Source organism: Streptomyces sp. NRRL F-5650 (genome assembly GCF_000721365.1).
GTDB lineage: Bacteria > Actinomycetota > Actinomycetes > Streptomycetales > Streptomycetaceae > Streptomyces > Streptomyces ardesiacus.
Genome location: NZ_JOGV01000007.1, coordinates 1 through 111881 on the forward strand (window position 1 = coordinate 1; position 111881 = coordinate 111881).

The following is a 111881-nucleotide window of genomic DNA, read 5'->3' on the forward strand; positions in this document are numbered from 1 at the left end:
GAACATCGCGAACACGACGGTGCCGAACACCACGTAGTGGAAGTGCGCCACCACGAAGTACGAGTCCGAGACGTGGAAGTCCAGCGGCGGCGAGGCCAGCAGCACTCCGGTCAGCCCGCCGAAGAGGAAGGTGACCAGGAAGCCGGTCGCCCACAGCATGGGCGTCTCGAAACTGAGCGACCCTTTGAGCATCGTCCCGGCCCAGTTGAAGAACTTCACCCCGGTCGGCACCGCGATCAGGAAGGACATGAACGAGAAGAAGGGCAGCAGCACGCCTCCGGTCACGAACATGTGGTGGGCCCACACCGTCACCGACAGACCGGCGATCGCGATGGTCGCTCCCACCAGGCCCATGTAGCCGAAGATCGGCTTCCGGGCGAAGACCGGGATGATCTCGGTGATGATGCCGAAGAACGGCAGCGCGATGATGTACACCTCGGGATGCCCGAAGAACCAGAACAGGTGCTGCCACAGCAACGCCCCGCCGTTGGGCGCGTCGAAGACGTGGGCACCGAACTTGCGGTCGGCCTCCAGGGCGAACAGGGACGCGGCCAGCACCGGGAAGGCGAACAGCACCAGCACACTGGTCAGCAGCACGTTCCAGGTGAAGATCGGCATCCGGAACATGGTCATGCCCGGCGCGCGCATGCACACGACCGTGGTGATGAAGTTGACCGAGCCGAGAATGGTGCCGAAGCCGGAGAGGGCCAGACCCATGATCCACAGATCGGGGCCGATCCCGGGCGAGTGCTCCGCGTTGGACAGCGGGGAGTACGCGAACCAGCCGAAGTCGGCCGCACCGCCCGGGGTCAGGAACCCGCCCACCGCGATGAGCGAGCCGAACAGGTACAGCCAGTAGGCGAGCATGTTCAGCCGGGGGAAGGCCACGTCCGGTGCGCCGATCTGCAGCGGCATGATCCAGTTCGTGAATCCGGAGAACAGCGGCGTCGCGAACATCAGCAGCATGATCGTGCCGTGCATCGTGAACGCCTGGTTGAACTGTTCGTTGGAGACGATCTGCAGACCCGGGCGGGCCAGCTCGGCGCGCATGATCAGCGCCATCACGCCGCCGATCAGGAAGAACGCGAACGACGTCACCAGGTACAGCGTGCCGATCGTCTTGTGGTCCGTGGTCGTCAGCCACTTGATCACTGCATTGCCGGGCGCCTTGCGCAGCAGGGGCAGCTCGTCCGCGTAATGGTCGCCTGCTGCGGGGCTGTGCGCCCCTTCGACGGTGGTCACGGCGCCAATGCCTCCAGGTGCTCTGCGTCAGATACGCGGGGCATTCTTCTCGCGCGGGGCGCGCCATACCGCTGGTGGCAAATGACACGCGGTCCGACGCGGCCCCTTTGCACTCGAACGGGTCAGGGACGACCCCGGGCCGTACCCCGCCGTGGGCGGCGCGCGGTCCTCGCAGGGCCGCGGCCCCTGCGGCCGGCGTCGCTCCCGGTGGTCCGCGCCGCGCCGATCTGCCATTGGCATCGATAACAATCTCTGCCATAGTTCCGGCTAACGATCTAGGAGAGGTATGAGGGCATCGATAACACGCCGGAAGTTCACGCCAGGCCGCGAGCACGCGGACACCGCCGGCGGAGCCGTCGCATGACCACCCCCTCTCCGGCGGCCGTCCTGACCCACGCCGACGGCACCCTGCTGCGCAACGGGCGCCCGCACCGCCTCCTGGCGGGCTCGCTGCACTACTTCCGGGTCCACCCCGGCCACTGGGCCGACCGGCTCCGGCGGCTGGCGGCCCTCGGCCTGAACACGGTCGACACCTATGTCCCGTGGAACTTCCACGAGCAGACCGAGGGCGACGTACGCTTCGACGGCCCGCGCGACCTGACCGGGTTCGTCCGGCTGGCCCAGGAGGAGGGACTGGACGTCGTGGTGCGGCCGGGCCCCTACATCTGCGCCGAGTGGGACAACGGCGGCCTGCCCGCCTGGCTGACCGGGACGCCCGGCATGCGGCTGCGCACGTCCCACGGCCCGTTCCTGGCCGCGGTCGACCGCTGGTTCGACCGGCTGATCCCGCGGATCGCGGACCTCCAGGCCGGCCGGGGCGGACCGGTCGTCGCCGTGCAGATCGAGAACGAGTACGGCAGCTACGGCGACGACCACGCCTACGTCCGCCACGTGCGCGACGCCCTCCTCGCCCGGGGCGTCACCGAACTGCTCTACACCGCCGACGGGCCGACCGCGCTCATGCAGGACGGCGGCGCCCTGCCCGGCGAACTGGCGGCGGCGACCCTCGGCTCACGCCCCGCCCGGGCCGCGGAACTGCTGCGGTCCCGGCGCCCCGGGGAACCCTTCTTCTGCGCGGAGTTCTGGAACGGCTGGTTCGACCACTGGGGCGAGAAGCACCACGTCCGGCCGGCGGCCGGCGCGGCGGAGACCGTCGGCGAGATCCTGGACGAGGGCGGCTCGGTGAGCCTCTACATGGCGCACGGCGGCACCAACTTCGGCCTGTGGGCGGGCGCCAACCACGACGGCGACCGCATCCAGCCGACCGTCACCAGCTACGACTCGGACGCCCCCGTCGCGGAGAACGGGGCGCTGACACCCAAGTTCTTCGCCCTGCGGGAGAAGCTGACCGCGCTCGACGGCTCCGGGCCCCCGCGCCCGCTGCCCGCCGACCCGCCGCTGCTGACGCCCCGCGAACTGCCGGTGACCCCGCGCGCGGGCCTGCTGGACGCCCTGCGCGCGGCCGGCGAGCCGGTCACCGCGCCGCTCCCGCTGAGCTTCGAGGAACTCTCCCTGGCCTCCGGCCTGGTGCTCTACGAGGCCGAACCGCTGCTGCCGCCGGGCACCCACGAACTGACCGTCACCGGTCTGCACGACCGTGCGCAGGTCTTCCTCGACGACGAGCCCGTCGCCGTACTGGACCGCGAGAACGCCTCCTTCCGCGTGCCCGGCACCGGTGCCCGCGTCCGGCTGGCGCTGCTGGTGGAGAACCAGGGCCGGATCAACTACGGACCGCTGCTCGGCCAGGGCAAGGGCATCCTCGGCGGCGTACGGGTGGAGCGGCGGCTGGTGCACGGCTGGACGATGCGCGCGCTGCCGCTCGACCGGTGGACGCCGCAGGACGTCGCCCGTGCCGCGGCGGCTGCACCGGAGGACGGCCGGACGGGCTTCGCCACCGCGGTCCTGTCCGTGACCGAGCCCGCCGACGCCTGGGTCGCCCTGCCCGGATTCGGCAAGGGCTTCCTCTGGGCCAACGACACCCTGCTGGGGCGCTACTGGGAGATCGGCCCGCAGACCACGCTCTACCTGCCCGGCCCGCTCCTGCGCCCCGGTGACAACACGCTGACCGTGCTGGAACTCGAACGCTTCGGCGACCGCGTGGCCCTGCGCGACCGTCCCGAACTCGGACCGCCGGAGGAGTACGTCGAGACCTTCGACTGACCCGCACCGGCCGTCAGGACTCCGGCCCTGACCGCGATGTGCCGTAGTCGAACGCGTACCCGGCGAAGTCGGCGACACGGACGTACCCGATACGCCGGTAGAGCGCGTTGCTGGTGGGGTTGTCCGGGTCCGTGAACAGAACGACGTCCGAGGCCCCCGCGGCTTGCGCGGCCCTGCTCGCCTCGGACGTCACGGCGCCCGCGTAGCCGCGGCCGCGCCGGTGGGCCGGGGTGTAGACGGGGTCCACCCGGACCATGCCCCCGACGACCGCGGTCGAGGCCGCCATCGAGACGGGAATGCCCTCCGCGTTTTCCCAGAAGATGAAACGCCGGTCGCCGAAGCGTGACGCGTCCCAGGCTCCGGCATCGATCAGGTCGATGGAGGACTGCTCCCCGACGTCGACACAGAACTCCCGGCACCAGCGCACGACTCGCGCCCGGTCCCCGCCGTCCGCGAGACGTCCCCGGCCCGCCGGACGCGGCCGGGGCGGCGTGAGCGTGCCGAGACGGTGGAGATGCGTCCGCCAGAAGAGAGCCGGGGCCGCACCCGTGCACCGCTGCCACGACTCGGCGAAAGCAACAGCGGTGTCGTGGTCCGCGATCACGTGGGCGGGACGGTGGCCGAGGCCGCCGAGGCGAGCGGCGAGGGCCGCGGACTGCTCGGCGGAGAGGGGAGTGACACCCAGGCGCCCTCGGGGAGTGAGATAGCAGACGGAGCCGACCTCGCCCGCTGCTTCGAGCCGGCCGAAAACGGCTGTGCCGCCCTCGTGACCGGCCGAGCCGCGGACCCGCAGTTTCTCGATGTCCGTCAGCGGCGTGTTGTGGAGGGCGGGGCGTGAGCGCAGGAAGCCGCCGGCCCGGAGAAGGAAGTCGTCGATGTCCTGGGTGAAATGCCAGCCGTCCGAGAGCATGCTTCATGGTCCCGGACGGCTTCCGGGTTCTCCAGTACCAGGGTCGCAGCGCGGGCCCGGGTAGGCTCTCGGGGTGACGCAGCACCGCATGTCCGAGGAACGGCGGCCCGCGAACGAGGGGCCCAAGGCCGCCGCCCGCAACCGGGCCGCCCTGGTCGCCGCCGCGCGGGAGATCTACTCGGAGCACGGCCTGGACGCCCCGCTGTCGGCGATCGCCCGCCGGGCCGGGGTGGGCCAGGGCGTTCTGTACCGGCACTTCCCCGACCGGGAGGCCGTGGCGAACGCGGTGCTGGAGGAGAACGTCCGCCAGGTCGAGCAGGCCGCGGCGGTGCCGGGCACGGACCTGGCGCGCGTGCTGGGGGTCCTGACCTGGCACCTGACGGAGTCGGCGGCCTTCATCGGCATCCTGCACGCCGACGGTGCGGGCAGCCGCTCCGTCGTTCCCGCGTACGCGCAGGCCCTGTCGGAGCGGGTCGGGCGTGCCCTGCGCGCACACCTGCCGGACGGTCACCCGCTGGCCGCGGCGGACGACGACCTCATGATCGCCGTCGCCATGGTCTCCGGCGCCGTCACCGGCCCCACCCGCGAGCAGCGGGAGCGGCGTGGCCGGGCGGCGTGGCGGCTCCTCGGCGTCGAGGTGGGACCCGTGCTGCCCTTCGCCGGGTGAGCGAAGTGCGCCCGGATCAGCCGCCGTTGGACTGCCGGGTGCCCTTGCCCGGTGCGTCGAAGGCGAACAGGTAACCCCCGGCGGGGCCGCTTACCGTCATGTAGGCCCTGGTGCCGCCCGGCGTGATGGCCACGTTGGTCGCCGATTCGAGTCCCGCGGCGTCGCGGGCCGGGACCTCCACGGTCGCCAGGCGTTCGCCGTACTTGTCGTAGACCGCCATTGCGGGACGGCCGTGCAGGCCCTGGTACAGATTGCCGTCCGCGTCCACCGCGACGGAGTCGGTCCGGGCCATCCCGCCGTCGACCCGGATGGCGGTGTGCCGTGAAGCCACCGCCCCCTCGCCGTCCAGCAGCAGGTAGGAGACGCGGTTCTGCGTCAACTCGCTGAACCACAGCCCCCGGTAGTCCGCGTCGAAGGAGATGCCGTTCGGTGCGGCGAGGCCGTCCGCCAGGACGGCGGTCTCCTTGCCCGAGCGCTCGATCCGCACGACGCGTCCCCTCGCCTCGCCCTCGGACATGCCGCGCGAGTCGCTGACGTACAGATTGCCGTCCCGGTCGAAGGCGAGGTCGTCCGGGCTCATCCGCGCCCCGTCGACCTCGCCGGAGAAGAAGGTGCGCGGGTCACTGCCGTCCGGGGCCAGGCTCACGATGTCCCCGTGGGCGAAGTCGGTCAGGTAGATCCGCCCGTCGTGCGGGCTGAACTGCGCCGAGGTGTAGGCGCCGCGCGCATCCGTGTGGACGGGCTCCGACGTCTTCTTCCGGACATTCACCCGCAGCACCTTCGGCTCGCCGGCCGGGGCGGTGACGTCGACGACGAGCAGCCTGCCGTCCCCGTCGAACACCGAACCCTCCAGCAGCGTCATCCCCGTCTGCTCGTGCACCTCCGTCACGCGCATGACCTGCTGTGCGCGGATGGTCCGGGCGCCCTTGGCGGTGCCCGGGTCCCGTGGTGCGCCGGCCGTCTGCGCACCGCACCCCGCAAGGGCCAGCACGCCGAGCGTGACGACGCAGGCGAGGGGCCGGATCGGGACTCGTCGCATGTGCATCACTCTTCCTGTCCGAAAGTATGCGGAAGCAGCCTGAGGCCAACCGGACAGCCTTGTCCGGTCCTTGTTACCGTACTGCATGGCTGCTCAAGTCCCTTTCGACAAGCACCGGTTCGCGGGCGAGCGGCTTCCTGGCGGCGAAGCGGAAGGAACAGGGTCCCCCCCACATGGCACATGCACAGGAGTCGGCTTCCGAGGCCCTCGCCGAACTAAGGGAGCGGTACCGGCGCGAGCGGGAGCGACGCGTACGTCCCGACGGCACCCGCCAGTACCTCGGCGCGGACGCCGGGTTCGGCTACTACGCCGCCGACCCGTACGCGCAGGAGACGGCCGGCCGCGAGCCGGTGCGCGACCGCGTCGACGTGGCGATCGTCGGCGGCGGCTTCGGCGGGATCCTCGCGGGCGCGCGACTGCGTCAGCAGGGGATCGCGCGTGTGCGCGTCATCGAGAAGGGCGGTGACTTCGGGGGCACCTGGTACTGGAACCGCTACCCCGGCATCCACTGCGACATCGAGGCGCACGTGTACCTGCCGATGCTCGACGAGACCGGCTACGTCCCGGAGTGGAAGTACGCACCCGGCGAGGAGATCCGCCGGCACGCGGTGCGCGTCGCCGAGAAGTTCGACCTCTGCGCCGACGCCCTGTTCTCCACCACGGTCACCTCGCTGACCTGGGACGACACGGACGGGGCGTGGATCGTCGGGACCGACCGGCACGACGAGTTCCGGGCGACCTACGTCATCACGGCCACCGGCACCCTGTCGGAGCTGAAGCTGCCCGGCATCCCCGGCATCGAGACCTTCCGGGGCCACACCTTCCACACCTCGCGCTGGGACTACGCCTACACCGGCGGCACCCCGGACGGGGGCCTGACCGGCCTCGCGGACAAGCGCGTGGGCGTGGTGGGCACCGGCGCCACCGGTGTGCAGGTCGTCCCGAAACTGGCCGAGGACGCCGGGCACCTCTACGTCTTCCAGCGGACCCCGTCCTCCGTGGACGTGCGCGACAACCGCCGCACCACCGCCCGGGACGTCGGCGCCGACCGGCCCGGCTGGGCGGGCGCGCGGCGCGAGAACTTCCTGCGCATCGTCTCTGGCGAGGCTGTCGAGGAGGATCTCGTGGCCGACGGCTGGACCGCGTCGGCCGGTCTCCTGGAGAAGCTGCTGCCGAGCTTCCGCCGGACCGGCGACCGGGCCGCCTTCGAAGCGGCGTACGAGATCGCGGACGCCGCCAAGATGAACGAGATCCGCGCCCGGGTCGACGAGGTGGTCACCGACCCGGGCACGGCGGACCGGCTCAAGCCCTGGTACCGGTACGCGTGCAAGCGCCCGACCTTCTCCGACCTGTACCTCCAGGCGTTCAACCGGGACAGCGTCACCCTCGTGGACACCGCCGACACCCACGGCATCGAGCGGATGACCGAGCGCGGGGTCGTGGTCGGGGGTACCGAGTACGCCCTCGACTGCCTCGTCTTCGCCACCGGGTTCTCGGTCGGCGTCTCCGGCGTCCACTCGGGACGGCTGCCCGTACGGGGCCGCGGCGGCGTCCTGCTGCGCGACGCGTGGTCGGCGCACGGCCCGCGCACCCTCCACGGGTTCACCAGCAACGGCTTCCCGAACCTCATCCAGTTGGGCGGGACACAGAGCGCCAGCAGCGTCAACTACACGCACGTACTGGACGAGCACGCGGTGCACGGCGCGGCACTCGTCGCGGCCGCCGAGGCGAGGGACGCGCTCGTGGAACCGTCCCGGGAAGCGGAGGACGCCTGGATCGCGGCCCTGGCCGAACACGCCCCCGACCACGAGTGGTTCCACGCGGAATGCACCCCGGGCTACTACAACGCCGAGGGGCGCGGCAGGCCGAACGGCCCCACCGCCTACCCGCACGGCGCCGTCGCCTTCCACGAACTCCTCGCGCGGTGGCGCGAGGAGTCCATGGACGAGATCCTCAGGCCCAGGACACCTGCGCGCGGATAGCTTCCCGCCCGGGCCGCCCGGGCCGCCCGGCCGGCCGGAGCGCCGCCCGCGTGCGACGGCGTGTGGGTCGACGACCAGGACCTGGCCGGACCGGACGTCGGAGCCCTGCTCCGGCCGACCCGCACGGAGCCGGGCCTGCGCGCCGTCAGGCCGCAAACCCGCGACGGCCGGCCGTACGTCGTCGTGGGGCAGTCCGGCGCGCTCATGCAGACCCGCCTCGGAACCGGCGGCTGCACCAACGGCATGGACCCGGAACTCACCGACTGGCAGACGGCCTACCACGGCGAGAACCACCCGAGGACGCGGCGCGTCAAGGCCGCCTGCGATCCGGACGACCTCTTCACCTCCCCCGAGCGGACACCTGCGGGCGGGCCGGCCGATGAACCGGCCTTCCGACCGCTGCCGCCTGCCACCCCGGGGACGGATCGGCGGACCCGGTCAGGCGTAGTGCCGGTACACGGCGCGGGCGACGCAGGCCGGTTTGTCGCCGCCCTCGGTCTCCACGGTGAAGGTCAGCGTCATCTGCACACCGTTGCCCTTGACCTCCTCGACCGAGTCGACCACGCCGTGCAGGCGGATCCTCGCGCCGACCGGCACCGGGCTCGGGAAACGCACCTTTTCCAGGCCGTAGTTGACGCTCATGGAGATGCCGGAGATCTCCAGCAGGTCGCCGAACAACGGGATGATCAGGGACAGCGTGAGGTAGCCGTGGGCGATGGGGCCGCCGAAGGGACCGCTGCGGGCCTTCTCCGGGTCGGTGTGGATCCACTGGTGGTCGTCGGTGGCGTCGGCGAAGGTGTTCACGCGCTCCTGCGTGATCTCCAGCCAGTCCGTGCGGCCGAGGTCGCGGCCGGCGAGGGAGACGAGCTCTTCGATGCCCTGGGCGGTGGTGGTCACGGGGTGCTGCCTTTCTGCGGAGTGGAGGGGGCGGGGCCGGCGGCGGAGGCGACCGGGTGGGCCTCGCGCACCGCCGATTTGACGATCTTGCCGGAGGCCGTGCGGGGCAGGTCCGCGGCGAAGGCGACGGTCTTGGGGATCTTGTACTTGGCCAGGCGGCCCCGCAGGTGCGCGAGGATCTCCGGCCCGTCGGCGCGGCCGCCGGCCTCCAGGACGACGACGGCGTGGCCGACCTCGCCCCAGACGTCGTCCGGCACTCCGACGACCGCGCACTCGCGGACCGCCGGGTGACTCAGCAGGGCGTCCTCCACCTCGGCCGGGTACACGTTCTCCCCTCCGGAGACGAACATGTCCTTGATCCGGTCGACGATGTAGGCGTAGCCCTCCTCGTCGGTGCGGGCGACGTCGCCCGTGCGTAGCCACCCGTCGTCGGTGAACGCCGCCGCGGTGTCCTCGGGGCGGCCCCAGTACCCGGACATCACGTTGGGCCCCTGGACCAGGACCTCCCCGCGCTGCCCGGGGCGGGCGGTGCTGCCGTCGGCGAGGGCCACCCGGGCGTCGGTGAAGAAGTGCGGCACGCCCGCAGAACCCGCCTTGGCCGAGACCTCCTCCCGGTCCAGGAAGAGCACGCCGGGGGACGCCTCGGTCATGCCGTACCCCTGACTGAAGGCCAGGCCGCGTGCGAGGTACCGCTCGATGGTGCGTGCCGGGACCGGTGCGCCGCCGCAGTTCAGCGAGCGCAGGCCGGACAGGTCGGCCGTCTCCCAGCGGGGGTGGGCGGCCATCGCGTCGTACATCGTGGGCACGCCGAACATGTACGTCACGCGCCTGCGCTCGACGACCTCCAGCACGGTCCCCGGGTCGAAGGACTCCATCAGGACGACCCGGCCGCCCTTGAGCAGGGTCGGCAGGCAGGTCATGTTGAGCCCGGCGGTGTGGAACAGCGGGGCCACGACCAGTGTGACCTCGTCGCCGGTCAGGTCGGTGTCGACGAGGACGTTGACGCTGTTCCAGGTGATGTTGGCGTGCGAGAGCACCGCGCCCTTGGGACGGCCCGTCGTCCCGGAGGTGTACATGATGAGACAGGGGTCGTCCGGCGCAACGGGCTCGTCCAGCGGACCGGTGCCGGCGACCGAGAGCAGATCCTCGTATCCGAGGGCCTCGCCGTCCGGCGTGCCGAGGGTGACACGGTGGCGGACCCCGGCGTCGGCGGCCGCCGCGGCGGCGGTCTCCGCCTGTCCGGCGCCGTGCACCAGCACGGTGCTGCCGGAGTCCTTGAGGTGGTGGGCCAGCTCCGGTGCCGCCAGGCGGGTGTTGAGCGGCACGAAGACGGCGCCGAGTGCCCCGGCGGCGAACAGCGTCTCCAGGAAGGCCGGGTGGTTCGGACCCAGGTGGGCGACCCGGTCGCCGCGCTCGACGCCGAGGCCGCGCAGTGCGTGCCCCAGGCGCAGGACCCGTTCGTGCAGTTCGCGGTAGGAGGTCTCGGTGTCCCCGTGGACCAGTGCCGTGCGTCCGGGTGTCTTGCGCGCCCGGCGGGCCGGCCAGGAGCCGATGCCTTGGTTCAACACGGCGGCCCCCTCAGTCCTTTGCCAGGCCGAGGAGGCGGGCGGCGTTGTCCTTCAGGATCCTGGGGCGGACCTCGGGCCTGATGTCGAGCCTGTCGAAGTCGGCGAGCCAGCGGTCCGGGGTGATGACCGGGTAGTCGGAGCCGAAGAGCACCTTGTCCTTGAGCAGGGTGTTGGCGTACCGCACCAACTGCGGCGGGAAGTACTTCGGCGACCAGCCCGAGAGATCGATGTACACGTACGGCTTGTGGGTGGCGACGGCCAGGGCCTCGTCCTGCCAGGGGAAGGAGGGGTGCGCCAGGATGATGCGCAGCTCCGGGAAGTCCACGGCCACGTCGTCGACGAGCATCGGGTCGGAGTACTTCAGCCGGATGCCGCCGCCCCCGGGCAGCCCCGCGCCGATGCCGGTCTGCCCGGTGTGGAACAGCGCGGGGACGCCCAGTTCCTCGATGGCTTCGTAAAGCGGGTAGGCCATCCGGTCGTTGGGCGAGAACGCCTGGATGCTGGGGTGGAACTTGAAGCCGCGCACCCCGTGTTCCTCGACCAGACGGCGGGCCTCCCGAACGCCCGCACGGCCCTTGTGCGGGTCGACACTCGCGAACGGGACGAGCACGTCGGCGTGGGCGGCGCAGTTCTCGGCGACCTCCTCGTTGGCGATGCGCGGATGGCCGGTGGCGTGCTCGGCGTCCACGGTGAACACCACGGCGGCCATGCGCCGTTCCCGGTAGTGGGCCGCCATCTCGTCGATGGTCGGCTGCCGGTGGCCGTGCGCCTTGAAGTACTCCTCGGAGGCCCCGAAGAGTTCCGGGCTGAGCGCGCCGTGACCGCTGCGCGAGACCTCCGCGTGGGTGTGGACGTCAATGGCGGTCAGGGCGTCGACGTCGATGACGGGGGCGCCCATGTCAGGCCCCCGGTGCCTTGGGGGCCGGGATGCCGAACGTCTCGGGCTCGGCCCCGACGCCGGTGTGCCACTGCTCGGCGATCGCGTCGGCGCTCCAGCCGCCGCCGGCGAAGGCAACCGCTGCCTCCTTGGGGTGGGCCCACAGGGCCAGCCGGTCGCCGCCGATGCCGATGGCCTGCCCGGTGACGTCCTTGGCGGCGTCCGAGGCGAGGAAGGTGACCAGGCCCGCCACGTCCTCTACGGTGCCCAGTCCCTCGTCCCTGCGCAGCCAGTCGGGCAGCGGCGTGCCGGTGCGCTCCGCCTCCTCGATGGCGGGAGCGAAGGCCGGGACGGTCTTGGTCATCTCGGTGGCGGCGACGGGGACGACCGCGTTGACGGTGATGCCCGCCCGGCCCAGCTCCATCGCCCAGGTCCGGGCCATCGCCACGATGCCCGCCTTGGCGGCGGCGTAGTTGGTCTGGCCGAAGTTGCCGCGCTGGCCGGCGGGGGAGGAGATCAGAATCAGCCGGCCGCCCCCGCCCTGCTCGCGCATCCGCACCGCCGCGGCCCGGGCGCAGGTGAAGGTGCCGCGCAGGTGCACCTTGACCACGGAGTCGAAGTCGTCGTCCGTCATCTTCCACAGCACCCGGTCGCGCAGGATGCCGGCGTTGGTGACGAGGACGTCCAGCCGGCCGAACTCGCGGACCGCCGCCCCGGTGAGCTGCTCGGCGGCCTCGCTGTCACCCACTGCGGCCACGACTCCGAAGGCCCGGCCACCGGCCGCGGTGATGGCGCCGACCGCCTCGTCGACCGCGCCGGGATCGATGTCGTTGACCACCACGGCGGCGCCCGCGGCGGCCAGGGCCCGGGCGTAGGCGAGCCCCAGTCCGCGCCCGCTTCCGGTGACGACGGCGACCTTGCCCTGCAGATCCATGACTGTGCCTCTTCCTGATGGCGGTGAGGTTCCTGAGGGGAGGGCGAGGCAGACCGGGCCGTCACCCACTGATCGACAGGAATCCTGTCGATCGCTCTTCAGTCTTCTCTTTCAACAGGAATCCTGTCAATGGCTTAGGGTGGTCCACCGTGGGACGAGGACCGGCAGCCGGTGGAGGCACGGAATGACACGAGCGCCCGAGCGGCCCGCCGGGGGCGCCGACGCGGCGACCGGCACGGGGCCGTCGCTGCTCTACCTGCTCAAGCGGACCGAACTGGTGGTCCGCGCCCGCCTGGAGGAGCTGCTCAAGCCGGCGGGCGTCACCGCCCTGCAGTACACGGCGCTGACCGTGCTGGAGCGGCACGACGGCATCTCCGCCGCGCAGTTGGCCCGCGACTCGTTCGTCACCGCGCAGTCGATGGCGGACATGGTGCGCGCCCTGGAGAGCCGGGGGCTGGTGCGGCGCGAGCCGAACCCGGTCAACCGGCGGGAGAAGGTGATCCTGCTGGCCGACGCCGGACGGCGGCTGCTCGCCGACCACGCGGAACCGGCCCGTCGCCTGGAGGAGCGCATGGTGGCGGACCTCTCTCCCGCCGATGTCGAGCGCTTCCGGGACGCCCTGAAGAGCGCGCACCGAGCGCTGTCCTGACCCGTGCCGGAGGGGGCGGTGGGAGGGGTGGGGGGCGGAGTGGTCCGGACGGGGCGGTGCGGCCGCAGCGGTGCGGCCACCGGCGTCACGACTTCGAGCGCGTCACCTCGTCCAGCCGCCGCGCCGCGGCCGCCTGCTCGAACGGCGTGTCCCCGTGTGCCCTGCGGTCGCCCAGCGAGGAGTACAGGTCGGCTATGGCCGCGCAATCGTGATGGGAGGCGAGCTCGGCGAGTTCGGGTGAGACCGTGCCGAGGATCTGCCGGAACCGCAGCTCGGCCAGCGGGCCCAGGCGGTCGTAAATCTCCAGGAACACCTGCTGGGCGCGCGGCCGGTCCCAGCCGGCGGGCAGCAGTTCGCACGGCAGGTCGGGGTCGCTCTCGGGGAAACGCCGCCAGGCCACCCGCAGTTCGGTGCGGGTGCGCAGCGCCTCGGCGGGGCTGATCAGCCCCGCGGCGAGGCTCTCCAGCACCGGTTCGTAGCGTTCGGCGAAGGCGCGGTACTCCTTGCCGAGCGCCGTCAGGTCGAACGCCGAGACCGGGTCGCCCTGCGGCGTGCCGCCGGGCACCTCGGCGCACCGCAGCACGGTCGCGGTCTCGATGCCGAGTTCCCGCAGCAGCGCCCGCGCCTCGGCGCCGAGGTCGTGCGGCGACACCCACACGCCGTCGTACAGGGCCGCGAACCGCAGCAGGCGCAGCCGGGAGCGGAGTGCGGTGCGCAGGCCGCGGGCCTGTTCGGGAACGGAGAACGCGACGACCGTCCACTGTCCGTCCCACTCGGGCGCGGTCGTGCCGAAGGTCAGCATCCGGTGCGTGCGTTCGACGATCACCTCGGAGGTGCGCGCCGGAATCCCGTACGCCGTCGTGCGTCCGCTGCGCGAGGTGTCCAGGAGTCCGCGGGCCGCCAGCCGGCGCATCGCCGCCCGCGCGCCGTCGGACGTCACGTCGAAGTCGGCGAGCAGTCTCACCAGGGCGGTGGCGGGGATGTGTTCGTCGCGCCAGTACCAGAAGTCGCCCAGCAAGGAGGTCAGCAGCAACTGGGGCTCCGCCCCGTTCTGAGCCCGGGGCAGCTCGGCCTTCGGCGGGTCCTCGCCCATGGCACCTCGGTTCCTTCGGTGGCCTTCGCGTCGCGTCGAAGTATGGCACGAGTCTTGTCATGGGCGACACCTCATGCGACGCTCGGCATCGATACCGACAATGACGCGGATCCTCTCCCATGCAAGGGAACACCTCCATGCGTAACTTTCGAGGCCACCGTCGGTGGCGCACATGTTGCACTCTCGCGACCGCACTCGTTTCCGCCGTGGCCCTCGCGGGCTGCGCCGCGGGCGAGGAGGACGGCGTCTCCAAGCCGTCCGTCTCCGAGGTGACCGCACTCCACGACGCCCTGCCGCAGTCGGTCAAGGACGCAGGCGTCCTGCGGTTCGCCGGTGACTCGCACCCGCCCTTCCGCTCGGTCGCCTCCGACGGCTCCGTCACGGGCATCGACCACGACCTGCAGCAAGCACTGGGGCAGGTGCTCGGAGTACGCACCGAGATCAAGATCGTGAACAATCTCCCCGCGGCGCTCCAGGGCATGCTCAGCGGGCGCTACCACGGCTTCAACGGGCCCGTGGAGGCCACCGCCGAACGCGAGCGCCAGTTCGACACCATCACCTGGATGACCAGCCGCACGTCCTACGTCGTGCCCAGGACCGGCAAGGCCCGCGTCTCCTCCGCCGCCGACCTGTGCGGCAAGCAGGTCGCCGTGGTGAAGTCGAGCGTCGTCGAGGGCCAGTTGGCCAAGCTGTCCGCCTACTGCACCGGGCAGGGCAAGCCGGCCACCCGGTCGATCGCGCTCGACGACACCAACGCCACCCTGCTGGCCGCGCAGTCCGGCCGCGCCGACGCCGCCGGCATGACCCAGGCCGCCGCCCTCGACGTCACCAAGTCCCAGCCGGACAAGTACGGCTACGTCACCCAGACCGAGGAACAGGGCGCCACCACCGACAACCTCGCCCTCCTCGTGCCCAAGGAGAGCAAGCTCGGCCCGGTGCTCCAGAAGGCCTTCCAGAAGCTCGTCGACACCGGTGAGTACCGGCGCGTCATGGAGCACTGGGGGCTGAAGGACGTGATGGTCGACGCACCCGTGCTCAACATCGCCGGCGAAGAGGGCTGAACCGTGGCCGGACCCATCCCACTGACGAAGAGCAAGAGCTCCACCGATCCGAAGACGTCCCTGACCGACGACGTGGCCCACTCCAGGCGTCGCGTACGGCCCTGGCGGGTCGTGGGCGGCGCGCTGCTCGCGCTCGTCGTCGTGCTCCTCGTCCACTTCCTGGTGACCAACCCGCGCCTGGAGTGGGACGTCGTCGCCGAGTACCTCTTCGAGCCCTCCGTGCTCTCCGGACTCGGCACCACGGTGTGGCTCGCCGTCGCGGCCACCGTCGCCGGCGCCGTCGTCGGCGCGGTCCTGGCCGCGGCCCAGATGTCCTCCTTCCCTCCGGTCCGCTGGGCGGCCACGCTCTACATCGGCGTGTTCCGCGGCATCCCGCCGCTGGTGCAGCTCATCTTCTGGTTCAACCTCGCCTACCTCCTGCCGCGCATCTCCGTCGGCATCCCCTTCGGCCCGGAGTTCGCCTCCTGGGACGCCAACGAGGTGATCACCCCCGTGACGGCGGCCGTCATCGGCCTGTCGCTCGTCGAGTCCGCGTACATGGCGGAGATCATCCGCGGCGGCCTGCTGGGTGTGGAGCAGGGGCAGCGCGACGCGGCCCGCGCCATGGGCCTCACCCCCGGACAGACCTTCTTCCGGGTGGTGCTGCCGCAGGCGATGCGCGTGATCATCCCGCCCGGCGGCAGCCAGTTCATCAGCGTCCTCAAGGGGACCGCGCTGGTCTCGGTGATCGCCATGTCCGACCTGCTGCACTCGGTCCAGGTGGTCTACAACCGCACCTACGAGATCGTCCCCATGCTCATCGTGGCCTGCCTCTGGTACCTCGCCGTGGTCACGCTGTTCACCGTCGGACAGCGCCGGCTGGAACGGCACTTCTCCCGGGGCCACACCACCGGCGGCCTCGCCCGCCGCCCGAAGAAGACCTCACAGGGAGCGCTCGCATGACCACTGGACCCGCCCTGCGCGTGCGGGGCATACGCAAGAAGTTCGGCGACCACACCGCCCTCGACGGAGTCGACCTGGACGTGGCCGACGGAGAGGTCGTCACGATCGTCGGACCCTCCGGCTCCGGCAAGTCGACCCTGATCCGGTGCGTGCACCAACTGGAGACCATCGACTCCGGCGCGATCCACCTCGACGGCGAACTGCTCGGCCACGAACGGCACCGCGGCGTCCTGCGTCCGCTCGGCGCCCGCAAGGTCGCCGCCCAGCGCGGCCGGATGAGCATGGTCTTCCAGCAGTTCCACCTCATCCCGCACTTCACCGTGCTCCGCAACATCACCGAGGCCCCGGTGCGCGTCCACGGCAGATCCCGCCGGGAGGCCGAGGCCGAGGCCCGCGAACTGCTCGAACGGGTCGGCCTCGCCGACCGCGCCGGCCACTACCCGCGCCAGCTCTCCGGCGGCCAGCAGCAGCGGGTCGCGATCGCCCGGGCCGTCGCCGCCCGGCCCCGCGTCATACTCTTCGACGAACCCACCAGCGCCCTCGACCCCGAACTCGTCGAGGAAGTACTCGGCGTCATGCGGCAGTTGGCCGCCGACGGCATGACGATGGTCGTGGTGACCCACGAGATCGCCTTCGCCCGCGAGGTCGCCGACCGCTGCGTCTTCATGGAGGCCGGGCGCATCGTCGAGAGCGGAACGCCCGACCAGATGCTCACCAACCCCCGTACCGCACGCCTGCGTTCCTTCCTCTCCCGGCACCGCGGCAGCGACGCCGCCCCTCAGGAGGCCGTCTCGTGATCACCGTCGCCTCGGTCGGGGACCTCATCCTCGACGAACCCGGCCCCGCCTCGTTCCTGGCCCCCTCGGCCCCGCTGCTGCGCGCCGCGGACGTCACCGTCGGACACGTAGAGGTCCCGCACTCGACCACCACCGTCCAGCAGAGCACCGACGTGCCGGCCCCGCCGGCCGACCCCGCCGCCCTCACGGCGCTCGCCGAGGCCGGCTTCGACATCGTCACGCTCGCCGGCAACCACATCTACGACGCGGGCGACACCGGCGTCACCGACACCGTCGCCCACGCCCGCCGGGCGGGCCTCGCCACGGCCGGCGCGGGGCCGGACCTTGACGCGGCCCGCACCCCCGCCGTGGTCGAGCGCGCCGGGCTGCGGATCGGCGTCCTGTCCTACAACTGCGTGGGCCCGCGCGAGTCCTGGGCCACCTCGCGCAAGGCCGGCTGCGCCTACGTCCACGTCCTCACCCACTACGAACTCGACCACGCCAGTCCCGGCGGCCCGCCGAAGACCTACACCTTCGCCGACCCGGACAGCCTGGCCCGCCTCCAGGCCGACGTGGCGGCCCTGCGCGAGCGCGCCGACGTCGTCCTCGTCGGCCTGCACAAGGGCGTCGGGCACACCCCCGCCGTCGTCGCCATGTACGAGTCACCGGTGGCCCGGGCCGCCGTCGACGCCGGAGCCGACGCCGTCTTCGGCCACCACGCCCACATCATGCGCGGCATCGAGACCTACCGGGGCCGCCCGATCTTCCACGGCCTCGGCAACTTCGTCACCGTCACCCGTGCGCTGGCCCCGGACGCGAGCAGCCGCTCCAGCGCCGAGCTGACCGAGTGGGCCCGGCGCCGCAAGGAGCTGTACGGCTTCGCCCCGGACCCCGGCATGCCCGCCTACCCCTTCCATCCGGAGAGCCGCAACACCGCGATCGCCGTGTGCCGCTTCGACGGCGAAGGACTGGTCGAGGCGGGCTTCGAACCCTGCCGGATCGACGACCGGGGACGCCCGGTGCCCTGCGGCGGCAGCGAGGAAGGCCGGCGCGTCACCGACTACATCGAGCACATCACCCGCGCCGCCGGCCTCAACGGCCGGTTCGTCCGCGAGGACGGCCGCGTACGGATCGACCTGAACACCGAGAGGGCATCATGAGCGACCAGCCACTGGCCGGACGGACCGTCATCGACCTGACCACCGCGCTGGCCGGCCCCTACGCGACCCTGCTCCTCGCCGGGCTCGGCGCCACCGTCATCAAGGTCGAGAACCCGGCCACCGGAGGCGACTCCTCGCGCAACAACGCCCCCTACGTCGGCGGCGACGGCCTGTCCGTGTCCCGGCGGAGCCCCGACGACATGTCGGTCTCGATGCTCGCCCGCGGCCGCAACAAGCTCAGTGTCACCCTCAACCTCAAGGACGAACGCTCCCGGCGGGTCTTCGCCGACCTCGTGCGCGACGCCGACGTCCTCGTGGAGAACTACAGCCCCGGCGTCACCGGCCGCCTCGGCATCGACTACGCCACCGTCCACGACCTCAACCCGCGGCTCGTCTACACGTCCATCACCGGCTTCGGCAGCCAGGGCGGCCCCGGTTCGGGCAAGGCGATGGACTCCATCATCCAGGCACTGTCCGGCGTCATGCTCACCGCGGGCGAACCGGACGAGGGGCCGGTCCGCTTCGGCCTGCCCGTCGGCGACATGCTCGCCCCGCTGTTCGCGGTCATCGGCACCCTGTCGGCGCTCATGCAGGCCGACCAGTGCGGCGAGGGCCAGCACGTCGACGTCTCCATGCTCGGGGCGCTCACCTCCCTGGTGGCGTGCGAGCCCTTCGACGCCTTCGCCGCCGTCGGCATGCCGCAGCGCACCGGCGCGATGGTGCCCCGCCTCGCCCCCTTCGGCATCCTGCCGACCACCGACGGACACATCGCCCTGTCCGCGCCCACCGACGCCTTCGCCCACGGCGTGCTGCGCGCCGTCGGCCGTCCCGACCTCATCGAGGACCCCCGCTTCCACAGCCGCGACCAGCGGGTCCGCCACGCCGACGAGATCCACGCCGTGATCCGGGAGTGGAGCAGCGCCCGCCCCACGGCAGAGGCGCTGGCCGCGTTCACCGAGCACGGCGTGCCGGCGGCCGAGGTGCGCGACCCGAGGGACGCCGTACGGGACCCGCTCGTGCGGCAGCGCGAGGAGGTCGTCCCCGTCACCCATCCGACGCACGGCCCCGTCGAGGGCCTGGCCACCACCGGTGTCCCCATCAGGTTCTCCGCCGCCCGCGCCGGCTTCGACCGGCCCGCCCCGGGGCTCGGCGAGCACAACGACGCGGTGTACCGCGAGAAGCTCGGCTACAGCCCCGAGGACATCGCCGAGCTGGCCGCCGAGTCGGTGATCTGACCCCGCCGCCCCCGCGTCGCCGCTCCACCGCAAACCCAGTACCACTTGGAGGAACCCCATGTCCGCTGCCCTCGCGCGGCTCACCTCCCACGGCACCGAACGCCGCGCGGCCGCCGACGAGTTCAGAGCCCGTCACCACGGCGGGGTGATCGGCTACGTCGGCGCCGACGTGCCCGTCGAGTACCTCACCGCCGCCGGTCTGCTGCCCCTGCGCCTGTACGGCAGCCCCGGCACCCCCAGCACGGACGGCGACCGCTTCCTCGGCACCGGCCTCGACCCCGCGGCCCGCTCCGTCCTCACCCGCCTGATCGCGGGCGACTTCGGCCCCCTGGACGGCATCGTCGTCTCCCGGGACTGCGAGGCGTCCCTGCGGCTGTTCTACGCACTGCGCGAACTGCGCCGCGTGGACCCGGCCCTGGCCCTGCCGCCGGTGCACCTGGTCGACGTACTGCACCTGCCGCACCGCACCACGACCCGCTATGTCCGTGCCAAACTCCGCCAGTTGCGCGCCACCGTCGAGACCTGGGCGGGCCGCTCCATCGACGACGACGCCCTCGCCGACGCCATCGGAGCCCACGACCGGCTCCGCACGCTGCTGACCGAGGTCGCCGCCCTGCGCCGGTCGCACCCGGCCCGCCTCACCGGCAGCCAGGCGCTCACCGTCGTGGCCGCGACCACCGCACTGCCCGTCGACCGCGCCACCGCGCTCCTCGCAGACCTGCTCGCCGAGGCGGACCACCTGCCCGGGCACGAGGGAGTCAGAGTGTTCCTCACCGGAAGCCCGCACGACACGGGCCACGTCTACACCGCCCTGGAGGACAGCGGCCTGCTCGTCGTCGGCGAGGACCACGACTGGGGCGACCTGCTCTCCCTGCGCCGGACCGGAGCCCCCACCGAGGCCGCGCTCGCCGAGCGCTACCAGTACAACGGGCCCACCGCGCCCCGCGCCTCGATCCGCGCCCGCGCCCAGCACACCCGGCGTGCGGCGCGGGAATGCGGCGCGCACGCACTCGTCGCCTACGCCCGGGTGCGCGACGAGGCCCCGGGCTGGGACTACCCGGCCCAGCGGGAGGCGACCGGCCTGCCCTCGGTGCTGCTGAGGCGGCAGCCGTACGGCGCGCTCGGCGAGGAGGCGGCCGAGGAGCTGGAGGGACTGGCGGGACTGGCGGGACTGGCGCGGACGGTGCGGCCGACGGGGCCGCGGGCCCACGCGGAGGCGGCCCGGTGAACGCCGCCCGACTGGCCTCCGCGGCGGCGGCGACCGCCCACCAGCGGCAGTGGTTCGCCGGCCTCGGGAAGGAGGTGGCCGACGGCGGGCACCTCGCACTGGTCAACGCCGACGCCCCGCAGGAGATCTTCCGCACCATGGGCATCCCGTACGTCGTCAACCAGTGGTGGTCCTCGATCGTCACGGCCAAGCGACGCGCCCAGGACTACCTCGGGCTCCTGCGCGAGCGCGGCTACCCCGACGACAGCGAGCAGTACAGCTCCATCCCGCTCGCCTCGGCCTTCGACCCCGACCCGGCCAACGCCCCCTGGGGCGGGCTGCCGCGCCCCTCCATCGTCCTGGCGGAGACCACGGGCGACGCCTCCCGGAAGATCTTCGACCTCTGGGACGCCCAGCCAGGCGTCTCGTTCTACCCGTTGGAGAGCGCCGCCGAGAACGACGTCCCCACCCGCTGGTGGGAACTGATGCCGCGCGAGTGGGAACGGGCCGTCGGCAGCGACCGCCTGGACCTCATGACCGGTGAACTCGAAGGGCTCATCAGGTTCCTGGAGCAGACCACCGGACGCGTCTTCTCCGAGACCCGCTTCGCCGAGGTCATGCACCTCGTCAACGAGCAGCAGGAGTGGAACCGCCGCACCCGCGACCTCATCGCCCGCGCCCGTCCGTGCCCGCTGCCGGTCAACGACAGCATCCCCAGCGTGATGATCCCCCAGTGGCACCGCGGCACCACCTGGGCGCGCGACGCCGCCCGCGCCTTCCACGACGAGGTCGCCGAGCGCGTGTCCACGGGAGTGTCCGTCTGCCCGGGGGAACGGGCCAGGCTCATGTGGATCGGCCGCGGGCTCTGGTTCGACCTCGACTTCTACCGGCGCTTCGAGGAGAGCCACCAAGCGGTGTTCGTCTGGTCCATGTACCTCGCGATCGCCGCCGACGGCTACCTGCGCCACGGCGGCGACCCGCTGCGCGCCCTCGCCGCCCGCTTCGCCGCCTTCTCCGACCAGCTCTACACCCCGCCCTGGTCGGCCGAGTGGTACGTGAAGGAGGCCCGCCACCACGGTGTGGACGGCGTGGTGCACCTGGTCTCCGACGACGCCCGGGGCAGCTACTTCACCACGCGCGCGCTCGAGGCCGCCGGCATACCGGTGCTCGAACTGCACGCCGACAACGTGGACGCCCGCAGCGCCGACGGCGACGCCCTGACCCGGACCGTCGGCGACTGGCTCGACCGGCACGTCCTCGCCGGCGGCTGACCGTCGGCGCGTGTCCCCGCACGCTTGGCTACGCTGCGGGGATGCGTGTGGAGACGGGTGACCTGACGGGACGGGCGCGGCTGCGGAAGGCGGCGCTGGAGCTGTTCGCCGAGCGGGGGTTCGAGGCGACCTCGACGCGGGCGGTGGCCGCGGCGGCGGGCGTGTCCCCGGCTCTGGTGACCCGCCACTTCGGGTCGAAGGACGGGCTGCGCGCGGCGGTCGACCAGGACGTCCTGGAGCGCATCGGCCGTGAACTGGCCGAGGTGGACGCGGACGCGGACCTCATGGAGTCGCTCGGGGCGGTCTCCGCCCGCCTGTTCGGAGCGGACCCGGTGCTGCGGGGCTATCTGCGCCAGGTCCTCCTGGAGGACGGCGAGGCCGGCGCCGCGCTGTTCGGCAAGCTGCTCAGGGGAGCGCGCACGGAGCTGGAGCGGCTGTCCGCCGTGCACGGCGGTGCCCGGCAGGGCGGCGGAGCCGACGGCCCCTGGGCGCCGTTCCAGATGCTTTGCCTCATCCTCGGTCCGCTGCTGCTGGAGCGGGTGATGCAGCCCAACCTGAAGGAACCGATGTTCGCCCCGGAGGTCCTGGAACAGCGCAGTGCGGCCAATCAGCGGCTGCTGACCCGGGGCTTCTACGGACACCTGGAGGAACGGTCCGGGGGTTAGCCCCAGTGTCAGGTGTACATGTGTTGAGGAAACTCAACACATGTACACATCGACTCCGCGACTCCGTCGCCTCGAATGGCTGGACAACCTGCGCATCGCCCTGACCGTCCTGGTCGTGGTCCACCACGCCGCCCAGCCCTACGGCCCCGCCGACTGGTGGTACGTCGAAGGCCAGCCGCGTGCCGGTGCCCTCGCCACGCTCTCCGCCGTCGACGGCTCCTTCTTCATGAGCCTGTTCTTCTTCGTCTCCGCCGTCCTCGTACCCGGCTCGCGCGAGCGCCGCGGCACCCGGCGCTTCCTGCGCGGCCGGTTCGTACGGCTCGGCATTCCGGTCGTGGTCGGCGCCCTGACGATCGTGCCGGGACTGATGTACGCCTACTTCACGCACTACCGCGGCTACCCGCCGATGCCGTTCCCGCGCTACTTCACCGACGTGTACCTCGGTCTGGGGGACGAACCGGCCGGCTGGAGCGGGCCGTCCTGGCCGGACCTCCAGTTCGGGCACCTGTGGTTCGTGCAGAACCTGCTCGCCTACACCGTGGTGTACGTGGTCCTCCGCCGGCTCGCCCGCCCGCTGCGGGCCCGGCACGGCCTCGGGCGTGCGGTCGCGCCGCCCGGTCACCGTGCCCTGCTGGTGCTGACCGTCCTGCTGGCCGGCGCGACGTTCCTCGTCCGGCTGCGGTACCCCCTCGACACGTGGGTGCCCGTCCTGGACTTCCTCCAGGTCGAGCCCGCGCGGGTGCCGCAGTACGCCGCCTTCTTCGCGCTGGGCGTCGTCGCCGGCCGGCAGAACTGGCTGGAGCGCTTCGACGCCCGCGTCGGGCTGGTCTGGCTGGCCGTGGGAGCGGTGGGCGTGGCGCTGCTGTTCCTGGCCGGCGCCGACTCGCGCTGGTTCGGGCCGGGCGGGGCGGACGGCCCGTCCGCGGTGTGGGCGGTCTGCGAGAGCGTCCTGTGCGTGTCCCTGTGCGTCGGACTGCTCACGCTCTTCCGGGAGTTCGTGCACGGCGGCGCCCGGTGGTCGAGGGAACTGGCGGCGAGTTCCTACGGCGTCTACATCATCCATGTGCCGCTGGTCGTCGTCGTGCAGTACGCCCTGGTCGGCCGCGGCCTGTCCGCGGCCGGCTCGTGGTGCGCCGCCGTCGCCCTCGCGCTGCCGTCCGCCTTCCTCCTCGCGGCCGGGCTGCGCCGGCTGCCGGGCGTGCGCCGGGTGCTGTAGGGGGGGAAGGGCGTGGGGGAGGGGTCCGGCGGAGTGCCCGTCAGTCGCGGGAGTTGCCGAACAACAGGCGGTAGCCGATCAGCAGGACGAGGGCGCCGACGATGGCGGACCCCCAGGTCGCCGCGTCGAAGAACTCCTTCTGGACCGGGCGGTCGAGGAACCGGGCCGACAGCCAGCCGCCCAGGAACGCGCCCGCGATGCCGATCGCGGTCGTTCCGACGCAGCCGCCCGGATCCCGTCCGGGCAGGATCAGCTTGGCGATCCCGCCGGCCAGAAGTCCCAGAACCAGCCAGCCGATGACGCTCATCTCCGGCGCCCCTTTCCGTAACCCTGTCGGTGTTTCTGTGCGTGAGGCCGTAACCCGGACAGCCTATCTTCTACAGGCGTGTAGAGGTCCCGGTCCGGTGGGAGGGGCCGCCCGTGCCCCGTTCATGACGACTGTGTTGCGGACGTGTGGCGGACCGCCGGATCGGCACCCGTGCGGCGGTGAGGCGGTCCGCGGATGTGGTTACCTGGGCTCATGACCGTGCTCGTGACCCGCCGCCACGTCGACTACGTGCGCGTCACCACCACGGGCTGTACCGCCCAGAGCTGACGACGGTCCGCAGCACCGACGTCCCTCTCGCGCACCGGCCTCGCAGCCCCCCACCGCACCGCGCCGCACTGTCCACCGGCCTCCTTCGAGGTCCGTCGCCGCGCGCGGTGCCCCTTCCCGCACCCGTCTTCCGCGCAAGGGAGCAGCACCATGAGCCAGCAGCCGATCGACTCCGTCACCGCCGGTCACACGCCCGACGCGGAGCCGTCCGCGCCCGACACCCCGGCCTGGTCCTTCGAGACCAAGCAGATCCACGCAGGCGCCGTACCGGACCCGGCCACCGGCTCCCGTGCGACGCCGATCTACCAGACCACGTCGTTCGTGTTCCGGGACACCCGGCACGCCGCCGACCTCTTCTCGCTCGCCGAGCCGGGCAACATCTACACCCGCATCCACAACCCCACCCAGGACGTCTTCGAGCAGCGCGTCGCCGCGCTGGAGGGCGGTGTCGCGGCGGTGGCCCTCGCCTCCGGGCAGGCGGCGGAGACCCTGGCGATCCTCACGCTGGCCGGTGCCGGAGACCACGTGGTCGCGAGCGCCTCGCTGTACGGCGGCACCTACAACCTCTTCCGGCACACCCTGCCGAGGTTCGGCATCGAGGTGTCCTTCGTCGACGACCCGGACGACCCCGAGGCCTGGCGGGCTGCCGTCCGGCCCGGCACCAAGGCGCTGTTCGCCGAGACGCTGGGCAACCCGCGCGGAAACGTGCTCGACGTGCGGGCCGTGGCCGACGTCGCGCACGAAGCCGGCGTCCCGCTCGTCGTGGACAACACGGTGCCCACGCCCTACCTCCTGCGGCCCCTCGAACACGGCGCCGATGTCGTCGTCCACTCGGCCACCAAGTTCCTCGGCGGACACGGCACCACCATCGGCGGCGTCGTCGTCGACGGCGGCACCTTCGACTTCGGCGCCCACCCCGGGCGTTTCCCCGACTTCACCGAGCCCGACCCCAGCTACCACGGCCTGCGGTACTGGCCCGCGCTCGGCCCCGGCGCCTTCGCCGTCAAGCTGCGGGTCCAGTTGCTGCGCGACCTCGGCCCCGCCATCTCCCCGCACTCCGCGTTCCTGCTCCTCCAGGGCGTGGAGACCCTGAGCCTGCGTATCGAGCGGCACTCCGCGAACGCCCGGGCGCTGGCCGAATGGCTCGAACAGCGCGACGAGGTCGCCGCCGTCCACTACCCCGGACTGCCGTCCAACCGGTGGTACGAAGCCGGGCAGCGGTATCTGCCCCGGGGCGCGGGCGCCGTCCTCTCCTTCGAACTGCGCGCCGGGGCCGAGGCCGGCAAGCGGTTCGTGGACGCGGTCGAACTCTTCAGCCACCTCGCGAACATCGGGGACGTCCGCAGCCTCATCATCCATCCGGCGTCCACCACCCACAGCCAGTTGGACCAGCGGCAGTTGGAGGCCGCGGGCGCCGCACCCGGCCTGGTGCGACTCTCGGTGGGCCTGGAGAACCCCGCAGACCTCAAGGCCGACCTGGAGGCCGGGTTCCGGGCCGCGAAGGGCGCGTCCTGAACACCGTACGGACGCCTTCCCGGGTCCCCCTCCCGCCGGTCTCCGGGGCCTGGCGGGAGGGGGACCCGCCGGGGCGCCGCCAGTGGTTCGTGCGCGAAACGCCGCTGCACCTGGAAGCCGGCGGCCAACTGCCCCGGCCACGGCTCGCGTTCGAGACCTGGGGGCGGCCCGCGCCGGACGGCTCCAACGCCGTACTGGTCCTGCACGCGCTCACCGGTGACAGTCATGTGGCGGGGCCCGCGGGCGCCGGCCACCCGACTCCCGGATGGTGGGACGGGCTCGTCGGCCCGGGCCGGGCACTCGATACGGACCGGTGGTTCGTCGTCGCTCCCAACGTTCTCGGCGGCTGCCAGGGCAGCACCGGGCCGTCCACGCCGCGCCCCGGCGGACGGCCCTGGGGCGGCGACTTTCCGTTCCTGACGCAGCGCGACCAGGTGGCTCTCGAAGCCGGGCTGGCGGACGCGCTGGGCATCGAGCGCTGGGCCTTGGTGGTGGGCGGTTCGATGGGCGGGATGCGGGCGCTGGAGTGGGCCGTGTCCCGCCCCGAGCGGACCGGGGCACTCCTGCTGCTCGCCACCACGGCGGCCGCGAGTGCCGAGCAGATCGCCTGGGCAGGCATACAACTGCACGCCATCCGCTCCGACCCGCACTGGTACGGCGGCCACTACCACGCCCGCGGCCGGGGACCGCACGAAGGGCTCGGCCTGGCCCGGCGGCTCGCCCATGTCACCTACCGCAGCGAGCCGGAACTCCAGGCCCGCTTCGGCCGCGCGGCACAGGACCGGGAGGACCCCTGGGCGGGCGGCAGGTACCAGGTCGGCTCCTACCTCGACCACCACGCCGCCAAGCTGGTGCGACGCTTCGACGCGGGCAGTTACGTCGTCCTGTGCGAGGCCATGAACAGTCACGACGTCGGCCGGGGCCGAGGAGGCGTGCGGGCCGCGCTGCGGCGGGTGACCGCCAGGACCCTGGTGGCCGGCGTCGACTCCGACCGGCTCTACCCGTACTCGCAGCAGGCGGAGCTGGCGGCGGGCATCCCCACGGCCGACGCCCCGCGGACCATCGAGTCGCCCTGCGGCCACGACGGCTTCCTCGTCGAGGCGGATCAGGTGGCGGCGCTCGTGGCGGAGCTCCTGCCGTGAGACGGGCACGGCCGGAACCGGGGCTCTCCCGTTCACACGACTGACAGGAAGCCGTCACACGAGAACCGGAATCGCCGTCGGACACCGGAGGTTCGCACCGGCATGACATTAGGAGTAGCACTCAACGCCGGCGACGTGCGCAACCAGGTCGACGCCACGGTGGAACTGGCCCGTGAGGCCGAGGCCGCGGGGCTGCGCTCCGCCTGGTTCGGCCAGACCTTCGGCGCGGACTCGCCGCAACTCGCCGCAATCGTCGGACGGGAGGTGCCCGGACTCCAGGTGGGAACCTCCGCGATCCCCGTCTTCGGGCGGCACCCCCTGCTCGTCTCCAGCCAGGCCCAGACCGCGCAGGCGGCCACCCACGGCCGTTACCACCTCGGACTGGCACTGGGCACCAAGCTGCTCACCGAGGGCGGCTTCGGCCTGCCCTTCGAGCGGCCCATCGCCCGGCTGCGCGAATTCCTCACCGCACTGCGGCAGTTGACGCAGCACGGGACCGCCGACTTCCGGGGAGAACTGCTGACGGCCGTCACCCCGCTGCCGGCCCGCGTGCCCGGTGCGGAAGCGGGTGTCCCCCTCCTGGTCGCGGCGATGGGACGGCAGTCCCTGCGCGTCAGCGGCGAACTGGCGGACGGCATCCTGCCCTATCTGGCGGGCCCTCGCGCCCTGGAGACGCACATCGTGCCGGCCCTCACCGCGGCGGCGGAGGCCGCCGGCCGGCCCGCGCCGAGGATCGTCGCCCTGGTGCACGGCGTCGTCACGGACGACGTCGCAGCGGTCCGGGAGAAGGCAACCGAGCAACTGGCGTTCTACGAACAGATCCCGTCCTACGCACGCGTCATCGAGCAGTCCGGGGGACGCCGGGCGTCCGACGTGGCGGTGATCGGCGACGAGAAGGCGGTCGCTGCGGAAGTACGCCGCTACCGTGACGCGGGGGCGACGGAGGTGGTCTTCGCCGGCACGGAGATCGCGGGAGACTCCGACCGGCGCCGCACCTGGGCACTCCTCGGCGACCTGGCCGGGTGAGACGGCACCTCGGCGAAGAGCCCCGGTCCGCCCGTACGAGGCCCGGGGCTCCACGCCGACCCGCCGCAGGGTCAGACCACGTTGACGCCCTGCCGTACGACCGCGTCGAACAGATAGCCCTGGGTGTTGTGGACGGTGACGTCCGGCTGGGTCCGCCCCGCGGTGTCCGTCGCCCGGGCCAGCAGCGTGTGGGTACCCGCCGACGACGGGCGCCAGGGGACCGACCAGCGGACCCAGCCGTCGCGCCGGGGCGCGTCGTGGAGCCGGGCGGCCCTCCACACGGAGCCTCCGTCGGTGCTCACGTCCACCCGTACGACGCCGCCCGCGCCGGACCAGGACCGCCCGGTGAGCCGGTGGGTCACACCCGCCGTCAGGTTCGTCCGCCCGTCCAGTTCCCAGGCGCTCTTGAGCGTCTGCCGGGTCAGCGGGGCGCTCCCGCCCTCGGGGTGGGCGTCGCCGAACAGGCGGTAGAAGTCGGTGTTCCACGGCGAGTACAGCGGCCGCGCGGACACCTGGATGTCGCCCACCCACTTGACGGAGGCGATGCCGATCCACGAGGGCACGAGGACCCGCACCGGATGCCCGTGGTCGGGAGGCAGCGGTGCGCCGTTCATCTCGTAGGCGAGCAGCACGTCGTCCAGCGCCTTGGACACCGGCAGCGGGCGGCGCACCCGGCCGAGGTTCGTGCCGTCGGCGGTGACGTAGTCGTCGTCGAGGCCCCGGGGCAGGACGTCCACGGCCCGTCGGCCGAGTCCCGCCCGCTCCAGGACGTCCGCCAGCCGTGCCCCGCGCCAGCGGGCGACGCCGATCGCGCCGAGGGTCCAGGCGGTGCCGCCGACCTCCTGGCCCTGCTGGCTGGTGAAGTAGCTGCGCCCGTTGCCCGCGCACTCCACGAACGCGCTGTGCGTGACGGACGGCAGCCTCTGCAGGTCGGCCAGGGAGAAGTCGACGGAGCGGTGCCCGTGGAGGCCGTCGCCCCAGACGGTGAGCTTCCAGTCGGCCGCGTCGAGGAGCGGCGTCGAGGTGTGGTTGCGGACGAAGAAGCGGTCGTTGGGGGTGTGGTACCCGGTGCCCGCCAGGGCGGCGAACCGTGTCTCGGCGTTCGTGCCCCGCACGGTGAACAGGTCGTCGGGCAGGGGCTTGACGATGCCGGGCGCGGTGGCGCCCGCGGCCGCGGCCGGAGCGCCCAGCGCGGCGGGAGCGACGCCTGCCAGTCCGGCCGCCGCGAGCAGCCGGAGCATGTCGCGCCGGGAGACACCGCCGGCCCGGGCCTCGCCGGAGAGCCACTGCCGCAGTCTGCGTCGGTCGTAGGCGGATTCGGGGGTGCGCATGAGGGTCTGCCTCTCACAGGCGGGCGCGGGGACGTGCCCCGCGCGGACGGGGAAGGGGGAGGGCCGCCCCGGAGGGACGGGGGGAACGGAGCAACGGCGGCGACGTGCCGGCCGGGGGCGGGTGGACAGGCTCCCGGCCGGGCACGGGCCGGCGTCTACGCGGTGCGGATCAACAACAGCCGTACGGGACGAGCACGCGGGACCGCGGGGCGGCGATGCGGCGTCGGCTGCGGATCATGCGGCCATCGTACGGAGACGACGCGTGATCGGGAAGGAGCGGCCAAGTCCCGTGCGTCACAAGCCGGATGACACCCGTCCAGGGCCGCGCACCGACCGCCGCTTTGACATCCTTCGCAAGTTCGTTCATATTCCTCTCATGTCGTCTGTCCACGCCACCGCACGCGCCGCCATCGAGCTGGCGCTGATCGGCGTGACCCCGCTCTGCGTGTCCGACATTCTCTGTCGCTGACGTCCGCCTTCGGCGCGTACGTCGCGTTCCTCGCACCCTCACGACCCTCCTCCGGGCACCTGCGCCGTGCCCCGGGGCAGTCGATGTCCGGTGGCCGCCGTGCCCGCGCCGGGGCGATCCCCCTCGTCAGCCGCTTCCCCGTGCCACCACCGTCTCGACACCCGAGACGGCACATTCGAGAGGTCGTCCTCCCATGCGTCACCCCTCCCGCAGAACGCGCCGCGTCACCGCCGCGTTGACCGTCGGTCTGATCGTGACGGCCGGTGCGGCCGCCTGCGGACCCGAGGACAACGATGCCAAGGCCGGCGGCGCCGACGCCGAGCCCCACAGGGGCGGCACCCTGACGGTGCTGAACTCCGACCCGCAGCAGGACTTCGACCCGGCCCGCCTCTACACCTCGGGCGGCGGCAACGTCCCGTCCCTCGTCTTCCGCACGCTGACCACCCGCAACCGCGAGGACGGGGCCAAGGGCGCCCAGGTCGTCCCCGACCTCGCCACCGACACCGGCCGCCCGAACGAGGACGCCACCGTGTGGACGTACACCCTCAAGGAGGGGCTCAAGTACGAGGACGGCACGAAGATCACCTCTGCCGACGTCAAGTACGGCATCGAGCGGTCCTTCGCCGCCGAACTGTCGGGCGGCGCACCCTACCTGCGGGACTGGCTGGTCGGCGGGGCCGACTACCAGGGCCCCTACAAGGACAAGGGCAAGGGGCTCGACTCAATCGAGACGCCGGACGAACGCACCATCGTCTTCCACCTGAACAAGCCCGAGGGCGAGTTCCCCTACCTGGCCACACAGACCCAGTTCACGCCGGTGCCCAAGTCCGCCGACAGGGGCACGAAGTACGAGGAGCACCCGCTCTCTTCCGGGCCGTACAAGGTCGTCGAGAACCAGAACGACGGTGAGCGGCTGATCCTGGAGCGCAACGAGCACTGGTCGGCGAAGACCGACGCGGAGCGCAAGGCGTACCCGGACCGCATCGACGTCCGCTCCGGTCTCGACTCCTCGGTCATCAACCAGCGGCTGTCCGCCTCCCAGGGCGCCGACTCGGCCGCCGTCACCACCGACACCAACCTGGGCCCGGCCGAACTCGCCAAGGTCAGCGGCGACAAGGAACTGGCCGGCCGCGTGGGCACCGGCCACTTCGGCTACACCAACTACATCGCCTTCAACCCCAGGGTGAAGCCCTTCGACAACCCCAAGGTGCGGCAGGCGATCGCGTACGCGGTGGACCGCACCTCCGTGGTCAACGCGGCCGGCGGATCCTCCCTGGCGGAACCCGCGACCACCTACCTGCCGGACCAGAAGTCCTTCGGCCACACGCCCTACGACCACTTCCCGGCCGGCGAGTCCGGCAACCCGGCCAAGGCCCGGGAACTGCTGAAGCAGGCGGGTCACGCGAACGGCCTGACCGTCACGCTGACCCACTCCAACGCCAGGGACTTCGAGACCGGCCCGGAGATCGCCACCGCCCTCCAGGACGCCCTGAAGAAGGCCGGCATCACGGTGAAGCTGGAGGGCCTGGAGGACAACGACTACAAGGACACCATTCACGACGTGAAGACGGAGCCCGGGTTCTTCCTCGCCCACTGGGGCGCCGACTGGCCCTCCGGCGGCCCGTTCCTGGCCCCGATCTTCGACGGCCGGCAGATCGTGAAGGACGGCGCCAACTTCAACACCGGCTTCCTCGACGACGCGTCGGTCAACGACGAGATCGACGCCATCAACAAGCTCACCGACCTCGACGAGGCGGCCGGGCGCTGGGGCGCCCTCGACAAGAGGATCGGCGAACAGGCGCTGACCGTCCCGCTGTTCCACCCCGTCTACAAGCGTCTGTACGGCAAGGACGTCAAGAACGTCGTGATCAGCGACTGGACCGGCGTCCTGGACGTGTCCCAGGTCGCGGTGAAGTAAGTCCGGGTGAACCACGTCCATGAGTGAGGCCCGTGTGGCCGCCGAGGGCGCGAGGGCGGGTGCCGTCACGGTGCTCGCCCCCGCCTCGGGGGCCCGACAGTTCTGGCGGCGGCTGCGCGTGCAGCGGGCCGCCCTCGTCGCGGCGTTCGCCGTCGCCCTGCTCGTCCTGGTCGCGCTCGGCGCGCCCCTGCTCACCGCCGTCGAGGGGCAGAACCCGACCACGTACCACCCCGGTCTCGTCGACTCGGCACGCGGCGGGGTCCCCGTCGGCGCGTTCGGCGGCATGAGCGCCGACCACTGGCTGGGCGTCGAACCCCAGACGGGACGCGACCTGTTCGCCCGCCTCGTGTACGGCGCCCGCGTCTCGCTCGGGGTGGCGCTGGCGGCAACGGTGGTGGAGGTCGTCGTCGGACTCGTCATGGGTATCGCGGCCGGGCTCGGCAACCGGTGGGTGGACCAGGCGTTGAGCCGGTTCACCGACGTGGTGGTGGCACTGCCGCTGATGGTGATGTCCCTCGCGCTGCTCGCGATCGTGCCGAGCGGCTTCCCGCGTCCGGTGCTCGTGGCGAGCGTCATCGGGCTGATCGGCTGGGGGACGGTCGCCAAGATCGTGCGCGCCCGGACGCTGACGCTCAAGCAGCTCGACCACGTGGCGGCGGCCCGGCTCAGCGGCTGGGGCTCCTGGCGGATCGCCCGCCGCGAGCTGCTGCCCGCCCTGGCCGCGCCGGTCATCACGTACGCCGCCCTGCTCTTCCCGGTCAACATCAGTGCCGAGGCCGCGCTGAGCTTCCTCGGCGCGGGGGTGAAGCCGCCCACGCCGTCCTGGGGGCAGATGCTCACCTCGGCGAACGTCTGGTACCAGGCGGCGCCGCAGTACCTGCTGCTGCCCGCCGGGCTGCTGTTCGTCACCGTGCTCGCGCTGACCGTCCTCGGCGACGGGGTGCGCAGGGCCCTCGACCCGCGGGAGGCCTCCCGGCTGTCCGTGGGCACCGGCCGGAAGAAGGAGGCACGGGCATGAAGGCCCTGCACGGCTTCGCCGGCTTCGCCCTGCGCCGCACGCTCGGCGCGGTGATCACGCTGCTCGCCATCTCCGTGATCGTGTACGTCGTCTTCTACGCCGCTCCCGGCGATGTCGCCCAGATCACCTGCGGGCCCCGCTGCTCACCCGCGCAGGTTCACCAGGTGGCGGAGCAACTGCGCCTGGACGAACCGCTGTACGTCCGCTACCTCCACTTCCTGCAAGGCGTCGTCGCCGGTCACGACTACTCCACCGGCACCTCCCTGGAGCACTGCTCCGCACCCTGCCTCGGGCTGTCGTACCAGAGCGACCAGCAGGTCACGCAGCTCATCCTGGCCAAGCTGCCGGTCACCGGTTCCCTCGCGCTCGGCGCCATGGTGCTGTGGCTGCTGCTCGGCATCGGCACCGGAGTGCTCGCCGCGTGGCGGCGCGGCCGCCTCGACGAGCGCATCCTGACGGGCATCACCCTGGCCGGCTGGGCCACGCCGGTGTTCGTCGTCGGACTGCTGCTGATGGTCCTGGTCTGCGGCCAGTTGCGGCTGCTGCCGTTCCCGCAGTACGTGCCGTTCACCGAGGACCCGGAGCAGTGGGCGTGGAACCTGCTGCTGCCCTGGCTGTCGCTGGCCCTGATCGAAGCCGCCAAGTACGCGCGGCTGACCAGGTCGGCCATGCTGGAGACGCTGGCCGAGGACCACGTGCGCACCTTCCGCGCCTACGGCGTCGGGGAGCGCGCCGTCGTCGGACGGCATGCCCTGCGCGGTGCCGTCGGGCCGCTGATCGCGCTGAACGCCAACGACCTCGGCACGCTCTTCGGCGGGGCGGTGCTCACCGAGTCGCTGTTCGGGCTGCCCGGGATCGGCCGGGAGCTGGTGCACGCCGTGAACGTCGTCGACCTGCCGGTCGTCGTCGGCATGGTCGTGCTGACCGGCTTCTTCGTCGTACTTGCCAACGCCGTCGCGGACGTGCTGTACGCGGTGGCCGACCGAAGGACGGTGCTGTCGTGAGTACGCCCGGGAGTCTCGTCGAGGTCACCGGCCTGTCGGTCGCGTTCGGCCCCGTGCGCGCGGTCGACGCGCTGTCCTTCCGGCTGGAGAGGGGAGCCGCGCTCGGACTGGTCGGCGAGTCCGGTTCAGGCAAGTCCACCGTGGCGTCGGCCCTGCTGGGGCTGCACCGCGGCACGGGGGCCGTGGTGGACGGCACGGTACGCGTGGCGGGCGTGGACGTGGGCGCGGCCGGCGAGGCGGAGCTGCGGCGGCTGCGCGGGAGAACGGCGGCGATGGTCTTCCAGGACCCGCTGTCCTCCCTCGACCCCTACTACGCCGTCGGCGACCAGATAGCCGAGGTGTACCGCGTCCACCACAAGGCGTCGCGGCGGGCGGCCCGCACACGCGCCGTCCAGGTCCTGGACCGGGTGGGCATCCCCGACGCGCAGCGGCGAGCCCGCTCGCGGCCCCACGAGTTCAGCGGCGGCATGCGCCAGCGCGCCCTGATCGCGATGGCCCTGGCCTGCGAACCGGAGCTGCTCGTCGCGGACGAGCCCACCACCGCGCTCGACGTGACCGTGCAGGCCCAGATCCTCGACCTGCTGCACGGGCTGCGCGAGGAGACGGGCATGGGGCTGCTGCTCGTCACGCACGACGTGGGCGTCGCCGCGGAGAGCGTCGACGAGATCCTGGTCATGCGGAACGGAGCCGCCGTCGAGCACGGCCCCGTCGCCGGCGTCCTGGGGTCCCCGGCGCAGGCGTACACGCGCCGGCTGCTCAAGTCCGTGCCCCGAATCGACGTGCCGCGCCCGAAGCCCCCGGCCCACGAGGGCAAGGGGCCGGGGTCCCAGGAGGTGGTGCTGGAGGCCGTCGGACTGCGCCGGGTCTTCGGGCGGGGCACGAGGGCGTTCGCCGCGGTGGACGACGTGTCGCTGGAGGTGCGGCGCGGGCAGACCCTGGGCGTCGTCGGCGAGAGCGGCAGCGGCAAGACCACCCTCGGCCGCATGCTGGTGGGGCTCCTCACGCCCTCGGCCGGGCAGGTCCGCCGCGAGGGCGTCGCCGTGAGCGGCGTGCGTCCGGACGTCCAGATGGTGTTCCAGGACCCGGTCTCCTCCCTCAACCCCCGGCGCAGTGTGGGCGAGTCGGTGGCCGACCCGCTGCGCGCCCGGGGCGGCCGGGACCCGGCGGTGCGCACCCGGGTCGCGGAGCTGCTGGAGCGGGTCGGTCTCGAACCCGCCCACTACGACCGCTACCCGCACGAGTTCAGCGGAGGCCAGCGGCAACGCGTCGGCATCGCGCGGGCGCTGGCGGCCGACCCCCGTGTCCTGGTCTGCGACGAGCCGGTCTCCGCGCTCGACGTGACCACGCAGGCCCAGGTCGTCGAGCTGCTGGACGAGCTGCGGCGCGAACTGGGTCTCGCCCTCGTCTTCATCGCCCACGACCTGGCCGTCGTGCGCCAGGTCAGCGACCGGCTGGCGGTGATGCGCCGGGGCCGAGTGGTGGAGTACGGACCCGCTGACGAGGTCTACGAGTCCCCGCGGGAGGCGTACACCCGGCAACTGCTCGCCGCCGTGCCCGCCCTCGACCCGGACCTCGCCGCCCTGCGCCGCGCACAACGCCGGGAGCTGTCGGCGGCCCGGGGGTAGTGGCCGGCCGGTCCGGGCGGCCCACCCGGGCCGGCCGCGTGGCGCCCTCGCGCAGGTGCGGCCACCGGAAGAAGGACGGGAAACGGGCCGTGTCCAACTCCGGTTCGAAGTGGACACCGGGGCGTTCGCTGACCGGGCGCGGCCGGACCGGTCCGGCCGCGTCGGGTTCAGTTCGTGCTCGTGGACCCGCTCGGTGAGGCCGGGCAGCGGGGCCGGCACGCCGGACCGTGGACGCGGGCCCAGAGCCGCTCACCATGGACTCTCCGCAACGACGCCCTCGCCTCGCCGCGCGTCCCCGGGGTGGTGCCGGCACCACCCCCGGTCCGGTGTCTGGGCCACCTGTTCCACGGGCGCCGGCGGAGGAGGGTTGGTCCCGTCACCACGCAGCCGGCCGGCGCGGCCGGACACGACGGAGGAGCGAGGGATCACGATGCGGAGTCACACGCGACGGAAAGTCCTCAAGGGCGCCGCGGTCGCGGCAGCGGGCGGTGCGGTCGGCGGTGTCGCGCCCGGCCCCCTCACCACCGCGGCGCGGGCGCTTCCGGGTTCCCCGAAGAGCACCACGACCGGGTCGATCCCGTTCCTGGAAGGGGCCTTCGCACCGGCCACCGAGGAGCTGACCGCCTTCGACCTCGACGTCGTCGGCCGCATCCCCCGCGACCTGTACGGCCGCTACCTGCGCAACGGCCCGAACGCGCTGGGCATCGAAGACGTACGCGCCCACCACTGGATGCTCGGCGACGGGATGGTGCACGGGGTGCGGCTGCGGGGCGGCCGCGCCGAGTGGTACCGCAACCGCTGGGTGCGCTCCACGCAGGTGACGGGGAAGCTCGGCGAGACCCATCCCGGTCCGGTACCGCCGGACGACTTCGCGTGCAACACGCACGTGATCCCGTACAAGGGCCGTATCCTCGCGACGCAGGAAGGCGGACCGCTGCCGTACGAACTGGACGGCGAACTCAACACCGTCCGCCCCTACGACTTCCGCTCCACGCTCCGGGGACCGCTCGCCGCGCACACCAAGTACGACGCGGTCGCGGACGAGTTGCACGCGATCGCCTACTACCCCACCTGGGACCACGTGCGGCACATCGTGGTCGACCGCACCGGCAGGGCGCGCCCGGCCACGCGGATCCCGGTCGCGGACGCGCCGATGATGCACGACTTCGCGCTCACCGAGAAGTACGTGGTGATCGTGGACGTCCCGATCACCTTCGACGCCGCCGCGGCGGAGGCCGGAGCACTCGTGCCGTACGAGTGGAACGACCGGCACCCCATGCGGCTCGGACTGCTGCCGCGCGCCGGAGGCGCCACGCGCTGGTTCGAGATCGACCCCGTGTACTACTCGCACACCCTCAACGCCTACGACCAGGGCGACACCGTCGTGATGGAGTACATCGGATTCCCCGCGCCCTTCTACGCCGCCGGGCGCGGCATGGGCGGGCCCAGCGCGACCGGGTCGCCGACGCTCGACCGGTGGACGATCGACCTGTGCGCGGGCCGGGTTCGCAGCACCCGGCTCGACGACCGTCCGCAGGAGTTCCCCCGCATCAACGAAAGCCTCGTCTCGCGGCGGCACCGGTACGCCTACACCGCGTGCGCGGCCGAGATGTGGCGGGCCTACGAGGCCGCCGACGGGGTGTACCCCGACGAGAAGTTCGCCAACTACCTGGTGAAACACGACATGCTGCGCGGCAGCAGGCAGCTCCACCGCTTCCCCCGGGGCGCGGCGGTGGGCGAGCCGGTGTTCGTCCCGCGGCGCGGCGCGCGGGACGAGGACGACGGCTACGTCCTGTCGTACGTGAACGACCCCGACCGCGGCGGGACCGACCTGGTGATCCTCTCGGCCCAGGACTTCGGCGGCCATCCGCTGGCCCGCGTCCGGATCCCCGGCCGGGTGCCGCTCGGATTCCACGGTAGCTGGATCCCGGACGCCTGAGCGGGCCCCGCCCTCCCCACCGCCTCCCGCCGGGCGCGGTGTTCCGGTCCGCAGTGGTGCCCGGGAGGCGGGTAGGCTGCGACGGTGCGTACGGTCGAGCTCCTGTTGGACGAGGCTGCGGACCTGGCGGTGCGGGAGGCCTGGCGGCGGCTCGCGGACGCGGGACTGCCCAGTCAGGCACGCCACCGCTCGCCGACCAACAGCCCGCACCTCACCCTGGCCGCCTGTCCCGAGCTGACCGCGCCCATCCGGTGGGAGCTGGCCGAGGTGGCCGCCGAGCTGCCCGTCCCGGTGCGGTTCACGGGCCTGGTCCGCTTCGAGCGGCCCACCTCCGTGCTGGCCTGGTCGCTGGAGCGCGAGGCCGGCCTGGTGGCCCTGCACCGCCGGGTGTGGGAGGCGGTGACCTCGGACAGCCCGTCCCAGGGCCTCAGTCCGTTTCACGAGCCGGGGCGGTGGAGCCCCCACATCACCCTCGGCCGCACCCGGCGGGCAGGGGCCTTCACCGGCCGGCGCGTCCCCGAACTCCTGCCGCCGCCACCGCTGTCGGCGCAGCTCGTCACCCTGCGCAGCTACGACACCGGGACCGGCACCCTCGAGGTCCTGCGACCCCCCTCCTGAGCGCCGGGCGGTGGGCGCGCACCCGTACGTCCGAGGGAGGCGTCAGCCGATGAGCGCGGTCGCCTCGACCTCGACGAGTACGTCCGGCTCGAAGAGGTACTCCACGCCGATGAGCGAGGCCGGAGGCATCGGAAGGCGCAGCCCGATCTCCTCGGCGACGGACTCCACCCCGGCCATGAAGTCGTCGATCTTCTCAGGGCTCCACCGCGTCACGTAGAACGTCAGGCGCAGCACGTCGGCGAACGACGCGCCCGCGCCCGCCAGTCCGACGGAGGTGTTGCGCAGTGCCTGGGCGACCTGGCCCGCCAGGTCACCGGGTGCGACCGGAGTCCCGTCGGCCCTGCGCGCGATCTGACCGCTGACGTGAACGTGCTTGGTCCCCGTCCCCACGGCGACGTGGTGGTAGGGGACCGGCCGCAGCATGCCGTCCGGAGTGAAGTGCTGAACAGTCATGTCGTCTTCCCTCTTCCGCAGTAGGTATCCGTAAGCTACTTAGTGCAGGAAGGACACTTCAACGAGACCAGGTTTCACCATGGATACCGACGGCGGACTGCACATCGACGCCCCGCACCGAGAACTGCTCGACCAGATCCTCGACAAGTGGTCGCTCAGCGTCCTCAACGAACTGTGCGAACGCCCCTGCCGCTTCAACGAACTGCGCCGGGCCGTCCCCCAGGTCACCCAGAAGTCGCTGACCGCGACGCTTCGGCGACTCGAACGCAACGGTGTGGTCGAGCGTGAGATCGTCTCCACCCGCCCCGTGGCGGTCAGGTACCGGATCACCCCCCTGGGCAAGACCCTGCGCCACCCCGTCGACGTACTGCTGGCCTGGGCCGCACAGCACATGCCCGCCGTCACGGCCGCCCGCGAGGTCTTCGACGTCCGAATGGATGAGGGGGAACTCTGACGCGGGGCCACCGGCCGGCCGGCGGGCCGCGTGCGGCCGGGAGTCCGGCGCGGTCCGGCCGCTTCACGCAGGCCGCCAGAGGCGGGACAGGGCCGTGGGGGTGAGGACCTCCTCGGGCGGACCCTGTCCCACCAGGCGTCCGTCGCGCAGGAGCAGGCAGGCGTCGGCCGAGCGGGCGGCCTCCAGGTCGTGGGTGGCCTGGACGACGGTCGTGCCCTCGGCGACCAGGTCCGTCAGCAGTACCGTGATCCTCTCCCTGGCCTCGGGGTCGAGCCCGGTGGTCGGTTCGTCCAGGAGCAGCAGGTCGGACCGCTGGGCGAGACTCTGGGCGATCAGTACGCGTTGACGCTGCCCACCGGACAACTCGCCGAGCTGGCGGGCGGCGAGATCCGCGACACCCAGGCGCTCCATGGCGGAGTCGACCACGGTCCGGTCCCGGCGGGTCAGCGGCCGCCACAGCCCCCGCTCGTTCCAGCGCCCCATCTCCACGGTCTGCCGTGCGGTGAGGGGGAGCGCGTCGCCGACGGCGCCGCGCTGCGGCACGAAGGCCGGTGGGCGGCCCTCCGCGTAGCGGAGCTGACCGGCCGTGGCGTGGATCACGCCGGCGAGGACGCCGAGCAGTGTGGACTTGCCGCTGCCGTTCGGTCCGACGAGCGCCGTCATGGCCAAGGCCGGTACGGAGCCGCTGAGTTGACGGAGTACCGGACGGCCGCGGTAGCCCGCCTCCAGGTTGCTGAACCGGACGCGTTCACGCGTCGGTTCACCGCCGGGCGGCACTACCGAGTGTTTATTGAACATGATTGTCATTGTAGTCTGCTGCCATGGAGTGGTTGACGGCCCCTTTCGAGGCGGCCTTTGTGCAGCGGGCCCTGTGGGCCGGGATCCTGGTGTCGGCGATATGCGCACTCGCGGGGACGTGGGTGGTGCTGAGGGGGATGGCCTTCCTCGGTGACGCGATGTCCCACGGACTCCTGCCGGGCGTGGCGGTGGCCGCGCTGCTCGGGGGAAACCTGCTGGTCGGGGCAGTGGTGAGCGCGGCCGTGATGACGGCCGGGGTCACCGCCCTCGGCCGCACGCCGAGGCTTTCCCAGGACACCGGCACCGGCCTGCTCTTCGTCGGCATGCTGTCCCTCGGCGTCATCGTCGTCTCGCGTTCGCAGTCGTTCGCCGTGGACCTCACCGGATTTCTCTTCGGCGACGTCCTCGCGGTGCGCGAGAGCGACCTGTTCCTCCTCGGGACGGCGCTGCTGCTGGCACTGGTCGTCTCGGCGTTCGGCCACCGGGCCTTCCTGGCCCTGGCGTTCGACGACCGCAAGGCCGAGACGCTCGGCCTGCGTCCCCGTCGCGCACACGCCGTGCTGCTCGGCCTGCTGGCCCTGGCCATCGTGGCCTCGTTCCACATCGTGGGCACGCTGCTCGTCCTCGGTCTGCTCATCGCCCCGCCGGCGGCGGCCCTGCCCTGGGCGCGGAGCGTGCGCGGCGTCATGGTTCTCGCCGCGGCCCTCGGTGCGGCCGCCACCTTCGGCGGCCTGCTGCTCTCCTGGCACCTGAGCACCGCCGCCGGCGCGACCGTCTCGGCCCTCGCGGTCAGCCTCTTCTTCCTGTCCCACCTGGCGTCCGGGGCCCGGCACCGGCACCGGCGCCCCGCACGCCGCGCGGGCCCCGCCGCCCGCGCCGCCACGTGCACCGCGAACGCCCCCACGACCCGACCGAACGGAACCTGAGGCGATCCCCTTGCTCGTCCGAAGAAAAGTCACCCCCCTGGTGCCGGCACTCCTGTCCGTGACCCTGCTGACCGCGGGTTGCGCGAGCCGGGAGGACGCCCCATCCAGCGCGGAGAGCCCGGCATCCTCCGCCACCGGCACCCCCCACGGCCACGTCGAGGGCGCCACCGAGTCCGCCGAGCAGCAGTCCCGGCTCCTTCTCGGCGACCCCGCCACCGGCGACACCCGGGTGCTGGACCTGATCACCGGCGAGATCCACGAGACCGCGCGCCAAGCCGGTGTCACCGAGCTCACCACCGACGGCCGTTTCGGCTACTTCCACGGCGCGGACCGCACCCACGTCCTCGACGGCGGCGCGTGGACGGTCGACCACGGAGACCACGTGCACTACTACCGCGCGAAGATCAAGCAGCTCGGCGAAGTCCCGGGCGGACCCGCAACGAGCTTTCGCAGCGACGCGGGCGTGACGGTCACCACCGGGGCGGACGGCAAGGCGGCCGTCCACTCGCGCGCCGACCTGGAGAAGGGCCTCCCCGACACCCCCGACCGGCTTCCGGGCGCCTACGCCGGGCCCGTCGTGCCGTACGCGGAACACCTGGTCGCCCTCGCACCCGACGGCGACGCCCCCGCGAGGGCCGTCGTGCTCGACCGGTCCGGCAGGCCCGTCGCCGCTCCCGGGTCCGAGTGCGAGGACCCCGAGGGCGACGCGGTCACCCGGCGCGGCGTCGTCTTCGGCTGCGCCGACGGCGCCCTGCTCGTCCGGGAGGACGACGGCACCTTCACCGCCGAGAAGATCCCGTACGGCGAGGACGTGCCGAAGGCGCAGCGGGCGGCGGAGTTCCGGCACCGTCCGGGCAGCGGCACGCTCACGGCCGTGGCGGGCGAGAACGCCGTCTGGGCCCTGGACGTCACCGAGGAGACCTGGACGCGGGTGGAGACCGGACCCGTGGTCGCGGCCAACACCGCGGGCGAGGGCGCACCGCTGATGGTTCTGGAGACCGACGGAGCCCTGCACGGATACGACCTGTCCACCGGCAGGCAGACCGCGGTCACCGAACGCCTGCTGCGGAACGTCCCCGGGGCCGCCGCCGGCGATGCAGCGGCACCGGTGATCGAGGTCGACCGGAGCCGGGCCTACCTCAACGACCCCGGAGGCAGGCGTGTGTACGAGATCGACTACAACGACGGACTCCGTGTCGCCCGCACCTTCGACCTGGACGTCACGCCGTCCCTGATGGTGGAGACGGGCCGATGAGCGCGCGGGTGCGAGCGGCGCGGCTGCGCGCCCTCCTGCTCGCCCTGGTCAGCCTCTGTGCCGTCGCCGGTACCGCCACCGGCTGCGCGAGCGGCGACGGCGAGCGGCCCCGGGTCGTGGTGACGACCAACATCCTCGGTGACATCACCCGGGAGATCGTCGGGGACGAGGCGGACGTCAGCGTCCTGATGAAGCCCAACGCCGACCCGCACTCCTTCGGCCTGTCGGCAGTGCAGGCCGCCGAACTGGAGAACGCGGACCTGGTGGTCCACAACGGGCTGGGTCTCGAGGAGAACCTGCTGCGGCACGTGGAGGCGGCCCGGGCGTCGGGCGTGCCCGCCTTCGCGGCCGGCGAGGCGGCCGACCCCCTCACCTTCCACCCGGGTCCGGAGGGCGGTCCCGGCAACGGGGCGGGCGAGCCGGACCCGCACTTCTGGACCGATCCCGACCGCGTGCGCAAGGCAGCCGGCCTGATAGCCGACCACGTCGTGGAACAGGTCGACGGGGTGAACGAGCAAGCGGTCCGGGACAACGCCGAACGCTACGACGGACAACTCGCCGACCTCACCGCCTGGATGGAGAAGTCCTTCGCGTCCATCCCCGAGGGCCGCCGGGCCCTGGTGTCCAACCACCACGTCTTCGGCTACCTGGCCGACCGCTTCGGCTTCCGGGTGATCGGCGCGGTCGTTCCCAGCGGCACGACACTCGCCTCACCCAGCTCCTCCGACCTGCGCTCCCTCACCCGGGCCATGGAGGAGGCCGGCGTGCGCACCGTCTTCGCCGACTCCTCCCAGCCCACCCGGCTCGCCGAGGTCCTGCGCCAGGAGATGGGCGGTGACGTGGACGTCGTCCCGCTGTACTCCGAGTCGCTGACCGAGAAGGGCGGGGGAGCCGGGACCTATCTCGAAATGATGCGCGCCAACACCTCGGCCCTGACCGAGGGCCTCACCGGCGCCTGAGCGCGTTCCCCCGCGGACCGGCGAACCCAGCACGCCGGCCGTTCCACCCCACAAACCCGCGCCCCGAGGGCCGGAGAGGACAGACACACCATGAACAGGTCGACACGCGCCACCACGCTCACCGGCACGGCACTCGCCCTGGCGGCGGCCATGGCGCTGACCGCCTGCGGCGGCGACGAAGCCTCCTCCGACGCCGAGCCGAAGAAGCAGACGAAGAGCAGCGAGGCCGCTGCCGTCAAGAACCCGGTCGTCGCCTCCTACGACGGGGGACTGTACGTCCTCGACGGCGAGAGTCTGAAGCTGGCGAAGACCGTCGAGCTGCCCGGCTTCAACCGGGTCAACCCGGCCGGCGACGAGGACCACGTCATCGTCTCCACCGACACCGGCTTCCGCGTGTTCGACGCCGCCCGGCAGCAGTTCACCGGCGCCGAGTTCAAGGGTGCCAAGCCGGGGCACGTCGTGCGGCACGGCGGCAGGACGGTGCTGTTCACCGACGGCACGGGCGAGGTGAACGTCTTCGACCCCGCCGACCTGGCCGGCGGGAAGCAGCCGGAGGGCCGCACCTACACCTCCGCCGAGGCGCACCACGGTGTCGCCATCGAACTGGCGGGCGGCGAACTCCTCACCACGCTGGGCACCGAGGAGAAGCGCACCGGCGCCCTCGTCCTGGACAAGGACGACAAGGAGATCGCGCGTTCCGAGGACTGCCCCGGCGTGCACGGTGAAGCCGCCGCCCAGGGCGACGTCGTCGGCCTCGGCTGCGAGGACGGCGTACTCCTGTACAGGGAAGGCGAGTTCACCAAGGTCGACGCCCCCGACGACTACGCCCGCACCGGCAACCAGGCCGGCAGCGACGCCTCCCCGATCCTCCTGGGCGACTACAAGACCGACCCCGAGGCGGAACTGGAGCGGCCGACCCGCATATCCCTGATCGACACCCGCACGGCGAAGATGAGGCTGGTCGACCTCGGCACCAGCTACTCCTTCCGCTCGCTCGCCCGCGGCCCGCACGGCGAGGCCCTCGTGCTCGGCACCAACGGTGTCCTCCACGTCATCGACCCGGAGAACGGAAAGGTGGAGAAGAGGATCCAGGCGGTCGGCGACTGGACGGAGCCCCTGGACTGGCAGCAGCCCAGGCCCACCCTGTTCGTCCGCGACCACACGGCGTACGTCTCCGAGCCGGGCAGGCGTCAGCTGCACGCCTTCGATCTGGAGTCGGGGCAGAAGATCACGTCGGTGACGCTGCCGAAGGGCACCAACGAACTGTCCGGGACCGTGGCCGGGCACTGACCGGTCCGCTTCCCGCAGGGCCTATCCGTAGGGTCCCCACCGGCGGCCCAGGGTGTCGTACGTGTAGCGGGGCAGGCCCTTGATGGCGCTGGTGCGGAACGGGCGGCCGTGGTCGTCGAGGCGCACGGTGCCCGTGCGGCCCTGGGAGGACCAGTCCAGCTCCAGGTACCAGCGGCAGTCGCAGGAAGTGGTCGCGGCCGTGACCAGCAGGACTTCGGGATCCCTCGCGGAGACGCGGTAGGGCATCCGCGCGGCCGGGATCGGCGTGCCGGAGTCGTTTCCGGCGACCGCGCGGGCGATGGGGCGGTCCTTGTCGAGGTCCACGGTGAGGGACCGGGGAGTGATCGAGCCGCCGCATCCCTGGTCCATGGCGTAGGCGTTGCCCTCGGCGGGCGCCGTACGGCCGGCCACACGCACGCGCAGCGCCTCCAGCACGACGGCGGTGTCGCTGCGTCCCTGGACCGACAGCCGCAGGAGTGTCTCGCCGCCGTGCACCGCGTCCTGCGTCGCCGCCCAGGGCGCCGCGTCCTGTGGGGCAGGGGGAGGAGGGACCTGGTTCGGCGGCTTGGCGATGACGTAGTCGTGGCCGCAGCCGAGCTTCCAGGCATGTGAGTCGACGGTCCACGTGAGCGGCGTCCCGGCGGGCTGCTCGCCACGGGCGGGGGCCGATGCCGCACCGGAGGGGCGGGAGGCGCCCGGCTGCTCCTTCGGGCCGGCGGAGCCCGAAGGCCCCTTGGAAGGGCCGGGAGCCGGGAGCGCACTCCTGCTGGGAGAGGCGTCACGTCGTCCGGGCGCCCGGGCCTCGGCCGTGTCGGGGACGAGCGCGCCCGACGCGGCCGGGCCGGCGCTCCGGGCAGCACCGCCGGCGGACGCCGGCCGCCTGTCCGGCACGGTGGACAGGGCTCCGAGCACCGCGAGCACGGCACAGGCGCAGGCCAGCCCGGCCACGGGACGCCTGCGGCGGTACCAGGGGAGGCGCGGGCGGGGGAGCGGAGGCGTGTGATCCGGTCCGGCCGCCGCCGTGTCCGGTCCCGGTGGGGCAGGGGCCGCGTTGCTGCCGCTCCCCGGCGACGGCTCCGGTTCGACGCGGTGCCGCACCACGGTGTCCGGTCCGGGTGCCGCGCCGGTCCCGGCGTCCGCCGGCGCGTCGCCCGGGCCGTGCACCGGACCCGGGGCGCGGGGCCGGCGGCGCGCCGCCACCGCCAGGAGCCAACGGCGGTGGAGTTCCAGGCGCTGCTCCGCGGACGCCCCGCACAGGGCCGCGAAGCGCTCCACGGGGGCGAAGTCGAGCGGCACCGTGTCACCCGCGCAGTAGCGGTGCAGCGTCGAGGTGTTCATGCCCAGGCGCCGGGCCAGCGAGCCGTAGCTGCGGTCCGTGCGTTCCTTCAGCGCCCTCAGCAGCGCTGCGAACCCGGCCACCTCGTCGACGCCGTCGCGGTCCTCCGGTACCGGCACAGGCCCACCCGTCCTCGTACGACTCCGAACCGGCCCGGGACGGTGTCCCAGGCACTCATGTACCTGCACGTCGGACGGGCTGGGACGGTTCCACCGTGCCCGTTCCGCCGTCTGCGCTTGCACCCGGTCCACGTGACCGCTGATGCTCGTGGTGCCGCACCCACCGGGCAAGGGCCGACCGGCCGGCCCCGCGGCACCCGCATCCACACGTCACCCACGGGGGAACGCCCATGTCCCTGCGCATCCCGGCGAGCGCGCTCACCGCACTCGCCGTCGCCGCCCTCGCGGCGGGCACGGTCCTCACCGCACCGGCCGCCGGTGCCCCGCCCGCGCCGACGTTCCTGTCGGCGTCCCAGATGCCGCCGCACCCGACCTCGTCCTGGTCCGCGGGGCCCGTCACCGACGGCTTCCCGGACGAACTCGGCCTGTGCATCAGCACGGAGGGGTTGCCCGCCCACGCCTACCGGCACCGGCAGTTCCGGACCGACCTGGACACCGGTGCCGTGCAGATGACCGTCGTCGCGGGCACGGCCGCCCGGGCCGAGGCTCTGGCGAAGCACTACGACGACCTGATCCGCACCTGCGCCGACCGCATCGAGGAGTCCTCGCCCGACGTCCGGGCCGAGGGCCGCGACTACGGCACCGTGCCGGTCGAGGAGGGCGCCCACGTCCGCGGCCTGCACACCGTGACCACCTGGGGCGCCACCGACATCGCCCTGCTGTCGGTCGGCCGGGACGACAGGACCGTCACCGTCGTCAAGTGGGGACAGATGGGCGACTTCCACGATGCTCCCGTGGCCGCCTTCGAGGAGACCACCAGAGCGGCCGTCGACAAGCTGTACTGACCGGACGGCCACCCAGGGGACCGGCGCCGTCCTCCCGCCACGGGGGTGGGGAGGACGGCGCCTGCCCGGGGACGTACCCACTAGCCGTGGCCTTCTCGCGACGGTCGGTCGTGCACGCGACCGTCGGTCTCGGGGTGGGAGAGCGTGGCGAGGAGCCGCAGCTTCTCGTCGCTGTCGCTGTTCTTGTCGGGGTAGTACACGACGAGGATGACGTCCTCGACGGCGAGTTTGTCGCGGTGGAGGTGGAGTTCACCGACGACGGGGTGGTGGACGGTGGTCGTGCCTCCGTCGAGGCGGCGGACGTCGTGGCGGGCCCAGAGGGTGCGGAACCGCTGGCTGGACAGGGCGAGTTCTCCGACGAGTTCCACGAACCTGGGGTCGTCGGTGTCGTCCCCGACGGTGGTGCGCAGGGCGGCGACGAAATCGGCGGTGGCCTTGGCCCAGTCCTGGTGGAAGGCCTGTTCCTCGGGGTCGAGGAGGAGGGAACGAAGCCGGTTGTGGCCGGGCCGCAGACGCGGGGAGAGCGCGACCGCCATGGGGTTGGAGGCCAGGACGTCGAATGCGCGCCCTTCGACGAACGCGGGGATCTGGAGGTGGGCGAGCAGTTCGTGCACCCGGGCCGGTACGTGCTCGGGCCGCTTGCGCCGCGGCGCCCTGGGACGTGCCGCCGCGAGGCCGAGCAGATACGTCCGCTCGACGTCGTCGAGCCGAAGGACCCGCGCGAGTGATTCCAGGACCTGCGGCGAGGGGTTCTTGTCGCGGCCCCGTTCCAGGCGCAGGTAGTAGTCGGGGCTGATCCCGGCGAGCAGGGCGACTTCCTCACGGCGCAGTCCGGGCACGCGGCGGTTGCCGCCCGGCGGGAGACCCGCCTGCGCGGGGGAGACCAGCTCACGCCGGGCACGAAGGTAGCTGCCGAGCCGGTTGCCGGATTCCTCATCCTTCATACCCACACCGTAGTCCGGCACGGGTGTTCCAGCGGGGGCCCTGGCAGGACCAGGGAAGACGGGGGCACTGCCACACCCGGCGGACGCCGCCAAGACTGTGAGGGCACTGTTCCGGAAGAGACAGCGCGCATCACTGTCCGCGCCGCGGGCCCGAACGCCGGCGGCGCCCTGAACCGAAGGAAGACCTCGTGGATCTCTCCAGCCGCACCGTTCTCGTCGTCGGCGGAACCTCGGGCATCGGACGTGAGCTGGCCCGGCGGTTCGCCGCGGCCGGCAGCACCGTGGCCGTCGGCGGCCGCAGCCAGGAAGCACTGGCGGAACTCGCCGGAGAGGGCTTCGGCACGATCGGCATCGACGTGACCGACAGCGCCTCCGTCGCCTCCGCCCGCGACACCGCGCTCGCCCGCTACCCCGAGCTGGACACCGTGGTGACCATGTCGGGCGTCATGCACCTGGAGGACCTGCGCGACCCCGGGCACTACGAGGTGGCGGCAACGACGATCGACACCAACCTGCTCGGCACCGTCAGGGTCCTCGACGCCTTCACCCCGCACCTGGTCCGGCGGGGCAGCGGCACCTTCGTGACCGTCACCTCGGGCATCGCCTTCCTGCCGTTCCCGCCCATGCCCAGCTACGCCGCCTCGAAGGCCGCCGTGCACGCCTACTCCGAGGCACTGCGCGCGCAGCTCGACGGCACCGGTGTCGGCGTCGTCGAGCTCGTCCCCCCGGCCGTCGCCACGGCAGGGCAGGAGAAGGTGAACCCGCACGCGCTGCCGCTCGACGACTTCGCCACCGAGGTCATGGACCTGCTCTCGCAGGACCCCACCCCCGACGAGATCCTCGTCAAGGGCGTCCGCATGCACCGCTGGGCCGAGCGCGACGGCACCTACGACGACCTCGTCGCCCAGCGCTCCCAGGCCCTGGCCATGCTCCCCGGCCGCACGGGCTGACACCCTTCCCCGGCGCTTCCTCCGTGGCGTCGGGCCGCCCGGGACTACACCGGTTCCAGGTTCTGCCGGGGCCGGACGACGGGGAACGTCACGCCGGTGAGGTCTTCGGAGACGGCCCACAGCCGCTGCTGGACGGCCGCCTCGTACGACTGAGGGCTGGAGGTGACCAGCCGGGGGTGGCCCTTGACCTCGTTGCGTCCGCCGGGGCCGTAGTACTGGCCGCCGAGCACCGCGGGGTCGGTGGCGGCACGCAGGGTGGGCAGGGCGCCCATGGCCGGCGTCTGGGTGATCAGCGGCGCCAGCCAGGTCACGGGCAGGCGGATCGCCGCGGGGAGGCTGCGGACGAGGTCGGTGTTGGACGTGCCGGGGTGCGCGGCCACCGCGACGGTGGTCCCGTGCGCGGCGAGCCGGCGTTGCAGCTCGTACGTGAACATCAGGTTGGCCAGCTTGGACTGGCCGTAGGCGGCGGCCCGGCTGTACGACCGCTCCCAGTGCAGGTCGTCGAAGTGGATGGCGGCCCGGATGCGGTGGCCGGTACTGCTGACCGTCACCACGCGCGAGCCGGGCACCGGCAGCATCAGGTCCAGCAGCAGCCCGGTGAGCGCGAAGTGGCCGAGGTGGTTGGTGCCGAACTGCTTCTCGAAGCCGTCGGCGGTGGTCTGCTTGGGGGTGTACATCACGCCGGCGTTGTTGATCAGCAGGTCGATCCGGTCGAGCCGGGACCGCAGTGCCGTCGCCGCGGTCCGTACCGAGTCGAGCGAGGTCAAATCCAGCTCCTGGACGCTCACGTCGCCGGTCATGCGGGCCGCGGCATGCTCGCCCTTCTCCGCGTCGCGCACGGCGAGCACCACGGATGCCCCGTGCTCGGCGAGTGCCCTGGCGGTCTCGTACCCCAGCCCGGTGTTGGCCCCGGTCACCACGGCCACCCGCCCCCGCTGGTCCGGGATGTTCGCCGTCGTCCACTTCTCGCCCATGCCAGGCTCCCAGCCGTAAAGTACCGAAGGTATCTTGTGTGGCCGACACTAAAGTACCCCCGGTACGTTGTCAACGTACCGGGGGTACTGAAACTAGACTGACGTCCGTGACTTTCCAGCGGGCGCGAACCGAAGAGCAGCGGGAGATCCGTCGGCGGGCGATCCTCGACGCGGCGTCGGCGATGCTCGACGAGATGCCCGTGGCCGCGGTCACCCTGAACGAACTCAGCCGCCGGGTGGGACTCGCGAAGCCGAACGTGCTGCGCTACTTCGAGTCCCGCGAGGCGGTACTCCTGGAGCTGCTCGACCGCTTCCTGCGGGAGTGGCTGACGGACCTCGCGCAGGAGCTGGCCGCCGGCGTCGACGAGGAGCTGTCCACGGCCGAGCGGGCGACAGCCGTGGCCGAGGTCCTCAGCCGCTCACTCGCCGGCCGGGTGGTGTTGTGCGACCTCTTCGGCGCACAGGGCAGCGTCCTGGAACACAACGTCTCCGTCGAGGTCGTGGCACGCTACAAGCGCGCCTCTCTGGACCGCCTGACCACCATGACCGAGCTGCTCCGGACCTACCTGCCGGAGCTGGGCGAGAACGCGACGCTGTTCAGCCTGCACACCATGGTCATGGCCGGTGCGTTGTCGGCGTACAGCACGCCCCCGCCCAGCCTGCAGGCGGCCTACCGGGCCGAGCCCGACCTGGCCCACTTCCACCTGGAGCTGGAGGACTCCCTGAAGCTGGCGCTGACCGCAGCCCTTCTGGGCGTGCTGCCCCGCCGCTGACCCACGGCGCGCTGCGCAACGAAGCACGGGCCGACCGGGAACGCCAGCCCGCAGGTCGCCGGCGCGGCAGGGGCCCGAAGGCCGGCCTTGCCTGCCGCAGGTTCACCAACCCACAAACCCGCGGGATTCTCCGGCGTCGCGTCGCGGCCGGGACGCGGAAACGGCGCGGATGGTGACCTCGCTGCGCAGGCACGCACAGCACCGAGTTCGCCGCCCTGCGGGACACCCATGACGTCGCGCCAGCACGCGTGGACCACAAGCGGATCGTGCACCCGGCGCTGGGCGTCGACGAACTCGACTGTCACGACCTGCTCAGGAGCCGGACGGTCCGATCTCCCCGGCGAAGACGATGACTTGGTCGATGAGGCTGCGTCGCAGATGGACGACGTCCGTTCCCGCCAGGCGGGGGCCACGGTCCGGCGTGGTGAAGACCCACTGGTACCGGGCCCACTCGTCGGGCATGTCCACCGCCGAGCAGCGCACCATCGTGCCGGTCCCCGCCGGGTGGCGCCGGATGTCCAGCACGAACCGTTCGACCGCCGCGATCCCCTCGCTGCGGCCCAACGGCCCCCAGAAGACCACGTCCGAGGTCAGAGCCTGAGAGAGCAGAGCGGTCACATAGCTGTCGTCCGAGGTGTTGAACGCGGAGATGAACGTGTCGATCGCGGAGCGTGCAATCTCTTCCTGCATGCCCCAGTAATACCAGCACTCGTGCGTGCCCTCGTCCCGCGAGCCGGCTCCCGCGGGCTCCGCCGGGCAGGACGACGGCGACGGCGGCTGCACGGCGCGGCCCGGCCGTAAGCCGTGTCCGGCGTCACCGGCTGCTCGGGTCGTCGCGGAACCGCGGTGCCGAGTGGTGCTCCTGCGCGAGCCGCCGCAGGGCCAGCAGCGCCGGCTCCAGGAGCACGGTCAGCAGCAGTGCCCGCTCGGCCTGTCGCAGCGGGTCGCCCGCGTCCGGCAACTGGTCGAGGCCGAGTCGGGCCGTGCGGTCGGCGAGTTCGGCGTACGGCACGAGCGAGCGCCAGTCGTAGTCCATCCCGAGGGCCCGCATCGTCTCCAACGTCTCGGAGATCACCTGCGCGGCGGGCGCGTCCGGGGACGTCTGCCGGCCCATCTCGGCGGTCAGCGCCGCCGCGTCGTCGACGGCGCCCTCCGAGTCCCGCTCCGCGACCGGCTCCGTGTCCCGCCCGGAGCCCTGCTCCGCGCCCGGCCGCGGCGGCCTGCCGGACCGCTCGACGGGCAGCGCGCCCAGCACCGGCCCGAGCAGCAGGTGCAGGTCGCCCTGGTTGTCGTCCACCGCGGCCAGCACGTCCTTGGTCGCGCTCACCGAGAGCCCCCTCACGCCGATCAGGGAGCGGATCAGCCGCAGCCGGCGTACGTGCTCCTCGTCGTACGCGGTCTGGTTGGCGGCCGGGCGGCAGCAGCCCGTCCCGCAGGTAGTACTTGATCGTCGGGATGGAGACCGCTCCTGAAGGCGAGATCACTGTGCCCACGCTTCCCTGGACCATCCCCCACACGCCCCCGCAGCACGGCACCGCGTACGTCATGGCGTCTCGCTTCGAAGTGCGGACGCTCAAGGGCGTGCCGCGCTATTTCCTGCGCTCCCTGGCCGCCTGGAAACAGGTCCGCTCGGCTCCCGGCGCCTACGGGGCCTCCCTGATCGCGCAGCCCTCCAGGCGTGTCTTCCACACGCTGTCGGCCTGGCAGGACCGTGACGCCCTGTACGTCTACGCCGGATCCGAACCGCACCGCGGCATCGCGACCTCGCTGCGTTCCACGATGCGCGACTCCACCTTCACCTTCTGGGAAGTCGACGTCGCCACCCTGCCCATCACCTGGGACGACGTCAAGCGCCGGCTGGCGGAGCAGGCCCGCACCGACGTGGCGGGCGGCGCCTGAGCCCCGACGCGAGCACCGGCCCGGGAGCGCACTCCGGCCCCGGGCCGGCCCCCCATCCCGAAGGCGGCTCCGCATCCGCATCCTCTCTCCGCACCTGTGCCGCCGGCTCGCGGACCTCCTCGCACGGACGCGGCCCGCCGGCCGGTACAGGGTGTCGTCCCGCGTTTTGCGTGGCAGGGTGAGCCGTGCTTGGCTCGCCGGATGAACTTTCTGCTGACGGCGGGCGGCCTGCGCAACGAGACGTTGCGGGAGGCGTTGCGGGACATGCTGGGCAAGCCCTTCGGGTCGGCGAACGTCGTGTACGTTCCCACGGCGTCCGTCGCCGAGCCCGGGGACCACGGGTGGCTCCTGGCGGACATGAACCGGCTGTACGGCCTCGGCTGGCGGGAGTTCGACGTCCTGGAACTGAACGGTCTGCCCCCGCAGTCGGTGCTCGACCGGCTGCTCCATGCCGACGTCGTCCATGTGGCCGGCGGCAGCCACTACCACCTCGCGCGCAGTATCAGCGGCAACGGTCTGGCCGACGGCTTCCTGAAGGCGCTGGAGAGCCGCGTCTACGTCGGGTTCAGCGCCGGATCAATGATCTTCAGCCGTCATCTCACCGCGCACTCCGCCGAGGTCATCGGGGACACCGCGGACCTCCACGTGCTCGGCGCGACGACCGTGGACCCGCCGTTCGGCCTTTTCGACTGGTATCTCAAGCCCCACCTCTACTCGCCGGACTTCCCCGAGCGTGACGACGCCTGGGCCGATCGGATCGCCGAGCGGGCCAACTTCCCGGTGTACTTCATCGACGACGAGACGGCCGTCCGCGTCAGGGACGGCGAGCTGGACGTCGTCACCGAAGGCCGGTGGCGCTTCCACCCGTGACGGCTCCCGAGCACGGTGGGGGACGCGTCCGTGGCTCACGGCACCACCGCACGCCGGAGCACAAGCCTCCTGTGAACCGAAGAAGCCCTCACGCCGTTGACGTGTTGACCCAACTTCCGTGTGACAACGTCGCGTTGTGCTTCACCCGGCCAACACATTCGCGTCTGCGAGGCTTTGGCACGGTGCTTCAGGAAAGGCGAGACCAGTGCAGCCGCTTGATGGAACTGATCCGGCGAAGACAGGCAGGTACCGGCTGGTCGGCAGGCTCGGCCAGGGTGGCATGGGGCGGGTGTACCTCGGCCGTTCGCCGGGTGGCCGGCCCGCCGCGGTCAAGGTGATCAACGACCATCTGCAGCACGACGAACACGCCCTGAACAGGTTCCGGCGCGAGGCCGAGACGCTGGGCACCGTGCGCAGTGCCTACACCGCGGCGCTGATCGAGGCCGAACTGGCGCAGCCCCCGTACTGGCTGGCGACCGAGTACGTACCCGGCCCGACCCTGCACGCGGCAGGCGGACACCTAGCCGGCCGTGAGCACGAGCTTGCCCCGGATGTGCCCGCGGGCGGCGCGTTCGTGGGCCGCCCGGGCGTTGGCGAGGGGGAACGTGCTGTCGATCGCCACCCGCACCGTGCCGGTGTCGAGCAGGCGCCCCAGTTCCGCGAGTTGCGCGCCGCTGGAGCGGACCTGTGCGCTGGAGACGGTGACGCCCAGCTTGCGGGTCTCCAGCGGATCGAAGTCCCCCGGGAACACGGGGAAGAGGGAGCCGCCGCGCTTGAGCGTGCTCAGGAAGCGGCTGCTGCCGGGCCCGCCGACCGTGTCGAGGACGAGGTCGGCGCCCCGCACGAGTGCCTCGGGCCTGCTCCGGGTGTAGTCGATGAAGTCGTCGGCGCCCAGTTCGCGCAGGAAGGACGCGTGGGCGCCCGACGCCACCGCGACGACCTTCGCCCCCTTCCACTTCGCGAGCTGCACCGCGAAGTGCCCCACGCCTCCGGCGGCGCCGTTGACGAGCACCGTCGTGCCGGTGCCGAGCGGAGCCGGCCGGTGCCGGGCGTTCTGGAACGGGGAGGGGTGATCATGACCCTGCTCGATCAGGAACTGCCACGCGGTGAGCCCGGCCATGGGAACCCCCGCGGCGTGCACGTGGTCGAGGCGGGCCGGTTTGCGGGCGAGGTCGGAGGCGGGGGCGGTCACGTACTCGGCGTACGCGCTGCCGTCGAAGCCGGGAAACCGCAGCAGGCCGAAGACCTCCTCGCCCACGGAGAGCCCGGTCACGTCCGCCGCCACGGCCGCCACGACGCCCGACACGTCGGTTCCGGGGATCACCGGCAGGCTCACCGACGACTGCGATCCGGGCATCGTGGTGAGCCCGCCGCGCAGGTACCGGTCCGGGGGATTGACGCCGATCGCGTGGACGCGTACGAGCACCTCGCCCGGCCCGGGCGAGGGAACCGGTACCTCTTCGTACCGCAGGACGTCGGGGCCGCCGTGCTCGTGGAGCCGGATCGCCCTCATCGTGTGTGCCGACATCGTTCTCTTCCTGCTCGCGCGACGGGATAGGCTCATTCGGATCAGCGATCCACGTAAATGGACCACTGATCCGAATATATGGACCACTGATCCGGATCGTCAAGGGAACACAGATGCGCGCCGACGCCAGGAAGAACCGGGACCACGTGCTGGCCGTGGCGGGCACCACCATCGCCGAGCAGGGCGTCGACGTGGCGATGCGCGACATCGCACGGAGGGCCGACGTCGGACTCGCGACGCTGCTGCGGCACTTCCCGACACGGGAGGCACTGCTCGAAGCCCTGCTGCACAGGAGCTTCGAGGAGCTGACGGCGAAGGCGGACGCCCTGGAGGCATCGAGTTCGCCCGCGCAGGCCCTCGTGTCATGGCTGCGCGACTGCGTCGCGTGGACCACCGAGTACCGCGGCGTGACCGTGCTGATGGCGGCCGCCATCGACAACCCCGACTCCGCGCTCCACACCTCGTGCGTCACCCTGCGCGCGGCTGGAGCGCGCCTGCTCACCCGGGCTCAGGCCGCGGGCCGGGCGCGGCAGGACCTCGACGGCACCGAGCTGTTCGCGCTGATCTCCGCGCTCGCCTGGCTCGGTGACCAGCCCTCCCTGGCCCCGCGCGCCGACCACCTCTTCGACGTCGTCACGGGCGCGATCCTCACCGCCGCGGAGGACGGCGGCGCGGGCGTGTGAACCGTCCGGGACCCGCGGCCGCCGCACGGTGCGAGCCGAATGCGGCGACAGCCGCGTCCGGGTCCGTCACCGCCTCGCGACGGACTCGGCAGCAAGGGACTTCGCCGCCCCGCCCGCCCCGCGCGGGGGCACTCGGGCCCCCTGCTCGGCCCTGATGTGGGCGCGCACCTGCCAGCGCCACATCGTCTCGCGCACCTCGTCGACGGCCCTGGACAGGTACCGGCGGTAGGTGCCGTAGGACAGGTCCAGTTTCCGTGCCACGGCCTCCTGGGTCGCCGTCGACTCGTACGTCGCCGTCAGGACGGCGTACAGATGCCGGGTCCGGCTGCTGGCGTCCAGCCGCCGTACGGCCTGCCCGAGCAGTTCGCGCAACGCCGCCGCCGGGTTGCCGTCACTGTGCTCCGCCACCAGTCGGCTGTGCAGCAGCGGATTGCGGGCGTGCCCGCCGGGGGTGAGCCACCGCCGCAGCGCGTCCCGGATGCCGCGGTCGCGACCGCGGACCAGGAGCAGTGCCTCGTCCGCAGCAGCTCGAAGAAGACGCGCGCGTGCGCGAGGTCCCTCGACCGCGAGGGACGTCCGGGCGCGTGCGAATGAATCATGAAGCGGGCCACACCCAGGTGCTCGCCCTGACGCAAAGGAGCCATCGCCGAGACCGATTCCCACGTTTGCGCCAGGACCGGGTCGTTCGCGCGTACGTCCTCGTCGAGCGCGTCGATCCGCAACCAGACGAGAAAACCCACCGGTTCACCGTCGTCGCGACCGCGGTGGACGTGGAAGGCGTCGGGCCGGCGTTCCAGCAGGTCCGCGACGATCCGGGCGCTGTCCTCGCCCTCGGCCGTACGGGCCATCTCGACCAGCGCGGGACCGTCCGCCGGGCGCACGGGCTGCTCGCGCAGCGGCGCCTCGTCGCGACCGCCCCGGAAATCCTTGACCCACGGAACCTTGGCGATGATGTCGGTGTACTCGTGGGCGGCCCGCAGCGCCTCCTCCTCCGGCGCGTTGCGAACGCGTTCCACGAAATGCCGCCGCAGGGTGCGGTGCATGGCCATGTACTGCTCCGGGTCCCGCCAACGGAAGTCGTTGTCCAGGGCGTTGCGGACGACGTCGTACGGCCGCAGGCCGAAGGGGCTCGGCTTCATGTAGGTCTGGCGGCGCAGCCAGGCGAACAGCTCCGAGGCGTCCTGGTCCGGAAGGAACAGACGCAGCAGGTCCTCGGTGGTGTCGACCACGTGGCTGCACACCTCCATGGCTCGCCGATGAGCATCGGACGGCAGCGTGCCGACGACCCGGCTGAGCAGCCGCCCGGTCCCCACGCGCAGCGCCCGGTGCGCGGACTTCGCCGAGGTTGCCTGCGACAGGGCTTCCGCGGCCATGCGCAGCGCCAGCGGGTTGCCCGCGGCCCCCCGCAGAATGTCCCCGTTCACGGCCGGGTCGACGCCCTGCGACGCGAGCAGGGCCGCCGAGTCCTCGGGCCCCAGGACGTCGAGGGGCAGCACCCGCAGTATCTCGCTCCAGGCGAAGTCCGCCTTCCACAGCGGGTCCGGCGCGACCCGGCCGGCGAGGACGGTCAGGGTGCCGCCCGGCAATCGGGGCAGGAAGTCCTCACGCATCCACGTCTCCAGGCCCTGGTGGCGCTCGAAGCCGTCCACCAGCAGAACGGCGTCCTCCAGGGAGAAGACGTCGGCCGCCGCCTGTTCCAGGGCCGACGGCGAGGGATCGACCGCGGCCGCGTCGACGGTGATCACTGGGCGCTCCGCCGCACGGGCCTCCATGGCGAAACGCTGCACCAGGGCGGTCTTGCCCATGCCGCCGGGCCCATGGAGAACGATGACCGCCGGAGCGCCGGCCGATCCGCGGAGTGCCCGGCGGAACAGCGACAACTCCTCCTGCCTGCCGACGAAGTACCGCTGCCGGGCGGACGCCAGCCGGTCGGCCAGCAGGCCGCCGTTCTCGTCCGCCGTGCGCAGGCTCCTCACCGCACCGGCGTCGTACTCGGGCCGTGAAGCGGCTTGTTCCCTTGCCATGTGCCGTTGCTTTCTCTTCTCGTGAGACGCCACCGCTCGGCCGTCGGGCCGTGCCGCCGCTCGGAAAGGAGGCCGGGTGCGGCACCCGCGGCCGGCTCGGCTGCCACGGGCCGTTGTCACGGGGCGACTTCATGCCTGAGTGGTCCAGAACGTAGCAGGTCGGCAAACCGCTGCGGGACCGCACCGACCCCGGGTGAACCGACGGGCCCCGTCGTCCGTTCATACGGGCGGTGGACGAGCCGACGCCAGGACCGAGGAGCCCAGACCCTCCCGGTTCCTGGTCCGGTCGGAGCCGTCGCCCCCAGTCTTTGTGACCGCTCGCCGTCTGTCCGGGAGGTATTCGTGTGGCACGGTGTCGCCCCGTCGACCGCTGCCGACCTTTCGCAACATCCTCGACGCCCACCTGGACGCGGCGCTCGCGGCTCTCGGAGCGACCGGTCCCGCACCGTACGGCCGGGCCGCGCGATTCGTGAACCTGCTCGGGCCCTGGGCACACCTGCCCGTCGAGGACCTGGGTCCGCTCCGGTCCTTCGCGTCCACCGACGAGTGGCCCGTCGAGCTGTCCTTCGCCTTCGCCTGCGCCGGGACCCGGCTGCGCGTACTCGTCGAAGAGGTCGCCGAGCCGGGCGACCCGGTCGCCGGCCGACGTGTCTGGAGAAGGCACCGATGACGGCTCTGTCCTTCGTCCAGGGACATGACCGGCCCGCGTCCGCGACGCTGTACTGCCCGCTCTACCCCAATCTGCCCCACGACACGGCCGCCGGCGCCAGTCTCGTCCGGCTGCTCGACCGGTCCGGCATCGGATGCGACGCCCTGGAGGATGTTCTCCGCACGATCAGTGGCCCGCTTCCCGAACGGCACCGGCACATCAGACTGGTTCGGCTACAAGCGACCCGACCAACCAGTGATCACCGTCTGCTCCGGGCTGCGGGACCCGGGGCAGTGGAGAAGCGCGCACCAGTTTCGGAATGCGGAAGGAAGAAGGAATGACTTCGATCGGCGTAAACGACGTCGGCAGGCTGGCTGTTGAGCACGGGCTTCCCGGGAAAGTCGCACATGAGATTGTTGACCACATGCGCCCGTGCCTCTATCTGGTGCCGCTGGACGAACTCTCCCGGAAGGAGGACATCCGGCCCGCGGCACGAACGGGTGGCCTTCCTTCGCTGCCGGCGGGCGTCGAATGGCCGGACGGAGGAGAGCCACTGGTCCTGACGGTCGACTGCGCGGCCCTCCCCGGCGACGTTCTGGACTTCGAACTACCGCCGGACGGACACTTGTTGTTCTTCACCCAGCTCAGGTACGAACCGACGTCCTCCGCGGTGCTGTACGTTCCCGAGGGCGTCCCGCTCACAGAACGCCCTCCAGCGCAAGTGAAGGAGGACGAAACCTGGGAGATCGAGGTCTACGAACCCTGCACGCTGTACCCGGTTGCCGGACTGACCCTCGACGAAGACTGGCTGTCCCGTCCCCAGACGCGCGCATTCCTGGACCAGAGTACGGAAAACCAGGGCAGGGTCGACCATTTCAAGGAAGCGGTCCTGGACAGTATCACCAGCCAGACGGAGCGTGACAGTTCTGTCCAACTCGGCGGTTGTGCGAATTCGTGGCAGACAGCACCCGAAGAGGAGGGCTCCGTACTCCTGGCCCAGATACAGGGACAGGGCGTCGACAACAGCCTCTACACGCAGACCCTCATTCTGGGCGGCCGCGAGGACATCGCTGCTCGACGCTTCGAGAGCCTTCGGTATGAGCAGGAGTACTGAGGGGCAGTCCCGCTAGGACGTGTATCAAAGTGGATCTTGGACTGTGAATGATCACGATCCATGGGCCGGGGAGATCTCACGGACGAGCAGTGGGCAGTGCTGGAGCCGCCATTGCCGCAGGCTGTCAAGGCGGGGCGGCCACCCTGGCACCAGGTTCTCACCCGGCTTCAGTCCCTGGCTGATGCGAAGGGCGCGATCACGTGGGACCTGAACGTCGACTCCACGGTGACGGGGACGTCCCGCCACGGAACACCCGTGCGGACCCGGGGGCGGGTTCACCACCAAGTTGCACCTGGCGGTCGAGCAGGGCCGGAAGCCCATGTCGATCGTGATCACGGCAGGGCAGCGCGGCGATTCGCCGCAGTTCGAGCCCGTGCTGGAGAGGGTACGTGTGCCCCGCCTCGGGCCGGGTCGGCCGCGTGTTCGGCCGAACCGGGACCGTGCGGACAAGGCGTATGCCTCCCGCAGGAACCGCGGCTACCTGCGCCGTCGCGGCATCCGCTGCACCATCCCTGACAAGGCCGACCAGGCACGCAACCGCAGGAGGCTCGGGTCCCTCGGTGGTCGGCCGCCCGGGTTCAACGCCGAGGGCTGTAAGGCTCGGCGTGCCGTCGAGTGCGGCATCAACCGCCTCAAAAGGAACCGGGCTGTGGCCACGAGATACGACAAGCTTGGGGGCCGATACGAGGCCACTGTCCTCGTATCGGCCATCAATGAATGGCTGTGACCGGCTCAACGAGGGGCGAGGGATGGATGTCTGTGGAGTTGTGGAGGTTCAGGCGTTGATGGCGTGTTCGACGAACTGGCCGCAGGCGCGGAACCCCAGGCGGCCGTAGACGGGTTCGCCGTCGGCAGACGCCTGCAGGACCGCGATGTGGTGGTCTCGCTCGCGGGCAGTGTGAAGGGCCGCGAGCGTGATGGCTCCGCCGTAGCCGCGCCGGCGCTGGGCGGCCAGGGTGGAGATGTTGTAGATGCCGGCGACTCCCGCGTGGTGGAACACCTCGGCGGAGCAGACCGGGCGGTTCTCCACATAGCCCACCAGGTACCGGGCCGGGCAGGTCGAGGCCAGCGCCTGGGAAGCAGCCCGGGCGAAGAAGTCACGGACGGTTTGGGCGGGTGGATTCCAGTTCGCGGCGAGGACCGTGGCGTAGTCGGCGAGCTGTTCCGGGGTGGTCACCGTTCGGATGTCCAGACCCGGGGGAGAGGGAACCGGCAGGGTGTCGTCCAGCTCAGCCCACATCGCCGTCTCGCTCTCGGACACCGGCAGACCGGCCGTGGTCAGGCGGGTGGTGAGGTCTTTCGGTGTCGAGGCAGGGCCCACCCACCAGGAGAAGCCGCGGCCGGTGCCGGCCAGTGACCCGACGGTCTCGGAGATGCGGACCGCGGCGTCGCCGGCGGTGAAGCGGGCCGCGGCGACGATGTTGAACGTGTCGTCGTCCAGGCCGCTGTCTGCGACCAGGAGGTCATCGGTCTCCGTGACGGTCGCTCCGGACATGCTCCGGTGCAGATGGCAGGCGTGTTCCGCCAGGTTCCGTTCCATCCTGTCCGTCAAGTCGGCTTCATCGAGAAAGTAATCATTCATAGAGATCGATACCAGCACGACCGGGCGAAGACCGCATGCCATTTTAGGCGGTGCCACGCCAGTGACCAGCACTTTCGTACACGCCCTAGGCGCCCACCGCGGCTCGCCGGTGAGCGGCGTGGTCGGACGGGCTGGCCCACGGGCCGGACGGTCGGGGGTGCTGAGGTCCACGCCCGCCGGTTGGCCGAGGGCGAAGCAGACGGCCTCGGCGACGGGCCGGGGAGGAGGGCGGAGAGGGTACGTCGCCACCTTGCCGGCCGGGATGTCGATCATGCCGGGGTTGACGAGAGTGACACCGGTGCCGCGGGTCGTGGCGTGCAGGCGGAGGTTCTCGGCGAGTACGTCCGGATGCGTCACGAGGGCACCAAGCGGCTGAACCGTCCCGAGGCCGGCCGTCCGGAGGCGACCTTCCGCCACCTCAACCTGCCCCTGTCTCAACGAGCCGTCCACGATCTGATCGTCTGCACGGCCTGATCGTCTGCACGGCCGAGCCGGGCACCTCCTCGGAGGACCGCCTCAAACTCCGTTCATGCGGGGAGAGCGTCCCCCGGGAAGCCGTGGCACGGGTGAACCTCGCAGCGCATCATCCCGGCCCGCACGCAGGGGTCCTGGGCCATGATCTCCACGGCTTCCTCGGTCGGCACAGTCATGATCGCGACGCCGGCCACGGTGTCGGACGCGACCGGGCACAGGATCGCGATCACCCCGTCCGCGCGCAGCGACACCATGCGCCGCTGGTGTTCGAGTTCGACGGCGTCGGCGCCGTCCATGGTCCGTTTCGGCCCCCAGTGCAGGAGCGCCAGACTGTAGGGCTTCGCGGACGTGGCCAGAGCCCGAATCTGTTCGTCAGTCACGGTCGTGCTCATGATGCTTCCCTACTTCTCGATGCGCTCGGCCAAGGAGACGATGATTCCTTCGGGCCCGCGGACGTAGGCCATCCGCCACACGCCCTCGTATTCGCCGATGCCTCCCACCAGGCCGTAGCCGTTGACCGCGGCATGGTCGACCGCGGCGTGGAGGTCGTGCACCTCGAAGGCGACGTTGCGGAGGCCCAACTCGTTGGCCGGCGCGGCGGGGGAGCCCGGGAGGTGGTCCGGTCGCGTGAAGCTGGAGAGCTCCAGCGTCGTCCCTCCACCGGGCGGTCGCAGCATGACGATCTCGGTGCGGGCGTTGCTCATGCCGACCACCGTGTCCAGGAATTCGCCCTCGACAGCCATCTTCCGGTCGGCCTCCAGGCCGAGGCCGACGAAGAACGCCGTCGCGGCGTCGAGGTCGGCGACGGTGATGCCGACGTGGTCGAAGCGTTTGATGAACGTCATTGGCTTCCCTTCGAGGCTACTCAAGAGGTCCTGGCAGAGTCGTTCGCGGGCCTCGGCCATGCCGGACGAATGAGGACGCCCGCCGATCAGCCACTGACCGTGCGCAGAAAGTGATCGGCGTCTTCCGGTTCGCCCAGTCGGCCCACCTCCAGCCAGGAGCCGTCGGCGAAGGCGAGCCGGAAGGTGGCGTATCCGCGCGGCTGGCCCGCCTCACCCTCGATCCGCGCCTGATCGGGGGTGAACTCCGTGACGATCCGGAAATCGTCGGCCCTGGTCGGCGACAGCCGACGGCGAGGGGACGCGGCCACGCAGATGCGGTCGCGGGTCAGCAGGACCAGGCGCTTGGGGTTGGGCGAGTGTCCGTACCAACGCAGCAGCAGTTGGCCCGCGGTCAGGTTCCAGTCCCCGTCGAAGACCCCGTTGGCCGGGTCCTGCGCGCGGTCCCTCTCACGAGAGCGGCCACGGCCGGAACGCTGTGTGTCGCGTGGAGTCCGCGGCTGTCCGGGCTGACCGCCACGGCTCCGTCCCGACAGCAGGTGGTCGAGTTTGGTGCCGGCTTTGTCAATCAAGATCATCGGTACGACCACGAAGAAGAACACCACGGCCCCGACGTACAACAACCAGTGGTGGCGCGACTTCAGGCGTCCCTTGCCCGCGGCACGGTGAACGTCCTTGGGCGGTGCGGGGATGGGCTTGTGTATCTCACACCAGACCAGGGCCACGGGTTCCTCGCCCAGGATCTTCCGCGCCCGCCGCTGCACCTTGCGCTTCGCCATGCCGAAGATCCTAGTGCCGGCCTTCTGCCGGTGGGCGGCCGGCGGAAGTCGGTGGTCGGGGCCCCTGTCCCTCAGCGAGACCTGCGGACGCTCACCGCACAGGACAGGGCATGCTCATGTAGAGGGCGTGTTCTCCCGATGCGGGTGTGCCGTCGTAGAGCGTCGTGTCCAGGCCGCAGAAGGTGAATCCCATCCGCTGGTAGGCGTGGATCGCCGGAGCGTTGATGTTGGTGACTTCCAGCCAGATGTGCCCGGCACCGCATTCACCGGCGAACTCGACGGCGTGGCCGATCAGCGCGCGGCCGACGCCCCGGCCTCGATGCGTCGGAGCGACTTCGATGTCCTCGACGGCCAGCCGTCGGTTCCACGAGGCGTAGGAGACGCTGGTGAAGCCTGCCAGGCTGCCGTCGGTGCCGACGGCGACGAAGGTGCGGCTGTGCGGGTCTCCTTCGGCTACGGAGGTATGCGCGTCGTGGGTGTCCTCGGCGGGGAAGACCTTGTGGATGGGCGGGTGCACAGGGACTTCCTGGAGGGCGAACCCGTGTTCGGTGAGGGCCACTTGGAAGACGGTGCGGGTGGTGAAGGATCCGTCGAGCGCCTTGATGGCCTCGGTGTCATCAGGCCGGGCGGTCCGGAACTCGTAGTCCATGTCGTCGATGGCTGTCATGGTCGGACCGGACTCAGGCGGAGGCGCGGACGATGGTGCCCGCGATGAGCGTGGTCAGCATCTCCCGCAGGGCAGTCACGAAGTCCAGCTTGAACGCGGTGAGCGAGGGGTCGGCTTCGTAGGCGGCGAGCATCGCGGGGGAGGGCCGTGCGTGGGTCCACACGGCGCCGACCGCCATGATCATGGCTGCGGTCAACTGCGGTGCGCTGTCGCCCAGCTCGGGAAGGTGCTGCTGGGCCAACGCCGCGATGTCGGTGACGTTGGCGACGGCCGCGCGCTTGTAGCGGGCGGCCACCTGCGGGGACACGTTGTGCTCCAGTACGCCCGCCTGCGCGCTCAGCAGGTCGCACAGGACCCGGCGTTGGGCGAGCGAGTCCGCGACGACGGCGGCGAACTGCTCTGCACGCCGGCACACCGGAGCGTCCTGGTCGATGCCCGTGTGCATCAGGGCAGGCAAGTCGGCCACCCACTGACGCCAGGCACGGTCGAGCAGCTCCAGCAGGATCGCCTCACGCGATTCGAAGTAGCGCAGCACGTTGGACTTCGCCAGCCCGACGCGGCGGCTCAGCTCGTTGAGACTGATCTCGCCGATGGGCATCTCGTCGAGCATGGCGGCCGTGGTGTCGAGGATGGCCCGGCGCCGCACGGCACGCTGCTCCTCACTGCGCGCGCGCTGGAAGTTCGTCATGTCCCCAGATTACAGACGGCCGGTCTTTTGACATCAGACCGGCGGTCTCATACGTTTGGTCAAGCCGAACAGACCACCGGTCTGAAATGGGGGTGGGTGGGCCTTCGGTTCCGCACTGGGCCCCTTCAGTGGCGTGCGCCGCCCGGACCGTACGACCGAGCACGGAATCATCGAATCCAAGGAGCGTGACCACGGTGGACCACTGGACCCCCGACGACATCCCCGACCAGACCGGTCGCACAGCCCTGATCACCGGCGGGAACGGCGGGATCGGTTTCGAGACCGCCCGCGCGCTCGCCCGGCACGGGGCCCGCGTCATCCTGGCCGGCCGCAGCCAGGCCAAGCTGGACCGTGCCGCGGAGGCTGTGCGCGGCGCGACCCCCGAGGCCCGGACGGACACCCTCGTGCTCGACCTCTCCGACCTCTCCTCCGTGCGCGACGCGGCCACCCGGATCGCCGAGACCGAGACGGTCGACCTGCTCTTCAACAACGCCGGCGTGATGAACCTGCCCGAGCGGCGGACCACCGGCGACGGTCTCGAGATGACGGTCGGCACCAATCACCTCGGCCACTTCGCCTTCGACGCCCAGGTCTGGCCCGCCGTGCGCCGCTCGCCCGCACCGCGCGTGGTCACCGTCAGTGCCGTCGCGGCGCGGTGGCCCATGGGCAGGCTGGACGACTTGATGAGCGAGAAGAGCTACCGCGCCATGGGGGCCTACGCCAAGTCCAAGCGCGCCAACGTCGTCTACACCCTCGAACTCGCGCGCCGTACCGCGAGCAGTCCCGTCGAAGCACTCGTCGTCCACCCGGGGGCGGCGATGACCGGCCTGCAGCGGCACGGCACCGGCGCGCTGAGCCGCATGGTGACCCCGATCGCCGCACGCCTCTTCATGGGCTCGGCCGAGGGCGCCGCCTGGCCCTCCCTCTATGCGGCGACCAGCCCGCACGTCCGGTCGGGCTGGTTCGTCGGCCCCGCCGGACGCGACCAGACCTCCGGTGCCCCCAGGCCCGCCAAACTCCCCACGGGTGCCGACGACCCCGCGGAGGGCAGGCGGCTGTGGGCGACGAGCGAACAGCTCACCGGTGTCCCCTTCGACCTCGAAGCCGGGGCGGCCGTCTAGGGCCGGTCCGTCTTCGCACGGACGGGCGCGAGGAACCTGGTGCTCTTGTCCCGTCTTCAAGGGGGAGATCGGGCTGGGGCGCGTGCATCGTCTGCCACGGCAACGTCAGTTGCCTGCCGTGGGACATGTCAGTGGGCCCGGAGTCCGGTGACCCTCCAGCATCGGCTTCAGCCCTTCGTGGCCTCGCGACCCCGACCGCAAAGGGAAACCGGCTGGGCACCCGCCGGGGCGGTGTGTCAGACCACCGCGAGCCGGTCCACCAGCAACTCCACCCTCTGCGCGGCGTCCTCCGGCAGCAAGCGTCCCGCTCGGGTCAGAGTCGCAAGGCCGTGCAGGGACGCCCAGAACACCTCGGTGAACAGCCCCGGGTGGACACCCTCGCCGGCGACCTCGCCCAGGCTCTCCAGCAGTGCGGCGAAGGCGTCCTTGAGCGGCTCCGGGGTGTGCTCCTGTGCGTACGCCAGGCCGCCGTCGAGCTGGAACAAGGCGTCGTAGACCGCCGGGTTGAGTGCGGCGAAGTCGAGGTAGGCGCGGGCGAGCGCGGCGACCCGTTCGCGTGGGCCGTGCACTGCGGAGGTCGCCGAACGCACCGCCCCGGCCAGCTCGGCGGCGCCCTCCAGGGCGACGGCGCCGATGATCTCCCGCTTGCCGCGGAAGTGGCTGTAGAGGACCGGCTGGCTGTACTCGATGCGCTCGGCGAGCCGGCGGGTCGTGACCGCGTCCCAGCCCTGCTGCTCGGCGAGTTCGCGGGCTGTCGCCACGATGAGGCGCTCGCGCTCCGCCCGTTCGCGCTGCTTGCGTTCTTGTACTGACATGACCTCAATTCTAGCACCGCTAGACAATCGAGCGGCTACAGGTCTAGCGTTGCCTCATCATCTAGCGACGCTAGATCCAGGAGGGGTCATCATGCTCAACGCACTAGAGGTGTTCACCACCGTGATCGTCGGCCTGATGGTGGGGGTGGAGTTCTCCGTCGCCTTCGTCATGAACCGCATCTTCAGCGCCCTGCCCGAGGACAGTGACCAGCTCGCCCGTGCCCACGGGGGCCGGATGCTCGGCGCCCTCATGCCGTTCTGGTACATCGGCTCACTCGTCCTCAGCGTCGTCTGGGCCGTCGCCGGACGGGACCGCCCCGGCACCGGACTCGTCGTCATCGCCGCCGCGCTGCTGACAGGCAGCGTGATCATGTCGCTCCTGCTGCTCGTCCCGATCAACAACCGGGGCAAGACCTGGACCCCCGAGAACCGGCCCGCGGACTGGAAGGAGCAGATGAGCCGCTGGGACCGCTACCACTACGTGCGCGTCGCCGTCATCGTCGCCGCCTTCGTCTTCCTGGTCACCGCCCTCGTCTGAGGCCGGCACCCACAAGGAGCAGAACAATGTCGCTGAAGAAGATCAACACCGTCCTGGCCGTCGCCTTCGTCCTCTTCATCGTCTGGTTCGGGTCGGAGTTCGTCCTGCGCCCGGAGACGGTGGCGCCGGGCTTCGGCCTGCCGAGCTGGCCGTCCGGCGACGGCGGCGGCTTCCTGATCGTCAAGGGCACCCGCGACCTCGTCATGGCCCTGGTGCTGGGGGTGCTGCTGGTGGCAGGTCACCGCCGGGCGCTGGGCTGGGCCATGCTGGTGGAGGCCCTCGCGGCGTACGGGGACATGGCCAACGTGCTGGCCCACCACGGTTCCGTGGCCGCTGCGCTCGGCGTCCACGGCCTCACCGCGACACTGATGGTGACCAACGGCCTGCTGCTCCTGCGCGAGACCCGCAAGGCCACGACTGCTCCGCCCGCGCCCGCTGCGCGGCCCGCCTGACGCCATGGCGCGCCGACGTCGCCTCGTCCTGCGCGACCTGTCGCGTCTCGGAGGTGGTGCTACGTGTCGCGGGAGCAGCGGCCCGTCCGATTCGTCGCCGGTGGCCGGCACTGGAGGGGGAAGTCGGTCCGGCTCGTGCTCAGGTAGCGCCCGATGCAGGTGTTCGCCGTGTCACGCCCGTGTTCGGCGCAGAAGGCAAGCGCTGCCCGCCCGTTGGGGAAGGGGCCCGGAGCGTAGATCACCCAGAAGCCCGGGCGGAGGGAGGCGTACTCGTCGCTGCGGACGAAGGTCGCCTCGGGGACGGAGGCGCGGATGCGTCTGAGGCGCTGGTCGCGCGCCGCGCTGCCCGAGGAGACAGGTTCGGAGTAGAGCTGTGCGATCCAGCGGCCGGCGGTGGGTGGAGCGGAAGGCGACCTCGACGGCGCCGGAGCGGGGGAGACCTTCTCATGGGAGGACCCGGTGGGTGTCGCCGTCCGCTCAGTGGCGGGACTGGACAGCGTGCTGGAGACGGCCGGTGCTGACGAGGTGCTCGTCGTCGTACCGTCCCCTGCACCGATTGTCTTCGTGCCGTTGTCGGTTGTGCGCAGAGTGAGGACCAGCGCAAGCGCCGCGCAGACGGTCGCAAGGGCGGCTGCGGCGGCGATGATCGTGGTGCGGCGGCGCCGAGGAGCCTCGGATCCGGCGGTCTCCGGCAGGTCGGAGACCGCAGTCGGGGTTCGAGTCCCCGGTGTCACCGCCGCCGTCACCGTCGGCTGGGCCCAGTACGGGCTCGTGCCCGTTTCGACCTGGGCCAGCATGGCGTCCAGTTGTGCCGCGCCGGGCCGGGCCGAGGGATCGCGCACGAGGAGGGCGGCGAGGACGGGAGCGAGCGGACCCGAGCGGACGGGCGGGGGAACAGGGTCGTCGAGGACGGCTGCCAGTGTGGCGAGCGTGGATGCGCGGCGCAGCGGGCTGACGCCCTCGACACATACGTACAGGACGAGCCCCAGGGACCACAGGTCGGACTCCGGGTCGGCGTCGTGGCCGCGGATGCGCTCGGGGGCTATGTACTCGGGGGATCCGATGAGTTCGCCGGTGGCGGTCAGCGAGGTGGTGCCCTGCAAGGAGGCGATGCCGAAGTCGGTGAGGACGGCGGTGCCGTCGGGGCGCAGCAAGATGTTCGCCGGCTTGACGTCCCGATGCTGGATGCCGGCCGCATGCGCCACCTTCAGCCCGGAAAGCACCTGGCGGCCGATGCCCGCAGCATCTCGGGGGCTCAACGGGCCTGCGGCAAGACGCTCTTGGAGCGACGTGCCGGGCACCAGCTCCATCACGATCCACGGGTGCGGCGCAGCCTCGACGATCTGGTGGACAGTGACGACGTTGGGGTGGCTGAGCCGTGCCAAGGCCCGGGCCTCGCGCAGGACGCGCTCGCGTGTCGTGTCGGAGGCATCCATGTCCGGGCGTGCGGATTTGAGTGCCACGTCACGGTGCAGTGTGGTGTCGCGCGCTCGCCACACCATGCCCATTCCCCCACTGCCGAGCCGTTCGATCAGCTCGAAGCGGCCCTGAACGATGTCCCCCGGTGCGTCCATGTGATTCAGGTTAGGGGAAGAACCAGCAGCGGGAAGGGCGGGCCGGCGGGGTGGTGCTGGGTCCACCCCCGTGGGGGTGCTGGGCCGCTGGTGGGCCGAACGGGCCGTTCGTAGCGTTGTGTTCATGAAGGATGACACGAACGAAGAACGAAACGGATCCACCCGGCGGACGGCCCTGCGTGGACTGGGGCTCGCGGTGGGCGGCATGGCGCTGGCCACCGGGCTCGGAACCTCGCCGGCCGCGGCGGCCCCGCGTCGCGGGCCCGTGACTTACGTGCTGGTGCACGGTACCCACAGCGCGGGCGCGTTCTGGCTGCCGATCGCGCGGGAACTGGTGCTGCGCGGCCACCGCGTCGTCATGGTGGACCAGCCGCTGCACGGCGCGGAGGCCTTCGTGGCGGAGTCGTACCAGCGTCAGGACCTCGCAGCGATGGCGGTCGAACCCTCCCCGCTCAAGGGTCTCGGGCTGGACGACTACGAGGCGCGTGTGACGGGCATCGTGCGGCAGGCCGCGCGGAACGGTCCGGTGGTGCTGGTCGGGCACAGCCTGGGCGGCGTGTCGGTCAGCCGTGTCGCCGACGCCGTCCCGCACCTGCTTCACCACATCTGCTACATGGCGGCCTTCTGCCCCAGCCGCGTCCTGCCCACGGCGGACGCCTGCACGGCGGCACCCGAGAACGCGAACGCCGTCAGCCCGGTGGAGCTGACGGTGGGGGACCCGGACCGGCTCGGGGTGCTGCGGCTGAACTTCCGCACGGGAGTCAGCGGTGAGCTGGCCCTCCTGAAGGAGATGATCTGCGCGGACTACCCCGACGCCGACTTCCGCAGGATCCTGGCCGGCATGCAGACCGACGAGCCCGTCGCCGCGTACGCGGGCCGAGCGGTCGGCCGGCCCGGCACCTGGGGACGCGTTCCCCGCACGTACCTGCGCTTCGGCAGGGACCGTACGATCGCCACCGCGCTCCAGGACAGGATGATCGCGGAGGCCGACGCGTCCACCCCCGGCAACAGGTTCCGCGTGCACGACTTCCCGAGGGCGTCACACGTCGGCCCGCTGGACCCCACCCCGGTCGCGGACGTCCTGGACACGCTCGCGGGGCACCGCGGCCGGTGATCGACGTCCAGGGGGCGGTGCTGGAGGGCCGGTACGTTCCCGCGCACCGGCCCAGGCGTTGGAGCAGTCCCTTTCTGCGTAGCCTGAGGCCATGGACAGCACGTCGTCTGAGGCGATGAGAGGTATCCGGACGGTGTTTGAATCCGTGATCGCGGACGGATTGCGCCGGGAGTCGGTGGAGGGAGCGACGGACACGGAGATCGACACGGCACTGGCCGCCCAAGGCGTGGCCGGCGCGCCGTCGGCGGTGCGCGAGGTCCTGCGCCTCGTCGGAAGGTCTCCCGGACTGTGGCTGACGGGCAGCGGTTTCGGCGTGCGGGCGATGACCTCCGCCATGAAGGCGCACGCGCTCGCGACGCTGGACGCGTTGCCGAGCCACGGCCTCGACGACCCCCGCGCGGCTCTGGTGCTGGTGGAGCACCAGGCGTACGCCTACCACCTGATCGACGGTGCGGACCTCGGGAAGCCCGATCCGCCGGTCTGGCTCGTCACCGAAGGAGAGCCGGCGACCGCGGAACCCGCCTGGTCCAGCACCACTGCGTGGTTCCGCTGGGCGGCACCGGACATGTCGCGGTTCAGGGAAAGGCTGGAGATCCTCCGCGAGATGGGCGAGCGACGCCTGCCTGCCTGGGCCGGGGACATCCGTCTCTGATCGACGAATTCGACGGACGCGAGGTTGCGTCACCGGAGTCTGCTCACCGCAGGTACCGCAGGTACCGCAGGCTTACCGCGGGGTGGCGCAACATCGCGGGGGCCGTCGTGGACGGCCTTGGACAGTGCCGTCAAGCGGCCCGTGGCCAACATCCTTGTGACATAAGGGCGGTGGGCGCGCTGCCGGTCGCGCTCGACAGGCCGTGGCGAAGCAATGCCGTGGCGAAGCAGTACGGTGTATCGCCATGAGACGACGTATCGCCGTGGTCGGGAGCGGTCCCGCCGGCCTCACCTTCGCCCGTGTCCTGCACCGCCACGGCCACCCCGTCACCGTCTTCGAACGCGATCCCGCCCCTGACGCGCGCCCTCCCGGCGGCACGCTGGATCTGCACCAAGGGCTGGGCCAACTCGCGCTGGACAAGACGGGGCTGCTGGCGGAGTTCCAGGCGCTGTCCCGCCCCGAGGGCCAGGCCATGCGCATCCTGGACGTGCACGGGACCGTCCTGCGCGACTGGCGTCCCCGTCCTGACGACCGGGCCAATCCCGAGATCGACCGCGGACAACTCCGTGACCTGCTGCTCGGCCCCCTCGACGTCCAGTGGGGCCGGGGCGTGAGGCGGGTCGTGCCCGGGGCGGACGGCGTACGGGTTCACTTCGAGGACGGGCGGCAGGACACCTTCGACCTGGTGGTCGGAGCGGACGGCGCCTGGTCCCGGGTCCGCCCCGCGGTCTCGCCGGTGACGCCGCACTACACCGGCGTCACCTCGGTCGAGACCTCCCTCGACGCCGTCGACACCCGTCACCCGGGCCTCGCACGGTTGATCGGCGACGGTTCCGTCGCCGTGTACGGCGTGAACCGTGCTCTCGTCGCCCAGCGCAACAGCGGCGGCCACGTCAAGGTGTACGCCCAGTTCCGCGCACCACTGGACTGGCACACGGACCTGGACCTGGACCTGTCCGACGCCGAGGCAGTGCGCTCGGGCCTGCTGGACGTGTTCGACGGCTGGGACGCTCCGGTCCTCGAACTCCTCCGCCACGGCGACGCGTTCGTCCACCGCCCCCTCTACGTCCTGCCCGTGTCCCACACCTGGACCCATGTCCCCGGGGTGACGCTCCTGGGCGACGCCGCCCACCTGATGCCCCCACTGGGTGCGGGCGCGAACCTGGCCATGCTGGAAGGCGCCGAACTCGCCGAGTCCATCGCCACCGGCCCCGAAGACCTTGACGAGACCGTCCGAGCCTTCGAGGAACGGATGTGGGCACGGGCGGCCGGGTGGGCCGAGATCACGACGGCCGGCCTGGAACGCCTCGTCAGCCCGGACCCCGCCGAAGCCCTCGCGCTGTTCGACCAGGTGCAGTCGTCCTGACGTCCAGCGGCAGCACCGGAGGAGAGGGCGGCCCTTCATCCCGCGGCCACGCATTCGTCGCCGGACGGTCGCCGGGGTGACGCGCGCCCTCCGCCCGCGTTCTCGATCATGTGACGTCGTCCCCCTGGCGGGGCGGTCGCGACCCGGAGGCCGGATGCGCGCCGGTTCCGCCCGCTCCCTGACGAAGGAGACCGTCCGTGCACGTCTTCACAAGACACTGTTCCCGTGTCGTCGCGGTGGCAGCGACCCTGGTGTTCACCACCGCCGTCGCCCACGTTCCCTCGACGGAAGCCTCGGCACTCGCCGCGCTGCCCGAGGTCGTTCCCCGGGCCGAGACCGCCCCGCTGTTCGACGACGACGAGGGCGGGAACGCGAACGCCGACGACCCGGCGATCTGGCGCAACCCCGCCGATCCGGACGCCAGCCTCGTCATCGCGACGGCCAAGGAAGGGGGCCTGCGGGTCTACGACCTCGACGCCCGGCAGGTGCAGTCGGTCCCCGCACCGGCGGCACCGGGAGCGGACGACGCTCCCGGCCGCTTCAACAACGTCGACCTGGTGCACCGGACCTCCTTCGGCCCCGGCCGCCCGGACCTCGCGGTCGTCAGCGACCGCGGCAGCGACCGACTGCGCATCTACCGCGTCGACGGCGACCGGCCGGACGCGCCGCTCACCGATGTCACCGACCCCTCGGCGCCGTGGATCTTCTCCGGTTCGCAGGAAGAGGTCAACGACGAGCGCACCGCCTACGGCCTGGCCACGTACACCGACTCCTCGACCGGCAGGGCCTACGCGCTCGTCAGCCAGAACGCGACCACCCGCATCGCGCTCCTGGAGCTGACCGCGTCGCGCGGTGGCACGGTGTCCTACCGGAAGGTCCGCACCCTGGACCTGCCCGCCGCCTTCACGATGCCCGACGGCACGAAGTGGTCCCCCTGCGGTGACCCCGGGGAAGGCCCGCAGGTCGAGGGCATGGTCGTCGACCCGGAGACCGGCACGCTCTTCGCCGGGCAGGAGGACGTGGGCATCTGGCGCCTGCGGGCCGATCTCAAAGGCACCCCCGTCCTGCAGGACAAGGTCCGCGAGTACGGTGTGCCGGCCACGTACGACCAGGCGTCCGACGAGTGCGTGGCGGGTGACGACCCCGGCTTCGGAGGTGTCCGGGTGTCGGCGGACGTCGAGGGGCTGACCCTGGTGCGGCAGGACGACGGGGACGGTTACCTGCTCGCCTCCAGCCAGGGCGACGACACCTTCGTCGCCTACGACCGCGAACGGTCCGACGACTACGAGTACGAGGGCGGTTTCCGGGTGGGCGCCGCCTCCGAGTCGCTGGACGGTTCCGAGGAGTGCGACGGCGCGGACGCACTCGCCGAGCCGCTCGGCAGCAGGTACCCGAACGGTCTGCTCGTCGTCCAGGACGGCCACATGGCCCCGGAGGACGGCGACAGGGAGGCCACGGGCTTCAAGTTCGTCGACCTCGGGGACGTCCTGGAAGCCCTCGACGACTGACAGCCGCTGAGGCAGCCCGGGCTTTGCCGGGCCGCGCTCGTCGACCCGGTCGACCCGGTCGAGGAGCGCGGCCGAGCGGGCCTCGCGGCGGGGCGCCTGCGGGGCGGGCCGGGTTCACGCCGAGGCGCGACGTACCACCTGGTGCGTCAGCACGACCTCCCGCGCGGGCCCCTTGTCCCCGTCGAGCCGGTCGATGAGCAGCCGGGCCGCCGAACGGCCGATCTCCCTCGCGGGGTTGACGACCGTCGTGAGCGCGGGGGAGACCATCGCCGCCGCGTCGATGTCGTCGTAGCCGGTGACGGCCAGCCGCCCCGGCACGTCGACCCCCCGTTCACGCGCGACGTCCAGCGCCCCGATCGCGATGAGGTCGTTGGCGCACACCACCGCGTCCGGCGGCTCGCTGGCGTCGAGGAGGAGGGCCGCCCCGGCCCGCCCTCCCTCCCGCGTGAAGCCCGTCCACACGGTCAGGTCCTCCGGCACGGTCCGTCCCGCCTCGGCGAGCGCCTGCCGGTACCCCTCGTAACGCTCACCGCCCGGCTCGACGCCCGCCTCGCCGCCGATGAAGCCGATCCGGCGGTAGCCTCGCTCACCCGCGAGGTACCGGACCAGGTCCCGCATGCCCTCGGTCTCGGCGCCGCGCACCACATCGCCGGGACCGTCGGCGATCCGTGTGCCGAGGCGGACCAGGCGGGCCCCGGAACCGGCGATCAGGTCGAGGTCCGCGCGCTGGGCGCCGAAGCGCCCGAGCACGATCCCGTCGAGCCGCCGCGCGGTCAACTGGCGCAGCACGGCCGGGAGGCGCGGGCCGTCCGTCATGGGTGCCTCGCACACCACCGTCAGGAGGCCGCGGGCGTACGCGACGGCCTGGACGCCGGCGGCCAGCTCGGTGTTGAACGGGTTGGTGATGTCCGGGACGACGAGCCCGACGGTGTCGGTGCGCTGGGTGCGCAGGCCACGTGCCGAGGGGTCGGCCTGGTAACCGAGGCGGCGTACCGCGTCCTCGACCCGGGCACGGGTGGCCGCCGACACCGGGCGACGGCCACTGATGACATGGGACACCGTCGTCACGCTGACTCCGGCGGCGGCTGCCACGTCCACGATCTTGACGCGGCCCGAGCCGTGCACATTCGCCTCCCGGTCCTCGGTGGCGCCCGTGCGGCGCCGTGGTCGGTGTCACCCTACCCAGAACGCAAAACGTTTTGTATCGTGCTCGCCATCAAGGTGTCGCCCAGTTCCGTGCACCTGAGTCTGTCTGCTCTCTTCTTGTTCCCAGTCTTGCAAAACGATTTGGATGCGTGATGGCCATAACGTCCCTTCCCGGGGCTCCGCGCGGTGCAGAGTGGTCGCCATGAACCGCTCACCGGGCGCCGCGCGCCCCCTCGGCCGCAGAACCCTGCTCGCCGCGGCGCTCGCCGCCGTCCCCGGCGCGGCGCTGGCGGGATGCGCCTCCGACGCGTCCGGCGACCCCGGGCGGACCGTGCGGTTCCTCGGCCCCGAGACCCCGGAGACGTTCCGGCCGGTCATCCGGGGCTTCGAGAAGGCACACCCGGGGCTGCGGGTCGCGTACACGGCCGTGCCGCCCGCACAGCTCAACGACGTCCTCCAGCTGAGGCTGTCCGCGAAGGACTCGGCCATCGACGTGTACTGCGTCGACCAGCCGCGCGTCCCCGCCCTCAGCGCCCGCGGCTTCCTCACCGACCTGAACGACGTGGCCCGGCGGGCCCGCGCGGCCGTCACGAAGGAGCAGTACGAGATCAGCTCCTGGGACGGCACCCTGCGCTCGCTCCCGGTGTGGACCTCCACCCAGTACCTCTTCTACAACGCGGACCTGCTGAAGAAGGCAGGTGTCGGCGCCCCGTCCGCGGACCCCGCCGAACGCTGGACCTGGGAGAGGATCCTGGACGCCGGGCGCCGTGCCATGAAGCGGACGGGCTGCGAGTACGCCCTGGTCCTGGAGCAGACGGACGCGTACTACGGTCTGCAACCGCTGGTCGAGTCCCTCGGCGGCGGCTCCGGCATCACCGGCGAGGCCATGCTCTCGCCCGCCGTCACGACGGACGGCTGGGCGAAGGCGATGCGCTGGTACCACGACCTGTTCGCGGACGGCCTCTCGCCGCGCGGCGTCACCTCGTTCCAGCTTGCATCCTTCTTCACCACCGGCAAGGTGCCGTTCTTCGTCGGCGGCCCGTGGAACCTGGGCGCCTTCGCCGGACTCAAGGACTTCGCCTGGGGCACCGCGCCGCAGCCGTACTTCGACGGCGGCCGTCCGGTGACACCGACCGACTCCTGGTCCTGGGGCCTCAACCCGTACAGCCACCGCCGGGAAACGGGCCTGAAGTTCATGGAGTACGCCTCGCTGACCACCGGGGGCAGCCTCGCCACCGTCGCCGCGTCCCCGCTGATCCCGGCCCACCGCGCCGCCTTCGACGCCTACGCCGCGCGCCTGGACGAGCAGGCCACGAAGTCCACCGAGGGAGTCGCCACGATCATGCGGCACGAGCTGGAGCACACAGCCGTCAGCCGCCCGCGCTCCATCGGTTACACCCAGTTCGAGACCGTCCTGGCCTCCGCCTTCTCCGACATCCGCAACGGCTCGCCCGCCGAGCCCCGGCTCGCCAGGGCCTCGGACGAACTGGTGCGCACCTGGGAGCGACTGCGATGAAGAGCACCACCCGACCCCCCGACACCCCCGGACCCACCACCGGCCCGAAGCCCGTGATGCGGAGCCGCACCCGCTCCCGCTCCCAGGCCCGCACCGCGCTCGCCTTCCTGGCTCCGGCGCTGCTCGCGCTGCTCGTCCTGCGGCTGCTGCCCGCCGGACTCGCGGTCTTCGACAGCCTGCGCCACCACAGCCTCGTCGACGGCGTCACCCGCTTCGTCGGCCTCGACAACTACGGCGACCTCTTCGGCGACCCGCAGTTCTGGCAGAGCGTGCGCGTCACCCTGCTCTTCAGCGTGATCGTCAACCCGCTCCAGGTGCTGTGCGCGCTCGGCCTCGCCGTCCTGTTCAACCGGCGCTTCGCGGGCGTCCGTTTCTGGCGCTCACTCGTCTTCGCGCCCATCGCGGTGCCACCCGCCGTCTCCGCCGTGATCTTCGGCATCCTGTACCGCCCCGAAGGCCCGCTCAACGCGCTCCTCGGCGCCCTGGGTCTGCCCTCGCAACCGTTCCTCACCAGCCCGGCCCAGGCCCTGTACGCGCTGATCGTGCTGATGAGCTGGGTCGGCGTCGGTTACTGGATGACCTTCCTCATCGCGGGTCTCCAGGACATCCCGCAGGAGACGTACGACGCCGCCGCCATGGACGGCGCGAACGCGTGGCAGCGGTTCGTGCACGTCACGCTGCCCCTGCTGCGCCGACCGCTGGCCTTCGTCCTCGTCGCCGACACCGTCTCCAACTTCCTGGTGTTCGCGCCGGTCCAGCTACTCACCGGCGGCGGCCCCGAGGGCTCCACCAACCTGCTCATGTACGACGTCTTCCGCCGGGCCTACAGCGTCGGCGACATCCACTACGCCCAGGCGGAGGTGGTGCTGCTCGTCGCACTCACCCTGGCCGTCGTCGCCGTCCAGTACCGGCTGATGCAGGGCAAGGGGGAGGAGTAGCCATGACAACGCCGCACCGTTCCGCGGCCCCGGGCCGCCGCCGGCCGGCCCGGCACATGCCGGCGATCGCCGCCGTCGTGATCGGCGTGCTGTTCGCGCTGCCGCTGCTGTGGGTCCTCGCGGGCTCCCTCCGCCCCGGCTCCCGGGTCCTCGGAAGCCTCGACGAGCTGTCCTGGCGCTCCCTGGTCCCCACCGACGCGACGCTGCACAACTACGTCACCCTGTTCCAGGGCGAATTCGGGCGCGCCGTGCTCAACTCGGTGCTGGTCGCGGCCGTCACCGTCGCGCTCGGCCTGCTGGTCTCGGCGAGCGCCGCGTTCGGCCTGTCGGTCTTCGAGTTCCGGGGACGGGGACTCGTGTTCGCCGTGATCCTGCTCAGCTTCATGATCCCGTTCGACGCGATCGCGATCCCGCTGTCGTCCCTGTTCCGCGACTGGGACCTGCAAAACACGTACGCGGGCCTGATCCTGCCCGGCATCGGAAACGGCCTCGCCGTCTTCCTGCTGCGCCAGTTCTTCCTCGCCGTACCGAAGGAACTCGTCGAGGCCGCCCGCATCGACGGCCTGAGCTGGTGGGGCGTGTTCACGCGCATCCACCTGCCGCTGTCGCGGCCCGCCCTGATCGGCGCGGGCCTCACCCTCTTCACCTTCCAGTGGCAGTCGTACATGTGGCCCCTGCTGATCGGCACCGAACCGTCCAAGCAGCTCGGCCCCATCGCGCTCGGCACGCTCCAGGGCCAGATGGTCGTCGACTACGGGCAGGTCTTCGCGGCCGCCGTGGTCCTCACCGTCATCCCGCTGGTCGTCCTGCTGCGCCTGCAGCGCCACTTCACCCAGTCCATCGCGAGCAGCGGCCTCAAGTAACGGCCCCAGTAAGGACCCCACGCATGACCACCCCGCTCCACCACGTCCTCCTCGACACCGACCTCGGCAGCGACGTCGACGACGCCCTCGCGCTCGGCGTGCTGCTCGGCTCGCCCGCCGACGTCCGCGTCGAGGCCGTCACCACCGTCTACGGCGACACGCTGCTGCGTGCCCGCCTCACCCACCGCCTCGCCGCCCTGGCCGGGCACGAGCTGACCGTGGTGCCGGGCGCCGAGCACACCCTCTCGGGAAAGGAGGTGTGGTGGGCGGGACACGAGGGCCGGGCCTTCACGGACCTGGAGACGGAGCCCGTACGCGACGACGTGCCCGCCGACCGCTTCCTCGCCGAGGCCGTCCTCGGCCGCCCCGGCGAGCTCGACGTCATGGGCATCGCCCCGCAGGCCAACCTGGCCCGCGCGCTCGCCCACGCGCCGGACGTCGCCGCGGCCGTCCGGACGCTGTACCTCATGGGCGGCCACTTCGCACCGGACGCCGGGCCCGAGCACAACATCGTCAGTGACATCACCGCCGCCCGCGCCGTCTTCGCCGCCGGCATCCCCACCGTGATCACCGGCATCGAGACCACCCGCCGGGTCCGCATCGGCCGCGACGGCATCGAACGCATCCGTGCCGCCGGTCCCTTCGGTGCCGCTCTCGCCCGCGAGATCGACGCCTGGACCGGTTTCACCGGCGAAGGCTGGAGCGTCCCGCACGACCCGATCACCGCCCTGTCGATGCTCCGCCCCGACCTGTACGACACCGAACCCGGCACGGTCACCGTCGACGACGAGGGCGTCACCACCTTCCACCGCGACGGGTCGGGCCACGTCCGCCTCGTCGTCGACGCCGACCTGGACCAGGTGGCCGAGGAGATCGTCACCCGCATCGAGCGCGCGGGAACCGGGGCCACGGTCCGGTAGCAACACGCTCCCGGCCCGGCCCGGGAACGGTCGGATGCGGGGGAGCGGGCGCGGGGAGCGTCCCGCAGGCCGTACTCCACCGGCCGCCGGTACTCCGCCCGGGCGGGCAGGCACTCGTCATCAGGCGACGGTCAGGACGTCGGGTCGGCGTCCTGACCGTCTTGTGCTTCGTCCTCGGCGGTGTCGGGCTCGTCGACGCGCAGTCAATCAATCTGCTCTCCCCACAAGCGGGGATGGTCCCCCAATGGCACGGCAGAACTCGTGCCGACCCCGCGGGCTTCATCCCCCTGCCTCGGGGGCCCGCAGATCTTCTGGGCCCGGGCGCGTGCGAGGAGCCCTTCCGGTCACCGCTGTCCGGTTCGGGTCCGCCGCACGCTTCACGCGTGAGCGATGAGTTCGGGCAGCGGCTCGGGTCTGCCCTGGCATGACGCGAATCATCGCCGACATCTCGGTCTCCCTCGACGGCTTCGTCACCGGGCCCGACCCCGGCCCGGACAACGGTCTGGGTACCGGTGGCGAGGCCCTGCACAGGTGGGCGTTCTCCGCCGACCCCGCCGACCGCCGGGTCCTGCGCGAGGGGACCGCCCGCTCGGGCGCCGTCGTCCTCGGCCGCCGCCTCTTCGACGTCGTCGACGGGCCGAAGGGCTGGGACGACACGACGGGCTACGGCGCCGGCGAGGTCGGCAGACCCGCGTTCGTCGTCGTGACGAGCTCGACGCCCGAGTCGGTGCGGACAGCCGGCCTCGACTGGACGTTCGTCACGACCGGTCTGCACGACGCCGTCGCCGCCGCGCGGGAGCGGGCCGCGGCGGCGTCGTCGGACAGCGGCACGGACCTCGACGTCATCCTCATGGGTGGCGGCTCCACGATCGGCTCGGCGCTCGAGGCCGGGCTGGTCGACGCGCTGACGCTGCACCTCGCGCCCGTCTTGCTGGGCGCCGGGACACCACTGTTCCCCGGCGAAGCGCCGCGCACGCCGGTGCAGCGGAGCGTGATCCCGACATCGACCGCGACCCACCTGACCTACGACCTCTTCCGGTGAACCGATGACCACTGTCAATGTCAACGAGATCTCTCTGGGCATCGAGTCGTTCGGTGACGACAACGCGCCACTTCTCCTGCTCGCGGGCGGGACGACGATGCTCTCCTGGCCCGACGCGCTCTGTGAGCGCCTCGCCGCGGGCGGACGCCGCGTGGTGCGCTACGACCTGCGCGACAGCGGCGAGTCGTCGACGACGGATCCCCAGGCGCCCGCCTACACCCTGCGCGATCTCGCCGCCGACGCGGCGGCCCTCGCCGACGCGCTCGGCGGGGGACCCGAGCACCTCGCGGGGACCGGCGTCGGCGGGATGGTCGCCCAGGTGGCCGCGCTGGAGCATCCGGACGCGTTCTCGGCGCTCACCCTGGCCGGCACCCGCGCGGTTGCCCCTGGACCGCCCGACGAGGACCTCCCCGACCATGACGAGGCGACGATGAAGCGGCTGTTCGCGCTTCCGATGCCGGATTGGACCGACCGCGAGGCCGTCGCGGAGTTCGCCGCCGACAGCGCGGAGATCCTCGGCGACGACCCTGCCGCAGCGCGCGCCGTCGCCGCGCGTGTCTGGGACCGTACGCCCGGCACCGCGCCCCCGGTCCAGATGGCCAACCAGATGGGCATGGTGTTCTCCAGGCTCGACTGCACACCCCGCTGGCGCGAGCGCCTGCCCGGGATCGACGTCCCCACGCTCGTCGTCCACGGCCGCCGCGACCCGTTCTTCCCCGTCGGCAATGGCGAGGCGATCGCACGCGAGATCCCGGGGGCGCGGCTGCTCGTCCTTGAGGAGGCCGCCACCGCGATCCCCGAAGCGGCGGTCGGTGAGGTCGCCGAGGCGATGCTCGCACTCGGGTAGAGGACGGCAGGTGCTGCTCGCGGCTTCGGCCCCATGCGGCAGGGGCCGCGAGGGTCAGTTCGGCGGCGCCTCGTCCGGCAGGTGGGGCAGGTGGTCCGTGAGGTCGCCCGGTGCCCGGCCGTCGGCCCGTGCGCGGGCCCAGAACAGCAGGGCGACACCGAGCGCGCCGGGGTCGGGGTGACCGACGGCGCGCTCGCCGACGTAGGAGGCACGTCCGCGGCGGGCGCGCAGTGCGGCGGTGGACCGGGCGCCGTCGAGGGCGGCCACGGCCACGTCCCGGGTGTCGGCCCCCGACTGCAGGGCGTCCCGGGCGGGCACGAGGGCGTCGACCATCGTGCGGTCGCCCGGTTCGGCCTCGCCGACGCGCTGGATCGCCGCCAGGCCCTCGCGCACCCCGGTGAGCCACGCGTCCTCGCCCGGAGAGGCCGCGTGCGCCCGGGCCAGCTCCTGGAAGAGCAGGCCGATCAGGGGGCCGCTGGTGCCGCCGACCTCGTCGAGGAACACGGCGGCGGCCACGGTGTAGGGCGGCTCGTCCGGATGGGCGTCGAGGGCGCCGGTGACGCGGTCGAGCCCCTCGCAGAGGTTGTCGCCGAAGTCGCCGTCGCCGGAGAGCTGGTCCAGCGCGGTGAGCGTCTCGTAGGCGGTGTGTGCCGCGTCGGCGTAGGTGCGCAGCACGAGGCTCGGGTCGGTGGTCATCGGACGGCCTCCTGTGCGGGGAAGGCGACGGTGCGGGCGGGCGCGTGCCAGTGGGCGGCCCAGTCGTCGTGCAGGGCGGTCAGGGTGAGGGAGAAGCCGCTCATGTCGAGCGCGGGCACGTAGGAGCCGACCAGGCGGCCGGCCACGTCCAGGCCGCGTTCGCCCAGCAAGCGGGACACCCGGGCATGGACGGCGTACAGCTCCAGCAGTGTGGTGGCCCCGAGGCCGTTGACGAGCAGCAGGACGGACCGGGCCGCGGCGGGCAGCGCCTCGGCGACCTGGTGCGTCATGCGGTCGACGAGCTGCTCGAAGCCGGGATGCTCCACGGTGGTCGCGGCACGCTCGCCGTGGATGCCGACGCCGTACTCCAGCGTGCCCGCCGGCAGCGGGAACGCCTCCCCGCCCCGCGCGGGCGAGGTCTGAGCGCGCCCGGCCACGGCGACGCTGCGGGAGGCGGCGGCGATCCGGGCGCCCAGCTCGGCCAGTTCGTCGAGTCCGGCGCCGGAATCGGCGGCGCCGCCGAGGAGCTTCTCCACGATCACGGTGGCGCCGGTGCCGCGGCGGCCGGTGGCGGTCTCGTCGCTCTCGGTCGCGAGGTCGTCGTCGACCAGGACGCGGGCGACGGGGATGCCGAGGGCCCGCAGGCGTTCGGCGGCGATGCCGAAGTTGATGCGGTCGCCGGTGTAGTTCTTGACGATGTGCAGGACGCCCGCCGGGCCCGCGACGGCCTTGGACGCCTCGTAGATCTGCCGGTTGTGCGGGGAGGCGAAGACACGGCCGGGAGCGGCGGCGTCCAGCATCCCGGCGCCGACGAAACCGGTGTGCAGCGGCTCGTGGCCGGAGCCGCCGCCGGAGACGAGTCCGACACGCCGGGCGGGGTGCCGTTCCCGGGCGGTCACGTAGAGCGGGTCCTCGTGGAGGGTGAGCAGCCCCGGGTGGGCCAGGGCCAGGCCGCTGAGGGCCTCCTCGACGGGCTGTTCGGAGGGAAGGAACAGACGGTTCACGAGACCTGGGTCCTTTCGACGCGGTGGCTGGGGTCCGTTGCGGGAAGGGCGGGGCCGGGTGCCTCGCCCGCCCGCAGGCGGGTGGTGGCCAGACCGGAGAGGACGGCGACCCCGACGCAGTAGGCGATCAGCCACGACCAGTGGCCGCCGGCCACGGACAGCAGGGCGGTGCCGATGAGCGGGGAGAGCCCGCCGCCGAGGGTGGCGCCGATCTGCTGCGTGACGGACAGGCCGGTGTAGCGGACGTTGACCGGGTACAGGTTGGCGAACAGCGCGCCCTGCGCTCCGTACATGGCGGCGTGTCCGACGCCGAGTCCCAGGGTCATGCCGACGGTGTAGCCCCAGAACTGGCCCGTCTCGATCAGGAGGAAGAAGGGCAGGGCGAGGACGGCCTGGAAGGCCGCTCCGAAGATGTACACCCTGCGCCGGCCGACGCGGTCGGAGAGCGCGCCGAAATAGGGGAGCGTGAAGCATTCGACGGCGCAGGCGATGAGTACGGCGAGGAGGACGGGCCCCTTGGCGAGGTCGAGTTCGGTGGTGACATACGTGATGGCCACCACGTAGTAGATGTTGAACAGACCGCTCTCGGCGATCTTGGCCAGCACGGAGAAGACGACGGTGGCCGGCTGTCGGGTGAGGACCTGCTTCACCGGCAGGCTCTGCACCTCGCGGTCCTCGCGCATCTTCACGAACTCGGGGCTCTCGGTGACGTGCAGCCGCATCCAGATGCCGACGCCGACCAGGAGGATGCTGGCGAGGAACGGCAGGCGCCAGGCCCAGGAGTCGTAGGCGCCCGAGGGCAGCGCGGAGTCGAGGAGGGTGACCAGGCCCACCGGGATCAGGACACCGGCCGGGGTGCCGATGTGGACCAGTGAGGTGAAGAAGCCCTGGCGGGAGCGGGGGCTGTACTCCAGGGCCATCAGGACGCCGCCGCCGTACTCGCCGCCCATGCCGAGGCCCTGGACCAGCCGGATCAGGACCAGCAGGACCGGCGCCGCGACGCCGATGCTGTCGTAGGAGGGCAGCAGACCGATCGCGAAGGTGCCGATGCCCATCATGAGCATGGTGATGACCAGGACGTTCTTGCGGCCGAGGCGGTCGCCGAAGTGGCCGAAGAGGATGCCGCCCAGCGGCCGGGCGGCGTACCCGACGAAGTACGTGGCGAAGGCGGCGAGGGTACCCACCAGGGGCGAGGCGTCGGGGAAGAAGATCTTGTCGAAGACCAGTGCTGCGGTGGTCGCGTACAGCGTGAAGTCGTAGTACTCGACGGTGGTTCCCAGGGCGCTGGCCGTGACGACCTTGCGCAGGGAGGTCTCCCGGGAAGCGGGTGTAGCGGCCGGTTGGGGCATGCTCGCTCCATTGCGATGGCGGCTCGGACGACACGACGGGCCTCCCCTCAGTGTGGGGAGAGAGGCCGTGTCCGGAAAGCGGTGGTTCTGCTGAGGCAGGACCACGTGCTAGCATCTGATGCATCAGACATTACATCCGCACCTTGCTTGCGGCAATACCCCGGAGGCGCACGTGAAGGACGTCCAGCTCGGCGGGATGATTTCCACCGTTGTCACGCCGTTCGACGAGAACGACCAGGTCAACCTTGATCTGCTGCGCGGCGAGGTCAAGTTCCTCCTCGACCAGGGTGTGACCGCCATCTGCGCCTGCGGCAGCACCGGCGAGGGTCAGACGCTCTCCCTGGAGGAGAGCGCCGCCATCTGCGCCACCGTCGTCGAGGAGGTCGACGGTCGAGTTCCGGTCATCGGCGGCGTCATCCAGAATTCCACCGCTCAGGCGAAGCGCTACTCCCTCGCCCTGAAGGAAGCCGGCGTCGACGCACTCCAGGTCACCCCGGTGCACTACGTCTTCGCCCCCTCGCCCGAGGAGACCGTCGCCCACTACCGCGAGATCGGCGAGGCCACCGACCTGCCGATCGTGCTGTACAACGTGGTGCCCTGGGCGCTGGTCCCGGTGGACACCATCGAGCTGCTGCGCGACGTCCCGCAGGTCACCGCCGTCAAGCAGTCCGGCGGCGACATCCACCTCCTCGCCGACCTGCTGCACCGCATGCGCGACCGGTTCACCGTGCTCGCCGCCCTCGACGACCTGCACTACCCGGCGTTCGTCATGGGCGCCCACGGCGCCCTCGCCGCCATCCCCACCGTCACGCCGCGCCTCAGCGTCGAGCTGTGGGACGCCGTCCAGGCGGGCGACCACGCCAAGGCGCTGGAGCTGCACGAGCGGATCCTCACCGTCTGGCGGGCGATCGACGCCCCGAACCTGCCCGCCACCATCAAGGCCGCCCTGGAGCTCCAGGGCCGCTCGGCCGGTCTGCCGCGCCGCCCGTTCCGGCCCGCCACGGACGCCGAGCGCGCGCGCATCCGCACCGCCCTGGAAGCCGCTAGGCTGATCTGACCGATCCCATCTGATCGATCAGATGCTGTGTGCCACCGGCGCCGGTGCCGCGTCCCGGCCGGCGCCGGAGCGACTGTCGGAGCAAGCAACCGTTGGAGAAGAAGGGCGATCATGGCCACCCCCTCCGTCCGTAGCCGCAGCGGCGCCACGCCCCTGGTGGTGGAGTCGATCTCCGAGCAGCTCTACACGATCCTGTGCGAGCGGATCACGACCGGTGTGTACGCGCCCGGCTCCCGGATGGACCCCCAGGCCATCGCGAAGGAGTTCGGCGTCTCCCGCACCCCGGTCCGCGACACGCTCGTACGCCTGGAGCACGACCGCCTCGTGGAAACCCGCCCCCGCTCCGGCACCTTCGTCACCCGCCCCTCGCGCCAGGACGTCCACGAGGTGTGCCAGCTCCGCAAGGGCCTGGAGTGGCTGGCCACCGGCGTCGCCGCCCGGACGATGCCCCTGGAACAGATCACCGACCTGCGCGAAGAGGCCGTCGCCGCGCTGCGCGCCGCCGAGCGCGGGGACTACGAGCCGTTCTTCGCGAGCGACACCCGCATCCACCACGAGATCATCGCGCACACCGACAACAGCCGCCTGATCGCGGCCCGCGAGTCGGTCGAGCCGTTCGTCTACTGGCTGCGGGTCCTCGGCGCCACCGGCCCGCACCGCCTCGCGGGCTCCACCCGGCGCCACCTCGAAATCCTGGACGCCATGGCCGCCCGCGACATCGCGGCCGCCCAGGAGGCCGCCGCCGTCCACCTCGCCGAGGTCGAGGAATGGACGCTGGCCGACATGGCGTCCCACGACATCGTCACCTGACCCGACGACACACCGACATGCCGACGGGTCGGCGGTCGACGGACCGCCACGTCGACCCGTCGACCCGTCGACCGTTACGAGGTCCCTTCATGAGCACCACCCTGCCCTCAACCGCCCCGTCCCTGGACACGGTCCTGGCCCAGGCGTCCGCCGCCGCCGGCCCCGCCCGCACCGTGCCGCCCGCGGACCGCGCCCGCCTGCTGACCGCAGTCGCCGACGCGCTCGACGCCGCCGCAGACACCCTCGTCCCCGTCGCCCAACGGGAATCGCACCTGCCCGAGGCACGCCTCAGCGGTGAACTCGCCCGCACCACCTTCCAGTGCCGGCTCTTCGCCGAGCGCCTCGCCACCGGCGCCCTGGACGACGTCCGCGTCGACCACGCCGACCCGGACTGGCCGATGGGAGTCCGTCCCGACATCCGCCGCACCACCGTGCCGCTCGGCCCCGTCCTGGTCTTCGCCGCGAGCAACTTCCCCTTCGCCTTCAGTGTGCTGGGCGGCGACACCGTCAGCGCCCTCGCGGCCGGCTGCCCCGTCGTCGTCAAGGCCCACCCCGGCCACCCCGAACTCTCCCGGCTCACCGCGTCCGTCGCCACGGCGGCCCTGGACGCCGCCGGAGCACCTGCCCACCTGCTCCAGCTCGTCGAGGGCGAGCGCGAGGGCGCCGACGCCGTACGGGACCCCCGCATCAAGGCCGTCGGCTTCACCGGCTCCACGCGCGGCGGCCGGCACCTCTTCCAACTCGCCGCCGGGCGCCCCGACCCCATCCCGTTCTACGGCGAACTCGGTTCGACCAACCCGGTGGTCGTCACCCCGGCGGGCTGGTCCGACCGCGCCGAGGACATCGCCACCGGCTTCGCCGCCTCCTTCACTCTCGGATCCGGCCAGTTCTGCACCCAGCCCGGCGTCGTCTTCGTCCCCGACGCCGACGCCTTCCTCGCGGCCCTGCCGCCCCTGACGGCCGGCCCCATGCTCGGCGACCGCATCGCCGCGGCCTACGCGACCGCGCTCGACGACCTCGCCGCCCGCGACGGAGTGACCGTGGCCCGGCGCACCGGCCGGGGTGCGGACCTGCCGGAGATCGCGCTCCTGCGCACCACCACCGAGGCGGTCCGTGCGGACCCGTCGCTCATCTCCACGGAGGTCTTCGGCCCCGCCGCGCTCCTCGTGGAGTACGGCCGTCCGGAGGAGGTGGAGACGGTCCTCGCCGACTTCGGCGGTGCCCTGACCGGCACCGTCCAGGGCGGTCACGTACTCGACGAGGACGGCCGGCGCCTGCTCGACGTCCTGGCCGGGCACGTCGGACGCGTCATCTGGAACGAGTGGCCCACAGGAGTCACCGTCACCGACGCCCAGCACCACGGCGGTCCCTGGCCCGCGTCCACCGCCCCCACCACCACCTCGGTCGGCACGGCGGCGGTGAACCGCTTCCGCCGCCCGGTGGCCTACCAGAACGTCCCGCAGCAGGCCCTGCCGGCGGAGATCCGGGACCGGTAGGCCAGGGGGGCGGTGTCGCGGCTCGATGGTGGGCGCCGTGGCTGGGCGCGAAGACGCGGTGTCAGTACTGGTCGGTCTGTGCGGCGGCCTCCTCCAGGTCGGCGACGGTCCCCGACATGATCGTCCGTACGTGTCTGGTGATGTGCCGCACGGGCCAGTCCCACCACGCCACTGCGAGAAGCCGGGCGATGTCGTCGGCGTCGTAGCGGGTGCGGATGAGCCGGGCGGGGTTGCCACCGACGATCGCGTAGTCGGGGACGTCGCCGGTGACCACGGCGCCGGCGGCGACGACCGCGCCGTGACCGATGCGCGCACCGGGCATGACCGTGGCGCCGTGGCCGAACCACACGTCGTTGCCGACGACCGTGTCGCCCCGGCCGGGCAGGTCGGTGATCAGATCGAAGTGCTCCGTCCAGGAGCCCCCCATCGTGGGAAACGGGAACGTGGACGGGCCGTCCATGCGGTGGTTGGCACCGTTCATGATGAACCGGGTGCCCGTCCCCAACGCGCAGTACTTGCCGATGACCAGCCGCTCGGGACCGTAGTGGTAGAGAACATTGCGCGTCTCGAATGCGGTCGGGTCGTCCGGATCGTCGTAGTAGGTGAAGTCACCGACCTCGATCAACGGCGACGTCACCAGCGGCTTGAGCAGAACCACGCGCGGGTGCTCGGGCATCGGGTGGAGCACGGTGGGGTCGGCGGGGACGAGCTGCATCGCGGAGGCGGTTCCTCTCTGGCGGGACCTAGTGCGACGACTGTCGCGTTAAGATGCTGGCACGGCCCTGCCGCCTTGATCAACCGGATACTGATTGCCGATGACAGACCCACTGGACACGACGTCGGACCGCCGTCCGGGCGGTCGCACCGCCCGGATCCGCGCCCAGGTTCTGGATGCAGTACGAGCCGAACTCGCTGAACGCGGTCACGAAGGACTCACGATGGAGGGCGTCGCGACGCGGGCCGGGGTGCACCGGGCCACGGTCTACCGGCGGTGGCGCGACGTCGGCGGCCTCCTCGTCGACGTCATCGACGCCGCCGGGGAAGTCGACTGGCAGCCGCCGGACACCGGCTCCCTGCGCGGCGATCTGACAGCCCTCAATCGGGAGATCCAGGAATCGCTGGTCGTACAGCCGTCGCTCGCCCTCGCCCTGATGGCCGCCTCGTTCCACTCCGAACAGGCCTCGCGGGCCCAGACACGGCTGTGGGCGGACCGGTACGCCCAGTGCGAGATCCTCGTCGAGCACGCCGTCGAGCGAGGCGAACTCCCCGCGCAGCACACGGACGCGCGGAGCCTGTTGATCGCCGCCACGGCGCCGCTCTACCACCGGCTCGTGCTCCTGCGTGACACTCCGGACCCGGAACTCCCGGAACGGGCCGCGGAGGCGGCCGTCCTGGCCGCTGCCGCGGGCGCCTTCCGCGTCCGTCGGGAAGAGGGCGCGTAGCGGATCCCGGGGTGGAAGGCCGGACGACGACGGCCGGCCGGAGATCCGGCCCGCGTCCTACGGGGGCCGCATGGCCAAGAACGGGTGCCCCGGCTTATGCCCGCGGCGGTGACGTGAGTTGTCGGCAGATCATCCGGTGGGCAAGTCGTGCCGTCGCGAGCAGGTCCTCGCGAGGCGTGTCGCCGTTGGATCGCACCGACAAGCCGTGCCAGACGGATTGGACGAGCCCGGTCAGGGCTGCTGGGTCGGTGCCCGCGGCCAGTTGCCCGTCCCGGACCGCGCGTTCGATGCGCCCGAAGAGCGCCTGCTCGTTCGAGCGGTGCAGTTCGGCGATGTAGGCGCTGGTGTCGAGCGTGCTCGTGCTGTCGGTCATCACGGCGCTGCTGATGAGGCATCCGGGATGCGTGTCGCTCGGCTGGGTGAACTCGTGGACCGAGTCGAGGAGGACGCGTTCGACGACCGTCGGGATGTCCTTCTCGCCGACGGCTTGCTGGTAGATCTCGCGGTAGCGCTCGGCGTAGGTCCGCACCGCTTCCTCGAACAGCCCGGCCTTGCTGCCGAAGGCGGCATAGAGGCTGGAGGTGGAAAGCCCGAGGGCCGCGGTCAGGGCGCGGGTCGAGGTGCCGGAGTAGCCGCGTCGCCAGAAGAGGCGAGCCGCGTCAAGGACCGCACGGTCACGGTCGAAGGTGCGGGGGCGTCCACGGGTGCGTTCGGTCACCCTTGCATTGTAGATCGTTCGCTCCATAATGGTTTTATGGAGCGAACGATTCAGAAGAAGCTGCCGGTGGGCGGGGAGAGCTGGGTCACGGTCGATGTCTACGGCGAGCCGGGCGCCCCGGGCCTCGTCGTCGTCCCGGGCGTGATGAGTGACGCGCATTCATGGCGCCGTGTCGCGGGCGCCGTCGACGCCTGGCCCTCAGTGGTGGTCGTCAACCGTCGGGGGCGTGCTCCCTCGGGTCCGTTGACCGACTCGTACTCACTGCGGACCGAGGTCGAGGACCTCGGCGTGGTCCTCGACGAGTTCGACGGCACGAGGTCCCTCTTCGGCTGGAGCTACGGCGGCTTGATCACCTTGCTGGCCGCCAACGATCGCCCGGTTCCCCAGGTGATCGCCTACGAGCCGGTGATGCGGCCGTTCGGGAGCCATGCACTGCCGGACCTGAAGACGGCAGAGGGGGCCGCAGACTGGGATCGCTGCGTCGAGATCGTCAATCGGCAGATCTCCGGATTCTCCGCCGCGCATGTCGAGGACCTCCGGGCCGATCGTCGCGGTTGGGCGGTCCTGCGTCGCCTGAGCGGACCGCTGTACGCCGAACTCGGCGCCCTCAACACGGCGCCGCCGCCGGACGTGATGGCGCGACAGGCGGATCAGGTCGACCTGATCATCGGCCAGTGCAACCGCGGAACAGCCCCCTACGGAACGTCGTTCGACGACGTGCGGCAGCACATCGCTCACGCGGCAGTCCACGAGCTCCCCGGTCAGGGCCACTTGGCCCACCTTCAGGCGCCGGCAGAGCTTGGAGACCTGCTCAACAAGCTCGCCGCCGTCTGAGGGGCAAGGGGCACCCATGCCAACGCGCCCCCGCCGGCTCGGGCTGCGCGGACTGCGTCGCCCCGGGGCGTCAGCGCCCCGGGGCCCGGGAATCACCGCTGGGGCGGGACGAGCCGCTCCCGCAGTGTCGTGAGCTGGTGGGAGTGCTCGACGGCGCGTGTCTCGTCCAGGGTGGTCATGGCCAGCAGCAGGGCGTCGGCGACCAGGAGCCCGGTCAGGGACTCGTTGGTGTTGCCGGTGGGGGTGTGCGGCGCGGTGAGTACGGCGTCGACTCGGTCGCCGAAGGTCTCACCGAGCTCGTCGGTGATCAGGACGATGGCGGCTCCCACCGCTCGCGCCCGTTCCACCAGCACGGTCAGTTCGTGCAGGTGCCTGGCCGGCTGGAAGGCGACCACCGCGTCACCCCGCGACAGCGGCAGCAGATCGTCGGCGAAGGCGAACCCGGTGGCCCCGCTGAACCGGGAGCGGCGCCCCAGCCGGCCCAGGGACAGGGCGAGGTGGCGGGCCCCGAACTCGCACGCGGCGACGCCGTAGCAGAGGACCTCACGGGCCGAGGCCAGTGCTTCGACGGCCCGTTCGAAGGTCTTCGTGCCGGTCAGACGCCTGGCCTGCTCGATGCGCTCCTGCGCCTCGTCGAACACGTCGCCCCAGATGCTCTCCAGGTCCTGGCCCACGTGGGAGATGCGCTGCTTGAGCCGGACCTCGGGCGCCTGTGAGGCGGTGAAGTCCGCGGCCAGCTCCCTCTTGAGGGCCGGGAGCCCGGCGTACCCCAGGTGCTGCAGGGCGCGGACGACGGTGGCGTTGCTGGTGCCGCTGGCGGTGCCCAACTGCTGGGCACTGGCGAACATGATGTGCTCCGCGGGCGCACTCGCGAGGTACTGGGCGACGGTGCGCTCGGACGCGGAGAGTTCCTCCCACAGATCTCGGATCGCGGTCCGCAGGCGGGCCAGCCCGCCCGGACCCACACTGCCGGCTTCTGGAACATCCATTACGCCTCTTGACTTACTCGGTTTCCTGGTTACGCTCTGAGCAACTTGTTCCAATGATGTTCATCTTTGGAATGGATGTTACAGCACCGTTGCCTCCCGAGGAGTCCTGTCATGCCCCACGCCCTGCCGGTCATAGAGATCTCCGGAACACCGGCGGAACGCGGACGGCAGTACGGCGAAGCGGTGCGCTCCCGCATCGGGGAGGCCGTCGGTTACTACGCCGAAGCCTTCGGCGAGGCGTCCGGCCTGACCTGGGAGCAGGTCACGGCCCGCGCCCGGCTCTGGCTGGAGCCGGTGCGCGACCACGCCCCGGAACTGGTCGAGGAGATGCAGGGGATAGCCGACGGAGCGGGCGTGGGTCTGCTCGACGTACTGGCGCTCAACGCCCGCGGCGAGGTCATCTACGACTCCACCTTCAACCGGCTCTCCGAGGACGAGGAGGCCGCCGAGGGCTGCACCTCCTTCGCGGCCTACGGACCGGCGAGCGGCGACGGCCATGTGTGGGCCGGGCAGAACTGGGACTGGCGGGCCGCGGTGGCCGGCACCGTGGTGATGCTGCGCGTCGTCCAGCCCCCGAAGCCGACCCTCGTCATGCAGGTCGAGGCCGGTCAGATCGGCCGCCAGGGCGCGAACTCGGCCGGCATCGCGCTCAACGCCAACGGACTGGGCGGACGTTTCGACGACACCCTCGGTCTGCCGCAGACAGTGATCCGCCGCAGCGTGCTGGACCAGTCCAACATCAGCGACGCCCTGCGCGTGCTGAGCCGGACCCGTGCCCACATCGCCGGGAACGCGCTGCTCACCTGCCGGGAAGGCTTCGCCATCGACATGGAGACCACCCCGGCCGGACACCGCTGGATGTACCCCACCGACGGTCTGCTGGTGCACGGCAACCACTACCAGGCCGGCATCCCCGCCGCCCTCGCCGCCGACTACCGGCCGCTGGCCGCCGACTCCCTGGTCCGAGTGCCCCGCGCCGAACAGGGCCTGCGGCGGCTGCGCGACTCCACAGGCCCCGACGAGTCCCGCAAGACCATCCAGAGCGCCATGTCGGACCACCTCGGCTTCCCCGAGTCCCTGTGCACCCACCCCGACCCGCGCAGGTCTCCCGTACGGCAGTGGCAGACACTCGTCTCGTCCTGCGTCGACCTGACCTCCGGCGACTACCACGCCACCGCCGGCACCCCCTGCGACCGCGACTACCAGCACCTGCCCTGGAACCTCTACGACGGCCCCCACGCCCCCCGCTAGGCCGGCCGAAGGCCGCCAGGGACCCCGCCCCCACAGAAACGAGCAGTCTCCGCACCACCCTTCCCGCCCAGGAGCCACCGTATGAAGTTGAAGACCTCGATCGCCGCCCTCGGGCTGGCGGGCATGACGGTTCTCGCCACCGCCTGCAGCGGCGCCGACACCGGCCCGGCCGGGGGCACGGCCCGTGACGTGACCCAGTTGGAACTCACCCCGACCACGGCCGCGGCCAACGGTGCGGTGGACAGCGTCGACTGGCTGCTGGAGGACGAGCCGGACTCCCTGGACCTCGACACCCAGGGCGGCAGCGCGGGCCGCACCGTGCTCACCAACGTGTGCGAGCGCCTGTACCAGTTGCAGCCCGACATGACCGTGCGGCCGTGGCTCGTCGACAAGGCCGCCCGGCCGGACGCCAAGACCCTGGTCCTGACCGTGCGCGAGGGCGTCACCTTCCACGACGGCTCCGCCATGACCGTCGACGACGTGCTGTTCAGCCTGCGCCGGCACGCGGACCCGGACATGTCCGAGGCCGACGAGTTCGAGAACGTGACGTCGATGAAGAAGACCGGCGCCCACGAGATCACCGTCCGGTTCAAGGAGCCCGACGCCCTGTTCACCAAGGCGCTCGCCGGCGACGCCGGACTCGTCTACCAGCAGAAGCGAGTACAGGAACAGGGGGAGGACTTCGGCACGCCGGGCCAGGCCGACGCGTGCAGCGGACCCTACCGGCTCGCCTCCTGGAAGTCCGGCGACTCCGTCACCCTGGAGCGCTACGACGGCTACTGGGGCGACAAGCCACTGACCGGAAAGGTCGTCTTCCGCTGGGCCGAGGACAGCGCCATGGTCAACGCCCTGCGCACCGGGGCGGCCGACGGCGCCTACACCGACTCCGTCGGCACGGCCGCCGCGCTCGACGGCAAGAAGGGCATCGACCTGCACTTCGGACCCAGCACCGCGACCCTCGACCTCATCCCCACCGAGCGCGGCGGACTGGCCGACCCCGACATCCGCAAGGCCCTCTCCCTGAGCCTCGACCGCGCCGGCATCGCCAAGTCCGGCTACGGCGGCCTGGCCCAGCCGTGGGCCACTCCGGTCGGTTCCGGCGCCTGGGGCTACGAGAAGTCCGTGTTCACCGCCGCACAGGAGAAGCTGACCGGCGCCCCGGCCTCACCCACCGCCGCCGACATCGCCCAGGCCAAGGAACTCGTCCGGAAGGCCGAGCACAAGCCGGACGGGCCGGTCGTCATCGGCACCGACAGCACCCAGGGACGCCTCGTCATCGCCAACGGCGTACGCGCCGCGCTCCAGCAGATCGGCCTCAAGGCCCGGATCAAGACCGTGCCCTCCGCCGAGTACGGAGAGTTCTACGGTGACAAGGCCGCCCGCGCCGACATCGACGTCCTGGTCGCCGACTGGTACATCTCCAAGAGCGACCCCATCGGCTTCTACGACAACGGCGTGTCCGACGACTCCAACAACTGGGTCGGATTCCACAGCGCCGCCTACGACGCGAAGGTCGAACAGGCCAAGCGGACACTCGACGACGCAGAGCGCGCCGAACTGGTCGTGGACATCCAGCGTCGGTTCGCCGCCGCCGCCGTGTGGATCCCCGTGGCGCAGACTCCCACCGCCCTCGCCCTCAGCGACAAGCTCACCGGCCCGCCGGCCTCGATGGCGTACCTCTACCACCCGTGGGCCGCGTCGCTCGGTGCGAAGAAGGGCTGAGCTCATGGTCATCCGTATCGGCAGACGGCTCGCCGGCCTCCTCGCGACCCTCCTGGCGTCGTCGTTCGTCATCTTCGCCGCGATCTACGCCGCCCCCGGCGATCCCGCGGTCTTCCTGGCGGGCGGGCGCGACACCCTCACCCCCGAGCGCCTGGCCGCCGTACGCGAGCAGTACCACCTGGACGAGCCCCTGGTCGTCCAGTACGGACGCTGGCTGTGGGACTGCCTCCACCTGGACCTGGGACGCTCCTTCCAGTACGGCGACGAGGTCGCGGACCTGCTCGCCGCCCGTTTCCCCACCACCCTGGAGCTCGTCGCCTACGCCACCGTCCTCTTCGTGGTCCTGGGCGTGGGCGCCGGCGCGCTCGCCGCGCTCAACCGGGGCCGCTGGATCGACTCGGCCGTCGTGGGCGCCACCACCCTCGCCGCGTCCGTACCCTCCTTCGTCGGCGGCATCGCCCTGGTGGCGCTGTTCGGCGTGCAACTGGGCTGGTTCCCCGTCACCGGCAGCGGGGAAGGACTGGCCGGCACCCTGCACCACCTCACCCTGCCCGCCGTCGCCATGGCCCTGGGCGCGCTCGCCGTCGTCAGCCGGGTCACCCGGCAGGCCGTCGTCGACGCCGACGGAGCCGACCACGTCGCCGCGGCCCGTTCCTCGGGCCTGCCCGAGCGCGAGATCGTCCGACGCCACGTGCTGCGCAACGCCCTCGGCCCGATCGTCACCATGTGCGGTCTGGTCACCGCCGGCATGCTCGCCGGCACCGTGGCCATCGAGACCGTCTTCGGCCTCAGCGGCATCGGCTCCCTGCTCGTCGGCGCCATCAACAGCCACGACTTCCCCGTCGCCCAGGCAGTCCTCCTGCTCATGGTCACCTGCTACGTCGTGGTCACCACCCTCGTGGACCTCGCGCACCCGCTGCTCGACCCGCGCCTGAAGTCCGCAAGGAGCGCCGCATGACCGTCGTACCCGCAGACGCCCCCGCACCGGCCCGGACCGTACGGCGCGCCCGGCGCCCGGTCGCCGCGCTCGTCGCCACCGGCTTCCTCGCCCTGGTCGTGCTCGCCGCCGTGCTGGCCCCGCTGCTCGCGCCGTACGCCCCCGACGCCGTCGACCTGTCGTCCTCCCTGGTCGGCACCAGTGGCGAGCACCTGCTCGGCACCGACGCCTCCGGCCAGGACCTGCTGTCCCGCGTGCTGTACGGCGCGCGCACCAGTCTCGTCGCTCCCGTGCTGCTGCTGGCGCTCGCCGCCGTCATCGGCGTGAGCCTGGGCACCCTGGCCGCTTGGCGGGGCGGCTGGATCGACGCCTTCGTCTCCCGTCTGACCGACGTGATGTACGCCTTCCCCGGGCTGCTGTTCGTCGTCCTGATCATCGCCGTCTTCGGCACCGGCATGACCACCTCGGTGCTCGGCCTCGGCCTGGCCTTCGCGCCCACCATCGCCAAGTACACCCGCAGCGTGGCCCTGACCGAGCGCGCCAAGCCCTACATCGACGCCTACCGGGTGCAGGGCATGGGCGGCGCACGGATCTGCGTACGCCACCTCGTGCCCAACCTCGCCCGGTCGATCGCCGGATACCTGGTGGTCCTCTTCGGCGAGGCCCTGATGAGCCTGGCCACCCTCAGTTACCTCGGCTTCGGCACGCAGCCGCCCAGCTCCGACTGGGGACTGATGGTGCAGGAGGGGCAGTCGGCCATCGTGCAGGGCGCGTTGCTGCCCGCGCTGGTGCCCGGCACCGCCGTCGCCGCCGTCGTCGTGGCCTTCAACGTCGCCGGGGTGCACCTCGCCGACCGGCTCGGAACCAGGAGGTAGCCGCCCCGTGCTGCTCGACATCGACCGACTCACCGTCCACCTGCCCGGCGCCGCCCGGCCGCTCCTCGCCAACGTGTCCCTGCGGGTGGCCGCGGGCGAAGTCGTCGGCCTCGTCGGCGAGTCCGGCTCCGGCAAGTCCACCACCGCCAAGGCCGTGCTGCGCGTCCTGCCCGAGGACGCCGCGGCGCACGGGCGGGTGGCGGTCGCCGGAAACGACGTGCTGACCATGACCGACACCGCGCTGCGCGAGCACCGGGCCCGGCGCGTGGCGATGATCCACCAGAACCCGCGCTCGGCCCTCAACCCCGTCCACCGCGTCGGCGACTTCCTCGTCGAACGCCTCCTGCACATCGGCGGCCACGACCGCCGCACCGCCCGCGAACGAGCCGTCGAACTCCTCGACGACGTCGGCCTGAACGATCCGGCCCGCCGCCTGCGCCAGTACCCGCACGAGATGTCCGGCGGCATGCTCCAGCGCGTCGTGATCGCCGGCGCACTCGCCGCCGACCCCGACCTGATCCTGGCGGACGAGTCCACCAGCGCCCTGGACGTCACCACCCAGGCGGAGATCCTCGCCCTGCTGCGCGACCTGGGGCGACGGCGGGAGACGGGGATGCTGTTCATCACCCACGACCTGCACCTGGCCGCCGCCTACTGCGACCGCGTGTACGTCATGTACGCGGGCCGCATCGTGGAACACCGGCCCGGGAAGAGCCTGTTCGACCACGCCCGCCACCCCTACACCCGCGCGCTGCTCGACTGCTCGCCCGAACTCGGCGTGCCCCGCCCCCTGCGGCCCGTCCCCGGCCGGCCCCCGTCACTCGCCGACGCGTCCGAGGGCTGCCCGTTCGCCGCGCGGTGCCCCCAGGCCGAGTCCGCCTGTGAGTCGTGGACCCCGCAAACGACAGAACTCCCCGACGGCGGCGAGGCCGACTGCCGCCGGTTGCCCGAAGCAGCGGCGGCCACCGCCGGACCGACAGCGAGGAGCATCCCGTGACCGCCACGAAAGCCGTGCCCACGGCCCCGCCGCTGCTCGTCGCCGACGGGCTGCGCAAGACCTACCGTCTCCCCGGCGGAGACAGCCTCGTCGCCGCGAACGACGTGTCGTTCACCCTGCCGACGGGTGGGTCGGTCGGCATCGTCGGTGAGTCGGGCTCCGGCAAGACGACCGTCGCCCGCATGCTCGTCGGACTCGTCCGACCCGACGCGGGAACGGTCGGCGTCGACGGACGGGACCGGACGGCGGGCCGCCGCCGCGGTCGTGGCGAACGCCTCGCCCGGGCCCGGGAGATCCAGATGGTCTTCCAGGACCCGTACCTCTCACTCGACCCCCGGCTGACCGCACGCCAGTGCCTGTCCACCTCGCTGAGCCTGCACGGCGCCTGCGACGCGGACGCACGGATCGAGGAACTCCTGGACCGGGTCGGCCTGGGCTCCCGCGAGGCCGGTGCCCGCCCGCACGAGATGTCGGGCGGCCAACAGCAGCGGCTGGCCATCGCACGGGCCCTGGCGGTGAACCCGCGCGTCCTCGTCCTGGACGAAGCGGTGGCCGCACTGGACGTGTCCATCCAGTCGCAGATCCTGCGGCTGCTCGTCGACATCCGGCAGGACACCGGTCTGGCCCTCGTCTTCATCAGCCACGACCTCGCCGTGGTCCAGCACGTCACCGACGAGACGCTGGTGATGCGTCGCGGCTCCGTCGTCGAACAGGGCCCGACCGCGCGGCTGCTGACCGCACCCGAGAACGAGTACACCCGGTTGCTGCTGGCCTCGGTTCCCCGCCGCGGCTGGGACCCGGCAGCCGCGGTACGCACCCGCGGGGCCACCGCGCCGGAGGGGGCTCGCCACTGACGGGCCGGTGCGACCGAAGTCCCTTTCACTTATCAGCCGACGCGGCCGGGCCGGCTGGATAGTCCGGCAGGGCCACGGTGCTGCTGACTCTCTCGCCCAGCTTGAGCATGCCGTTCAGGAAGAGGGGACGGGAGAGCAGGGCGTTGCGGAGGCGGATGCCGACGGCGGTGGCGGGGGCGAGGAACTTCCCGGTGCGGTCGCCGCCTGTCTGGCAGCCCTTGGCGTATGTGCGGAGCCTGCTCTCGTAGCGGGCGAAGGCCGTCCGGTGCTCGCCCCGGGCTTGCGCCAGCTCGCCGGCCAGGACGTAGGCGGCGACCATCGCGGTTCCCGTACCCATGCCGCCGATGGTGGCCCCGCAGGCGGCATCGCCGACGAGGCACACCCGCCCCGTGGACCAGGTGTCCACGTCCGCCCGGCTGATCGAATCGAAGTACAGGTCGGGGGCCTGATCAAGAGAGGCCAGCAGGCGGGGCACCTCCCAGCCGAGGCCGGAGAAGGCATCGGCGATCAACTTCTTCTGCTGCTCGGGGTCGTGCCGGTCGTACGACAACACGGGCGAGGCGAAGACGAAGAACGCTCCCGCCCGTGCCGGGTCCCGGTGGTCGGCGCCGACGGAGGCGAGCCGCCCCGGTGCGTTGTAGCCGACTGAGCCCTTTGCCGGTCCCGGGTGGCTGTCGCTGGGCAGAGCCCACGTGGCGGCGTAGTAGCCGAGATGGCTGACGTAGTCCTGCTCCGGGCCGAAGGCGAGGCGGCGGACGTTGGAGTGCAGCCCGTCCGCCCCGATCACGAGGTCGAAGTCGCGTGAGGTGCCGCTCTGGAACTCGACCCGCACGCCGGACGCGGTCTCGGTCAGGCCGGTGATCGAGTCGCCGAAGACGTACTCGGTGTGGGGGGCGCTGCGCTCGTACAGCACCCGGGCCAGGTCTTCGCGGAGGACCTCTATCTCGCCGCCGGCGAACTCGGCGGGCAGATGCAGCAGTGTCCGACCGGCCTCGTCGACGAAGCGCATCGGGCTGCCGCTGGTCTGGATGCGGCGCAGCTCCGGCAGCAGGCCCATGCGATCCAGGACGGTCAGATGGGTCTTGCCGCGAAAGTCGACGGCGTGACCGCCCTTGCGCAGGGCCGGGGCGAGCTCGACGACGGTGGGGGTGAAACCGTGGCGCCCCAGCCAGTAGGCCAGCGCCGGGCCGGCGATGCTCGCGCCGGAGATGAGGACGTTCCTGTTCAAGGGATACCTCTCACTAAAACTGTGTCCGGTGGATACAGATGTTTACTGTGTACCATAGACGCAGTTGAATTGCTCCGACAAGGCAGGACCGGAGGGGACTTGAGCGACGAGCACGCCGAGACGGTGCGGCTGCTGTGGGGGCCGCACCCGAAGCCCGCGCGGGGCCCCAGGCCGACACTCGACTTGGCCCGCATCGCGCGGGCCGGCATCGATATCGCCGACTGCAGCGGGTTGGCCGAGGTCTCCATGCAGCGGGTCGCGGCGCAACTGGGCGTCACCAAGATGGCGCTGTACCGGTACGTGCCGGGCAAGGCCGAGTTGGTCGCGTTGATGGTCGACGGTGCGATCGGCCCCTACCCGGCGGCAGGAGAGGCGCGTGGTGGCTGGCGGGAGCAGATGGAGGACTGGGCCCGCCGGCTGCTCACTGTCTTTCGCCGACACCCCTGGGCGCTGGAAGCCGCCGTCGGACCGCGGATCATGGGGCCCGGGGAGCTGTCCTGGATGGAGCGTGCCGTCTCCGCGCTGGACGGAACGGGGCTGAGCGGTGCGGAGCGGATGGACACCGCAGTTCTGCTGACCGGTCACGTACGCGCCATGGCACAGCAAGCCCGCGCAGCGGGTCCCGCGGGCAACCCCGAGGCCCAGCTCGGGGGCATCCTCGGCAAGCTGATGCAGACACACGGCGAGCAATTTCCCGCGCTCACCGCGGCCCTTGCCTCGGCAGCCCGGTCCGAGGGGCAGGACCAGGCATGGGAGTTCGGCCTCCAGCGCATTCTGGACGGCTTGGCCGCACTGATCGACCAGCGCGCTCGATGACCGCTGTACCAGTCGAGTCGTAGGGCTCCTGCTCGTCGGCGAGCGGCTCCTGGTCGCCGACGAGCAGCTTCTTCGACCCGCCCCAGACGGCCTGCCGACCGCCTCGGGCAGCCTGGCTGCGCCCGGCGCCGGTCAGATCCTCACGCAGCGGGGGGAAGTCGACGTCGAGCGCCGGGCCGTAAGCCTCGGGCTGGGTGCCCAGCTCGTGCGTGGAGTACTCGCCGGGGATCGCGCGCCTCCAGCAGCCGCGGCAGCCCACTCTGCTCGATGAGCCCCATGCGGTCGCGGATCCCCGCCCTCGCGGATCGAGTGCGTTCACCTCGTTGCGGATCTTCGCGGGCCGGACGCCGGGTGGATCGCCGCTGCGCCGGTCCCGTCATGATCGTGACAGGTCAGGCGGGATCGCCCGGAGGCCCGCCCGGCCTTCCGGGGGACTGGGCGATCTCGCGTTCCGCGGCTTCGACCAGAGCCAGTACGGCATCCGCCGCGGCCACGGGATCGCGCCTCTCGACGGCCCGCACGACGGCTCGGTGACCCGGCAACGAGGCTTCCACCGCGCCGGGGGTCTGCGTGCTGACGAGGAAGCTGTGCTCCAGGGCGATCTCGACGGCGCGGCCCAGCGAGCCGAGGAGACGGTTGCCGCTGGCGTCGAGCAGGGCCCGGTGGAAGGCGATGTCGGCCTCGATGTACCCGTCGCGGTCGGGAGCCGCCGCCGCGGCCTCCATGGCCGCCAGGGACTCGCACAGGACTCGTACGTCGTCGGGGCCTGCCCGGTCGGCGGCGAGCCGGGCCGCCTCCGGCTCGACGATCCGGCGCAGTTCACCCGTGTCACGCAGAAGAGCCGTGGCGTCCCCGGCTTGTTTCCAGCGCAGTACGTCACGGTCCAGATGGTTCCAGTGCTCAGGCGGCAGCACGCGCGTGCCGGTGCGCGGGCGCACGCGCAGCATGCCCTTGGCGACCAGTGCCTTCACCGCCTCCCGCAATCCCCCTCGGCTGACGCCGATCTCCGCCGCGAGCGCGTCCTCGACCGGCAGCGGATCCCCCGGTTCCCACGTGCCGCCCACGATGCGCCGCCCGAGTTCGTCGACCACTCGCTGGTGCGCGGTCAGGAAATGCACCACGTCCTCCGCCCCCTGGACGCCATTCATCGAATCATTTAATGATTGAGTGACAGGGTACGGCCCGCGGGCCCCGCCCGAGTACGCCCCATCGCGAAGCGCACGACGCCGGAGCCACGGGAGTGCCACATGACGGACGGTCAGCAGACGAGTCGCCGCAGCCAGGCATGGTTCGGCGCACGGGGACGCAGCGGAATGGTGTACCGCTCCTGGATGCGCAACCAGGGCTTCGGGCACGAGGTGTTCGATGGGCGCCCCGTCATCGGCATCGCGACCAGCGCTTCCGAACTCGCCCCGTGCAATGCCCATCTGACCCGCGTCGCCGAAGCCGTCAAGCGCGGGGTGTGGCAGGCGGGGGGCCTGCCCCTGCAGTTCCCCACGATGGCCACCGGCGAGACCCTGATGCGTCCCACCGCCATGCTGTACCGCAACCTGATGGCCATGGAGGTCGAGGAACTCATCCGGGCCAACCCGCTCGACGGTGTCGTGCTGCTGTCCGGCTGCGACAAGACGACACCCGCCATGCTCATGGGAGCCGCCAGCGTCGACCTGCCCGCCGTCATGGTCACCGGCGGGCCGATGCTCAACGGCAAGTACCGGGGCGAGGACGTGGGATCCGGCACCCATGTGTGGAAGTTCGAGGAAGACCTGAAGACCGGCCGGATGACCGAGGAGGAGTGCTTCTTCGCCGAGGGCTGCATGGCCCGCTCCAACGGCCACTGCATGACGATGGGAACCGCCTCGACGATGGCCTGCGTGGCCGAGGCGCTGGGCATGCAGATGCCGGGCTCCGCGGCCTGGCCCGCTGTCGACTCCCGCCGGATGGAGACCGCGCAGGCGGCCGGCCGGCGCATCGTGGGGATGGTGGAGGAGGAGCTGCGCCCCTCGCGGATCCTCACCCGGGAGGCGTTCGAGAACGCCGTCCGGGTCAACGCGGCCATCGGCGGATCCACGAACGCGGTCATCCATCTGACCGCCCTCGCCGGCCGCGTAGGCGTCGAGTTGAACCTGTCGGACTTCGACGACCTGGCCCGCGCGGTGCCGACGCTGGTCAACCTGATGCCCAGCGGCACGTACCTCATGGAGGACTTCTGCTACGCGGGCGGCCTCCCGGCGGTCCTGGCCGAGCTGCTCGACGGGGAGCTGCTGCACGGCGACCAGATCACGGTCACCGGACGCACCGTCGCCGAGAACACCGAGCACGCCGAACGCCTCGACTCCGACGTCATCACCCGCCTCGACGCCCCCTTCCAGCCGGCCGGCAGCGGTATCGCCGTCCTGCGCGGCAACCTGTGTCCCGACGGGGCCGTGATCAAGCAGTCCGCCGCCTCGCCGCACCTGCTCACCCACCGCGGCCCCGCGCGCGTCTTCGACTCCCCGGAGGCCTACCACGAGGTGGCCGACGACCCGGAACTCGACATCGACGAGAACACCGTCATCGTCATCCGCAACGCCGGCCCCAGGGGCTACCCCGGCATGCCCGAGGTCTCCAACGTCCCGCTTCCCGCCAAGCTGCTGAAGGCCGGTGTCACCGACATGGTGCGCGTCTGCGACGGCCGGATGAGCGGCACCGGCTACGGGACGGTGGTCCTGCACGTGGCGCCGGAGGCAGCCGTCGGCGGACCCCTCGCCCTGGTCCGTGACAACGACCCCGTCGTCCTCGACGTCCCGAACCGCACCCTGCGCCTGGACGTCGACGACGCCGAACTAGCCCGGCGCCGGCAGACGTGGCGGGCACCCGCCGAGCGGCACGACAGCGGCTACACCTGGCTGTACACGCAGAACGTGGAACAGGCCGACCGGGGCGCCGACTTCGGATTCCTGCGCGGAAGCCGTGGACACGAGGTCCCCCGCGACTCCCACTGAGCCCGGGTCCCGGACCACCACCCCTCCCTCGAACCCAGGAGAGCATCGACCGTGGAAGCGGCAACAGCACGCCCCCGTCCGGTCCTCACCACCGGATCCGTTCTGCCGGAGGACACCGACCGCGCGGCCCTCGTCGCGCGCGTCCACGCCCCGGAGCACGACGGGCCGTGTGTGGCCGCGGTTCGCGGCGAGCGGGTCGTCGACCTGACGGGCGTCGTGCCCACCGTCTCCGACCTCATGGAACGCGACGACGCTGCGGCAGTCGTCCGCGAGGCCGGGGGAGGACAGGTCTGGAGCCTGGACGAACTCCTTGAGGCGCCCACCGGTCGCCGTGATGCGGCCCATCTGCTCGCCCCCGTCGACCTGCAGGTGATCAAGGCGGCCGGTGTCACCTTCGCCCGGAGCCTGCTGGAACGCGTCATCGAGGAGCGCACCGGCGGCGACCCGGCGCAGGCGGCACGGGTGCGGGCCCGCCTCGGGCAGGCGGTGGGCGGCGCGCTCGACGGCATCCGACCCGGATCACCCGAGGCGGACAGGGCCAGGGACCTGCTGGTCGCCGAGGGACTGTGGTCGCAGTACCTGGAGGTCGGCATCGGGCCGGACCCGGAGGTGTTCACCAAGGCGCCGGTACTGTCCGCGGTCGGCACCGGCGCCGACATCGGAGTCCTCGGCGCCTCGGTGTGGAACAACCCCGAACCCGAGGTCGTCCTCGTCGTGGATTCACGCGGCCGGGTGCGCGGTGCGACGCTCGGCAACGACGTCAACCTGCGTGACATCGAGGGACGCAGCGCCCTGCTGCTGTCCCGCGCGAAGGACAACAACGCCTCGTGCGCGATCGGCCCGTTCATCCGCCTGTTCGACGACGGCTTCGGCCTCGACACCGTACGCGGGCTGGACGTCGACCTGCGGATCGACGGCGCGGACGGCTACCTCCTGCACGGCAGCAGCTCCATGCGCGAGATCAGCCGCGACGTACAGGACCTGGTGGCCGCCACGTACGGTCCGCACCACCAGTACCCGGACGGCTTCGTGCTGTTCACCGGAACGCTGTTCGCCCCCACCGAGGACCGACGGGCACCCGGCGCCGGCTTCACCCACGAGTACGGCGACGTCGTCCGGATCTCCAGCCCGCGGCTCGGCGCTCTGGTCAACACCGTCGTCCCCAGCGAGCAGGCCGCGCCCTGGACGTTCGGCGTACGGGCGCTGACGCGCAACCTGGCCCGCCGCGGGGTTCTGTGAGGCAGGCCGGGACCCCCGGGCCGCCGGCCGGGCGCCCGCCGGCACCGCGACCGAACGCCGGGACGTCCCGGCTCACCCGGCTCACGCCCGGGCAGCCGGCGCCTGCTCGATCGCAGCACGCAGCCGCCGCGTGTGGTCGAGGCGGCGTGCGGCACCGGTCAGCGTGACCCTGGCCGTCAGGCGTGGATCGGCGCTGGAGGCGGCCAGCCTGAGCTCCAGTTCGCCGGGTTCGACCACGCGCCGGCCGTCGCGTCCGGTGAACGAGGCGAGGTCGGCCGGAACGGTGACCCGCAGACGCCGGGCCTCACCCGGCTCCAGGTCGACCCGGGCGTAGCCGACGAGGCGCTGCACCGGCTGGACGACGGAGGCGACCGGGTCGTGCAGATAGAGCTGGACGACCTCGGTTCCGGACCGCCCGCCGGTGTTGCGGACGGTGAGGCCGAGGGTGAACGCGCCGTCCGTCGGTGCCTCCCGGGCGTCCACGCTCAGGTCCGTCCAGTCGAACCGGGTGTAGGACAGGCCGTGGCCGAAGGAGAACGCCGGCGTCGGGTCGATGCTGGACACCTCGCCGAGGTGGGCGAGCCGCGCTCCGAGATAGGTGGCCGGCTGGGACCCCGGCCCGCGCGGCACGCTGACCGGGAGCCGTCCCGACGGGTTGACGCGGCCGCCGAGCACACCGGCGATCGCGCGAGTGCCCTCCTCACCGGGGAAGAACGACTGCACGATCGCCGCGGACTCCTCCACGGCTCGGCCGAGGGAGTACGGCCGTCCCGCGAGCAGCACGGTGACCAGGGGCGTCTCCACGTCGAGGAGGGTGTCGAGCAGTTGCTGCTGCGCCCCGGGCAGTGCCAGCGTCTCGACGTCGCAGCCTTCACCGCTGGTGCCCCGCCCGAAGAGCCCGGCGCGGTCGCCGAGCACCACCAGGGCGATGTCGGCCTCGCGTGCCACCCGGGCGGCCTCACCCAGGCCGGTGAGGTCCCCGTCGTCGACGCCGGTGCCGCGGGCGACCGTGATCTGGGCGTCGGGGAACTCGGCGGAGAGGGCGGCGCGCAGCGTGGGCAACTCGATGCCGTGCGGGGTCCCGGGGTGGCGGACGCCGATGTGCTGGGGGAAGGAGTAGCAGCCCAGTACGGCGACGGCCTCGTCGGCATTGGGGCCGACCAGCGCGATGCGGCGCGGCGCCGCGAGCGGCAGCATGCCGTCGTTGCTCAACAGCACGACGGCTTCCTCGGCGACCGTGCGGGCCAGCGCCCGGTTCTCCGGGCTGTCCAGGTCGATCCGGCCGCGCAGGGCGGAGGGTTCGTCGAGGGCGGCCCCTTCAAGCGCGGCAGGCAGCGGGTTCCAGTCCGGATCGAGCAGGCCGAGCCTCACCTTCTGGGTGAGTATCCGGCGACAGGCCCGGTCGACCAACGCCTCCGGGACACGCCCGTCGGCGACGGCCGCGGCAAGGGGCGCGCCGTACGTCTTGACGTTGGGCAGCTCGACGTCGACGCCCGCCCGCAGCGCCAGGCCGGCGGCGTCGGCCCAGTCGGCTGCGACGCCGTGCAGGGTCTTGAGGAAGGCGATGGCGAAGTAGTCGGCGACGACCGTGCCGTCGAAGCCCCAGGTGTCGCGCAGCAGCCCGGTGAGCAGTTCCTCGTCGGCGGCGGAGGGAACGCCGTCGGTGTCGGTGTAGGCGTTCATGACCGATCGCGCGCCGCCTTCACGGACCGCCATCTCGAAGGGGAACAGCAGGACGTCGGCGCGTTCACGCGGGCCCATGGACGCGGGGGCGAGGTTGCGCCCGGCGCGGGAGGCCGAGTAGCCGGCGAAGTGCTTGAGGGTGGCGACGATCCCGGCCGACTCGAGACCCTGCACGTACGCCGTTCCGATGGTGCCGACGAGGTACGGGTCCTCGCCGATGGTCTCCTCGACCCGGCCCCAGCGGGCGTCGCGTACGACGTCCAGTACGGGCGCGAGCCCCTGGTGGACGCCGACGGACCGCATGTCGCGGCCGATGGCGGCGGCCATGCGCCGCACCGCCTCGGGGTCGAAGGTGGCGCCCCACGACAACGGGACGGGGTAGGCCGTCGCACCCCAGGCGGCGAAGCCGGCCAGACACTCGTCGTGCGCGAGGGCGGGGATGCCGAACCGGTTGGTGCCGGCGATCCGGGCCTGGGTGCGGGCCAGGGACAGCGCGCCCAGGGCGGGGTCGACCGGGACCGTGCCGAAGGGCCGGGTCAACTGGCCCAGTCCGGTGGGCAGAAGCGCGTCGAGATCAACGGCCTCCTCCATGTCGTGCTAGTGGGGAGCCACTTCACCCCCCTGATCGGAGGCGCCCACCCAGACTCCGTACAACTGGGCGGTCTTCTCCTGGAGGGTCATCGCGTCGATCAGGGCGTCGACTCTCGCGGTGACGGAAACCGCGGTGTCGTTCCAGCGGGGGACTTTGGCGGTGTCGTCCATGGCCACGTTGGCGTTCACTTTCCCTCCCACGGCCCGCGGACCCTCGACCGGGCGCGACGGGCGGACGAGTAGACGGGCAGGACTCGGGGCGGAACGGGCCGGGGCCGGTTCCAACGTCGGAGTCGCTCAACGGCTGAACCCGGCGGTCAGTCCGCTCAGCAGTTGACGGCGGCCGAACGCGTACAGGATCAGGACGGGCAGTGTGGTGAGGACGACGGCGGCGAGAACCGCGGGGACATTGACCCCGTACTGGCCCTGGAAGGTCCACAGCGCGAGCGGCAGGGTCCGGCGCTCCGGACTCTGCGTGAGCACCAGCGGCAGCAGGAAGCCGTTCCAGATGGTCAGCGCGTTGAAGATGGTCACGGTGAGGATGGCGGGCCGGGTGAGTGGTGCCGCCAGACGCCACAGCGTCGTCCATTCGCCGGCGCCGTCGACCCGCATCGAGTCGAACAGCTCGTCGGGCACGTTCCGGATGAAGTTGGCGAGCACCAGCACCGACAGGGGGATGGCGAAGGCGATCGACGGGAGGATCAGCGCCAGCAGGGTGTCGTAGAGCCGCAGTTTGATGATGATCAGGTAGACCGGGATCACCGTCGCCTGCAACGGGATGGCCAGGCCCATGAGGAACAGCCCGTTCATGGCGCGCAGCACCCGCATGCGCCGGCCCCGCACGATCGCGTAGGCCGCCATGAAGGAGAACACGATGGCCGGCACCACGGCGCCCGCGGTGACCACGACGCTGTTCAGGAAGTAGCGGAGGAAGCCGGACTCGATGACCAGCCGGTAGTTGTCCAGTGTGGGGTCGCCCGAAGGCACCAGCGGATTGCTCGCGTAGTAGCGGCTCTGGGCCTTGAAACTGGTGATGAGGGTCCAGTACAGGGGGACGGCCACGACGACGAGCCACAGCCATCCGGCCAGGCCGCCGGCCCAGTTGCGTCGGCGTGCCGTCACTGCGGAGCGGCGTTGCCGCTCGCGCGGGACGGGGCTGCGGGGTCGTCGTGCGCGGGGCAGCGTGGTGGTCACGTCAGGCTCCATCGAGTTGGCTCGCACCGGCGTCGCGGCCACCCAGCCGGCGCAGCAGCAGGGCGAGGGCCAGCCCCACCAGAACGAGGACGACCGCGATGACGCTGGCCGGTCCCATCAGACTGGCCTGGAACCCCCGCTTGTACATGTCCAGTGCCAGGACCCGGGTGGCGTCGCCGGGACCGCCTTCGGTCAGGACGAAGATGAGGTCGAAGAAGGTCAGCGACCCGACCACCATCAGCGTGGAGGAGGTGATGATGGTGTATCTCAGCTGGGGCAGCGTGATGCTGAAGAACTGCCGGATCCGTCCGGCACCGTCCAACTGGGCTGCTTCGTAGAGGGATTCCGGGATCTGCTGGACACCGCCCTGGTAGATCAGGGAGTGGAACGGAACGAACTGCCAGGAGACGACGAAGACGACGATGCCGAAGGCGAGCCCGGGCCGCCCCAGCCAGTCCTGGCTGAGCAGGTGCAGCTTCAGCCCGGCCCCGAGGCCGAAGTTGGGGTCCAGCAGGGCCTTGTACGCGATGGCGATGGCCGCGGAGCTGAGCATCAGAGGGACGAAGTACACCACGCCGAGCACCGCACGGTAGCGCTGGCGGCCTGCCAGGAACGTCCCGAGCAGAATGCTCAGCGGCGTCTGAACGGCCCACGACACCGCCATCACCATGAAGGTCACCCAGAGGGCGTGCGGCAGCCCGGGGTCGGTGAGCACTTCGCGCCAACTGGTCAGCCCCGACCGGTGGATCGCGCCGATCCCGTCCCAGGTGGTGAAGCTCAGTGCGAAGACGCCGAGGAGCGGGACCACGGCGAAGCCGACGAAGACCACCAGGGCCGGTGTCGCCAGCCAGGGAAGGACGCTGCGCGGTCGGCGGCGAGGCGGATGACCGGTGAGCGCGCTCATGCGCCGGTGACCGCGTTGAGGTTGCCGGCGAACTGCTGCGGGGAGATGGAAAGCTGGAACAGTTTGACGATGTTGTCCAGCAGGGTCTCGGCGGCCGTCGGACCGAGCGCCTGGTCCCAGGACTGCACGAACGTCTTGGCCCTGCTGGCGATGCCGTAGTTGACCTGGAGGAAATCGGCACTCTTGGAGGCGGCCAGCAGCTTCTCCGTGCCCAGCCGGACCGGCACCGATCCGTTGTCGATCCACGCCTTCACCTCGGCGTCCTGGAGGACACCCGTCGCGAAGAACTCCTTCGCGATCTTCTTCTCCTCGTCGCCTGCCTTCGAGGAGATGGACAGGTACTGCGCGGGGTTGCCGACCGCGTTGTCCGGATCACCCTTGCCGCCTTCGACGGGCGGGAAGTTCATGTAGCCCAGTCCGCCGCCGGGGACGAAGTCCCCGCCGTCGGCCTGCTGGATGCCGTACGACCACGCACCGTGCAGCATCATCGCGGCCTTGCCGGTGTACAGCAGCGCCTGGTCGGCGTTGGAGTCCGCGGTGATGGAGGAGAAGCCCCTGACGAACCCGTCCGCCTTGACCAGCTCCTGCACCTTGGTCAGCGCGGTGATGGCGTCCGGGTTGGACCAGGCGTCCTTCTCGCCCTCGACGACGGCCTGGAAGACCTCGGGGCCGCCGATGCGGTCGAACAGGAACTCCAGCCACATCATGTTCGTCCACCGGGACTGGCCACCGAGGGAGAGCGGCGCTATGCCCTTCGCGTTGAACCTGGGCACCAGCGCCATGAGGTCGTCCCACGACTCCGGCGGCTCCACGCCGACCTGGTCGAAGACCTTCTTGTTGTAGTAGAGGATGATCGGCTGCACGGTCTCGCACGGCATCGCGTAGATCCTGCCGTCGACGGTCGCCGCGCCGAACGAGGACGGGAAGAGCCCCTTCTTGACGTCGGGGTGCTCGTCGAACCACGGGGTGAGGTCCTCGACCTGGCCCGCTTCCGCGTAGGTGCGCAGTGTCCCGCCGCCCCAGCCCCAGATGATGGTCGGTGCCTGTCCCGCACCGATGGCTGTCTTGATCTTCGTCTTGTACGCGTCGTTCTGGAACGTCGTGTCGTCGATCCGGCCGTCGGGATGGGCCTTGTTGAACGCGTCCACCGCGCCGGCTCGGACACCTTCCTGCGGCTGGCCATTCAGGTACCAGTATGTGGCCCCACCACCGCTCTTGCCGGGACCGGAGGAGCCGCAGCCCGCCAGTGCCGCGGAGACCGGCACCGTGGCGGCCAGGCCGAGGAGGGTACGTCGGGAGAGCGCCATGTCATTTCTCCGCACTCGAGAGCCACCGGCTTCTCGTGAGTCATGGTGAAAGGTTTTCGAAACAGCTTTCTCCGTGCTCTGTCCGTGCAAATTAGGTTTCGGGCTGATGGGCTGTCAAGAGCCGTGCCTGTTCCTTCCGGGATGCGTAAGTCCCCTGCGCCGTCCGGGTGTTGTGGTCGGCTGACGAGCCGCTGTCCGGCTCGAAACTGTTTCGAAAGCAGTCGGCTTAGGGTAGACGTGCAGGGCGGTGATCCGGACCTGAGTGCCGGCGGAGCTGGTCAGGTGGAGCTGGTCAGGTACTGCCGAGGCGTCACAGCGCCGCTTCCGGACCGGTGCAAACCCCGGGGCTCGTCGGCACCCCAGGGCGTCCGGGGGGCGGACGGGTGCGTGGCGGGGGTGCCGTACTGTTGACCGGCTCCACCCGCGTTGCCTGGCTCGACGGCAACTCGCCGCACCGGTGGACGTATACGGGAGGGAACCGATGCGACCGAGCGCGCGACGCACCACTTTGGCGGACATCGCCCAAGCGGCCGGGGTCTCCGTCGCGACCGTGTCCAAAGTGGTGAACGGTCGCGGTGACGTGTCACCGCAGACCCGCGCCCGGGTGCAGGAGTTGCTGCACCACCACGACTATCTCGCCCCCGTCTTCCGTCACACCGAGTCCGTCGAAAGCCCGACCATCGAGGTGCAGTTCAAGGGCGGCCTGAAGTCTTACGTCGCCGAGACCCTGGAGGGGATCGTCGACTCCGCCTCCGAACTCGGTGCGTCGGTGGTGATCAGCAAGGCGTCCCATGCCCCGCACTGGGCCCGGGACCTGGTCTCCGCCGGGCGTCGTGCCGTCATCGCGGTCACCAGCGTCTACACCGCGGCGCACCTGAACGAACTGGCCCGGTCCGGGCTGCCGTTGGTCGTGCTGGACCCCTTGCACCTGCCGGACAGCCGGGTGCACAGCGTCGGGGCCACCAACTTCGCCGGCGGCCTGGCCGCGACGCAGCACCTGCTCTCCCTGGGCCACCGCCGCGTGGCCTACCTCGGCGGACCCGCCATGGCCGTGTGCAACCAGGCACGCATGCACGGCTACCGCGCCGCCATGGAGGCGGGCGGGGCGGAGGTGCCCGAGGGCTACGTCCGGCCGGGGGAGTTCACCCACGAGACGGGACTGCTGGGTGCCGCTGCCCTGTTGGGCCTGCGGGAACCACCGACGGCGATCTTCGCAGGCAACGACGAGATCGCCGTCGGGGTCGTCGAGACCGCCCGGGGCCGGGGCCTGCGCGTCCCGGAAGACCTGAGCGTGGTCGGCTTCGACGACACGAGCCTCGCCCGGATGGCCTCACCGCCCCTCACCACAGTGCGCCAGCCACTGAGGGAGATGGGCGCTGCGGCCCTGCGTACCGCGCTCCGGCTCGCCAACGGCGAGAAGGTCGAGTCCCACCACATCGAGCTCGCCACCGAACTCGTGGTACGCGCCTCGACCGCACCGCCACGCGAAGACCCTCCCGAGCGCGGGTGAGCGCCGGGGAGGGACCGACAGCGGCCATGGGGGAGAGGTCTCGGTCGCACCCGCTCTTCACGCGCCGCCCCGAGCGGTACACCACGCGCCACGCGGACAAGTACGACGCCGCGTTGTCCTGCGCGGTCGGGCGGCCCCTGGTGCACGGCACCGTCGCACAGGTACGGTCCGTGGTCCAAACCGGGGGTGCGGGTGCTGTTCTCCAAGCCCGCGGGGGCGGCCCACGAATCACTTCCCCCCACGGCACGTGCCGGCCTCGGAACCGGGGGCCGCGCGGCGACCTGCAGCGACGTCCCGCGACGGTGAAGAGCCGGCCCCGCACGCGGCAGGCACCACGTAAAGAAGGCCAACAGCGGCTCACCAAAAGAAAGTTGTCATGCGGAGCGCCCCAGGAAGGCCCCGTAGAATCTGCCGCGGGCGTTCGTCGTCCCGTCCCTCATCCCCTCCGGTGCCGCGGCCCGGAGGAGGCGGCCCCTCCGGAACCACGAGTCCCGAGGCCGCGCGGAGGTGACACCGTGGACAACGAACAACCGGACTGGAACTTTTGGTGTTTCGTCACCGGTCTCCTGCAGTTGCTGCTCCAGGTGGTGACGAGCCGCTAGTCCGCAGTCCGGCGTCCGTCAAAGGAACCAGGACCGCCTCCTCGACCAGGGGGCGGTTCTGCGCCTGCGCCAACAGTCATGGTTGGGGCGTGGCCAGGATACCCACGGAACTCGCGCACCGCCGCGGCCGTGTCCCGGAGGCTCCCTCCGCTTGAGCGCAGTGCCGGGCCGACGGCCTCGGGGGCAGCGGAAGCGGTCGTCTGCGGGCCGGCGGCGGTGCCCGTCAGCGGCCGGGCACCGGGGGCTGCGCCGCCGACGACCGGAGCTGTTCGATCACGTCGTCCAGGTGCGCCGCGGCCGCCCGTGCCGCCGCCTCGGGGTCGCCGCCGGCCACCGCGTCGATGATCGCCAGGTGCTGAGGCAGGGACTGGGCGGGACGCCCGGGCCGCAGGGCCAGCCGGAACTGGAAGCGGACCATCGGCCCGTTCAGCCGCTCGAGCTGGCGGCGGGCGACCTCCTGCCCGCTGGCCTCGACCACCAGTTCGTGGAGGCGCTGGTTGAGGGCGGAGTACGCGTCCCAGGCGCCGTCGGCGACGGCCTGCCGCATGCCGGCGCCGATCCGCAGCAGTTCGGCGCGCTGCCCCTCGTCCGCCCGGGTGGCTGCCTTGCGCGCGCACAACTGCTCGAGCGCCGACCGGCACTCGGTGATCTGCACGGCCTCCTCGACGGACACCGCGCGGATCCGGGCGCCGCGGCGGGGGACGATCTCGACGATGTCCTCGGCCGCGAGGTCCTGCAGCGCCTCGCGGACGGC

Annotated in this window: 107 protein-coding genes and 3 pseudogenes (1 of these 110 running past the window's edge); 68 read left to right on the top strand and 42 right to left on the bottom strand. The window is 71.8% G+C overall.

Going from position 1 to position 111881, the window contains the following annotated elements:
* A partial coding sequence (locus tag IG88_RS0108910) for a cbb3-type cytochrome c oxidase subunit I (RefSeq protein WP_031037137.1) occupies positions 1 to 1242 on the bottom strand: 1242 nt, incomplete at its 3' end.
* Positions 1243 to 1602: 360 nt separating this feature from the next.
* On the opposite strand from IG88_RS0108910, the gene IG88_RS0108915 reads away from it, so the two are divergent.
* Complete coding sequence (locus tag IG88_RS0108915; RefSeq protein WP_031037140.1) at positions 1603 to 3402, top strand: glycoside hydrolase family 35 protein; 1800 nt, start codon at positions 1603 to 1605, stop codon at positions 3400 to 3402.
* A 13-nt stretch (positions 3403 to 3415) separates the two neighbouring features.
* On the opposite strand, the gene IG88_RS0108920 is transcribed toward IG88_RS0108915, so the two are convergent.
* Entirely contained in the window at positions 3416 to 4312 is an 897-nt protein-coding gene (locus tag IG88_RS0108920; protein WP_031037142.1) for a GNAT family N-acetyltransferase, read from the bottom strand.
* A gap of 73 nt (positions 4313 to 4385) precedes the next feature.
* Between IG88_RS0108920 and IG88_RS0108925 the strand changes: the two genes are divergently transcribed.
* Entirely contained in the window at positions 4386 to 4979 is a 594-nt protein-coding gene (locus IG88_RS0108925; RefSeq protein WP_031037145.1) for a TetR/AcrR family transcriptional regulator, read from the top strand.
* 16 nt (positions 4980 to 4995) lie between these two features.
* On the opposite strand, the gene IG88_RS0108930 is transcribed toward IG88_RS0108925, so the two are convergent.
* Positions 4996 to 6018 carry an SMP-30/gluconolactonase/LRE family protein gene (locus IG88_RS0108930; protein ID WP_031037148.1) on the bottom strand — a complete coding sequence of 341 codons (1023 nt, stop codon included), beginning with the start codon at positions 6016 to 6018 and terminating at the stop codon, positions 4996 to 4998.
* Positions 6019 to 6191: 173 nt separating this feature from the next.
* On the opposite strand from IG88_RS0108930, the gene IG88_RS0108935 reads away from it, so the two are divergent.
* Together IG88_RS0108935 and IG88_RS45265 are read left to right on the top strand one after the other, a co-directional pair.
* Entirely contained in the window at positions 6192 to 8000 is a 1809-nt protein-coding gene (locus IG88_RS0108935) for a flavin-containing monooxygenase (RefSeq protein WP_031037151.1), read from the top strand.
* Positions 8001 to 8243: 243 nt separating this feature from the next.
* Positions 8244 to 8336, top strand: a pseudogene (locus tag IG88_RS45265) (BBE domain-containing protein); the annotation flags it as partial.
* A 102-nt stretch (positions 8337 to 8438) separates the two neighbouring features.
* Here IG88_RS45265 and IG88_RS0108940 read toward each other — a convergent pair.
* The 4 genes from IG88_RS0108940 to IG88_RS0108955 are packed head-to-tail and all read right to left on the bottom strand — an operon-like array spanning position 8439 to position 12276.
* Positions 8439 to 8897 carry a MaoC family dehydratase gene (locus IG88_RS0108940; RefSeq protein ID WP_031037153.1) on the bottom strand — a complete coding sequence of 153 codons (459 nt, stop codon included), beginning with the start codon at positions 8895 to 8897 and terminating at the stop codon, positions 8439 to 8441.
* Positions 8894 to 10465 carry an acyl-CoA synthetase gene (locus tag IG88_RS0108945; protein WP_051851842.1) on the bottom strand — a complete coding sequence of 524 codons (1572 nt, stop codon included), beginning with the start codon at positions 10463 to 10465 and terminating at the stop codon, positions 8894 to 8896. The genes IG88_RS0108940 and IG88_RS0108945 overlap by 4 nt, the downstream gene beginning before the upstream one ends.
* A gap of 10 nt (positions 10466 to 10475) precedes the next feature.
* The gene (locus IG88_RS0108950) at positions 10476 to 11348 is read right to left on the bottom strand and encodes an amidohydrolase family protein (protein WP_031037156.1); all 873 of its coding nucleotides are present in this window, start codon (positions 11346 to 11348) and stop codon (positions 10476 to 10478) included.
* Positions 11349 to 11364: 16 nt separating this feature from the next.
* Positions 11365 to 12276 carry an SDR family oxidoreductase gene (locus tag IG88_RS0108955; RefSeq protein WP_031037158.1) on the bottom strand — a complete coding sequence of 304 codons (912 nt, stop codon included), beginning with the start codon at positions 12274 to 12276 and terminating at the stop codon, positions 11365 to 11367.
* 184 nt (positions 12277 to 12460) lie between these two features.
* Between IG88_RS0108955 and IG88_RS0108960 the strand changes: the two genes are divergently transcribed.
* The gene (locus IG88_RS0108960; RefSeq protein ID WP_051851843.1) at positions 12461 to 12925 is read left to right on the top strand and encodes a MarR family winged helix-turn-helix transcriptional regulator; all 465 of its coding nucleotides are present in this window, start codon (positions 12461 to 12463) and stop codon (positions 12923 to 12925) included.
* A gap of 85 nt (positions 12926 to 13010) precedes the next feature.
* Here the strand turns inward: IG88_RS0108960 and IG88_RS0108965 are convergent, their stop codons facing one another.
* On the bottom strand, positions 13011 to 14018 hold the full coding sequence (locus tag IG88_RS0108965) for a PaaX family transcriptional regulator C-terminal domain-containing protein (protein WP_031037164.1): 1008 nt from the start codon (positions 14016 to 14018) through the stop codon (positions 13011 to 13013).
* A 206-nt stretch (positions 14019 to 14224) separates the two neighbouring features.
* Between IG88_RS0108965 and IG88_RS0108970 the strand changes: the two genes are divergently transcribed.
* The 9 genes from IG88_RS0108970 to IG88_RS0109010 are packed head-to-tail and all read left to right on the top strand — an operon-like array spanning position 14225 to position 23551.
* The gene (locus tag IG88_RS0108970; RefSeq protein ID WP_199807430.1) at positions 14225 to 15079 is read left to right on the top strand and encodes a transporter substrate-binding domain-containing protein; all 855 of its coding nucleotides are present in this window, start codon (positions 14225 to 14227) and stop codon (positions 15077 to 15079) included.
* 3 nt (positions 15080 to 15082) lie between these two features.
* Entirely contained in the window at positions 15083 to 16021 is a 939-nt protein-coding gene (locus IG88_RS0108975; protein WP_199807431.1) for an amino acid ABC transporter permease, read from the top strand.
* Positions 16018 to 16818, top strand: coding sequence for an amino acid ABC transporter ATP-binding protein (locus IG88_RS0108980; RefSeq protein WP_031037173.1), 801 nt, complete (start codon positions 16018 to 16020; stop codon positions 16816 to 16818). Before IG88_RS0108975 ends, IG88_RS0108980 begins: the two co-directional genes overlap by 4 nt.
* Positions 16815 to 17957: a CapA family protein gene (locus IG88_RS0108985; protein ID WP_037835622.1), complete on the top strand. Its 1143-nt coding sequence runs from the start codon at positions 16815 to 16817 to the stop codon at positions 17955 to 17957. Before IG88_RS0108980 ends, IG88_RS0108985 begins: the two co-directional genes overlap by 4 nt.
* The gene (locus IG88_RS0108990) at positions 17954 to 19192 is read left to right on the top strand and encodes a CaiB/BaiF CoA transferase family protein (protein WP_031037176.1); all 1239 of its coding nucleotides are present in this window, start codon (positions 17954 to 17956) and stop codon (positions 19190 to 19192) included. The genes IG88_RS0108985 and IG88_RS0108990 overlap by 4 nt, the downstream gene beginning before the upstream one ends.
* A gap of 58 nt (positions 19193 to 19250) precedes the next feature.
* Positions 19251 to 20420: a 2-hydroxyacyl-CoA dehydratase family protein gene (locus IG88_RS44190; RefSeq protein WP_051851844.1), complete on the top strand. Its 1170-nt coding sequence runs from the start codon at positions 19251 to 19253 to the stop codon at positions 20418 to 20420.
* Positions 20417 to 21670 (top strand): 2-hydroxyacyl-CoA dehydratase family protein, encoded by a 1254-nt coding sequence (locus IG88_RS0109000; protein ID WP_031037180.1) that lies wholly within the window; start codon positions 20417 to 20419, stop codon positions 21668 to 21670. The genes IG88_RS44190 and IG88_RS0109000 overlap by 4 nt, the downstream gene beginning before the upstream one ends.
* 41 nt (positions 21671 to 21711) lie before the next feature.
* Positions 21712 to 22335 (top strand): TetR/AcrR family transcriptional regulator, encoded by a 624-nt coding sequence (locus IG88_RS0109005; RefSeq protein WP_037835624.1) that lies wholly within the window; start codon positions 21712 to 21714, stop codon positions 22333 to 22335.
* Positions 22336 to 22375: 40 nt separating this feature from the next.
* Positions 22376 to 23551 (top strand): acyltransferase family protein, encoded by a 1176-nt coding sequence (locus IG88_RS0109010; protein ID WP_031037183.1) that lies wholly within the window; start codon positions 22376 to 22378, stop codon positions 23549 to 23551.
* 40 nt (positions 23552 to 23591) lie between these two features.
* Here the strand turns inward: IG88_RS0109010 and IG88_RS0109015 are convergent, their stop codons facing one another.
* Positions 23592 to 23858 (bottom strand): GlsB/YeaQ/YmgE family stress response membrane protein, encoded by a 267-nt coding sequence (locus IG88_RS0109015; protein WP_031037185.1) that lies wholly within the window; start codon positions 23856 to 23858, stop codon positions 23592 to 23594.
* A 438-nt stretch (positions 23859 to 24296) separates the two neighbouring features.
* Between IG88_RS0109015 and IG88_RS0109025 the strand changes: the two genes are divergently transcribed.
* The 3 genes from IG88_RS0109025 (at position 24297) to IG88_RS0109035 (ending at position 27829) form a co-directional block, all read left to right on the top strand.
* The gene (locus tag IG88_RS0109025) at positions 24297 to 25661 is read left to right on the top strand and encodes a bifunctional o-acetylhomoserine/o-acetylserine sulfhydrylase (protein ID WP_078861446.1); all 1365 of its coding nucleotides are present in this window, start codon (positions 24297 to 24299) and stop codon (positions 25659 to 25661) included.
* A complete protein-coding gene (gene metX, locus IG88_RS0109030) occupies positions 25658 to 26803 on the top strand; it encodes a homoserine O-acetyltransferase MetX (protein ID WP_078861453.1) in 1146 nt (381 codons plus the stop codon). Before IG88_RS0109025 ends, metX begins: the two co-directional genes overlap by 4 nt.
* A 102-nt stretch (positions 26804 to 26905) precedes the next feature.
* Positions 26906 to 27829 carry an LLM class F420-dependent oxidoreductase gene (locus IG88_RS0109035; RefSeq protein WP_031037189.1) on the top strand — a complete coding sequence of 308 codons (924 nt, stop codon included), beginning with the start codon at positions 26906 to 26908 and terminating at the stop codon, positions 27827 to 27829.
* A gap of 71 nt (positions 27830 to 27900) precedes the next feature.
* Here IG88_RS0109035 and IG88_RS0109040 read toward each other — a convergent pair whose 3' ends face one another.
* Positions 27901 to 29160 (bottom strand): sulfite oxidase, encoded by a 1260-nt coding sequence (locus IG88_RS0109040; RefSeq protein ID WP_031037191.1) that lies wholly within the window; start codon positions 29158 to 29160, stop codon positions 27901 to 27903.
* A 376-nt stretch (positions 29161 to 29536) separates the two neighbouring features.
* Between IG88_RS0109040 and IG88_RS45095 the strand changes: the two genes are divergently transcribed.
* The 7 genes from IG88_RS45095 to IG88_RS0109075 all read left to right on the top strand — a co-directional run bounded on the left by IG88_RS45095 (position 29537) and on the right by IG88_RS0109075 (position 37751).
* Positions 29537 to 29629: an Ms4533A family Cys-rich leader peptide gene (locus tag IG88_RS45095; RefSeq protein WP_324609000.1), complete on the top strand. Its 93-nt coding sequence runs from the start codon at positions 29537 to 29539 to the stop codon at positions 29627 to 29629.
* 193 nt (positions 29630 to 29822) lie between these two features.
* On the top strand, positions 29823 to 31547 hold the full coding sequence (locus IG88_RS0109050; RefSeq protein ID WP_031037195.1) for an ABC transporter substrate-binding protein: 1725 nt from the start codon (positions 29823 to 29825) through the stop codon (positions 31545 to 31547).
* 19 nt (positions 31548 to 31566) lie between these two features.
* The gene (locus IG88_RS0109055; RefSeq protein ID WP_031037197.1) at positions 31567 to 32565 is read left to right on the top strand and encodes an ABC transporter permease; all 999 of its coding nucleotides are present in this window, start codon (positions 31567 to 31569) and stop codon (positions 32563 to 32565) included.
* A gap of 5 nt (positions 32566 to 32570) precedes the next feature.
* On the top strand, positions 32571 to 33569 hold the full coding sequence (locus IG88_RS0109060; RefSeq protein ID WP_031037198.1) for an ABC transporter permease: 999 nt from the start codon (positions 32571 to 32573) through the stop codon (positions 33567 to 33569).
* Positions 33566 to 35194: a dipeptide ABC transporter ATP-binding protein gene (locus tag IG88_RS0109065; RefSeq protein ID WP_031037200.1), complete on the top strand. Its 1629-nt coding sequence runs from the start codon at positions 33566 to 33568 to the stop codon at positions 35192 to 35194. The genes IG88_RS0109060 and IG88_RS0109065 overlap by 4 nt, the downstream gene beginning before the upstream one ends.
* 430 nt (positions 35195 to 35624) lie before the next feature.
* Positions 35625 to 37133: a carotenoid oxygenase family protein gene (locus IG88_RS0109070; RefSeq protein ID WP_031037203.1), complete on the top strand. Its 1509-nt coding sequence runs from the start codon at positions 35625 to 35627 to the stop codon at positions 37131 to 37133.
* Between the two features lie 84 nt (positions 37134 to 37217).
* Positions 37218 to 37751: a 2'-5' RNA ligase family protein gene (locus tag IG88_RS0109075; protein ID WP_031037205.1), complete on the top strand. Its 534-nt coding sequence runs from the start codon at positions 37218 to 37220 to the stop codon at positions 37749 to 37751.
* A gap of 42 nt (positions 37752 to 37793) precedes the next feature.
* On the opposite strand, the gene IG88_RS0109080 is transcribed toward IG88_RS0109075, so the two are convergent.
* Positions 37794 to 38204, bottom strand: a complete 411-nt coding sequence (locus tag IG88_RS0109080; protein ID WP_031037207.1) for a RidA family protein — start codon at positions 38202 to 38204, stop codon at positions 37794 to 37796.
* 79 nt (positions 38205 to 38283) lie between these two features.
* On the opposite strand from IG88_RS0109080, the gene IG88_RS0109085 reads away from it, so the two are divergent.
* Positions 38284 to 38658 (top strand): winged helix-turn-helix transcriptional regulator, encoded by a 375-nt coding sequence (locus IG88_RS0109085; RefSeq protein ID WP_031037208.1) that lies wholly within the window; start codon positions 38284 to 38286, stop codon positions 38656 to 38658.
* Positions 38659 to 38721: 63 nt separating this feature from the next.
* Here IG88_RS0109085 and aztA read toward each other — a convergent pair whose 3' ends face one another.
* Positions 38722 to 39465 carry a zinc ABC transporter ATP-binding protein AztA gene (gene aztA / locus IG88_RS0109090; protein WP_037835627.1) on the bottom strand — a complete coding sequence of 248 codons (744 nt, stop codon included), beginning with the start codon at positions 39463 to 39465 and terminating at the stop codon, positions 38722 to 38724.
* A gap of 14 nt (positions 39466 to 39479) precedes the next feature.
* Between aztA and aztB the strand changes: the two genes are divergently transcribed.
* From aztB to aztD, 4 genes are all read left to right on the top strand, one after another.
* Positions 39480 to 40382: a zinc ABC transporter permease AztB gene (gene aztB / locus IG88_RS0109095; RefSeq protein ID WP_031037212.1), complete on the top strand. Its 903-nt coding sequence runs from the start codon at positions 39480 to 39482 to the stop codon at positions 40380 to 40382.
* Between the two features lie 10 nt (positions 40383 to 40392).
* Positions 40393 to 41637 (top strand): hypothetical protein, encoded by a 1245-nt coding sequence (locus tag IG88_RS0109100; RefSeq protein WP_031037214.1) that lies wholly within the window; start codon positions 40393 to 40395, stop codon positions 41635 to 41637.
* The gene (aztC, locus tag IG88_RS0109105; protein WP_031037217.1) at positions 41634 to 42596 is read left to right on the top strand and encodes a zinc ABC transporter substrate-binding protein AztC; all 963 of its coding nucleotides are present in this window, start codon (positions 41634 to 41636) and stop codon (positions 42594 to 42596) included. Before IG88_RS0109100 ends, aztC begins: the two co-directional genes overlap by 4 nt.
* 90 nt (positions 42597 to 42686) lie before the next feature.
* The gene (aztD, locus tag IG88_RS0109110) at positions 42687 to 43886 is read left to right on the top strand and encodes a zinc metallochaperone AztD (RefSeq protein ID WP_031037221.1); all 1200 of its coding nucleotides are present in this window, start codon (positions 42687 to 42689) and stop codon (positions 43884 to 43886) included.
* Between the two features lie 21 nt (positions 43887 to 43907).
* On the opposite strand, the gene IG88_RS0109115 is transcribed toward aztD, so the two are convergent.
* Positions 43908 to 45341, bottom strand: a complete 1434-nt coding sequence (locus IG88_RS0109115) for a helix-turn-helix domain-containing protein (RefSeq protein ID WP_031037223.1) — start codon at positions 45339 to 45341, stop codon at positions 43908 to 43910.
* A gap of 230 nt (positions 45342 to 45571) precedes the next feature.
* Between IG88_RS0109115 and IG88_RS0109120 the strand changes: the two genes are divergently transcribed.
* Positions 45572 to 46186, top strand: a complete 615-nt coding sequence (locus IG88_RS0109120; RefSeq protein WP_031037225.1) for a hypothetical protein — start codon at positions 45572 to 45574, stop codon at positions 46184 to 46186.
* A gap of 80 nt (positions 46187 to 46266) precedes the next feature.
* On the opposite strand, the gene IG88_RS0109125 is transcribed toward IG88_RS0109120, so the two are convergent.
* Positions 46267 to 47130, bottom strand: a complete 864-nt coding sequence (locus IG88_RS0109125) for a helix-turn-helix transcriptional regulator (RefSeq protein ID WP_031037228.1) — start codon at positions 47128 to 47130, stop codon at positions 46267 to 46269.
* 188 nt (positions 47131 to 47318) lie between these two features.
* On the opposite strand from IG88_RS0109125, the gene IG88_RS0109130 reads away from it, so the two are divergent.
* Complete coding sequence (locus IG88_RS0109130) at positions 47319 to 48080, top strand: SDR family oxidoreductase (protein WP_031037230.1); 762 nt, start codon at positions 47319 to 47321, stop codon at positions 48078 to 48080.
* Positions 48081 to 48124: 44 nt separating this feature from the next.
* Here IG88_RS0109130 and IG88_RS0109135 read toward each other — a convergent pair whose 3' ends face one another.
* Positions 48125 to 49054, bottom strand: a complete 930-nt coding sequence (locus tag IG88_RS0109135; RefSeq protein WP_031037233.1) for an SDR family NAD(P)-dependent oxidoreductase — start codon at positions 49052 to 49054, stop codon at positions 48125 to 48127.
* A gap of 107 nt (positions 49055 to 49161) precedes the next feature.
* Between IG88_RS0109135 and IG88_RS0109140 the strand changes: the two genes are divergently transcribed.
* Complete coding sequence (locus IG88_RS0109140; protein WP_031037238.1) at positions 49162 to 49827, top strand: TetR/AcrR family transcriptional regulator; 666 nt, start codon at positions 49162 to 49164, stop codon at positions 49825 to 49827.
* 248 nt (positions 49828 to 50075) lie between these two features.
* Complete coding sequence (locus IG88_RS45270) at positions 50076 to 50180, top strand: hypothetical protein (RefSeq protein ID WP_420712079.1); 105 nt, start codon at positions 50076 to 50078, stop codon at positions 50178 to 50180.
* On the opposite strand, the gene IG88_RS0109145 is transcribed toward IG88_RS45270, so the two are convergent.
* Positions 50140 to 50517, bottom strand: coding sequence for a hypothetical protein (locus IG88_RS0109145; protein WP_031037241.1), 378 nt, complete (start codon positions 50515 to 50517; stop codon positions 50140 to 50142). The two genes, IG88_RS45270 and IG88_RS0109145, sit on opposite strands and share 41 nt — an antisense overlap.
* A gap of 124 nt (positions 50518 to 50641) precedes the next feature.
* The gene (locus IG88_RS38495; protein ID WP_324608999.1) at positions 50642 to 51154 is read right to left on the bottom strand and encodes a transcriptional regulator; all 513 of its coding nucleotides are present in this window, start codon (positions 51152 to 51154) and stop codon (positions 50642 to 50644) included.
* A 158-nt stretch (positions 51155 to 51312) separates the two neighbouring features.
* Between IG88_RS38495 and IG88_RS0109155 the strand changes: the two genes are divergently transcribed.
* Together IG88_RS0109155 and IG88_RS0109160 are read left to right on the top strand one after the other, a co-directional pair.
* Positions 51313 to 51726, top strand: a complete 414-nt coding sequence (locus IG88_RS0109155; RefSeq protein ID WP_031037243.1) for a hypothetical protein — start codon at positions 51313 to 51315, stop codon at positions 51724 to 51726.
* A gap of 201 nt (positions 51727 to 51927) precedes the next feature.
* On the top strand, positions 51928 to 52596 hold the full coding sequence (locus IG88_RS0109160; protein WP_031037245.1) for a Type 1 glutamine amidotransferase-like domain-containing protein: 669 nt from the start codon (positions 51928 to 51930) through the stop codon (positions 52594 to 52596).
* A 520-nt stretch (positions 52597 to 53116) separates the two neighbouring features.
* On the opposite strand, the gene IG88_RS0109165 is transcribed toward IG88_RS0109160, so the two are convergent.
* Complete coding sequence (locus IG88_RS0109165) at positions 53117 to 54124, bottom strand: NADP-dependent oxidoreductase (protein ID WP_031037247.1); 1008 nt, start codon at positions 54122 to 54124, stop codon at positions 53117 to 53119.
* A 113-nt stretch (positions 54125 to 54237) separates the two neighbouring features.
* Here IG88_RS0109165 and IG88_RS0109170 point away from each other — a divergent pair, with 113 nt between their 5' ends.
* Positions 54238 to 54807: a TetR/AcrR family transcriptional regulator gene (locus IG88_RS0109170; RefSeq protein ID WP_031037251.1), complete on the top strand. Its 570-nt coding sequence runs from the start codon at positions 54238 to 54240 to the stop codon at positions 54805 to 54807.
* Between the two features lie 66 nt (positions 54808 to 54873).
* Here the strand turns inward: IG88_RS0109170 and IG88_RS44195 are convergent, their stop codons facing one another.
* Together IG88_RS44195 and IG88_RS38500 are read right to left on the bottom strand one after the other, a co-directional pair.
* Entirely contained in the window at positions 54874 to 55215 is a 342-nt protein-coding gene (locus IG88_RS44195) for a hypothetical protein (protein WP_234332082.1), read from the bottom strand.
* A complete protein-coding gene (locus IG88_RS38500) occupies positions 55104 to 56831 on the bottom strand; it encodes an AAA family ATPase (RefSeq protein WP_234332083.1) in 1728 nt (575 codons plus the stop codon). Before IG88_RS38500 ends, IG88_RS44195 begins: the two co-directional genes overlap by 112 nt.
* 352 nt (positions 56832 to 57183) lie before the next feature.
* Between IG88_RS38500 and IG88_RS0109180 the strand changes: the two genes are divergently transcribed.
* From IG88_RS0109180 to IG88_RS41005, 3 genes and pseudogenes are all read left to right on the top strand, one after another.
* Entirely contained in the window at positions 57184 to 57501 is a 318-nt protein-coding gene (locus tag IG88_RS0109180) for a hypothetical protein (protein WP_031037253.1), read from the top strand.
* A 316-nt stretch (positions 57502 to 57817) separates the two neighbouring features.
* Entirely contained in the window at positions 57818 to 58594 is a 777-nt protein-coding gene (locus IG88_RS0109185; protein WP_234332085.1) for a DUF1963 domain-containing protein, read from the top strand.
* Between the two features lie 60 nt (positions 58595 to 58654).
* Positions 58655 to 59321: pseudogene (locus tag IG88_RS41005) on the top strand (transposase).
* 48 nt (positions 59322 to 59369) lie between these two features.
* On the opposite strand, the gene IG88_RS0109190 reads toward IG88_RS41005, so the two are convergent.
* Positions 59370 to 60134: a GNAT family N-acetyltransferase gene (locus IG88_RS0109190; protein WP_031037259.1), complete on the bottom strand. Its 765-nt coding sequence runs from the start codon at positions 60132 to 60134 to the stop codon at positions 59370 to 59372.
* 357 nt (positions 60135 to 60491) lie between these two features.
* On the opposite strand from IG88_RS0109190, the gene IG88_RS41010 reads away from it, so the two are divergent.
* A complete protein-coding gene (locus IG88_RS41010; RefSeq protein WP_234332087.1) occupies positions 60492 to 60650 on the top strand; it encodes a hypothetical protein in 159 nt (52 codons plus the stop codon).
* A gap of 53 nt (positions 60651 to 60703) precedes the next feature.
* Here the strand turns inward: IG88_RS41010 and IG88_RS0109200 are convergent, their stop codons facing one another.
* The 5 genes from IG88_RS0109200 to IG88_RS0109220 form a co-directional block, all read right to left on the bottom strand.
* On the bottom strand, positions 60704 to 61042 hold the full coding sequence (locus IG88_RS0109200; RefSeq protein WP_031037260.1) for a hypothetical protein: 339 nt from the start codon (positions 61040 to 61042) through the stop codon (positions 60704 to 60706).
* A gap of 9 nt (positions 61043 to 61051) precedes the next feature.
* Positions 61052 to 61495, bottom strand: coding sequence for a VOC family protein (locus IG88_RS0109205; protein ID WP_031037262.1), 444 nt, complete (start codon positions 61493 to 61495; stop codon positions 61052 to 61054).
* Between the two features lie 86 nt (positions 61496 to 61581).
* Positions 61582 to 62271 (bottom strand): hypothetical protein, encoded by a 690-nt coding sequence (locus IG88_RS0109210; protein WP_031037264.1) that lies wholly within the window; start codon positions 62269 to 62271, stop codon positions 61582 to 61584.
* Between the two features lie 91 nt (positions 62272 to 62362).
* Positions 62363 to 62938: a GNAT family N-acetyltransferase gene (locus IG88_RS0109215; RefSeq protein WP_031037266.1), complete on the bottom strand. Its 576-nt coding sequence runs from the start codon at positions 62936 to 62938 to the stop codon at positions 62363 to 62365.
* 13 nt (positions 62939 to 62951) lie between these two features.
* Positions 62952 to 63626: a TetR/AcrR family transcriptional regulator gene (locus IG88_RS0109220; protein ID WP_031037268.1), complete on the bottom strand. Its 675-nt coding sequence runs from the start codon at positions 63624 to 63626 to the stop codon at positions 62952 to 62954.
* 185 nt (positions 63627 to 63811) lie between these two features.
* Between IG88_RS0109220 and IG88_RS0109225 the strand changes: the two genes are divergently transcribed.
* Positions 63812 to 64747, top strand: coding sequence for an oxidoreductase (locus tag IG88_RS0109225; RefSeq protein WP_107452102.1), 936 nt, complete (start codon positions 63812 to 63814; stop codon positions 64745 to 64747).
* A 236-nt stretch (positions 64748 to 64983) separates the two neighbouring features.
* Here IG88_RS0109225 and IG88_RS0109230 read toward each other — a convergent pair whose 3' ends face one another.
* Complete coding sequence (locus IG88_RS0109230; protein ID WP_031037272.1) at positions 64984 to 65562, bottom strand: TetR/AcrR family transcriptional regulator; 579 nt, start codon at positions 65560 to 65562, stop codon at positions 64984 to 64986.
* Positions 65563 to 65653: 91 nt separating this feature from the next.
* Between IG88_RS0109230 and IG88_RS0109235 the strand changes: the two genes are divergently transcribed.
* Complete coding sequence (locus IG88_RS0109235; RefSeq protein ID WP_031037274.1) at positions 65654 to 66100, top strand: DUF1772 domain-containing protein; 447 nt, start codon at positions 65654 to 65656, stop codon at positions 66098 to 66100.
* A 26-nt stretch (positions 66101 to 66126) separates the two neighbouring features.
* Positions 66127 to 66552: a DUF4267 domain-containing protein gene (locus IG88_RS0109240; protein WP_031037277.1), complete on the top strand. Its 426-nt coding sequence runs from the start codon at positions 66127 to 66129 to the stop codon at positions 66550 to 66552.
* Positions 66553 to 66611: 59 nt separating this feature from the next.
* On the opposite strand, the gene IG88_RS0109245 is transcribed toward IG88_RS0109240, so the two are convergent.
* Positions 66612 to 68126 carry a serine/threonine-protein kinase gene (locus tag IG88_RS0109245; RefSeq protein WP_031037278.1) on the bottom strand — a complete coding sequence of 505 codons (1515 nt, stop codon included), beginning with the start codon at positions 68124 to 68126 and terminating at the stop codon, positions 66612 to 66614.
* 118 nt (positions 68127 to 68244) lie between these two features.
* Here IG88_RS0109245 and IG88_RS0109250 point away from each other — a divergent pair, with 118 nt between their 5' ends.
* From IG88_RS0109250 to IG88_RS0109265, 4 genes are all read left to right on the top strand, one after another.
* A complete protein-coding gene (locus IG88_RS0109250; RefSeq protein WP_037835632.1) occupies positions 68245 to 69240 on the top strand; it encodes an alpha/beta fold hydrolase in 996 nt (331 codons plus the stop codon).
* A gap of 133 nt (positions 69241 to 69373) precedes the next feature.
* Positions 69374 to 69892, top strand: a complete 519-nt coding sequence (locus IG88_RS0109255) for a hypothetical protein (RefSeq protein ID WP_199807433.1) — start codon at positions 69374 to 69376, stop codon at positions 69890 to 69892.
* 244 nt (positions 69893 to 70136) lie between these two features.
* The gene (locus tag IG88_RS0109260; protein WP_031037286.1) at positions 70137 to 71258 is read left to right on the top strand and encodes an FAD-dependent oxidoreductase; all 1122 of its coding nucleotides are present in this window, start codon (positions 70137 to 70139) and stop codon (positions 71256 to 71258) included.
* Positions 71259 to 71455: 197 nt separating this feature from the next.
* The gene (locus IG88_RS0109265) at positions 71456 to 72766 is read left to right on the top strand and encodes a phytase (protein ID WP_031037288.1); all 1311 of its coding nucleotides are present in this window, start codon (positions 71456 to 71458) and stop codon (positions 72764 to 72766) included.
* Between the two features lie 114 nt (positions 72767 to 72880).
* Here the strand turns inward: IG88_RS0109265 and IG88_RS0109270 are convergent, their stop codons facing one another.
* Positions 72881 to 73891: a LacI family DNA-binding transcriptional regulator gene (locus tag IG88_RS0109270; protein ID WP_063760603.1), complete on the bottom strand. Its 1011-nt coding sequence runs from the start codon at positions 73889 to 73891 to the stop codon at positions 72881 to 72883.
* Positions 73892 to 74114: 223 nt separating this feature from the next.
* On the opposite strand from IG88_RS0109270, the gene IG88_RS0109275 reads away from it, so the two are divergent.
* The 6 genes from IG88_RS0109275 to IG88_RS0109300 all read left to right on the top strand — a co-directional run bounded on the left by IG88_RS0109275 (position 74115) and on the right by IG88_RS0109300 (position 80038).
* Positions 74115 to 75428 (top strand): ABC transporter substrate-binding protein, encoded by a 1314-nt coding sequence (locus IG88_RS0109275; protein ID WP_158853862.1) that lies wholly within the window; start codon positions 74115 to 74117, stop codon positions 75426 to 75428.
* The gene (locus IG88_RS0109280) at positions 75425 to 76366 is read left to right on the top strand and encodes a carbohydrate ABC transporter permease (protein WP_051851846.1); all 942 of its coding nucleotides are present in this window, start codon (positions 75425 to 75427) and stop codon (positions 76364 to 76366) included. Before IG88_RS0109275 ends, IG88_RS0109280 begins: the two co-directional genes overlap by 4 nt.
* A gap of 2 nt (positions 76367 to 76368) precedes the next feature.
* Positions 76369 to 77229, top strand: coding sequence for a carbohydrate ABC transporter permease (locus IG88_RS0109285; protein ID WP_051851847.1), 861 nt, complete (start codon positions 76369 to 76371; stop codon positions 77227 to 77229).
* A gap of 23 nt (positions 77230 to 77252) precedes the next feature.
* Entirely contained in the window at positions 77253 to 78149 is an 897-nt protein-coding gene (locus IG88_RS0109290) for a nucleoside hydrolase (RefSeq protein WP_031037303.1), read from the top strand.
* 424 nt (positions 78150 to 78573) lie between these two features.
* Positions 78574 to 79191 (top strand): dihydrofolate reductase family protein, encoded by a 618-nt coding sequence (locus IG88_RS0109295; protein WP_031037306.1) that lies wholly within the window; start codon positions 78574 to 78576, stop codon positions 79189 to 79191.
* Positions 79192 to 79195: 4 nt separating this feature from the next.
* Positions 79196 to 80038, top strand: a complete 843-nt coding sequence (locus IG88_RS0109300) for an alpha/beta fold hydrolase (protein ID WP_031037311.1) — start codon at positions 79196 to 79198, stop codon at positions 80036 to 80038.
* A 54-nt stretch (positions 80039 to 80092) separates the two neighbouring features.
* On the opposite strand, the gene IG88_RS0109305 is transcribed toward IG88_RS0109300, so the two are convergent.
* Genes IG88_RS0109305 through IG88_RS0109315 form a run of 3 tightly spaced genes read right to left on the bottom strand, consistent with a single transcriptional unit; the run spans position 80093 to position 83087 of the window.
* Positions 80093 to 80734, bottom strand: coding sequence for a DAK2 domain-containing protein (locus IG88_RS0109305; protein WP_031037314.1), 642 nt, complete (start codon positions 80732 to 80734; stop codon positions 80093 to 80095).
* Entirely contained in the window at positions 80731 to 81738 is a 1008-nt protein-coding gene (locus tag IG88_RS0109310) for a dihydroxyacetone kinase subunit DhaK (protein WP_031037316.1), read from the bottom strand. The genes IG88_RS0109305 and IG88_RS0109310 overlap by 4 nt, the downstream gene beginning before the upstream one ends.
* Entirely contained in the window at positions 81735 to 83087 is a 1353-nt protein-coding gene (locus IG88_RS0109315; RefSeq protein ID WP_031037319.1) for an MFS transporter, read from the bottom strand. Before IG88_RS0109315 ends, IG88_RS0109310 begins: the two co-directional genes overlap by 4 nt.
* Before the next feature lie 196 nt (positions 83088 to 83283).
* Between IG88_RS0109315 and IG88_RS0109320 the strand changes: the two genes are divergently transcribed.
* The 3 genes from IG88_RS0109320 to IG88_RS0109330 all read left to right on the top strand — a co-directional run bounded on the left by IG88_RS0109320 (position 83284) and on the right by IG88_RS0109330 (position 86450).
* Positions 83284 to 84144, top strand: coding sequence for a dihydrodipicolinate synthase family protein (locus IG88_RS0109320; protein ID WP_234332088.1), 861 nt, complete (start codon positions 83284 to 83286; stop codon positions 84142 to 84144).
* Positions 84145 to 84255: 111 nt separating this feature from the next.
* Entirely contained in the window at positions 84256 to 84954 is a 699-nt protein-coding gene (locus tag IG88_RS0109325) for a GntR family transcriptional regulator (protein ID WP_051851848.1), read from the top strand.
* An 89-nt stretch (positions 84955 to 85043) separates the two neighbouring features.
* The gene (locus IG88_RS0109330; RefSeq protein ID WP_031037328.1) at positions 85044 to 86450 is read left to right on the top strand and encodes an aldehyde dehydrogenase (NADP(+)); all 1407 of its coding nucleotides are present in this window, start codon (positions 85044 to 85046) and stop codon (positions 86448 to 86450) included.
* Positions 86451 to 86511: 61 nt separating this feature from the next.
* On the opposite strand, the gene IG88_RS0109335 is transcribed toward IG88_RS0109330, so the two are convergent.
* Positions 86512 to 87165: a CatB-related O-acetyltransferase gene (locus IG88_RS0109335; RefSeq protein WP_031037331.1), complete on the bottom strand. Its 654-nt coding sequence runs from the start codon at positions 87163 to 87165 to the stop codon at positions 86512 to 86514.
* 100 nt (positions 87166 to 87265) lie between these two features.
* On the opposite strand from IG88_RS0109335, the gene IG88_RS0109340 reads away from it, so the two are divergent.
* On the top strand, positions 87266 to 87892 hold the full coding sequence (locus tag IG88_RS0109340) for a TetR/AcrR family transcriptional regulator (RefSeq protein ID WP_031037334.1): 627 nt from the start codon (positions 87266 to 87268) through the stop codon (positions 87890 to 87892).
* 94 nt (positions 87893 to 87986) lie between these two features.
* On the opposite strand, the gene IG88_RS0109345 is transcribed toward IG88_RS0109340, so the two are convergent.
* A complete protein-coding gene (locus IG88_RS0109345; RefSeq protein WP_031037336.1) occupies positions 87987 to 88610 on the bottom strand; it encodes a TetR/AcrR family transcriptional regulator in 624 nt (207 codons plus the stop codon).
* 36 nt (positions 88611 to 88646) lie between these two features.
* Here IG88_RS0109345 and IG88_RS0109350 point away from each other — a divergent pair, with 36 nt between their 5' ends.
* Positions 88647 to 89444, top strand: coding sequence for an alpha/beta fold hydrolase (locus IG88_RS0109350; protein WP_031037339.1), 798 nt, complete (start codon positions 88647 to 88649; stop codon positions 89442 to 89444).
* A gap of 92 nt (positions 89445 to 89536) precedes the next feature.
* On the opposite strand, the gene IG88_RS0109355 is transcribed toward IG88_RS0109350, so the two are convergent.
* The gene (locus tag IG88_RS0109355) at positions 89537 to 90433 is read right to left on the bottom strand and encodes a MurR/RpiR family transcriptional regulator (protein ID WP_031037341.1); all 897 of its coding nucleotides are present in this window, start codon (positions 90431 to 90433) and stop codon (positions 89537 to 89539) included.
* Positions 90434 to 90544: 111 nt separating this feature from the next.
* On the opposite strand from IG88_RS0109355, the gene IG88_RS0109360 reads away from it, so the two are divergent.
* The 6 genes from IG88_RS0109360 to IG88_RS0109385 all read left to right on the top strand — a co-directional run bounded on the left by IG88_RS0109360 (position 90545) and on the right by IG88_RS0109385 (position 97069).
* Positions 90545 to 91684 carry a C45 family autoproteolytic acyltransferase/hydolase gene (locus IG88_RS0109360; protein WP_031037344.1) on the top strand — a complete coding sequence of 380 codons (1140 nt, stop codon included), beginning with the start codon at positions 90545 to 90547 and terminating at the stop codon, positions 91682 to 91684.
* A gap of 81 nt (positions 91685 to 91765) precedes the next feature.
* Positions 91766 to 93406, top strand: a complete 1641-nt coding sequence (locus tag IG88_RS0109365) for an ABC transporter substrate-binding protein (protein WP_031037347.1) — start codon at positions 91766 to 91768, stop codon at positions 93404 to 93406.
* Positions 93407 to 93410: 4 nt separating this feature from the next.
* On the top strand, positions 93411 to 94364 hold the full coding sequence (locus IG88_RS0109370) for an ABC transporter permease (protein ID WP_031037349.1): 954 nt from the start codon (positions 93411 to 93413) through the stop codon (positions 94362 to 94364).
* Positions 94361 to 95218 carry an ABC transporter permease gene (locus IG88_RS0109375; RefSeq protein ID WP_031037352.1) on the top strand — a complete coding sequence of 286 codons (858 nt, stop codon included), beginning with the start codon at positions 94361 to 94363 and terminating at the stop codon, positions 95216 to 95218. The genes IG88_RS0109370 and IG88_RS0109375 overlap by 4 nt, the downstream gene beginning before the upstream one ends.
* A gap of 7 nt (positions 95219 to 95225) precedes the next feature.
* A complete protein-coding gene (locus IG88_RS0109380) occupies positions 95226 to 96215 on the top strand; it encodes an ABC transporter ATP-binding protein (protein ID WP_037835634.1) in 990 nt (329 codons plus the stop codon).
* Positions 96212 to 97069 (top strand): ABC transporter ATP-binding protein, encoded by an 858-nt coding sequence (locus tag IG88_RS0109385; RefSeq protein WP_051851850.1) that lies wholly within the window; start codon positions 96212 to 96214, stop codon positions 97067 to 97069. The genes IG88_RS0109380 and IG88_RS0109385 overlap by 4 nt, the downstream gene beginning before the upstream one ends.
* 25 nt (positions 97070 to 97094) lie before the next feature.
* Here the strand turns inward: IG88_RS0109385 and IG88_RS0109390 are convergent, their stop codons facing one another.
* Positions 97095 to 98297: an FAD-dependent monooxygenase gene (locus tag IG88_RS0109390; protein WP_031037360.1), complete on the bottom strand. Its 1203-nt coding sequence runs from the start codon at positions 98295 to 98297 to the stop codon at positions 97095 to 97097.
* Between the two features lie 99 nt (positions 98298 to 98396).
* Here IG88_RS0109390 and IG88_RS0109395 point away from each other — a divergent pair, with 99 nt between their 5' ends.
* Entirely contained in the window at positions 98397 to 99113 is a 717-nt protein-coding gene (locus IG88_RS0109395; protein WP_031037363.1) for a TetR/AcrR family transcriptional regulator, read from the top strand.
* Positions 99114 to 99505: 392 nt separating this feature from the next.
* On the opposite strand, the gene IG88_RS0109400 is transcribed toward IG88_RS0109395, so the two are convergent.
* Complete coding sequence (locus IG88_RS0109400; RefSeq protein ID WP_031037365.1) at positions 99506 to 100261, bottom strand: FadR/GntR family transcriptional regulator; 756 nt, start codon at positions 100259 to 100261, stop codon at positions 99506 to 99508.
* A gap of 99 nt (positions 100262 to 100360) precedes the next feature.
* On the opposite strand from IG88_RS0109400, the gene IG88_RS0109405 reads away from it, so the two are divergent.
* A complete protein-coding gene (locus IG88_RS0109405; protein WP_031037367.1) occupies positions 100361 to 102097 on the top strand; it encodes an IlvD/Edd family dehydratase in 1737 nt (578 codons plus the stop codon).
* A 51-nt stretch (positions 102098 to 102148) separates the two neighbouring features.
* Positions 102149 to 103336 (top strand): fumarylacetoacetate hydrolase family protein, encoded by a 1188-nt coding sequence (locus tag IG88_RS0109410; RefSeq protein ID WP_031037371.1) that lies wholly within the window; start codon positions 102149 to 102151, stop codon positions 103334 to 103336.
* Between the two features lie 81 nt (positions 103337 to 103417).
* Here the strand turns inward: IG88_RS0109410 and IG88_RS38510 are convergent.
* The 4 genes and pseudogenes from IG88_RS38510 to IG88_RS0109430 form a co-directional block, all read right to left on the bottom strand.
* Positions 103418 to 105799 (bottom strand): annotated as a pseudogene (locus IG88_RS38510) (glycoside hydrolase family 3 N-terminal domain-containing protein).
* A gap of 108 nt (positions 105800 to 105907) precedes the next feature.
* Positions 105908 to 106804 (bottom strand): carbohydrate ABC transporter permease, encoded by an 897-nt coding sequence (locus tag IG88_RS0109420; RefSeq protein WP_031037375.1) that lies wholly within the window; start codon positions 106802 to 106804, stop codon positions 105908 to 105910.
* A 1-nt stretch (position 106805) separates the two neighbouring features.
* A complete protein-coding gene (locus IG88_RS0109425) occupies positions 106806 to 107708 on the bottom strand; it encodes a carbohydrate ABC transporter permease (protein ID WP_031037377.1) in 903 nt (300 codons plus the stop codon).
* Positions 107705 to 109015: an extracellular solute-binding protein gene (locus IG88_RS0109430; RefSeq protein WP_031037381.1), complete on the bottom strand. Its 1311-nt coding sequence runs from the start codon at positions 109013 to 109015 to the stop codon at positions 107705 to 107707. Before IG88_RS0109430 ends, IG88_RS0109425 begins: the two co-directional genes overlap by 4 nt.
* A gap of 481 nt (positions 109016 to 109496) precedes the next feature.
* Between IG88_RS0109430 and IG88_RS0109435 the strand changes: the two genes are divergently transcribed.
* Positions 109497 to 110525, top strand: coding sequence for a LacI family DNA-binding transcriptional regulator (locus IG88_RS0109435; RefSeq protein WP_031037384.1), 1029 nt, complete (start codon positions 109497 to 109499; stop codon positions 110523 to 110525).
* Between the two features lie 825 nt (positions 110526 to 111350).
* Here the strand turns inward: IG88_RS0109435 and IG88_RS0109440 are convergent.
* Positions 111351 to 111881 carry the 3' portion of a GntR family transcriptional regulator gene (locus IG88_RS0109440; protein ID WP_031037386.1) on the bottom strand. 141 nt of this gene lie beyond the right edge of the window, so only the last 531 of its 672 coding nucleotides appear in the window; the start codon falls outside the window, past its right edge; its stop codon occupies positions 111351 to 111353.

Bases quoted from the DNA above. Each gene is read 5' to 3' on its own strand.
- IG88_RS0108915 (WP_031037140.1), top strand. From the start codon at position 1,603: ATGACCACCCCCTCTCCGGCGGCCGTCCTGACCCACGCCGACGGCACC.
- IG88_RS0108920 (WP_031037142.1), bottom strand. From the start codon at position 4,312: ATGCTCTCGGACGGCTGGCATTTCACCCAGGACATCGACGACTTCCTT.
- IG88_RS0108930 (WP_031037148.1), bottom strand. From the start codon at position 6,018: ATGCGACGAGTCCCGATCCGGCCCCTCGCCTGCGTCGTCACGCTCGGC.
- IG88_RS0108935 (WP_031037151.1), top strand. From the start codon at position 6,192: ATGGCACATGCACAGGAGTCGGCTTCCGAGGCCCTCGCCGAACTAAGG.
- IG88_RS0108955 (WP_031037158.1), bottom strand. From the start codon at position 12,276: ATGGATCTGCAGGGCAAGGTCGCCGTCGTCACCGGAAGCGGGCGCGGA.
- IG88_RS0108960 (WP_051851843.1), top strand. From the start codon at position 12,461: ATGACACGAGCGCCCGAGCGGCCCGCCGGGGGCGCCGACGCGGCGACC.
- IG88_RS0108965 (WP_031037164.1), bottom strand. From the start codon at position 14,018: ATGGGCGAGGACCCGCCGAAGGCCGAGCTGCCCCGGGCTCAGAACGGG.
- IG88_RS0108980 (WP_031037173.1), top strand. From the start codon at position 16,018: ATGACCACTGGACCCGCCCTGCGCGTGCGGGGCATACGCAAGAAGTTC.
- IG88_RS0108990 (WP_031037176.1), top strand. From the start codon at position 17,954: ATGAGCGACCAGCCACTGGCCGGACGGACCGTCATCGACCTGACCACC.
- IG88_RS44190 (WP_051851844.1), top strand. From the start codon at position 19,251: ATGTCCGCTGCCCTCGCGCGGCTCACCTCCCACGGCACCGAACGCCGC.
- IG88_RS0109005 (WP_037835624.1), top strand. From the start codon at position 21,712: ATGCGTGTGGAGACGGGTGACCTGACGGGACGGGCGCGGCTGCGGAAG.
- IG88_RS0109010 (WP_031037183.1), top strand. From the start codon at position 22,376: ATGTACACATCGACTCCGCGACTCCGTCGCCTCGAATGGCTGGACAAC.
- IG88_RS0109015 (WP_031037185.1), bottom strand. From the start codon at position 23,858: ATGAGCGTCATCGGCTGGCTGGTTCTGGGACTTCTGGCCGGCGGGATC.
- IG88_RS0109025 (WP_078861446.1), top strand. From the start codon at position 24,297: ATGAGCCAGCAGCCGATCGACTCCGTCACCGCCGGTCACACGCCCGAC.
- IG88_RS0109035 (WP_031037189.1), top strand. From the start codon at position 26,906: ATGACATTAGGAGTAGCACTCAACGCCGGCGACGTGCGCAACCAGGTC.
- IG88_RS0109040 (WP_031037191.1), bottom strand. From the start codon at position 29,160: ATGCGCACCCCCGAATCCGCCTACGACCGACGCAGACTGCGGCAGTGG.
- IG88_RS45095 (WP_324609000.1), top strand. From the start codon at position 29,537: ATGTCGTCTGTCCACGCCACCGCACGCGCCGCCATCGAGCTGGCGCTG.
- IG88_RS0109050 (WP_031037195.1), top strand. From the start codon at position 29,823: ATGCGTCACCCCTCCCGCAGAACGCGCCGCGTCACCGCCGCGTTGACC.
- IG88_RS0109055 (WP_031037197.1), top strand. From the start codon at position 31,567: ATGAGTGAGGCCCGTGTGGCCGCCGAGGGCGCGAGGGCGGGTGCCGTC.
- IG88_RS0109070 (WP_031037203.1), top strand. From the start codon at position 35,625: ATGCGGAGTCACACGCGACGGAAAGTCCTCAAGGGCGCCGCGGTCGCG.
- IG88_RS0109080 (WP_031037207.1), bottom strand. From the start codon at position 38,204: ATGACTGTTCAGCACTTCACTCCGGACGGCATGCTGCGGCCGGTCCCC.
- IG88_RS0109085 (WP_031037208.1), top strand. From the start codon at position 38,284: ATGGATACCGACGGCGGACTGCACATCGACGCCCCGCACCGAGAACTG.
- aztA (WP_037835627.1), bottom strand. From the start codon at position 39,465: ATGACAATCATGTTCAATAAACACTCGGTAGTGCCGCCCGGCGGTGAA.
- aztB (WP_031037212.1), top strand. From the start codon at position 39,480: ATGGAGTGGTTGACGGCCCCTTTCGAGGCGGCCTTTGTGCAGCGGGCC.
- aztC (WP_031037217.1), top strand. From the start codon at position 41,634: ATGAGCGCGCGGGTGCGAGCGGCGCGGCTGCGCGCCCTCCTGCTCGCC.
- aztD (WP_031037221.1), top strand. From the start codon at position 42,687: ATGAACAGGTCGACACGCGCCACCACGCTCACCGGCACGGCACTCGCC.
- IG88_RS0109120 (WP_031037225.1), top strand. From the start codon at position 45,572: ATGTCCCTGCGCATCCCGGCGAGCGCGCTCACCGCACTCGCCGTCGCC.
- IG88_RS0109125 (WP_031037228.1), bottom strand. From the start codon at position 47,130: ATGAAGGATGAGGAATCCGGCAACCGGCTCGGCAGCTACCTTCGTGCC.
- IG88_RS0109135 (WP_031037233.1), bottom strand. From the start codon at position 49,054: ATGGGCGAGAAGTGGACGACGGCGAACATCCCGGACCAGCGGGGGCGG.
- IG88_RS0109145 (WP_031037241.1), bottom strand. From the start codon at position 50,517: ATGCAGGAAGAGATTGCACGCTCCGCGATCGACACGTTCATCTCCGCG.
- IG88_RS0109160 (WP_031037245.1), top strand. From the start codon at position 51,928: ATGAACTTTCTGCTGACGGCGGGCGGCCTGCGCAACGAGACGTTGCGG.
- IG88_RS0109165 (WP_031037247.1), bottom strand. From the start codon at position 54,124: ATGTCGGCACACACGATGAGGGCGATCCGGCTCCACGAGCACGGCGGC.
- IG88_RS0109170 (WP_031037251.1), top strand. From the start codon at position 54,238: ATGCGCGCCGACGCCAGGAAGAACCGGGACCACGTGCTGGCCGTGGCG.
- IG88_RS38500 (WP_234332083.1), bottom strand. From the start codon at position 56,831: ATGGCAAGGGAACAAGCCGCTTCACGGCCCGAGTACGACGCCGGTGCG.
- IG88_RS0109185 (WP_234332085.1), top strand. From the start codon at position 57,818: ATGACTTCGATCGGCGTAAACGACGTCGGCAGGCTGGCTGTTGAGCAC.
- IG88_RS0109190 (WP_031037259.1), bottom strand. From the start codon at position 60,134: ATGGAACGGAACCTGGCGGAACACGCCTGCCATCTGCACCGGAGCATG.
- IG88_RS0109200 (WP_031037260.1), bottom strand. From the start codon at position 61,042: ATGAGCACGACCGTGACTGACGAACAGATTCGGGCTCTGGCCACGTCC.
- IG88_RS0109205 (WP_031037262.1), bottom strand. From the start codon at position 61,495: ATGACGTTCATCAAACGCTTCGACCACGTCGGCATCACCGTCGCCGAC.
- IG88_RS0109210 (WP_031037264.1), bottom strand. From the start codon at position 62,271: ATGGCGAAGCGCAAGGTGCAGCGGCGGGCGCGGAAGATCCTGGGCGAG.
- IG88_RS0109215 (WP_031037266.1), bottom strand. From the start codon at position 62,938: ATGACAGCCATCGACGACATGGACTACGAGTTCCGGACCGCCCGGCCT.
- IG88_RS0109220 (WP_031037268.1), bottom strand. From the start codon at position 63,626: ATGACGAACTTCCAGCGCGCGCGCAGTGAGGAGCAGCGTGCCGTGCGG.
- IG88_RS0109230 (WP_031037272.1), bottom strand. From the start codon at position 65,562: ATGTCAGTACAAGAACGCAAGCAGCGCGAACGGGCGGAGCGCGAGCGC.
- IG88_RS0109235 (WP_031037274.1), top strand. From the start codon at position 65,654: ATGCTCAACGCACTAGAGGTGTTCACCACCGTGATCGTCGGCCTGATG.
- IG88_RS0109240 (WP_031037277.1), top strand. From the start codon at position 66,127: ATGTCGCTGAAGAAGATCAACACCGTCCTGGCCGTCGCCTTCGTCCTC.
- IG88_RS0109245 (WP_031037278.1), bottom strand. From the start codon at position 68,126: ATGGACGCACCGGGGGACATCGTTCAGGGCCGCTTCGAGCTGATCGAA.
- IG88_RS0109260 (WP_031037286.1), top strand. From the start codon at position 70,137: ATGAGACGACGTATCGCCGTGGTCGGGAGCGGTCCCGCCGGCCTCACC.
- IG88_RS0109275 (WP_158853862.1), top strand. From the start codon at position 74,115: ATGAACCGCTCACCGGGCGCCGCGCGCCCCCTCGGCCGCAGAACCCTG.
- IG88_RS0109280 (WP_051851846.1), top strand. From the start codon at position 75,425: ATGAAGAGCACCACCCGACCCCCCGACACCCCCGGACCCACCACCGGC.
- IG88_RS0109285 (WP_051851847.1), top strand. From the start codon at position 76,369: ATGACAACGCCGCACCGTTCCGCGGCCCCGGGCCGCCGCCGGCCGGCC.
- IG88_RS0109290 (WP_031037303.1), top strand. From the start codon at position 77,253: ATGACCACCCCGCTCCACCACGTCCTCCTCGACACCGACCTCGGCAGC.
- IG88_RS0109295 (WP_031037306.1), top strand. From the start codon at position 78,574: ATGACGCGAATCATCGCCGACATCTCGGTCTCCCTCGACGGCTTCGTC.
- IG88_RS0109300 (WP_031037311.1), top strand. From the start codon at position 79,196: ATGACCACTGTCAATGTCAACGAGATCTCTCTGGGCATCGAGTCGTTC.
- IG88_RS0109305 (WP_031037314.1), bottom strand. From the start codon at position 80,734: ATGACCACCGACCCGAGCCTCGTGCTGCGCACCTACGCCGACGCGGCA.
- IG88_RS0109315 (WP_031037319.1), bottom strand. From the start codon at position 83,087: ATGCCCCAACCGGCCGCTACACCCGCTTCCCGGGAGACCTCCCTGCGC.
- IG88_RS0109320 (WP_234332088.1), top strand. From the start codon at position 83,284: ATGATTTCCACCGTTGTCACGCCGTTCGACGAGAACGACCAGGTCAAC.
- IG88_RS0109325 (WP_051851848.1), top strand. From the start codon at position 84,256: ATGGCCACCCCCTCCGTCCGTAGCCGCAGCGGCGCCACGCCCCTGGTG.
- IG88_RS0109330 (WP_031037328.1), top strand. From the start codon at position 85,044: ATGAGCACCACCCTGCCCTCAACCGCCCCGTCCCTGGACACGGTCCTG.
- IG88_RS0109335 (WP_031037331.1), bottom strand. From the start codon at position 87,165: ATGCAGCTCGTCCCCGCCGACCCCACCGTGCTCCACCCGATGCCCGAG.
- IG88_RS0109340 (WP_031037334.1), top strand. From the start codon at position 87,266: ATGACAGACCCACTGGACACGACGTCGGACCGCCGTCCGGGCGGTCGC.
- IG88_RS0109350 (WP_031037339.1), top strand. From the start codon at position 88,647: ATGGAGCGAACGATTCAGAAGAAGCTGCCGGTGGGCGGGGAGAGCTGG.
- IG88_RS0109355 (WP_031037341.1), bottom strand. From the start codon at position 90,433: ATGGATGTTCCAGAAGCCGGCAGTGTGGGTCCGGGCGGGCTGGCCCGC.
- IG88_RS0109360 (WP_031037344.1), top strand. From the start codon at position 90,545: ATGCCCCACGCCCTGCCGGTCATAGAGATCTCCGGAACACCGGCGGAA.
- IG88_RS0109365 (WP_031037347.1), top strand. From the start codon at position 91,766: ATGAAGTTGAAGACCTCGATCGCCGCCCTCGGGCTGGCGGGCATGACG.
- IG88_RS0109370 (WP_031037349.1), top strand. From the start codon at position 93,411: ATGGTCATCCGTATCGGCAGACGGCTCGCCGGCCTCCTCGCGACCCTC.
- IG88_RS0109375 (WP_031037352.1), top strand. From the start codon at position 94,361: ATGACCGTCGTACCCGCAGACGCCCCCGCACCGGCCCGGACCGTACGG.
- IG88_RS0109400 (WP_031037365.1), bottom strand. From the start codon at position 100,261: ATGAATGGCGTCCAGGGGGCGGAGGACGTGGTGCATTTCCTGACCGCG.
- IG88_RS0109405 (WP_031037367.1), top strand. From the start codon at position 100,361: ATGACGGACGGTCAGCAGACGAGTCGCCGCAGCCAGGCATGGTTCGGC.
- IG88_RS0109425 (WP_031037377.1), bottom strand. From the start codon at position 107,708: ATGAGCGCGCTCACCGGTCATCCGCCTCGCCGCCGACCGCGCAGCGTC.
- IG88_RS0109430 (WP_031037381.1), bottom strand. From the start codon at position 109,015: ATGGCGCTCTCCCGACGTACCCTCCTCGGCCTGGCCGCCACGGTGCCG.
- IG88_RS0109435 (WP_031037384.1), top strand. From the start codon at position 109,497: ATGCGACCGAGCGCGCGACGCACCACTTTGGCGGACATCGCCCAAGCG.